The sequence below is a fragment of the Arthrobacter sp. P4_H3 genome (assembly GCF_056400885.1).
In genome coordinates, this window is record NZ_JBFUKK010000001.1 from 225,784 (window position 1) to 339,023 (window position 113,240).

Below are 113,240 nucleotides of genomic sequence, written 5' to 3' on the forward strand. Positions count from 1 at the left end.
GCGGCCAAGGAACGGCCGAAGCCACCGTGACCTTGCGCCTGGCTGAGGCGCAAGGTGCTACGCGGGGTACGGTCAGCGCCGATCTGGCCCTGTCCGGAAAGGCCGCCGCCATGGGGAAGAGCGTCATCGGCGGCGTCACCGAGCAGATGATGGCGCTGTTCGCCGCCAACCTGCAGACGCTGCTGGCGGAACCTGCCGGGGAAGCACCCGGCCAGGCCGGGCAGGCAGCACCGCCGGAACCTCTTCCCGCATCCGGGTTACCCGGGTCATCCGTTCCCGCAGTATCCGCGCCGCTATCGCCGTCTTCTCCGTCGTCAGCTTCGTTGCCCGACAACAGCCTTAACGCACTTTCTCTGGCTAAGGGAGCGCTCACCGATCAGCTCAGCAACCCCTGGAAACTCCTTGGGCTGCTTGCAGCCGTGGCGTTTTGTGCCTATCGGCTGGGCCGCCGCACCGGGCTGCGCTCGGGCCGGCCCTGAGCCGGGGTTGGAGGACAGCGGAAGATGCGTGACGTTCTCGCCGCCATGATGCCTGGCTGGCTACAGGGTGGTACCGCCGGGTTGGCTACCGTTGTGCGGACTTTCCGTTCCGCCCCGAGGCCCCCTGGTGCTTCCATGCTGGTCACGGCCAGCGGCGAAGTATTCGGCTCGGTTTCGGGCGGCTGTGTCGAGGGTGCTGTCTACGAGCTTGCCACACAGGTAAAGGCGGATCACCGGCCGGTTCTAGTGAGCTACGGCGTCAGCGACGACGACGCCTTCTCCGTTGGATTGATCTGCGGCGGCACTATTGAGGTGTTTGTAGAGCCAATTTCGCAGGAAACCTTCGCGGAGCTGGACCGGGTCCGTGAGGACATCGAAGCGTCCCGGCCGGTGGGAGTTGCCACCGTGATAGAGCATCCTGATCCCGCCTGGCTGGGCCGCCACCTCGTGGTCCGACCCGGTGGATTCGAAGGCGGGCTGGGCTCGGACCGGTCCGATCAGGCCGTCGGGGACGACACCCGTGGCCTGCTTGCAGCCGGCCGGAACTCCGTCCTGACTTACGGCCCGGACGGCGAGCGCCTCGATACCGGCATGTCCGTGTTCTTCGCCAGCTATGCGCCGCGCCCGCGGATGCTGGTTTTCGGGGCCATCGACTTCGCCGCGGCACTGGCTCGGTTGGGTACCTTTCTGGGCTATCAAGTCACCGTGTGTGACGCAAGGGCGGTTTTTGCCACCCAGGCGAGGTTCCCCGACGCGGAGGTGATCCGTTCATGGCCGCACCACTATCTCTCCGAGCAGCTCGCGCGGGGGCTCGTCGACGAGCGGACCGTGATTTGTGTCCTGACCCACGACCCCAAGTTCGATGTCCCCGTGCTTGAGGCGGCCCTTCGAGGCCGTCCGGTCGCGTATATCGGTGCGATGGGCTCCCGGCGCACGCACAACGATCGGTTGGAAAGGCTTCGCGCTGCGGGTGTGAGCGACGAGCAACTGCTGAAACTGCACAGCCCCGTCGGCCTGGACCTGGGGGCACGCACTCCTGAAGAGACGGCGGTATCGATCGGGGCCGAGATCATCGCCCTGCAATGGGGCGGCAGTGGGGAGCCGCTAGGGTCCCGCGCGGAGCGGATCCATCACGACGAGACGCCCGAGCGGGCCCCTGACACGGCCGCCGCCGCACCACCTACGGATCCACAACTCAGTCAGTCTGAGGCGACTGGCGGTTGATTGAAGACGAAGTCCTTGGCTGTGGCAACACGGCGTCATTGTCCGCTCACTGGCGGCATGATCGCCGTCGGGCACCACGCCGGCCGGCCACGCTGAGGGGCCGCCCTCCGTGCAGAAACCAACGCCGGGCCATAAGCTCAGGGCATGGCGAGATATTTTGACGTGCACCCCGATGATCCCCAGCCCCGTGCGGTGGCCCAGATAGTTGACCTGGTGCGGTCAGGTGGGCTGATCGCCTACCCCACCGACTCCTGCTACGCCCTCGGCGCGCAGCTGGGCAACCGTGAGGCGCTTGACCGCATCCGCGCCATCCGGCAGCTGGACAGCAAACACCACTTCACCCTGGTCTGCAAGGATTTTGCCCAGCTGGGCCAGTTCGTGCAGATCGACAACGACGTGTTCCGCAGCATCAAGGCGGTGACACCGGGCAGCTACACGTTCATCCTTCCTGCCACGAAGGAGGTGCCCAAGCGCCTCCTGCACCCGAAGAAGAAGACGGTGGGCGTGCGCATCCCGGACAACGCCGTGGTCCAGGCACTGCTCGCCGAGCTGGGCGAGCCGCTGCTCTCCAGCACTCTGCTGCTGCCGGATGAGGAGGATCCTCTGACCCAGGGCTGGGAAATCAAGGAACGGCTGGACCACGTGGTGGACGCCGTGGTTGATTCCGGTGACTGCGGGGCGGAACCGACGACGGTCATCGACTTCTCAGGAGGTTCGGCGGAAGTGGTGCGGCGCGGCATGGGCGATCCTTCCCGGTTCGAGTAGTCGCCGTTGGGTGCAAGGCGTCCGGACGGGCGCCGGCTCCCGTCAGTCCCTTGTTGGGTCAGTCCTTCTTGCGCGCGCGGCTGGGCTGCACACGCGGCGGTTCGCCGGGCATCTTCGGATAGTCGGGCGGGAACGGCAGTTCCCCGAGTCCTGAGCCGACGTCGCGCTCCCACCATTCGAGCAGGACGTCGATTTTTCCCGGGTTGGCGTTCATGTCCGCCCAGGGGTCCCCGACGGTCTTCAGCCGTTGCGGGACGGTGAGGATGGTGAAGTCCTTCGGGTCGGCGTTGCCCAGTTCGTCCCAGGTGATGGGGCAGGAGACGGGGGCGTGTGCCAGGGCACGGGGGCTATAGGCGCCGGCAATGGTGCGGTCGCGGTTGGCCTGGTTGAAGTCCACAAACACCCGCTCGCCGCGTTCTTCCTTCCACCACGCCGTGGTGACCTTGTCCGGCATCCGGCGCTCCAGTTCGCGGGCGGCCGCTATGACGGCGTGGCGCACCTCCAGGAATTCGTGCGTCGGCTCCACCGGCGCGTAAACGTGCAGTCCGCGGTTGCCCGAGGTTTTGATGAACGTGGTGAGGCCGGCTTCTGCGAGCACGTCCTTCAGCTCCAGGGCTGCGGGAATCGCGTCGTCGAAGTCCGTTCCGGGCTGGGGGTCCAGGTCGATCCGCAGCTGGTCGGGGTTGTCCGTGTTTCCGGCCCGCGAGGGCCAGGGGTGGAAGACGACAGTGTTCATCTGGGCCGCCCAGACGGCGGCGGCCGGTTCGTCCAGGACCAGCATGGGATGCGAGCGCGCACTCGGAAAGACCACCTTCACCGTCCGAATGAAGTCCGGTGTGCCTTTGGGCGGATTCTTCGAGAAGAACTGCTCGCCGTCCACGTTGTCCGAAAACCGCTGCAGCGCCAGCGGCCGGTCACCGTTCGCCGCAATGAAGGCTTCCCCCACCTCCGCCAGGTAGCGCGCCAGGTCCAGCTTGGTCAGGCCGAGATCCGGCCAGAGGACACGGCTGGGACTCGAAATGCGCATGTCGCGGGGGCCGTTCGGCCCGTCAACGGTGAGGGTGGTCGCTTCGCTCGCCATGGGGACAACCTACCCCGCCCGGTGCGCGGCGTCAGCAGTTGGGATACGAAACGAAGAAACAAGTTCCTTTTCACTGGGCACGTACCGGCCCGTCTGTAAGGTTGTGAACGGACCGGACGCCGCACGGCTCCCGGCAAAACGTCGAAGGAGACCCGTTCCATGGTTGAAGCCGCTGGTGTGGACCAGGCAGCGAGGCAGCATGCACTGGGTGCCCTGGGCGCCCAGCCGGATCTCATGCCACGGGGGCGGGACACCGCCGAATTCCAGCAGCGCTTCGACCGCCATTTCCCCGCCCTGCACCGGCTCTTCCAGTCCCTGTACGGCTCACGCCCGGACTTCCAGGACCAGCTGACTGCGCTTGTCCTCCAGGCCGCCCGCTCCTGGAACGAACGCCCGGCGGACCTGAAGGCATTGGATGCGGAACGGGAGAACAACACCGGCTGGTTCCAGTCAAACAGCATGCTGGGCGGCGTCTGCTACGTGGACCGGTATGCGGAGGATCTTGAAGGAGTCCGTTCCCGGATCCCCTATTTCAAAGAGCTCGGCCTCACGTATTTGCATCTCATGCCCCTGTTTCTGGCACCCGAACCGCATTCCGACGGCGGCTATGCGGTCTCCAGCTACCGTGACGTGAACCCGAAACTTGGCACCATGGAGCAGCTGCGCGAGCTGGCGGCCGAGTTGCGGGAGAACGGCATCAGCCTTGTGGTGGACTTCATTTTCAACCACACCTCGGATGAGCATGACTGGGCCAGGAGTGCTGCCGAAGGCGACCCCGAGTTCAGTGATTACTACTGGATCTATCCGGACCGGACCATGCCGGACGCCTTCGAACAACACGTGCGGGAGATCTTCCCGGACGACCACCCCGGTTCGTTCGTGCAACTCCCTGACGGACGGTGGGTCTGGGCCACGTTCCACACCTACCAGTGGGACCTGAACTACTCCAATCCGGACGTCTTCCGGGCCATGGCCGGAGAGATGCTCTTCCTGGCCAACCAGGGGGTGGAGATACTTCGGATGGACGCCGTGGCCTTCATCTGGAAGCAGCTCGGAACGCCGTGCGAGAACCTCCCGGAGGCCCACACGCTGCTGCAGGCCTTCAACGCCGTCTGCCGGCTCGCCGCGCCGTCACTGCTCTTCAAGTCCGAGGCGATCGTCCACCCGGACGACGTTGCCCTGTACATCGATCCGGCAGAGTGCCAGCTTTCGTACAACCCGCTGCAGATGGCACTGATCTGGGAGGCCATGGCCACCCGCGACGTATCCCTGCTGTCGCAGGCACTGGAGCGTCGGCACAACCTCCCGGCAGGCACGGCATGGGTGAACTACGTGCGGAGCCATGACGACATTGGCTGGACATTTGCTGACGAGGACGCCGCGGAACTGGGCATCAACGGCTTCGACCACCGCCGCTTCCTCAATTCCTTCTACGTCAACCGCTTCCCGGGCAGCTTCGCCCGCGGCGTTCCGTTCCAGGACAACCCGCGGACGGGTGACTGCCGGATTTCAGGCACGACGGCGTCGCTCTGCGGGCTGGAGGACGGTTCTGCCGAGTCAGTCCGCAGGATCCTTCTGGCGCATTCCGTCACCGTCAGCACCGGCGGGGTCCCGCTGCTCTACCTGGGCGATGAAGTGGCGCAGCTCAACGACTACGCGTACGCCCTCGAGGAAGGCCACGGCGCGGACAGCCGATGGGTGCACCGGCCGCACTACCCTGCTGAGAGGTACGCGAAGCGCCACGATCAGTCGATTCCTGAAGGAGCCGTCTTTGAAGGCCTGCGGTACATGATCGCCGCACGGTCCCGAACTCCCGAATTCGCCGGGACCAAACTGGTCCATTTCGACACGAAGAACCGGGCTGTGTTGGGCTACCAGCGGCCCGGGGACCGAACCCACATCCTGGTCCTCGCCAACTTCAGCGACGCAGACCAAAAAGTCACCGCTGAAACTCTCTCCGGATTCGCTGCCGAGGCGGTAAACATCCTGACCGGCAAGCCGGTGCGCATCGGCGAAGGGTTTGTGCTCAAGCCGCAGGAGTTCGTCTGGCTGCGGGTCAGGGGTGCTGCCTAGGCCTTTCGGCCCTCTGTGTGCCGACTGTGCGTGGAGATCCGGCATCATTGACTCATGCCCGTACCCGAGTCCCCCGTAACCATCAGCGTCGGCGATATCCAGGTCTCCGGCCTCTACGCCCGGCCGGACAACCCGTTCGCCACGCTCGTCCTTGCCCACGGTGCCGGCGCCGGCATGGAGCACCCCTTCATGGTGGGCTTCACCCAGGCGTTGAACGACGACGGCGTGGCCACCTTTCGCTTCAACTTTCCCTACCGCGAGGCCGGCCGGAAGTTCCCGGACCGGCCGCCCCTTGCGATAGCCACGTGGCGCGCAGCCATGGAGGAGGCCTCAGCCAGGGCGGCCGCGCACTCCGACACCGGGCCGGTGTGGGCGGCGGGCAAGTCCTTCGGCGGACGCATGGCCTCGATGGCCGTCGCCGAAGGAATGCCGGCGGCCGGGCTCGTCTACCTGGGGTACCCGCTGCATCCCCCGGGCAAACCGGAGAAACTGCGTGATGAGCACCTGTACGGCCTGACCCTCCCGATGCTGTTCCTGCAGGGGACGCGGGACACGTTTGCCACGCCTGAACTGCTGGAGGGCGTGGTTGCCCGGATCGGGCCCACTGCCACGCTTCACTGGTACGACGGCGGCGACCATTCGTTTGCGGTCGCGGGCAAAAAGCGGAGCGCCGACGAGATCGGTGCGTCCGCGGCAGCGCCGGTCGCGGCCTACCTACGCTCGCAGGCTGCGAGCCCTCAGGGGCTAGGAAACGCCGGGGACTAGGAAACTCCTGGCGAGCAAGTTCATTGCCGCGGCGCCGTGTGGGCCATGTTCGGAGGCAGCGGCTCGTGGCGCAGGTAGGTGCGCCGAAAGCGGCCGGTGCCCGCCGTCAGTGCCCGGAGTTCCACCGCGTAGCGCAGCAGTTCCTGTTCCGGTATCTCTGCGCTGATCTCAGTGCCGCTCCCGTCGGCCGAGTCGGTTCCCGTCAGCCGCCCGCGCCGGGAGGACAGATCGCTCATCACCGCTCCCACGTAGTCGTCAGAGACACTGATGGTCACTGCCAGGACGGGTTCGAGGAGCTGGATCCGGCCCGCGGCGGCGGCTTCACGCAACGCCAGGGCCCCTGCCGCCTGGAAAGCCGCATCGGAAGAGTCCACGCTGTGCGCCTTGCCGCCGGTCAGCGTCACACGGATGTCCACCACGGGGAACCCTGCTGACACGCCCTTCTGCATCTGGGCCCGGACGCCCTTCTCCACGGAACTGATGTACTGCCCCGGGATGACCCCGCCCACCGTCTTGTCAACAAACTCGAAGCCCGCACCTCGGTCGAGGGGCTCGACGTCGATGTCGCAGATGGCGTACTGTCCGTGGCCGCCGGACTGCTTGACGTGCCGGCCGTGGCCCGACGCCGGTGCCACGAACGTCTCCCGCAGCGGGGTAATCACGGCCACGGTCTGCAGCTTGACCCCTTGGTCCCGCAGCCTGTCCAGCACCACTTCGCCGTGGGCTTCGCCCATGCACCACAGGATCAGCTGGTGGGTTTCGGGGTTCCGTTCCACGCGCAGCGTCGGATCACCGGCTGCCACCTTTCCGAGGCTCTTGGCGAGGGCATCCTCATCACTGCGCGATGCTGCCTCGACGGCCAAGGGCATCAGCGGCTCCGGCATGTCCCACGAAACCACCAGCAGCGGTGTTTCCTTGGCGGACACGGTATCGCCTGTCTCTGCGCTGGCCAGCTTGGCGATCGCGCAGATGTCCCCGGCCACGCAATACGGAACCGGCCTCAGGCTGGACCCCACCGGTGAGTAGAGGTGCGTGAGGCGTTCGTCGCTGTCGTGGTCCTCGTGGCCGCGCTCGGACAGCCCCCTCCCGCTGACGTGCACGGCGGAATCCTCCCGCAGCGTGCCGGAGAAGACCCGTACCAGGCAGACGCGGCCCAGGAACGGGTCGATCGTGGTCCGCACCACCTCGCCGGCCAGCGGACCCGCAGGATCGCAGGCCAGCGGGGCTGCAGGTGCACCCGAAAGGCTGGTCACCTGCGGCAGGCTGCGCTCTAGGGGAGAGGGAAATGCGTGGGTCAGCATTTCCAGGAGTTCAGCCATGCCCAGGCCCGTCTCGGCGGAGGAGGCCAGCACGGGGAAGAATGTGCCCCGGGCGACGGCGGTCTCCAGATCGCTGACCAGGGCGTCGACGTCGATCTCCTCGCCGCCGAGGTAACGGTCCATCAGGGTCTCGTCCTCGCTCTCCGAGATGATCCCCTCGATGAGGGTGCCGCGTGCGGCGTCAGCGGCAGCGAGTTCATCCGGGCCGGCCGGCCGCACGTTTGGCGTCGGGGAACCGGCGGAATAGTCCGAAACTGTTTGCGAAAGCAGTCCCAGCAGCCCGGTGGTGGCGTCCCCGGTGCGCACGGGGAGATAGGCCGGCACCACCGAGTCTCCGAACGCCCGCTGGCAGGCGGCAACGGCCGCCTCGAAATTCGCGCGCGGGTGGTCCAGCCGGCTGATTACCACCGCCCGGGGCATCCCCACCTGGTCGCATTCAGCCCAGAGTGCCGTGGTGGCGGCATCGATGTCTTCGATGGCCGAGACGACGAACAGGGCCGCGTCCGCGCCCCGGAGTCCCGCCCGGAGTTCACCGGTGAAGTCGCCGTAGCCGGGTGTATCGAGAAGGTTGACCTTGATGCCCTCCACCACCAGTGGGGCTACGGAGAGCACCACCGAGCGCTGTTGGTGCACCTCGGAGGGCTCGGCGTCGCTGACCGTGGTGCCGTCCTCGATCGAACCTTTCCGTGAGATGACGCCGGTTGCTGCCAGCAGTGCTTCCAGCAGCATGGTCTTTCCCGCACCGGAGTGGCCTACGAGGACTACATTGCGGACTTTCTCCGGTGCATCGGCGGGAGCCCCGGCGGCGGTGTCGGCCCGTCGGGAATCAGAGGTGCCGCGGGCCGGGCTCTTGGCCCGGCCATTTGTGCCTTTTACCGACATGAGCAACTCCAGGCGTCTTAGTCGTGAGCCGCCGCGCGGCCTATGTAAGACGATTCGACACCCTGAGGCTGCCGAACTTCAAGAGGAACACGTGTCGCCCTTGTCCGGACGGCTAGGGTTCGTCGTGCCACCACCCTTCCCAGGGAGTGGATGAGAGCTGGCCGCTCGGGAAGACACCCATGGAGCCGGCCCCGCCGAGGTGAGGGTCCTTGTCCTTCCAGCCGGCATGAAGGGAGAGTGTCATAGTGCTCAAAAGCGTCATCATGGTATGTCCTTTCGTTCGCTGCGTGGACTCCGCTGTCCAGGTAGGAATGAGCGTAGCTGGGGAATGTTTCGCCGCCTCGACACAACGTTTCCGGTGTGTATCAGTTACCTCACATGGCCACGTCGGGCTTTCTGCATCTTCCCTCCGCGGTCACTCCGCGAGGATGAGGTACAGGGCACGGCGGGCTTCATCGATCTTTTCGACGGCAGCCAGGCGCTGTTCGTCGGTAGCCGCGACCCTGAACTGATGAATGACGCCCATGAGCTTCCCCACGCTCTGATGAAAAACCGGCACCGCGCCCTCTGGATCGGTGTTCCAGGCATTGCCAAGCTCCTCGGCGTGTTCGGCCACGTAGGCCTTGCCGGCATCGGTGAGCGTGAACTCAGTGCGCCGGCCCTCACCAACCGGTGTGATGAGGTCTTCGTCGACGAGCTGCTGGAGTGTCGGGTAAACGGACCCCGGGCTGGGACGCCAGGCCCCGGAGGTTTTTTCCGCGATTGTCCTGATCAGCCCGTATCCGTTGGATGGGGCTTCGGCGAGCAGGGAAAGAATGGCGGCGCGAACGTCGCCCCTGTTGGCGCGGCGCGGGCCGCCGGGGCCAAAGCCGGGCCCGAACCCCGGACCGAAGCCGGGCCCGAACCCCGCCCCAAAGCCGCGTCCGAACCCACCGCCGCCGTGGCCGTGGGGTCCTCGGCGGCTCCGGCCGCGCTCGAAACGACCCCGTTCCGGGCCGTTGTCTGCAAATTTGTCGTGAATGCCTTTCATGGTGGCATCGTCCTTTCGGGTACATCTGTCGCCGACCACCGGCGATACTTAACGATATATCGCTAAGTATCGCCGGTCAATGATTCTGCCGCAATAGACTGCAGCGCCCGAATGAGCGGCATGAATGGCCGAATTCGGTAGGCTGAGGCCAACATTGTCTTCGGCTCAAACAGTGCCAGTCCTGGAACTGGGAAGTGGCAGCCCGAAGAATTCCATCGACGAGCCGACAGGGACTGCTGATGTTTGGGGTTAAGTCGGCGACGCGGCTGGTTCGGTGGGGTCGCGCATATTTCGCTGTCCAAGCGATTGCCGGTTTCGCCTGGTGGACCGCGGTATTCCTGTCGCCCGTGGTGCGCCAGGCGACCCTGGGTCACCTCGACCCGGCAACGGTCGCGGCCGTCGATATTCCACTGTTCGTCATGGCTTCGGCCGGGGCAGCATGCGGCGTCAAGGCCGCCGCGGTCGTGAGTACAGGTTGGACCGGCGCTGTCTGTATCGCACTGGCGGTATACGCCACCGTCACAACCGAAGCGGGCTGGGGCGTACTAACCATGGGTGCTGCCACCGCAGGTTCGCTGATCGCCCTCTGCCTCGTCTTGCTGGGACGTGTACCGACCGCGTGGATCATCCGCGGTCCGTTCGCCTTCCATCCCGCCAACCGCCGCCCGACCGCCGCGACCCACGTGGCTTCAACATTCGGGCAAATCGTCCTCTTCTGGGGGTTCTTCCTGGTGGTGATTCCGCTGGCCATAGCGGTTCTCGAACAGCGCTGGAGGGTCGCGCTCCCGTTTCCATCGTTCGCTGGTCCTGTGGGTGCCGCGCTTCTCGTACTTGCCAGCGCACTTGGCGTCTCGTCGGCAGTAGTGATGTCGACACAGGGCGATGGCACCCCGTTGCCATCGGCGATGCCGAACCGTCTGGTCATCGCAGGTCCGTATCGCTGGATTCGTAATCCAATGGCCGCCTCCGGCATTGTCCAGGGCACCGCGGTGGGCTTCATCCTGCAGTCCTGGCTCGTTGTCGCCTACGCGGTCCTGGGCTCGCTCGTGTGGAACTACGTCGTCAGGCCGCTCGAGGAATCCGACCTCAAGAAACGCTTCGGCAAAGAATTCCAGCAGTACTGCGACACAGTGCGCTGCTGGATCCCTCGTGTGCCGAAGGCCGGATGACCGCCCTACATCCGGTTCTTGGTCCGCGCAGTCGCCGGCGCAGTCCATGGGTCCTCCGGCCAGGGATGCTTCGGGTAGCGGCCACGCATCTCGGCCCGCACCTGCGCGTAGGGCCCGGACCAGAAGGAGGCGAGGTCATCCGTCACCGCAAGCGGCCGCCGCGCCGGCGACAGGAGATGGAACAGGACCGGGACCCTGCCACCTGCCAACCGCGGTGTGTCGGTCCAGCCGAAGCACTCCTGGAGTTTGACCGCCACGACCGGCCGGCCGTCGTCGTGCTCTGCGTCCGGGTAGTCGATCCTGACCCGCGAGCCGCTCGGCACCTCCAGCGCCTCCGGTGCCAGTTCCCCCAGCCGGGCGGCGTCCGGCCACGGCAGCAGCCGGCGCAGCGGATCGGTGAGGTCGACGCCGGCTGTGGCGGCCCCGCCGGCAAGCGCTGCGAGCTCAGGAGCCAGCCAGTCGTCAAGCCGGGACAGCAGCGCCGCCTCGGAAACGTCCGGCCACGGATCGCCCAGTTCCCGGTGCAACAGCGCGAGACGGCGGCGCAGGGCGTCCGCCGCCGTCGACCAGCCAATGGTTCCCAGCCCTTCCTTGGCCAGCGCCCTGGCCACGGCCGCCCGTCCCTCCGTGGCCGACGGCCGCACCGGCGTCGACGCGAGCATGATAGCGCCCAGCCGGCGTTCCCGGCGGGCCGTGACCCGTCCCTGGGTGAAGCCGGCTTCCACGGCCTCACTCAGCAGGTGCCGGGCTGCGGCCTCCGCCGTATCAGCGGTCAGCGGCGCCGCGGACCGGATGACGGCGCCGGTTCCGGCAGCATCGCGGCCTTCCGCGCGGGCCACCTCCGCGACTGCCAGCCATTCGTACCCGGCCAACGGGCTGCCTGCCGGAAGGCCCGCCCGGGTGCCGGAAGACAGCAGGTACTGCGCCCCTGCGCCGGGAACGCGGCGCGCCACGCGGTCGGGAAACGCCAGGCCAACGACGAACCCGACGGACTCCGCGGCGGTCACCGGCGGAACGGTTTGGGAACGTTCGACGGCGGCATCCTGCTTGCGGACGATCGCCTCCATCCGCCGGACGTCCTCCTTCCAGCGCCGGGCCGCCGGGTCCTTGCCCGACCGCAGGGCGGCCAGCAGGCGCGTCAGGTCGGCGCCCGGAGCGCGCTGGTCACCGGACACGACCGCGACCGTCTCCGCCGCGGTTCGGTGGCCGACGGTTGCGGCGCCGTCCAGCAGGGCTCGGGCTAACCTGGGATCGGCGGGGATCCTGGCCAGGGTCTTACCCATATCCGTGGCGAGGCCGTCCGGTCCGACGGCACCCAGCTCGCGGAGAACTTCGACAGCCTCATTTATCGCCGCCGCGGGCGGGGCGTCGGGAAGGGCCAGGCCGCGGCCGCCGGGCGATCCCCAGCAGGCAAGGACCAGTGCTGCGCCAGTAAGGTCAGCCACCGCGATTTCCGGTGTCTGGTGGGCCGGGGCGGCACCGAAGCTCTTGTGGTCGTAGCAACGGACTACCCTGCCCGGGCCCTGGCGGGCGGCCCGCCCGGCACGCTGTTCGGCGGAGGCCCGGGAGCAGGACACGGTGACGAGGCCGGACATGCCGCGGTTCGTGTCGCGGCGCGGTTCCCGGGACAGGCCGGAGTCAACCACCAGGCGGACTCCCGGGACGGTCAGGGAGGATTCGGCGAGCGCGGTGGAAACGATAATCCGGGCACGTCCGCCAGGCTCCCGCCCGGAGACGGCACGGTCCTGTTCGGCCGGGCTTGCCTGGCCGTGAAGCTCCAGTACTTCGGCGGCCACGCGGCTCCGCAGGCGGGCGGCGACGTGCGAAACTTCCCAGGCGCCGGGGACAAACACCAGGGCGTCCACACCTGCGTCCGCGGCAAGCGCCTCCGCGTGTGACGCCGCAGCCGTGTCCGCCACGTGGTCAAGGAAACCCCGGGTCACTCCCCGGGTGTCCAACCGCGCTGCCGCTGCCGGCGCCCACTCCGTTTCCAGGGGGTACAGCGCGGACGGACAGTCGACGACGGGCGCCGGCCCGCCGTCGTCGTGGTTCCCGCCGTGCCCCGAGCCGATCAGGGCGGCGAAGCGGGGTGCGTCCAGCGTCGCGGACATGGCGACGAGCGTGAGGTCGCCACGCAGCTCGCGGACCTCCGCGAGCATGCCGAGGAGCAGGTCGGTCTCGAGCCCGCGTTCGTGGACCTCGTCGAGGATCACTGCGTCCACGGTCTCCAGCCCCGGATCCGCGAGGAGACGCTGCAGCAGGATGCCGGGCGTGACGAACTCGATCATGGTGCCGGCACCGCAGACCCGCTCACCGCGGACGGTGTAACCGATGCGGTCCCCGAGGCGGCTCCCGTCCAGGGCAGCCAGGCGGCGCGCGGCCGAGCGGGCGGCGACGCGGCGGGGCTGGGTCACGACGACGCGCGGACCGCGGCCCACCGTTCTATCTGGCGCAACCGCTGAGGCGGCCATGTTGGCGAGCAACGGCGGAACCAGGGTGGTCTTGCCTGTGCCCGGAGGTGCCTGGACTACGGCGGTCCCGGCAGTGCCTCCCGCACCCAGGGCCTCGGTCAGCTTCCCCAGCGACTCGGCAAACGCCAGGCCCGCGCCGATGACACCCAGGTCGAAGGGTCCGATGGGGCGTGCGGCTGCCGGAGGGGGGAACGAAGAAGTCACGCCTCCATTGTGCTTCAATAGCGGCATGCCACCCGTCTGGTCTTTGCGGCAATGGCCTGGGCAGCGCGGTCCTGCGCCATGTAATGACGTCGAAACGGGATCACCGGCCGTTCCGGCTCAACGTCCTGCAAGGCAGCCCGGCGGCTAATCGCCCGTCAAATGGTGCACCCAGACCTCAGCTGACGGCCTTCTTCAGGAGCTCACTGATCCTTGCCTCATCGGCGGCGGTCAGCTCCGTAAGGGCATACGCGGCCGGCCACATGGTGCCGTCGTCGAGATTCGCCGAGTCGTTGAAGCCCAGCGTTGAGTACCGTGTCTTGAATTTATGCGAGCTTTGGAAGAAGCAGACCACCTTGCCGTCCTTGGCGTAGGCGGGCATCCCATACCAGGTTTTCGGCGTGAGCTCCGGTGCGCTGGCCTTGACGAGGGCATGAAGCCGCTCGGCAATGAGGCGGTCGGATTCGGGCATCTCGGCGATCTTCTCGAGAACCTCACTTTCCCCGTCAGCTTTGGCGCCGCGCGGTCCGCGGCGGGCCGCCTTCTTGAGTTCCTGCGCGCGCTCCTTCATCGCGGCCCGTTCGTCCTCCTCGAATCCGCCGTACGTTGTGGTGCCTGTGCCTGAATTTTCCGTGTCCTTCATTGCGGGTTCCTTCCTAGGGAGCTGATGCGAACACCCTAATGCTAGGGAGCGGCCGCGGTGGTTGCTTCTTCAGAGCTGCTCGACGTTCCGGGGCAATAGAGTATCGGGCATGGACCACGATCCCTGGGCATGCGCTGAACTTGCCGAAGCTCCCGCCGGCTGGATCCTCGCCACGGAGAACGGGTGGGGCGCCTTGGTTGTGTGGGCGGCAGGGCAGGGCAACTTTGTGCGCGTCCGCGCGGCTGCCGGCGATCGGTACGGCAGGGGCGTCCATCGGCTCCAGAACGGGAGCGAACGATTGGAAACGTTCGTCCTGACTGAAGCTGATTTGGAATCGATCGATGACGACATCGATTCGTACCTCGCCGATGCCGAACTTCCTCCCAGACCCCGGGGCTACGACTGGTTTATCCGTCGGCCGCCGAACACGGACCCGGGAGAGGACGCCTTCTGGGGCGCCGTCTGGGCCGCAGCCACGGCAACGCTTCGCCACGATGCTGTGCACCCGTCGACGTTGAAAGGCCTCGCCAAAGAAGCGCTGGCCCACCTGTATCTGGGCTAGGGCTGTAATGGCGTGGTTGCCGTCTTTGCGCAAAGGATCATTAGCCCGCGGGCTAGGGTTGCATTATGGATCTGCTCATTGTGCTGGTGGTCGTGCTGGGTTTTCCGGCGCTGCTTGCCTGCCTCTGGTGTTGGGTTTCGTGGAGGAACCGGCGCAGCGGTGTGTGGCGCGGTGCTACCAGTGGAATGTTGGGCATTGCTGACGAGGTCTTCCGTCCGCAGACCCACTACGCCCGGCAGGTACACATAGTCCAGCAAGGACTCCGCGCCCCCGCCCCGGCTCCCGGCGATTGTCCGCATTCCGGCGACAGCGGGAACTGAACTCAGCACCCCGCGGTAGCCTTGCCGGATGCATGTTGATGACCACCTTGCCAACGTCCGGTCGGCCTACGACACGGTGGCGGAGAGCTACGCGCGGTTGTTGCCTGATGCCAGTTTCGAGACACCGGCGGACCGCGGGATGATCGAGGCTTTCGCCGGTTACGTGAAGGAAGAAAATGCCGGGCCCGTGCTTGACGCGGGCTGCGGAGCGGGCCGGATGGCCGGTTTGCTGTCCGGCCTGGGAGTCGACGTGTCAGGAATCGATGTCTCCGCCGGCATGGTGGAGGTGGCCCGGAGGACGTATCCCGGGCTCCGCTTCGAAGTGGCTGGGCTCAGGAACCTTCCCTATCCGGATATGCACTTGGGCGGAGTTTTCGCCTGGTACTCCGTCATCCATCTGGCCCCCGGCGATCTCCCGGGCGTGTTCACCGAGTTCTTCCGGGTCCTCTCGCCCGGAGGCTATGCAATGATCAGTTTCCAGGTGGGCGACGGCCCTCGACACATAACCCGCGCCTACGGGCATGACGTGGCCATGGACGCCCAGCTCTTCCCGCCCGCGGCCGTCATCGACCGCCTGACCGACGCCGGATTCACCATGGTTGCCCAGATGTCACGTGAACCCGGACCCCGCGAGAAGTCACCCCAGGCAGTTATCCTCGCTCAGCGGCCGGCCAGGCATTAGCTCCGGCACAGTCCCATTGACAGGAAAAGTCTCCGCCCCCTACTGTTCAGGGAAGCTTTCTGTTAGCGCTAACAACAGTGCCCTCCCGACGTCGGCCTTTCCCTTGGACAGCATTCGCCTCCTCACCGCGGTGGACGCCGATGGAAGTGTTTGCACAGTTCTGCTGGAACCGTTCGCCGGCATCCATTACGAGCGGTACACGGTCTACTGGCCCACCGGCCCGCCCCGGGAGCGTCTCGCGGAGCTTGTGGCACTGGACGATGCAGCCGCCGCGACCTTCGGCTCAACGGGTCGGTGCTGGCGGGCCCGGTCAGGTCCGGGCGGGACGGCGACGAAGTGGTTACCGACTTCGCCATCCCCGGTCAGCTCCACGACGGCGGCCGGCTGGTTTTCGCCGTTCATGCGAAGCCGGATTGCACCACCGGAGACCTGCTGTCCGTCCAGCTCCTGAAGACCGGGTGATCCGGCAAAATCATTCTCCATTGCTTACCTGAAGGTGCCTATTGCACTTCAAAGTGCGTGATCGGGAGACGGAATTGTTCCCCTTCGAGGCAGGTTGGCCATTACGGAAGGCGCCGATCCGGGCGTCCGGAAATCAAGGAGAATCACATGTCCATCGTTATTGCGGGAGCCACCGGCCAGCTGGGACGACTCGTCGTCGGGGAATTGCTGCAACGCGGCGTACCGGCCGGGCAGATTGTGGCCGGCGGCAGGTCTGCCGAACAGCTTGCGGACCTGGCGGGATTCGGTGTCAGGACCGCATCGGTTGACTACAACGATCCGGCCAGCGTTGACTCGGCGTTGAGCGACGGTGACACCCTGCTGCTGATTTCCGGCAACGATATCCAGAACCGCACAGCACAGCATGAAACCGTCATCGACGCGGCCGTGCGGGCCAAGGTTGCCCACATCCTGTACACCAGCGTGCTGGCGGCCGACAGCACGCCAATCATTCTTGCCCCGGACCATGTGAAGGCCGAGGAGTACATCCGTGCCAGCGGTCTTCCGTTCACCTTCCTGCGCAACGGCTGGTATACGGAGAACTATGCTGCTGCGCTGGCCGCCGCGCGCGAGACCGGAACGCTGCTGGGGAGCGCCGGCGAGGGGCGGGTGGCCAGCGCCACCCGTGCGGACTACGCCGCTGCCATCGCCGCCGTCCTGACCACCCCGGGGCATGAAGGCCGGGTTTACGAACTGTCCGGGGACTACGCCTGGACCTACGAGGAGCTGGCGTCAGCCTTCTCCACCGTCCTGGGGCGCACCGTCAGCTATGACTCCGTGAGTTCGGCGGAGCACGCCAGCGCACTGGAGGCTGCAGGCCTCGACCCGGCAACCGCCGGTTTCCTTGCCGCCCTGGACGGAAACATCCGGGAGGATGCCCTGGCCCTGACCACCGGCGACCTCGCACGGCTCGCCGGGCGGCCCACGACTCCCCTGCTGGACGGCTTGCGGCCGCTCGCCGTGTGACCCGGCCCGTGGGCGAACTGGCGACCCTTGGCGGATAATGGCATCCAGAGCCAGATGTCAGCGCGGTCAGGAGGGGCCGGAATGGAGACAATTCCGCGCATCACGGTGGAATCGCCGGTGCTCAGCATCGGATCCGGCCCCTCGGACTACGAGGCACTTGGCAGCTATGTCCGTGGCCTGCGCAGGCAGCGGGGACTGCACCTGACCCTGCTGCATCTCGGGGTCCTGGCCGATTTCGCCCGGGACGTCTCGGAATGGACCACGGGCGTTACGAGTGTTGCCGCTGCCGCCCGCAGCACGTCAGCCTGGGTGCAGGGGCTGCCCGTGCTGGATGGCTTTTCCGGAAGCGCTGAACGGCTGATCACCCTGGGCGGTGGCAGCGTGGCCGGGCTGGACGTCACTGTCCCGGAACACGTGCACAACTATCAGGTCGCCCTGGTGCAGGCCCTCCACGAACTCCTGGACGGGTTGCTGGTGGACAGTGTGGACGACTTCATCCTCAGCTCACGTGCCCTTGGCTACCGGTCCCCGCACTGGACACCTCACGTCGCCGTGGGCAGCCCGAAAACACGGGGCGGCGGAGTCTGGGAAATTGAACCCCTGGCAATCCGGTTCGGCGAATCACGGATCAGGAACAGCCAGTTCCTGCCGGGTGCGGACCAGTAAAGTTCGCGGCCCGCGCGCGTCACCCTGCCCCTGCTGCGTCCCTAGGGTGTCCTTTCTGACGCCGGGACGGGCTGTTCGCCGGCGGTGGTCGCGGCCCAGCTTGCGAGCAGTTTCAGGCGCTCGTCACTGGCAGAACCGGGTTCGGCCGTGTAGGCGAACATGGTCCAGCCCGGGTTGGCGGGCAGTTCCATGACTTCGTACGTGAGTTCAAGGTCCCCCACCGCCGGGTGGTGAAGCTGCTTCACCCCGGTGCGGTGGAACCGGACGTTGTGGGCGGCCCAGCGCATGCGGAATTCGTCACTCCGGGTGGCGAGTTCCCCGATCAGGTCGGTGAGGTTCTTGTCGTGCGGCCGCTGGCCGGCATAGCTGCGGAGGATGGCCACGACGTCGTTAGCCACCTGCTCCCAATGAGGGTAGAAGGAGCGCGACTCCGGATTGAGGAACACGAAGCGGGCACTGTTGGCGGGCCGCACCGGATCAGCCAGGATCGGCGCGTAGAGCGCACGGCCAAGGGCGTTGGAGGCAATGAAGTCCAGCCGATCGTTGCGGATCCAGGCGGGGGCGCCCGTGACGGCGTCCAGGAACCGCTGCACGCCGGGGCGCACCTGTTCCGGCGGCGCCGGACGACGACGGCGGGCCGGCCGCTGCTGCGCGGCCCGGGCCAGGTCGAAGAGATGGGCGGTTTCTGCCTCGTCCAGCCGCAATGCGTGGGCAATGGCTTCCAATACCTCGTCCGAAACCCCGGTGAGGTTCCCGCGCTCCAGCCGGGCGTAGTAATCCACACTGACGGAGGCCAGGGTGGCGACTTCTTCCCGACGCAGGCCGGGCACACGACGGTTGGTGCCCACGATCAGGTTGACTTGCTCAGGAGTCACTTTGGCCCGGCGGGACCGGAGGAATTCACGTACATCGCTTTGCCTATCCATGCATTCAGGCTACGTCCCGGGGACGCGTCGGCGGGAGGTCCTGCCAGTACACCCTTCGCGGCGGTGGCTGCTGAAGGGTGGTCTGGCAGTACGTGGAACAGCAGGCCCTCCCGCGCCCGGGCCCGGGGTGGTGATCTTGATTAGGCGGCTCCGCCAATAGGGGCACCAGTCAACAGAGCGACAGGAGCACGAGCAATGGATAAGCGCACTTTAGGTACCAGCGGCCTGGAGGTCTCCGCCATCGGGCTGGGCTGCATGAGCATGACCGGCGGTTACAGCGACAGGCCGGACCGGCAGGAAATGATCTCCCTGATCCGAACCGCCGTGGAGCGCGGCGTGACGTTCTTCGACACTGCCGAAATCTACGGTCCCTACGCCAACGAGGAACTCGTCGGCGAGGCGCTCGCCCCGTACCGGGGCAAGGTGGTGATCGCCACGAAGTTCGGATGGGACATCGATCCGATCGAACGCCGGCCCGGCGGCGGGGTGGACAGCCGTCCCGACGTCATCAAGCGCGTTGTCGAGGGCTCCCTAAGGCGGCTGGGCGTAGACGCCATCGACCTCTACTACCAGCACCGCGTCGACCCGGACGTGCCCATCGAGGACGTCGCGGGTGCGGTCAAGGAGCTCATCGAAGCCGGCAAGGTGAAGCACTTCGGGATGTCAGAAGCCGCCGCCGGGACAATCCGCCGGGCCCACGCGGTCCTGCCGGTCACGGCCGTCCAGAGTGAGTACTCATTGTGGTGGCGGCGCCCCGAACTGGAGGTACTGGCGGCGTGCGAGGAACTGGGGATCGGCTTCGTGCCGTACAGTCCACTCGGCAAAGGCTTCCTCACCGGCACCATCACCGCCGCAACCACTTTCGACGCCGGCAATGACATCCGCAGCACCATCCCCCGGTTCGCGCCCGAAGCGCTCCGGCACAACGAAGCCGTCGTCGACCTGCTCGCTGGCCTCGCCCAACGCAAAGGCGCCACCCCCGGCCAGATCGCACTGGCCTGGCTCCTGGCGCGCAAGCCCTGGATCGTCCCGATCCCCGGCACGCGGAAACTCCACCGGCTGGAGGAGAACATCGGCGCTGCCGACGTCGAACTGACGGCCGGGGAACTCGCGGAGATCGAGGAGGCCGCATCCAAAATCCAGGTGGCGGGCGGACGCTACAACGAAGCCGCCGAGCGGATGACAAACCTCTAGGACATCAGGGAGCCGAGCGAATATTCGAGCTCCATCAGCCCGGCATCGTAAGTCTTCGCGCTCAGCAGGCTAAGGAGCGTGGGTTCCTGGCCGGCAGGGAACACGCCCCGGCCCGCGCCGATGGCGATGGGCATGACCACGAGCCGCACGCCGTCAACTTCACCGGCCGCAAAGAAAGCCTGGCTCAGGGCGAGGCTGCCCCAGAGCACAATGGTGCCCCCGCCCTCGCCCTTGATGCGGCGGATCGCCTCAACCGCGTCCCCGGATTCGATGGCCGTAAATTCGTTCGCGAGCCTAGGAGTTCTTCAGCAGGGCCACATCGGAGACGAGGTCGATGTGCTCCAGCATCGCCGCGGAAGCCGCGGCTGAGTCACGAGCCCGGATGGCCTCGGCGATCTTCCGGTGGGAGGCGAGGGACTGCTCCGGGCGGCCCGGCTGTCCGAGCGACTCAAGGCGGGTTTCCAGGACCATTCCGGCAATGAACGTCATCAGCTGCGCCAGCACTGCGGAGTGCGCGGCGGCGGTCACGGCCTGGTGGAACAGCTCGTCGCCGTGCGCACCCCGGCCGCCCGAGGCAACCTCCTCGGCCATTGCCTCCAGCGCCTTGTCGATGGCCTTCATGTCCTCCTTGGTGCGTCTCACTGCCGCCAGCTCGGCAAGCTTGACCTCGAGGGTGCTGCGCGCCTCCACGATCTCCGGCAGCCGGCTGCGGTGCTCGCGCAGCCCCTTGATCACGGACGGGACATTGGGACGGTAGACCAGCACTGCACCGGTGCCGTGCTGGACGTCGATCACCCCAAGAACCTCCAGCGCCACCAGAGCCTGGGCCAGGGTGGCGCGCGAAACCCCCAGCCGCTCGGCCAGCTCGCGCTCAGCAGGCAGGGTGTCCCCGGGACCCAGTTGGGCAGCCTCGATGAAGTCCATGAGCTGCTCCACGAGCTGCTCATAGAGCCGGGGCCGCGAAACGCGGGTAATCTGCCGGGTTGCCGTCTGCTTAGCCATCTGCGTCCTTTCGAGAAGGTCCTAAATCCCAAGAGTACCGGAGAACTATTGACAGAGACACCTAGTGTCTAGGAGGCTAGGCCACTAAGCCAATCAATTTTTTCCCACCATCCGATCCGGAGGAACAAAGATGTCCGCTCCCGTCCTGTCCATCATCATCCTGGCGGTGATGTTCCTGCTAGCCACGGTGCTCCCGCTCAACATGGGCGCACTGGCCTTCGTCGGCGCATTCCTGCTGGGTTCGGTTGTGCTGGGGATGTCCACCAATGACATCCTGGCCAACTTCCCCGGCGGACTGTTTCTGACGATCGTCGGGGTCACCTACCTGTTTGCCATAGCGCAGAACAACGGCACCATCGACCTGATGGTCCGGGGCGCTGTCCGGATGGTCGGCAGCAAGGTGGCCCTGATCCCGTGGATCATGTTCGCGATCACCGCGGTCATCACGGCTGTCGGCGCACTCTCGCCCGCGGCAGTCGCCATCATCGCGCCGATCGCGCTCAGCTTCGCGGCCAAGCACAAAATCAACCCGCTCATGATGGGCATGATGGTGATCCACGGCGCGCAGGCCGGCGGCTTCTCCCCCATCGCTGTTTACGGCGTCACCGTCAACGGCATCATTGCCAAGACGGAACTGCAAGCCAGCCCCATGGCGATCTTCCTGGCCAGCTTCTTCTTCAACCTGGCTATTGCACTGGTGCTGTTCTTTGTTCTCGGCGGCACCAAGTCCGGCTCCTCCGCAGGCGGAAGCCTGGTGGAACAGGCCGCCGAAAAGCGCATGGCCATGAGCGTGGGAGCCCGCATCGCCGGCGTCACCCTGCAGGGTTCCGGTACGGACATTTCCTCCGCCCGCGTCTCCTCCAAAGGCACGTCAGGCTCCGCTGCGCAGTCCGGCAACGGTTCTTCCACCACCGGCCAGCCGGCCGGAACAGCCCGCGCCTCCGTTCCCCAGCTCGTGACGATCCTCGGCCTGATCGCCCTGGCAGTGATTTCGCTGGGCTTCAAGGTGGACGTCGGCTTCGTCTCCATCACCATCGCCATGGTCCTGGCCCTGGTTTCCCCGGACGCCCAGAAAGGCGCCGTCAACAAAATCAGCTGGTCCACGGTCCTCCTCCTCTGCGGCATGCTCACCTTCGTGGGCGTCCTCGAAGAGGCCGGCACCATCAAATTCGTTTCCGACGGCGTGGCCCAGCTGGGCATGCCGCTGCTGGCGGCCCTGCTGATCTGCTACATCGGCGCCGTTGTCTCCGCTTTCGCCTCCTCCACCGCCATCCTGGCCGCCCTCATCCCCCTGGCGGTGCCCTTCCTGGCCTCCGGGGAAATCGGCGCCGTCGGGGTCATTGCCGCCCTTGCCGTGGCCTCCACCATCGTTGATGTCTCCCCGTTCTCCACCAACGGCGCCCTGGTGCTGGCCAACGCACCCGAAGACGTGGATAAGGACAGGTTCTACAAACAGATCCTGGCCTACAGCGGCATCGTCGTCGTCGCCGGACCGGCCATCGCCTGGCTGGTCATGGTGGTCCCCGGCTGGCTGTAAGCGGCCAGCGACCAAGAGCAGCACCCCGGGTACCTACAAGCTACAGAAGGAACACCATGCAGAGCACTGAATCCACTCCCCACGCAGAGGGTCCGCTGTCCGGCTACCTCGTGGTGGACCTGAGCCGCGCCCTGGCCGGCCCGCACGCAGGCATGATGCTTGCCGACCTCGGCGCCCGGGTCATCAAGGTGGAGAACCCCGGCACCGGGGACGACACCCGCGGCTGGGGCCCGCCCTTCGTCGGGCCGGAAGACGATCCGCAGGCGACCTATTTCCTGTCCTGCAACCGGAACAAGGAATCCATCGCCCTGGACCTGAAGAGCGACGACGGGCGGACAGTCCTGCGCGAACTGCTGGAACGCGCCGACGTCGTCATCGAGAACTTCCGCCCCGGGGTCCTGGACCGGCTCGGCTTTTCCGCGGCGGAAATGCACGCGCTGAACCCGGCACTGGTGATCCTGTCCATCACCGGATTCGGACACGACGGGCCGGAATCCCGGCGCAGCGGCTACGACCAGATCCTGCAGGGCGAAGCCGGCCTGATGTCCCTGACCGGCTCCGGCCCGGACGATCCCCAGCGGGTGGGCGTTCCGATCGCCGACCTGCTGTCCGGGATGTACGGTGCATTCGGCGCCCTCGCCGCGCTGCTCCAGCGCGAGCGGACCGGGCGGGGGCAGATCGTCCGCACGTCCCTGCTCGCGGCCCTCATCGGGGTGCACGCGTTCCAGGGCACCAGGGCCACCGTGGCCGGTGAAACGCCCAAGGCACAGGGCAACCACCACCCCTCCATCGCCCCCTATGGCCTGTTCCACTGCCGGCAAGGACGCGTGCAGATCAGCGTGGGCAGCGAAAAACTGTGGAAGACGTTCGCGTCCACGTTTGGAATCGACGCCTCCCGGCCGGAATTCACCACCAACGCGGACCGGGTGCGCAACCGCGAGAAGGTCATCGAGGAGGTCGAGCACGCCTTCGCCGACTTCGAGGCCGGGCCGCTGCTCGCCAAACTCAACGAGGCGGGCATCCCGGCCGGCAAGGTCCGCACCCTGGACGAGGTTTACGCCTGGGAACAGGTCCACTCACAGGGGCTGGTGATCGACGTCGACCACAAAATCCTGGGTACCGTCACCCTGCCCGGGCCGCCGCTGCGGTTCTTCAGCACAGCCGACACCACGGAAACCACCCTGAAAGCGCACAGCGCCCCGCCTCTACTGGACCAGGACGGGGAGCAGATCCGGCAGTGGCTCGGCCTGCTTCCCGCTGGCGCTGGCGCCGGCGTCAGCCCCGCCGGGGCGGGACAGGAAAGGCGCTGACCATGCTGACAGAACAAAAGGCCAGGCACCTGGACGCCACCGAACTCATCACTGCCGTGCTCGATCCGGGCTCCTACCGGAGCTGGGACGACCCGGTTGTGGATCCCGATCCGGGTCCCGAGTACCGGCAGGAACTGGCGGCCGCACGCGCCAAAACCGGTGTGGATGAATCCGTCCTCACCGGCGAAGGCCTCATCCGCGGCCGGCGCGTGGCCGTGATCGTCAGCGAATTCCGTTTCCTCGCCGGTTCCATCGGGCTCGCCGCAGCGGAACGCATCGTCACCGCCGTCGAACGGGCAACCCGGGAGGGCCTGCCGCTCCTGGCGGGCCCGGCGTCGGGCGGCACCCGCATGCAGGAAGGAACCATCGCGTTCCTGTCCATGGTGAAAATCAGTGCGGCCGTCCGCGCGCACCGTCAGGCCGGACTGCCCTACCTCGTCTACCTGCGGCACCCCACCACGGGAGGAGTCATGGCGTCGTGGGGATCCCTTGGCCACATCACCGTGGCCGAACCCGGGGCCCTGCTCGGCTTCCTCGGCCCCCGCGTCTACGAGGCGCTCCATGGCACGCCGTTTCCGGAGAACGTCCAGGTCGCCGAAAACCTGTTCGACAGAGGCCTGATCGACGCGGTGGTCCCGCCCTCGCAACTGTCCGACGTCGTCGACCGCGCCCTGGGCATCCTGGTCACCGGCGCGCACCAGCGGCCTGTGCCGCCGAAGACCCTTTCGGTCAAACCGTCCGACGCCGGCGCCTGGGAATCGATCGGAATCTCCCGGAACCTGCGACGGCCGGACCTGCGCCAGTTGCTCGCCTACGGAGCCCGGGATGTGCTGCCGCTCAACGGCACCGGACAGGGGGAAAAGGATCCCGGCCTGCAGCTTGCCCTGGCCCGCTTCGGCCAGGAATCCTGCGTGGTCATCGGCCACACCCGGCCCCGGCCCTCGCAGCAAACAGCGATGGGACCGGCATCCCTCCGTGAGGCCCGGCGCGGCATGCGCCTCGCCGAGGAACTCGGACTGCCGCTGCTGACCGTCATCGACACCGGCGGTGCGGCCCTCTCCAAGGAAGCCGAAGAAGGCGGGCTCGCGGGCGAGATCGCCCGGTCCCTGCACGATCTCATCGGGCTGGCCTCCCCCACCGTGTCCGTGCTTCTTGGCCAAGGCGCCGGCGGCGGGGCACTGGCCCTCCTGCCCGCGGACCGCACCATCGCGGCCCAGCATGCCTGGCTCTCCCCGCTCCCGCCTGAAGGCGCCAGCGCCATCGTCCACCGGAACACAGACTTCGCACCCGCCATGTCCCAAACCCAGGGCGTCCACGTCGCGGCCCTGCACGCCAACGGACTCGTTGAACACATCGTGGACGAACGCCCCGACGCCTCACATGAAGCAAAAGCGTTCTGCCGGCGGATGGGTCAGGCCATCGAATACGAACTCGCCACCCTGTCCGACGCCGGAATCGCCACGCTACTGCCGCAGCGGCTGGCAAAATACCGGAGCCTGGGCGGCCTCATCGGCGGGTGATTACCGGGCGCGGTACTCCGCATCCCTGCTGTGGCTCACCACCGGGCCGCGGCGAGGGACGACCGGTGGAAATCCGTGTGCCACACGCCAATATCCCGGCCGGTTCCGTCGGTGAGAACGTATTCGGGCCAGCGGTCGAACGCGGAGCAGGGGTGGGATATCCCGAAGTCCACCACATCCGTAACGTCCAGGCCGCTCACTCCGGTGAGGACCGTGTGATGGTCGAAGAGATTGCGCACAACAGCGGTTGCCCCATCCTTCGGTGCGCCGTCAGCGGCCTGTACCGACAGGACCACCGGCAGCCCGGCGTCGTAGGGAAGATCCCGCTTACCGGCGCCGACTACGGCCATCCCGCTCTCGGGGGTGGACAGCACAACAGCTCGGACTGTCAGTGCCGGAAGGAGGCCGGGCACGGGGCTGACGCTGGCGTACGTGCCGTGATCGTGGGTGACGTAGCAGCCAGATCGGAGGATCCTCCGTGTTCCGGGCACCTGGCTCCCGTCGGGGAGGTATTCCGCCACGCGGTCCGGGAAAGCTGACCCGCCCATGGAGTAGATGGGCGCCGGCGTCTCATAGAACCGGGCGACTTCCAGATACACGTCCCGCACCAGCCGGCAGTGCCGGTCCACGGCCGCGATCGTCTCTTCGGCCCTGCTGTTGGGCACGACGCCTTCGTAACCGGCAACGCCAACGAGCCGGAGTCCGGGCGCTGCGCGGACCAGCTCAGCGATGCGGACAGCCTCCTGGAGGCTGCGGATCCCAGTGCGCCCGCCGGGCGTTCCGACGTCGAGGAGCACTTCAAGGGCGGCGCCCGCTTCGGCGTCGAAGACCTGGGCTGCCGCCCCGACTCCGACAGCAGAGTCCACGAAGCAGCGGATTTCCCGCCCCGAATCTTCCTCCAGCCAGCTGCGGAGGCGTGTCAGGCCCAACCGGTCGACGACCTCATTGGCGATAAGGACATGCCGGTGTCCCCAGGCGAGAGCAGAAGCGGTTTGGTCCACAGTGGCCACGGTTACGCCCACGGCCCCGGCAGCCACCTGCCGGGCGATGATCGGCGCGGACATGGTCGTCTTCACGTGCGGCACGAGGTCCACATGCCGTTCCTGGCACCAGGACGCCATCACACGGATGTTGTTTTCGAGGGCATCACTGTTAAGCCGCAGCTGTGGATAGGCCGGGGCAGCGGCGGCGGGTGCCGCGGCGTCCCCATCACGTTCGCTGTGGGGTTGGATCGGGCTGCTCATGGGGCTCCTTTGCCGTTACGGGGCGGGCCCGCTCTCCGGATGCGTCAGAGGGGCCGGCTGGACGCTGCGTTGATTCTTTCATAGGCGTAGGCTGTCTATGCTTCAGCGCGGCGCGCATGGCTCCCGCCGGGCCGTTACGCGGGAAGCCCACAAGGACCGAATCGCGAGAGGGGCTGGCGTGGACACGCGGAAGCTGAAGTATTTCCTGGCCGTTGTTGACCATGACGGATTCAACCGCGCGGCAGAACACCTGCTGATCGCCCAACCTTCGCTGTCCCAGACCATCGCGGGGTTGGAGAAGGACCTCGGCGTGCCGCTCTTCCACCGCATCGGCCGCCGGGCGGTCCTCAGCGAAGCAGGCAGGGAACTCATCGGGCCGGCCCGCCTCGTGATGCGCGACCTCGATGCCGCGCAGTCCGCGGTACAGGCATTGCGGGGTGTGCGCAGCGGCCGCCTGGACATCATCACCATGCCCTCGCCCGGGATTGAGCCGCTCACCTCGATGATCGCCAGGTTCACCAGTCTCCATCCCTCGGTCCGGCTCAATGTCAGCGCCGCGTTCACGCCCGAGGAAGTCATCGAATCCGTCCGCACGGGGAGCACCGAAATCGGCCTTGCCGGCTCCTCGACGCCCATCAGGGTCCCGGGCGTGCAGGTCCTCGAGCTGGAGCGCCAGCCGCTGATCCTGATCGTGAACCCCCAGGCCGACACCTTCATCCCAGGAACGTCCATCCAGCGGGAGGACCTCGGCGGGCACCGGCTGATCGCCAGCCAGCGCGGATCCCTGATGCGGTGGCTGGTGGACGATGCGCTGGCGCGCGGCGTCAACACGGAGATCGTCGTCGAGGTGGCCCACCGGACCTCCATCCTGCCGTTGGTGCTCGCCGGAGTGGGACATGCGGTGATGCCGTCCTCCTGGGCACCCACCGCGCACAAGGCCGGGCTGCGCACGGTGCTCATCGAACCCGTATCCCACCTTGATGTTGCCATCCTGAGCCGGAAGGAGGACCTGACTCCGGCGGCCCGGGCGTTCCTGAAAGTGGCGGAGCTGCACTCACATGACAAGCCCGATCCATTGCTCCGCTAGCGCCGTTTTGGGCCCAGGAAAGGGCGCTTGCGGAGCAATCGATGGGAGATCGATAGGCTGAACCTATTTGCCGCATCGGATCTTGGTCTTGGACGCCCGAGAGGGGCTGGCCGTCTACTTGAAGAGGAAGGCAGTGTGACGCTGCTAACAGACTCAACGAGGAGGTAGGCCATGAGCGCCGCCCAGAAATTCAGCATCGCTTCAATCCCCGCAGACGGCGTCGGCAAGGAGGTCGTCTCCGCCGGCCGCCGCGTCCTGGACGCGCTGGCAGAGAACTCCGGCGGCAAGTTCGCCTTCGAGTGGACCGAGTTCCCGTGGGGCTGCGGCTACTACGAAAAGACCGGCCAGATGATGGATCCCAAGGGCCTTGAAACCCTGAAGGACTTCGACGCGATCTACTTCGGCGCCGTCGGCTGGGAGAACGTCCCGGACCACATCAGCCTCTGGGGCCTGCGCCTGAACATCACGCAGAACTTTGACCAGTGGGCCAACATCCGTCCCGTAAAGTTTCTCCCGGGCATCCAGTCCCCGCTCCGCAAGGCCGACAACACCGAGCTTGACTGGATCGTTGTCCGCGAGAACAGCGAAGGCGAATACGCCGGACTGGGCGGACGCAACCTCAGCGGCCGCGGACCCGGCAACGAGGTCGCCCTGCAGACCGCCCTGTTCACCGAAAAGGGCTGCGAGCGCATCATGCGCTTCGCGTTCGACCTCGCCCGGACCCGGACGGTCAAGAAGGTCTCGTCCGTGACGAAGTCCAACGCCCAGCAGTACGGCATGGTCCTCTGGGACGAAACGTTCCAGCGTGTGGCCCTGGACTACCCGGACGTGGCGACTGAAAGCGTCCTGGTCGATGCCATGAGCGCGAAGTTCATCCTGCACCCCGAGGACCTGTCCGTCGTCGTGGCCTCAAACCTGAACGCCGACATCCTCTCCGATCTGGGCTCCGCGCTGGCCGGCAGCCTGGGCCTGGCGGCCAGCGCCAACCTGAACCCGGAACGCCGCTTCCCGTCCATGTTCGAACCGGTCCACGGCTCCGCCCCTGACATTGCGGGCAAGGGCATCAGCAACCCGATCGGTGCGATCGCCAGTGCGGCCCTGATGCTGGACCACTTCGGCCTGCACGAGGAAGCCCGCCTGGTCGAGGCCGCCATCGAACAGACCACAGCTGCCGGATACCTGACCCGCGACGTCGGCGGCGAAGCCAACACCGATGACGTCACCGAGGCAATCATCCAGGCCCTCACCCACACCCTGGCCGCCGTCTAGCCGGAACGCGCGACCAGCCGGGACAAACCCCTGCGGTCAGTAGATAGCCCGGAGTGGACGGCGGTTCAACACACCGCCGCCGTCCACAACGTCATGCTCCCATTCATCAAGCACCCTCCAGTTACATTCCACAACGAGGTAGGAATCATGGACCACATCACCACCGCCGGCTCGGCCGTCCCAGCCACGACGCAGCCGGCCCCCAAGACACGCTGGTACAAGCAGCTGTACTTCTGGGTACTGACCGCCATTCTCGTCGGCATTCTCGTCGGCTGGCTCGCACCGACCGCCGGCATCGCCATGGAACCCATCGGCACCACCTTCGTGAACTCGATGAAGATGCTCATCGGCCCCATCGTGTTCCTGACCATCGTGGGCGGCATCGCCAGCGTCGCGGACCTGAAAAAGGTCGGCATGACCGGGCTGAAAGCCCTCACGTACTTCCAGGTCGGCACCATCTTCGCGATGATCTTCGGCCTCGTCGCCATCAACGTCTTCCGTCTTGGTGAAGGCGTCAACGCTGACGCCAGCACCATCAAGACCACCGAGTCCGCCGCCAAGCTCATCGACGCCGGCCAGCACCAGGAGTGGTGGCAGTTCCTCACCCACATCATCCCCAACAGCATCGTCGGCCCCTTCGTGGAAGGTGACATCCTCCAGATCATCTTCATCGCCGTCGTCTTCGGCATCGCCCTGAACGCCATGGGCAAGGTCGGCGCCCCGGTCCTGGACGGCGTGCAGCGCCTGACCGGCGTGATGTTCAAGATCCTGGGCTTCATCATGAAGGCTGCCCCGCTGGGCGCCTTCGGTGCCATGGCCTTCGCTGTCGGGAAGTACGGAGTCTCCTCGCTCACCAGCATGGGCGGCCTCATCTCCCTGTTCTACGTCACCTCCATCCTGTTCGTTGTGGTGGTCCTCGGTTCCGTCATGGCCTTCCTGAAGCTGAACATCTTCAAGATGATCCGCCACCTCAAAGAGGAGTACATGCTCATCCTGGGCACCTCCACTGCCGAACCGGCCCTCCCCGGCCTGATGCGCAAGCTCGAGCACGCCGGCGTCAAGAAGGAAACCGTCGGGCTTGTCGTTCCCACCGGCTACAGCTTCAACCTCGACGGCGCCGCCATCTACCTCTCGCTGGCAGCCCTCTACATCGCCCAGGCCACCAACACCGACCTGACCATCGGCCAGCAGCTCGGCCTCCTCGCCGTCATGCTGCTGACCTCCAAGGGCGCGGCCGGCGTCGCCGGCGGCGGCTTCATCGCCCTGACCGCCACGCTGACCACGATCGGCACCATCCCCGCCGCAGGCATCATGCTCATCTTCGGGATCGACAAGTTCATGTCCGAATGCCGGGCCCTGGTGAACTTCACCGGCAACGCCGTGGCGACCCTGTTTATCGCCTGGTGGGACCGCACCCTGGACGCGGACCGGGCCCGCCGGGTCTTCAACGGCGAGGTTGTGGAACCGATGCCGGCAGAGGACGCCATCCACCTCGACGAGGTCACGGATATCGACGAGGATCTGGCCGAATACGGCCACCACACGCCCAAGCACCCCGCAACTGACCGCCGTCCCGCCTACTCGGAATCCAGCTGAGCGGACAGTCATCTGCCAGCGGCAGCAGAAACGCCCGTCCGGGGTTACCCAGGCGGGCGTTTCTGCTTGCCCGCGGAAGCCGGGAGCAAGCAGAAGCGTGACGCGGGCAGCCTCGCAGTTCCGGCGTCGAGCGCGACACCTGCACCCGCGACGCTGACTCTGCCGTCGGCAACGGTAGCCACCGCAAACCGTGAATGCCGGCTCCCCAGGACAGTTACTACCGGCGCCGCGAGCGCCGGGTCAGCCTGCACTGCACTCACACCGAAGGCCCCGTCCGGTGCGTACCAGCAGGCGTCAGCAGGCGGATCGGGCTGCCTTGGAGCCAGGCCCGCACGTCTTCGAAGGCGCCGCCGTAGAACTGCCGGTAGCTCTGCTCCGTGACGTACCCCAGATGCGGCGATAGAACGGTCCGGGGGGCGGACAGCAGGCGATGCCCGGCGGGCAGCGGTTCGACGTCGTAGACGTCCAGGGCGGCGCCGCCCAGCCAGCCTTCCGTCAGTCCGCGGACCAGGGCGTCCTCGTCGACAAGGGGGCCGCGGGCAGTGTTGACCAGAACGCCTGTTGGCCCCAGGAGGCGGAGTTCGTCCTCGCCGACGACACCGCGGGAGCGCTCCGAAAGACGCACATGCACCGACACCACGTCCGAATCCCGGAAGAGTTCGTCCTTGCCCACTTTCCGGGCGCCGGCCTGCAATGCTGCCTCGTCGGTGAGATTGGGGCTCCAGGCGATGACGTCCATCCCGAAAGCCTGGCCGTAACCCGCGATCCGGGTCCCGATTTTGCCCAGGCCCAGCACCCCCAGGGTCTTGCCGGCCAGCTCAAAGCCGACCGTGGACTGCCACCGGCCGGCGCGCAGGCGTCGGTCCTCGAACGGAATGCTGCGGGCGAATGCAAGCAGCAGGGCCCAGGTCAGTTCCGGGGCGGCTGCCGGCGAACCTCCGGTGCCGCACACCATGATGCCCTGTTCCTCCGCCGCCTGGAGATCAATGGACTGGTTGGCCATCCCGGTGGTCACCAGCAGCTTCAGCCCGGGCAGCTGCCGCAGCCGTTCGCGGCCAAAGGCGGTCCGTTCCCTCATGGCGATGACGACGTCGAAGTCCCGCAGGCTCGAGACGGTGTGGACGTCGTCCCGAAATGGCTGGGTGAAGACAGTGACCTCGACGCCCTCGGCCGCAAGCTGTTCCCACGGCGCGTAGTCCAGGGCGACGGACTGGTAGTCATCAAGAATGGCAAGGCGCAGGCGCATCTTTGGTTCCTTTGGGGTCCAGGTAAGGAGGGCTTCCTGCTGACAGGCTACCCTCGAACCCGAGCCAGCACGCGCGCCCGCTGCCGGGTGTCCCTTGCCGCTGCCCCGGCGGCCGCCGCCGCAGTGTGGTGCCCCTGCCTCTGGCGCGAGGCGTGACCCGGGCAAATTTGCCGGAACGCCGAGCGCCGCCCAGGAGCACCACCTGCAGGGAACTACGGCTACTGGCTCTGGAAGATATTCAGGATGTTGCCCTCGGTGTCCAGGAACCAGGCAGCTTTGCCGACGGCATTGGTGGCGATGCCGTTTTCAGTCTTCAGGCCGGGAAAGTCGTATTCCTCAAAGGTGACGCCGCGGCCCCGCAGTTCTTCCATCTCGGCTTCGATGTTGTCCGTGCTCCAGCCCATCTGGGTGTTTTTCGCGGTGCCGGCGTTGTCGGTCTGGTACAGCAGGAATGTCGTTCCGTTCCCGCAGCGGTACATCAGGTTTTGGTCGTCCATGACGTCCGGGGCGTCGAGTCCCAGCACGTTCTGATAGAAATCACGTGCCCTGGCGATGTCCTTGGCCGGGAGCACCGCGGCGACCTCACGATCCTTGAGCATGATGAGTTCTCCTTTGTTGAGGGATGGAGATATTCGCCCCGAAGGCGGCGCCTGCGAGGGCGGCATTGCCGGCTCTGCCCGGCACCCGGCTGTCGCTAATTTGCGATGCACCCGGACTGTCGGGGAGTTTTCGCGGCCGCATCAACGGCCTGCTCAGAGTCTCCCCGGCGTTCATATCGCCATTATGGACGCTGATGCACCTCCCCGGATATAGGTAGGCGGATGGTCCGGCCCGGAACGGTCCGGCACAGGTAATCGCAACCCGCCATCAGTCCGCCGGCGATCTGGTAGTGGATGACATTGCGGCCGCCTGCTTGCGACCTACTATGGCCCGAGCCAGCGGGGACAGCCCAGCGGTTGCCTCATGGGTGCTCGCCGACGGGCGTCACGACGTCCTCCAGCATTGACCTGTCGAAGAATCGGACTTCGCCGGTTGCCGGGAAGAACACTGGAACAACTGAGGTGCTCGGGTCCTTTGAGGTTTCGTAGATATCGGCCCCGCTCCCGTGTTTGCGCGCAATGGTTCCAACCAGGTCGGTGCCGCGAACCCGGACTGTGCGGAATTTGTAGCTCATGTGGACCCCTTCGTCAGTTAGGGCATACCCTACTCCCGCAGCCACGGTCCGGAACGCCGGCCGCGCCAGCTCACCTCGACGGATTGACGACCATTGCCGAGCCGCCGCCGCGCCGTACGGGCTCGGCAGCAGCGACCATGCGCCCGTCCGGCAGGAATTCGATGGCGGTGGCCGCACCGATCTCTGCTGCCGAAGTGAACGCATCACCCGACGGAGTGAACGCGTGGCCGTACGGCGTGAGCTGGCTTCCGTAGGCCTCGATAAACCCAGGCTCCGCCGTGACCTTCGCTGCGTTCCGTTGCGCCGCACGCGGCTCCGCAACCGCATCGGAGATGCTCATGCCCAGGTCCACGCGGTTCACGATGGTCTGCAGGACAGTGGTGATGATCGTCGACCCGCCGGGGGAACCGAGGGCGAGGTACGGGTCACCGTCCTTCAGGATGATGGTGGGTGACATCGAGGAGCGCGGACGCTTCCCCGGCTCGATCCGGTTGGGGTCGGTGGGGCTGTACACGGTGGAGAAGTCGGTGAGCTCGTTGTTGAGTAGGAATCCGCGTCCGGGGACGACGATTCCGGAGCCGCCGGTTTGCTCGATGGTGAGCGTGTACTCCACCACGTTCCCCCACCTGTCCGCGACCGTCAGGTTGGTGGTCGAGATGTTCTCGGTGTCCTTCTCATCGGCGGGCGCCGCAGCGGCCGCCGGGCACGCGCCGTCGTACGAGGAGATGTCCCCCGGTGCTACGGGCTTGGTAGCCGCCTCCGCCGGGTTGATCTGGCATGCGCGCTCCTTGCCGAACAGCGGATCGGTGAGTTCCTCGGTGGGGACGTCGACAAACGCCGGGTCGCCCACGTACTTGGCGCGGTCCGCAAAGGCGAGCGCACTCGCTTCAAGGTAGTGGTGCAAGGCCGCGGGCCTGGACATCTCGGAAAGATTGGACGTGTCCAGGATGTTCAGCGCCTCGCCCACGGTGGTGCCGCCGCTGCTCGAGGGCGCCATGCCGTAAACGTCCAGGCCGCGGTACTCCACATGCGTGGGCGCCTGGTCCAAGGCGCGGTAGGCAGCGAGATCCTTCGTCGTCATGTGGCCGGCCGGAACAGGCAGCGTCGTGGTCTCCGACTTCGGCGGGGCCTGGACTGCGGCAACGATTTCTTCCGCGAGCGGGCCGCGGTAGAAGCCGCGCGTGCCCTTGTCCGCGAGAAGTTCGTATGTAGCGGCGAGGTCGGGGTTCTTGAAGACACTTCCGACGGCGGGTGCGTCGCCGCCCGGGAGGAAGAGGCTGCTGGTCGGCGTAAATGCCTCAAAGCGGACCTTGTTGTCGAGGGTCTGCTGACGGAACGTTTCGTCGACCAGGAAGCCGCGGGTCGCAACGTCTATGGCAGGTTCCAGGGCATCGTCGAGGTCCAAGGTCCCCCAGCGCTTGAGTGCCCGCTCCCACGTGGCCGGCGTGCCGGGAACGCCAACAGACACCCCGCTGGTAACGAGCTCGGGTGTGAAGTTGTACGGCTCGCCGGTCGCGGGGTCGATGAAAGCGTCATTCGGCATGGCTTCCGGCGCGGTTTCACGGCCGTCGATGGTGCCGACCCTGCCGTTCCTTGCGTTGTAGAAGACGAAGTAGCCGCCGCCGCCGATCCCGGCGCTGTACGGCTCGGTCACGCCCAGGGTCGCGGCAGCGGCGACGGCGGCGTCCGCCGCGTTACCCCCATCGCGGAGGATCTCGATAGCTGCTGCGGATGCCTCCGGGTCCACAGTGCTCACCGCGCCGCCGTACCCGGTGGCGGTTGCGGTCTTCTTAATCTCGTGCGGAACGCCGTCCCCCGGATCGGCGAACGCCGGAGCAGCGACCGCGCCGCTCGTCACACTCATTGCCAGAGCCGCCGTGAGGGCGGCAAATCGACTTCTCACATTAGGCATGGTCGCTCCCGAGTCAGGGTGATGCGAGCTTGAGGGGTGATGGTCACGTTACTCCGCGACAGTGCCACCTTCAACACTTTCCCGCAGGGCCGGGTCAGCGGAGCAGAAGCCGTTCAGCGTCGGTTTCCCGGAAGGCCTTCTGGCCTTCCGCCGGGAAGATTCCGGCCAGGAGCCGGTCCGATTCCATCTGTCCTGCGACGTTGAAGGAACCGCCGGTCACCATCAGCTCGTCGGCAGCGGACGCTGTGAACAGGCGCTCGAGCTGGGACCGGACTTCGGCGGGCGTACCGTAGACGGAGTTGGACAGGCTGCCTTCGACGGCTTCCAGCTCCCGCGCGGTCAGTCGGTTCCATACCTCCGGACCCAGCGGCGCCAGCGCGGCGAATTCTCCCGTTGACCTCGAACGGGCAAGCGCAACGGCTTCGGGCAACAGCAGCTCCCGTGCGATCTGCCGGCTCGCTCCCACTGCCACGTTCGCGGAAATCATGACGAAGGGCCTGTCGAACCATCGTGACGGACGGAACCGGGCACGGTACCTTTCCAGCACCGGCAGTTGTCCGCCCTGATGCGCGCCAAACACGGCCGGGCCGCCCAGCACCACACCCAGGCCGGCCCGGGCCGCAATATCGGCATCCGCACCATTGGCCAGCACGAACACCGGCGTTGCCGAGTCGTTCCGTGGCCGTGCAGTGATGGGCGCAGAGCCCGCGAGGTATTCCAGGAGTTGGCTCAGGTCCTTTTCGAACCGCTCCGCCTCAGGTTTCCCCGCGCGCAGCGCGCTCCGGACTGCCGGGGTGAATCCCACTGACCGGCCAAGGCCCAGATCGATGCGCCCCGGATGAAGGGCCTCCAGGGTGGCCGCCTGCTCTGCCACCACGAGGGGTTGGTGGTTGGGGAGCATAATCCCACCCGAACCGACCCGGATGGTGCTGGTCCGCGCGGCAATGGCGGCCATGAGCACTGCCGGAGCGGAGCCGGCAATGCCCGGCACCGCATGGTGTTCTGCCACCCAGAAGCGGTGGTAACCCAGTTCCTCAGCTCTTTGGGCGCGTTCCAGGACCAGGTTCAGGGATTCTGCTGCAGTGGACCCGTCCAGGGAGTTGGCACGGTCAAGAATGGAGATCCGGGGAAAGGGCATACTGCTGGAACCACACCGCCCGGGGAGGAATTCCCCTCCTGAGCGCTTCCCCCAGCTTCGCCGCCGTTCAGCCAGCAGTGTGCCACGCATCGAGGACCACCCGGCCGCGCGGTGACTCCAGCGTCGCACTGACCGGCGCATCCTGCACGTCGTCGATAGGGCCCGTGTGAATGGACGGCAGGTTCAGCACGTCGAGTGCCTGCGGCGGAACGCCGCGCAGCACGAGTTCCTTCAACGCCAGATCCGTAGGTGCCAGATGCTCACTGGGATGCGGCCCGTGCCATTCGATTCTGGGCAGCGCGCCCGCACATTCAGTGCGGCCGTTGCCGGCACGACCTCGCCAGCATCGGAGGGCTACCTGAATTGCCGGGTCCGTCATCGACGACGTGATGAGACGGCGTGCCCAGAGGGATCTGCTTACAATCGAACCTCCAGCATCTAACAAGGGAACCATGAAGAAACTCACCACGGCCCTGCTCGCCGCCGGCCTCATCCTCTCCGCGTCCGCGTGCTCGGCACCGGCGAAACTGACTACCGAACAAACCTGCGACCGGATCAAGATCGTTGTGTCCAACCCAAGCGCCAGCGCCGGCAAGACCGGAATGAACCTCGTCGCCAACCGGCTTCGCCCGATCATCAGTGTCGCCTCGGATGAGCTGAAGCCCTCTGTCGAAGCGATCGTGGCATGGGCCGACGAGTCCGCGAAAGAGAGCCCCGACGAAGGGAAGCTGGGAACGCTGACAGCTGACTACCAGAAGGCCGGCAGCACGTTCGGACAGCTCTGCAGCTAGTTGCGTCGGATACGACGCTAAGGCGGCGGGGACTCCGCGTTCGTCGCGCCGGCGGCGGCGCTGGCCAGGTCGGCCGGGGGTCCCTGCCGGCGGCTTGCCAGCAGGAACGGCACCGCGATCAGCTGGATCACGCCGCCGATCGCCAGCGAGGCCGGGTAGCCGTAGATATCGGCGGCCCGGCCGAGCAGCGGCTGGACCACCACGCCGCCGCCTGATCCAATAAGCGAGTCGAAGCTGAGGACTGTCGCGCGCTGCTTCGAGGCGATCATGTCGTTCAGGTAGGCCTGACGGACCGGGACGCCCGCCGCGTCGACCAGCGCCCAGAGCGCCAACAGCACCAGCGCCACCCAGAACACCTGGGTGAACCCGAGCACCACCAGGATCACTGCGCTGACGCCGCCGCTCAGAATCAGCACTGTGGTGCGTTTGCGGACCAGGCGCCGGATGCGGGGGGCCACCCATCCGCCGAGCACTTCGGCTCCGGCAACGATGGCGGCGGCCAGGCCCGCCACGGAGTACGCACGCGGGTCGCCGAAGAGCTGGAGCAGGTACGGCTGCAGGGCGTAGAACACATAGATCCCGACGCCGGCGCTGAACGGCGCGGCCAGCATCACGTAACGTACCGGCGGATTTTTCAAACCGCTCTCGATCGAGGCGGCGAGAACGGCACGGGTCGCCTGCAGTGGGTGGGTGGAGCGCTCCGGCGTGAACCCGACGTCGTGCATGAGCCAAAAGGCAACAACAAACATGGCCAGGAGCACTCCCACGCGCAACAGGAACGGCACGCCGAGGTCAGTGACCTGGGCGATCACGCCGCCGGCCACCGATCCGACGAGCATCGCGACGCCCGAGACCATCACACCACGGCCGAGCACCGCCTCCAGGCCGCCTTCATAGCCCGAGAACCTCAGCGCGTCCACGAGCCAGGCCTCGACCGCGCCGGAGAAGAACGTGAATCCCAGTCCCAGCAAAACCGAAACTACGGCCCATGCCCAGAACGGGGCCGAAAGCTGCCAGAGCACGTAGTACAGGTAGGTCGACCCGGCCAGCGTCACCGTGCCCAGCAAGAATGAAACGCGGCGTCCCCAGCCGTCGGCAACTACGCCGGTGGGCACCTCGAAGAGCACCATGCCGGCGGTAAAGAACGCGTTTGCGGCGAAGGCTTCAAGGTTGCTGAGCCCGGCGTCCAGGAGGAACAGGGTGTTGATGCCCCAGATGAACGAGGCCGCAACCGTATTGCCCAGCGTCAACGTGAGGTAGATGCGCTGAATCTTTCGGGCGTCGGCGTTCATCTCGTCGGCGTTCCCGCCACGGGCTAGAGGGGGAAGCACGAGCCCATTCTCGTCCCGTTGGCCCGCGCGCACCAGAGCAGGCTCGGTCAGCTGGTGTGCAAGGCGTTCAGCGGGGACTTAGGCGAGGCGGCTCCGGACGATCTCGCTGACGGTCTTCCCGTCGAATCGTCCGGCGACCTTGGCGGTGACCGGCTTCATGACGGCCCCCATCTGGCGGATGGACGGTTCCTGGCCGTCGGCCTTGAGCCCTGCAATGGCATCGTCGACGATGGCTTCGACCTCTTCACGGGTCAGGGCTTTGGGCAGGTAGGCCTCGATGACCTCGGCTTCGGCGATTTCGGCGGCAGCCCGGTCGGATTCCCCGGCTTCGGTGTAGATCTTTGCGGTGTCGCGGCGTTTGGCTGCTTCCTTCTGGAGCAGCGCCGTGACCTGGGTGTCGTCCAGTTCGACGGGGGTCTTGCCGGACTTCTCACGTGTTTCGATCTCGCCAAGGACGTTGCGCACCGTGGTGAGCGCCACCTTGTTCCTGTCTTTCATGTGGATAACAACGTCGCCGTGGAGGCGTTCCTTGAGGGTGGTCATGATGTTCTCGTTTCGTTGGGCTTGCTTCCATTGTCCCCGGACCGGGCTGAGTTGCCTTACGAGCGGTCATCATCCAGCGCCGCGCCCATGGATGCGGGTGACGCAGATCATGGAAAATCATTGACAAACTTGTACAACTCTTTCCATACTTGAGGGGAAGAGTTTCAACGAGGCAACTGGAGGACTGATGTCGGCAAAACTCACGGACGTCGCAAAACTGGCAGGGGTATCCCTCGCAACGGCGTCCCGGGCGTTCGGGGATCCAGGACGGCTGGCAGCGGACACACGGCAAAAAGTCATGGCAGCAGCCACCGAGCTGGGCTACGACGTCCCGGGACTCACCGGCAGCAGGACCTTCGGCGTCATAGTGCCGGACATCTCCAACGCCGTCTTCGCAGCCCTCATCAAGGCCATCCAGAACCAGGCCTGGCACGGCCGCCACCGCATGGTGCTGGCCGACACAGCCGAATCCTCCTCACGCGAACGCGAGCACTTGGAGTCCTTGGCCGCCGGCGTAGATGGCATCATCCTCTGCTCCCCCCGCCTGCCCTCGGACCAGATCCACCAGCTTGTGGGCAACGCGCCGCTCGTGGTCATCAACGGCGAAGCCGATCACGCAGCCCGTGTGCTGATGGACGCCGGAGAAGGCCTGCGCCAAGCAGTGGAACACCTCCACGCCCTTGGCCACCGCAAACTTGCCTATATTCCGGGACCGGCCTCGTCCTGGGCCAACGGCCAGCGGCTCGCAGCCATCACCCGCTTCTGCGCCGAACGGGGCTTTGAACTGGTCACTGTGGGAAACCAGAATGCAACGGTCGACGGCGGGCTCGCGGCTGCAGCCTCTGTGGTCGCCAGCGGCGCCACCGCCGTCATTGCCTACAACGACCTCGTGGCCATCGGGATGCTCGCGGGGGCTCGCTCGCTCGGTTATCACTGCCCCGAGGACATCAGCGTGGTGGGCATCGATGACTTGGATATCGCTGCAGCCGCCGAACCCGGGCTCACATCGATCCGGGTTCCCATCGAGCGAAGCGGCTCCTTGGGACTCGAACTCCTCCTCGAGCAGGTGGCCGGGAAGCCGACTGCCACCGAGGCGGTCCACCTCAGCTCACAGCTCATCGTGCGCGGCTCCACGTTCGCCGCACGCACCGCAGATCACGCAATCCAGGGAAAGTAATCATGAGAATAGTCATCGCCGACCCCAATCTGATGTCCCAACGAACCACCTTCGAGGCCGCATTACCAGACGGGGCAACCGCATCCTGGCACGACAGCTGGAACGAACACTCCGTTCTCACGGACCTCAAAGGCGCCGACGTCTACGTGGGACCGAGGTTCACTGAAGCCATGGGCGCGGAAGCGCCGAACGTCCGTCTGGTCCATGTGGCGGGTGCGGGCTATGACGGCATTGAGGCCGGCGCACTGCCGGCCGGAGCAGTCTGCGCCAACACGTTCCATCACGAAAGCTCCATTGCCGAATACATCGCCTCGGTGCTCGTAGCCCTACGACGGAACCTGATAGGACAGGACGCCGCCCTGCGCACGGGAGTATGGTCTTCTTCCGTCTACTCTGCGGAGATCCGTCAGCCGGAAACGCTGCGCGGAGCCGTGGTGACGTTCCTTGGCTTCGGCCATATCGGCAGCGCCGCCTGGAACCTGCTGCAGGCCTTCGGGGCCGAGGGCATCGCCATCACCCGCAGCGGCACGGTGGATCCGCTGGCGAATTCGCTCCGCTGGACCGGCTCAACCGACCGGCTGGCCGAGGCGCTCAGCGAATCAGACATCCTGGTCATCAGCATCCCGCTGACAGACGAGACCACCGGCTTGGTAGGTGCCGCACAGCTCGACGACCTTGGTCCGGACGGGCTGCTGGTCAACGTGGCCCGCGGTCCGATAGTCGACGAAACTGCGCTCTACGAGGCACTCAAGGACCGCCGGATCGCCGGCGCCGCCATCGACACCTGGTACCGGTACCCGGGCCCCGACGGCCGCGGCGAGCCATCCACCATGCCTTTCGGCCGTCTGGACAACATCATCATGACCCCGCACTCCTCCGGCGTCACGGCCGAAACCTTCCGCGGCCGCGCCCGGGAGATCGCCGAAAACATCACCCGCCTCTCCAAGAACGAACCACTCAAGAATGTTGTGATCTCCCGATGACCCGAAAAATCGTCGACGTCGACGTGCTGGTAACCAGCCCCAGCCGGAACTTTGTCACCCTCAAAATCACCACCGACGACGGTATCGTCGGCTGGGGCGACGCAACCCTGAACGGCCGCGAACTGTCAGTGGCCAGCTACCTGCGCGACCACCTGGCCCCGGCACTGCTGGGCAGGGACGCCGACAGGATCGAAGACACCTGGCAGTACTTCTACCGCGGCGCCTACTGGCGGCGCGGACCGGTGACCATGGCTGCGATCGGGGCCATCGACCTGGCCCTGTGGGACATCAAGGGTAAAGCCCTCGGCGTCCCCGTTTACCAGCTCCTGGGCGGTGCCGCCCGCGACAAAATCCTCACGTACACCCACGCCACGGGCTGGGACCTTCCCGAGCTGCTGGACTCCGTCGACCAGCGCCGCGAACAGGGCTTCCGGGCCGTCCGCGCGCAGTCCGGCGTTCCCGGCCTGGACAAGGTTTACGGCGTCACGAAGGGCGCCGCCAGCTACGAACCAGCCGGCCGCGGCGCCGGACCGGTTGAAGAGGACTGGGACACCTCCGCCTACCTGCGCCACGCCCCAAAGATCCTTTCGGCCGTCCGGGAGCACGTCGGACCGGAGCTGAAGCTGCTCCACGACGTCCACCACCGGCTCAACCCCACCGAAGCCGCGCGCCTGGCACGCTCCCTCGAGAACGTGGACCTGTTCTGGCTCGAAGATGTGACGCCGGCCGAAAACCAGCGGCTGCTCCGCACCCTCCGCCAGCAGACCACCATCCCGCTGGCCATCGGCGAAGTCTTCAACACCATCTGGGACTGCGAACAGCTCATCACGGAACGGCTCATCGACTTCATCCGGACCGCCGTCGTCCACGCCGGAGGCATCTCCCACGTCCGCAAGATCCTGGCACTGGCCGAGGTCTACCAGATCAAGGGAGCCCCGCACGGACCCTCGGATGTCTCGCCCATCAACCTGTCCGCCTCGCTGCACCTTGGCCTGGCCACCAGCAACTTCGCCATCCAGGAATACATGGGCTACGACCCCCTGGTTTCAGAGGTGTTCCGTTCCAGCTTCCGCTTCGAGGACGGGTACCTCCACCCCGGCGACGAACCCGGCCTCGGCGTGCAGGTGGATGAAGCTGCGGCGGCCAAGTTCCCGTACAAGCAGGCCTACCTGCCCATCGCCCGTGAGCTCGACGGCTCCATGAAGGACTGGTGACCATGACCCGCCTCCAACCTGCACCGCTGACGGCATCCACGCCCGGAATCGTCCGGCGTGACGCAGTCCCGGCCCCCGGCATCGTCCACCTCGGATTGGGAAACTTCCACCGCGCCCACCAGGCCGTCTACACAGACGCAGCTATCAGCGCCCACGGCGGCGACTGGGGCATCATCGGAGTATCCAGCCGCTCCAGCGCCGTCACCGATGCCATGCATGCCCAGGACATGACCTACACGGTCGTGGAGATATCGCCCGAAGGATCGACCTTCTCCACGCCGCGCGTGCATTCGGACGCCTTTGTCGCCGCGGAAAATCCCGAACGCGTCGTCGCGGAAATCGGCGCGGCCACAACCCGGATCGTGTCCCTCACCGTCACGGAAAACGGCTACACGTACAGCCCCGCAACGGGTTCGCTTAATGTGACCGACGCCGATGTGCAGCATGACCTGGCGCAGGCCGCGGACCCCCGCACGCCCATCGGACAGATCGTCCGCGGCCTCCAGCTGCGATCCCGGACCCACGGCGAACCCGTCACCATCCTCAGCTGCGACAACCTCTCGGACAACGGCCACCACACCCGCCGGCTCGTCCGCGAGTTCGCCTCACTGCTGCCGGCCGCCGAGGCCACCGAGACACTTCGATGGATCGACGCCAACGTGACGTTTCCGTCCTCCATGGTGGACCGGATCGTGCCGGCCACGACGGACCACTACCGCACGCTCGTCGCCGAGCAGCTCGGATACGCCGACCGGATCCCCGTCCCCGCGGAGCCGTTCACGATGTGGATCCTGGAGGACAACTTCATTGCGGGCCGCCCGGCATGGGAAGCCGGCGGCGCCATCTTCACGGACGACGTCGCGGGCTACGAGCAGCTCAAGGTCAGGCTCCTGAACGGCACGCATTCGCTCATCGCCTACCTCGGCGCGCTGTCCGGTGCTGCCACGATTCCCGATTCCACGGCTTTGGACTATGTCGAGAACGCCGCCCGGGCCATCCTGCGGCACGAGTACCTGCCCAGCGTCCAGGTGCCGGCCGACGTCGACGTGGACGCCTACGAAGCCCAGCTTTTCTTGCGGTGGCGGAACTCGGCGCTGGGACACCGGACCAGCCAGGTGGGCTCGGACGGATCCGTCAAGCTCCGCCAGCGGATCCCCCTCCCCGCGCTGCAGATGCTCGACGCCGGCGCCATGCCCCACTACCTCGCCCTCACCACAGCCGCGTACCTGTCGTGCATTGCACCGCTGGACGGGTTCGACCCCGGCGTTCACGCCCATGAGATGCAGGACCCCGCCACGGAATCGCTGCAACGTCTTGCTGCCGGATCCGCCTCCGGCCGGGAACTCGCCGAAAAAGTCATCGGCCAGCTGCATCTCCTGGGTGACGAACTCGCCACCCGCGACGACTTCATCCACCGCACCGGTGAACTGATCGACATCATCCACCAGCACGGACCCCAGGCCGCCGCCAGCGCCGCGGCCGAGTCCACCGCCCTACTTCCCGCACAGAGCCGGAGCATCACATGACCACGCAAGCCGTACGCCGCCCGGACCAGCCGGCGCTGCCGCGCACCACTGAAGCCGCAGTCCTGTACGGCGCCAAAGACCTCCGCATCGAGCAGAAACCGTTGAAGGCACTGGGTCCGAAGGACGTCCTGGTGGAAATGCGCTCCGGCGGCATCTGCGGCTCGGACATGCATTACTTCGCGGACGGCCGCAACGGAACCAACGTCCTCCGCCAGCCCACCGTCCTTGGGCACGAGGGCGCAGGGGTGGTCATCGCGGCCGGCGGGACCGCCGCCGTCGCCGTCGGCACGGCCGTCGTCATTGAACCTGCGCTCCCCTGCGGCACCTGCGCCACATGCGTTTCCGGCCGGTACAACGTGTGCCCGTCCGGCACGTGCTTCGGGTCGCCGCCCACGGACGGCCTGTTCGCCCGCCACGTGGTGGTGCCGGCAGCTGCGCTGCATGCACTCCCGGAGTCCGTCCCGGCGGAGATCGGCGCAGCGATCGAACCGCTCGCCGTCGCCGTCTGGGCCGTTGAACGGGCCCAGGTGCAGGCGGGGCAGCGGGTGCTCATCACCGGCGCGGGGCCCATCGGCCTGCTCGTGGCACAGGTTGCCGCCGTACGGGGCGCGGCCGAGATCATCGTGACCGACGTCAACGACGACCGTCTGGCCGTCGCCGCGCAGTTTGGAGCCACCCGCACCATCAATACCGCGGCAACGGCGCTCGACCTGACCGGAATGGACCGGCTGATCGAATGCTCCGGAAACAGCAGGGCACTCATTGACGGCATTCAGACCCTGGCGCCGGCAGCGCGGGCGACGGTCGTGGGCCAGGCACGGCCCACCGTGGACGGCATCCCGCTCGGCTTCCTCCAGCGCTACGAAATCGACCTTGTCACTGCCTTCCGCTATGCGCACGCGTTCCCGACGGCGATCGACCTCGCCTCATCCGGGAAGGTGGACCTGCGGTCCATCATCACCAGCTCTTACCCCCTCGCCGATGCCGCGACCGCCCTCACGGCCCCGGTCACGGACCCCACCAACCTCAAAGTCCTCATCAGCTACTGATTCATTCCCCCACCGGCGGAGCTTTAGACCGTCCATGCAGGACATCCATTCAAAGGAGTATGGAAATGACCACCGAACATCCCCAAGCCACGGCGGTAGACCAGAAAAAGGTCCGGAAAGCGGCGCTGGCCGGCCTCATCGGCACCACGCTTGAACTCTACGACTTCGTCATCTACGGCACTGCCTCCGCGCTGGTCTTCAGCCACCTGTTTTTCCCGAACATTTCACCCGCGGCCGCCCTGCTGGCCAGCTTCAGCACCTTCGCCGTCGGATTCCTGTTCCGTCCGCTCGGCGGCATCTTCTTCTCCCACTTCGGTGACCGGCTCGGCCGCAAGTGGGTCCTTGTCACCACCCTGCTGCTGATGGGCGGCGCCACCCTCGTCATCGGCCTGCTGCCGACCTTCGAACAGGTGGGCGTCCTCGCCCCGCTCTTGCTCTGTGTCTGCCGCGCAGCCCAGGGCTTCGGTGCCGGCGCCGAGCAGTCCGGCGGTGCCACCCTGCTGACGGAATCGGCTGCGCCCGGTACCCGCGGCAAGCTCGCCTCCCTGATCATGGTCGGTGCCGCCGCGGGAACCGCGCTCGGCGCACTGGTCTGGATCGGCGCCCAGGCCCTGGCTCCCAACGACATGATGACCTGGGGCTGGAGGCTGGTCTTCCTGTCCAGCATCTTCGTGACCATCGCCGCACTGGTCATCCGGCGCAAGCTGGACGAATCCCCGGTGTTCGAAGAAATCAAGCAGGCACGCACCGAACCGCCCGCTCCGCTCCGCGAAGTCGCGAAATTCGGCAAGGCCAACGTGCTGCGCGTCATCCTGATGAATTTCGGCGTCAGCACCCAGTCCTACACCATCCAGGTATTCATGGCCTCGTACCTGATCACTGTTGTCGGCACGGACCCCAAGTTCATCCCTCAGGTGCTCCTGATCGGAGCCCTCTGCGGAGGCGCTGCCGCCGTCGGCTTCGGGATGCTTTCGGACAAGATCGGACGACGCCGGGTGGTTTCCATCATCACCGGCGCACTGGTCCTCTTTCCGGCCCCTGCCTTTATGCTCCTCACCACCGGTTCACCCATTGCCATCATGCTCGTGATCATTGTGGGATTCATGCTCGCCTGCCAGGGAGTCGTCGGCGTGCACATGAGCTACTTCCCGGAGATTTTCGGCAGCCGTTACCGCTACGCCGGAGTCACGCTGGGCCGTGAATTCTCCTCCATCATCGGCGGCGGCATCGCCCCGATGGTCTGCGCCGGACTCCTGGCAGTCTTCAGCAACTCCTGGGTCCCGGTGGCCATCTACATGTCCCTCGTCATGCTCGTCAGCTTTATTGCCACCCGGCTCTCGCCCGAAACCCTCAACCGTGACCTCACGGATCCGGAGGATGCCCGCCGGCACGGCACCGGGCCGGCGCCCGCCGACGCCGACTTAGCCGACGCCGGGCTGGCCGACGCCCGCCACGCCAAGTAAAGCCTTCCGGCCCAACCACCTCCGAAGAAGGAACCCCATGCTGCGCCTCGAACACCAGGGCACCGTCTCCCGCCCGGCCCCGTCCTCCATCCTCCGCGACACGAGAGTGGTAGCTGTCCTCCGGGCCGCGCACGCCAGGGAGTATGCCCCCGTCATCGAAGCACTGCAGCAGGGCGGTGTGCTCAGCATCGAACTGACGCTGAGCACACCGGGCGTTTTCGACGAACTCCCCCGTCTCCAGGAACACTTTGGCGACACCCTGGAAATCGGCGTCGGGACCGTAACGGCGGCGGACGAAGCAGAAACGGCACTGGACCTCGGCGCTGCGTACATCGTCACACCGGTGACGGACCCCGGCATCATCGCGGCATGCATCCGGCGCGGTGTGGCCGTCTACCCCGGCGGCCTCACCCCCACGGAACTGCATGCCGGCTGGAAACTCGGCGCAACCGCGGTGAAGGTCTTCCCGGCATCCGTGGTCGGCTCCGGTTACATTGGCCAGCTGCGCGGCCCTTTCCCGGACATTCAGGTCATCCCCTCCGGCGGGGTGGATATCGAGGATGTGCCGGACTGGGTCAGGGCGGGAGCTTTCGCCGTCAGCCTCGGCGGGCCGCTCCTTGGCGACGCCTTTAAGGGTGGGGACCTCCGGGAGCTCACGGCAAGGGCACGGCGTGTCCTTGAGCTGGTGGGCCAGGCCAGAGACCAGATTGGCGCGAAGCAGTGAGCGCATCCCCTGCACCGTACGTCCTGACATTCGGCGAGACCATGGCGCTGATGCGCGCCGATCAGGTCGGCCCGCTGGCCCACGCCTCCACCATGAGCCTGGGGATTGGCGGCTCCGAGTCCAACGTCGCCATCGGGCTGCAACGGCTCGGTGTGCAGTCCGTATGGTGCGGACGCGTGGGGGCCGACTCCCTGGGCCAGCTTGTTGAGCGCGAAATCAGGGCAGAAGGCGTGGACGTCCGCATCGCGGTCGACCCCACAGCCTCGACTGGACTGATGATCAAGGAGCGCCGGACTCCGGGCACCCAGCGGGTCAGCTACTACCGTGCCGGAAGCGCCGGCTCCAGGATCGCTCCAGGGGACGTCGACGAACTGCTCATCTCCGAGGCAGCACTGTTGCACATCAGCGGAATCACTCCGGCGCTGTCCAGGCAAGCCGGGTCAACCATCAGCTATGCCATCGCCGCGGCCAAGGCAGCCGGCGTGCCGGTCTCCTTCGACCTCAACTTCCGGGCCAATCTCTGGTCACGGGAAGGCGCCGCCGGCGTCTACCGGGATCTCATCCCGCTCGCGGACATTGTGTTCGCGGGCGACGACGAAGCCGCGATCGCAGTCGGGACCGGCGAGCCCGAGGACCTGGCGCGCCGACTAGCTGACCTGGGCCCCAGCCAGGCTGTCATCAAGCTCGGCGCGGACGGCGCCCTCGCCCTGATCGACCGCCAGGTCTTCCGCCAGGAAGCAGTCAGTGTTGAGGCTGTGGACACCGTCGGTGCCGGCGACGCGTTCGTGGCCGGTTACCTTGCCGAATACGTCAACGGCCGCGGCCCCGAAGAAAGGCTGCGGACAGCCGCGGCCACCGGCGCGTTCGCCTGCCTCGTACCAGGTGACTGGGAAGGTTTCCCCCGCCGCCACGAACTCACCCTGCTGGACACCAAGGAACCGGTCAGCCGCTAACCACCGGGTTTCCAATCGCGGATCTGGTCTCATAGCCCGCGGGAATCTGCGATGCTGGAGCCATGGGGACTGCAGCATGAAACGCCTGGACACGGCCGGCGCGGCCGACTTCGGTTCCTGGCGCCCGGGCTCAAAGCCATGACGGTGAACGAAATAGTGCGGGACGCAGTACTTGCAGGTACCGGGCTTCCAATCCCTTCGGGGCCGGACGCGCGGATTGTGGTCCCGATTCCATCGGAAAGGCTGCAAAGCCTGGTGGAGCTGGCCCGGACAGTCTGCGGGCAGCCCGTGACGGCGATCAACATCATCACCGAAGATCTGCAGTATCAGGTCGCGACAGCAGGCATTGACCCGCACATGTGTGCCCGCGAAGACTCGATGTGCGCGGTCGGATTTCTCAGCGGGGCACCGACCGTTCTCGAAGACGCCTCCCTTGACCCCCGCTACAGCGGCAACCCCTACGTTGACGGCCGGCGTGGCCGAGTCAGGTTTTACGCGTCCATACCGCTGATAACGGATGACGGCTTTGTCCTGGGCACGTTGTGCGCCGGTTCCCGCGAAACCGGCCGGATCAGTGACGAACAACTCCGAGGCCTCGAAATTCTTGCAGCTCAAGTAGTTGACGTCCTGCACCTGGAACACCGGGCCCGGCAGCTCGCCGGCGCGCTGGCAGAGGCCGAACGCAGCAACGGTCTACTAGCAGAGTTCGCCGGCCGGATCAGCCATGACCTGCGCAACCCCCTGACCACCATCCTTGGTTACGTGGAACTGGCCGAGATGGACGCCGAAGCCGGCAAAGACGGACATTCGTCCGACTACCTGGACATTGTCGGCAACACCGGACGCAGAATGCTCTCCATGGTCGAGGACGTCCTCGCGTTCGCAACCATCGGCGGCGATCTGCGCCCGGCGCACCTTTCACTTCCCGAACTTGTCCAGGACGTCGTGGAAGACCTGGCCGCCATTCTGGAGGAGTCCGGAGCGTCTATTGACTGCGGGGAACTGACGTTCACTGCGGATGCCGGCCAGACGCGGGTGCTGCTGCAGAACCTGATCCACAACGCTGTCGCCTATCGCCGGCCGGGAGTCCCGCCGGTGATTCACATCACCGGGCACCGCGGCGAGGAGGGTGCGGTCCTGAGGGTGATCGACAACGGAAAAGGCATCGGCCCGGCCGACCGTGAACGCGTTCTGGATCCCTTGGTGCGCCTGCACCGCGAGGGCGACCCGCCAGGATCCGGGTTGGGCCTTGCGACCTGCGCCCGAATAGCCGCCGCGGCCGGCGGAAGACTCGAAATAGGTCCGATCCCCGACGCCGGGACCATCGTGACCGTCCACCTCGGACCCCACAGCTAACACCGATTCGTGTCGTTGAGCTTCTCGCAGTACTCACTCTGCTCATCGAAGTACGGCCATGGATCACGGCTTCCCCGTCCACGGTCAGTAACAGCAGTACCGTTCCAAAAGTTGTGGGACTAACCTAATGCCAGACGGCCCGCTCAGCGGTCCGTCACGTCTCTACCTTGGAGTTCCGCCATGCCGCTGCGCAGCTTCTCCCGTCGCACCCGGTCATTCCCCGATCACACACAGTCCCGTCAGAAACGCCGCAGGCGACGGCTCCGGGCAACGGGCATCGCCGCGCTGACCATTCTCGGGTTGGTGTTTGGGTCAACCTCGGCAAATCTCATCATGGAAAGTATTGAACGCTCCAATACCGTGCCGTATGGGGAGAAAATCCAGATCGCCCAGGGGACCATCAACGTCGCCCGAACCGGAAAGACCGGCCCCACCCTGGTGCTGCTCAGCGGATTGGGCACGCCGGCGCCGGCGCTGGACTTTGGCCCGCTGATCAGGGAACTAGCCGGATACCAGGTCGTCGTTGTAGAGGGGTTCGGCTACGGCTTCAGCGATATGACCGCCAGACCGCGGACCATCGAGAACATCTCCGAGGAACTGCACGAGGTGCTCGCCAAACTCGCCATCGATGTTCCTTATGTCCTTGTCGGTCACTCGATAGCAGGCTTTACCACTCTTCACTACGCCAACAAATACCCGGAAGAAGTATCCGGGGTTATCGGGATCGACCCCACGGTGCCCGCCGCCATGACTGCCGCGGCCGAAGCTCCTGCACCCGCCGACATGCCTGTGTCAGGCAACTTCTGGGAACGGCTTCCTTCGACCACGGGCTTGGTCCGCTGGGCCGGCGCTCTTGGTCTTGCAGACCCGGCAGGTGACGGCTATACGACGACGGAACGCGACGAAATGCGCAAGTTGCTGAGCTGGAACTTTGGCAACGCGGCACTGACCGACGAAACGAGCCGAATCGGGGAGAACGCCCAGAAGCTCCAGAACCTCAGCTACCCCGAGACTCTTCCCGTGCTGGAGTTTCTGTCCCGGGAAACCATGAACCAGCAACCGGAATGGCTCCCGGCGCATGAAGGCCGACTGCTCAACGTCAAGCACCATGAGCTGGTCATTCTCGACGGCCCGCATTACCTGCACTGGACTCAGTCCAGGGCCGTGGCGGAAAAGATCCATGAATTCCTGAACTCCGGCGGCAGCGAGCCCTAGCTTCGGAGACCCGGCTGAGCACACCACGCTCAGCTACCGCTTTGGACGAAGACCTCAACCGCCACAACATGCGCTTCGGTCAGGCCTTGGGCCGGCACGGGCCGCACCAGCAGTACTTGCCGCCGGAATCCGGACGCCCATTCGCGGGCGTCCGGTCCCAGGACGTCGTCAATCCAGACGACCGAGTCCCAGGTGGCCTCGCCCGAGAGTTCCATCCTGGCCAGCCACCGGGTCACCGGCCGGAGCTTCGGTGTAGGTGACTCGGATTCGTTCAGGGCACGTGCGGGCAACGGCACTCGTAACGTTTCGTTCCCCAGCTGCAACTGGGACTCAAGTCCGGCGGTCTGCCCGGCCGGCCACGTCGACACCCAAGCGATCCTGCCGAACACCGCGAGCCTCTTGACCAAGGCAATTCTCGCCTCCGAGAGCACGAGCTCCAGTGAACCACCGGCCACCCGGACACGTGGATTGAGGACCCCGTCAACGTCGAGAAGGATCAACGGCTTCATAGTCGCGTCAGGCATCACCCGATGGTCGCTGCTTCCTCCAGCGTATGCGGTTCGAAATGCTCCAGCATTTCCCGCATGGCCTCGTATCCCTGGACGAACGCGGCTGAGGCCCGCCAGCGTTCAGTCTGCTCGAGCGACTCCCACGGTCCGGTGCTGATGAACCTGTTGGGAACGTCGCGATCGCGCATCAGAACCGCCTTTGCCCCGGGAAATTCTTCTTGGGTCCTGCCGGCAAGGCCGCGCCAGGCCTGCACAAAATCGTCCTCCCTGCCGGGTTTTACCAACCAGATTCCGAGCGTGTAAACAGACATCGCGAACGCCTCCAATCACGTACGGTGTGGGATAGTCCCGATTATCGTCCGGTTGGGCGAAGCAGGGTAGGGCCGATGGTCATGGGGACCGCTCCCCTGCGCCGCTTCAGGCTCCCCGTACGGTCAGGGACGGTCAGGAACCGTCATAGGCGGCCTGGAGCTCGGCGATCTCGAGCTTCCTCATGCCCAGCATCGCCTGCATGGCCCGCTGCGCACCTTCCTGATCCGGTCCTCCCAGCAGCTGGCTCAGGACGGACGGCACAACCTGCCACGAAACCCCGAACTTGTCCTTGAGCCAGCCGCACTGACTCTCCGAGCCACCCGCCGTCAGCGCCGACCAGTAACGGTCCACCTCCTCCTGCGAGGAGCAGTCGATCACGAAGGAAACAGCCTCGCTGAAGGAGAATGCTGGCCCCCCGTTCAGTGCAAGGAACTTCCGGCCTTCAATCTCGAATTCGACGGTCATGACCTGTCCCGCGGTGCCGGGGCCGTCGTCGCCATAGCGTGCCGTGTTGAGAATTTTGGAGCCGTCAAAAACCGAGACGTAGAAGTCGGCGGCTTCCTCGGCCTGGGTGTCGAACCACAGGCAGGTGGTGATCTTTTGGCTCACGTTGGTCCCTCATCTCACTGGCTGCGCCGGAATAGGCTCCCGACGGCGATCCTTTGGTTGCGTTAGCGAGCCTATCCGGGCGTGATTCCGGACACAATGGCGCGGCCGCGGCATCCGGTGCCACGGCGCTGCCGCCTGCCCGGCGGGAAGGGGATCCGGGCCTGGTTATCATCGAGTATGTCCGTCCCTGAAGCCCTTCTCCAGTTCGCCATAGTCGCTGCCCTGCTGACCGTGATTCCCGGGCTCGACACCGTGCTGGTTCTCCGCACGGCGATCAGCCGGGGACGCGGTCCGGCTTTTGCGACGGCGGCGGGAATCTGCACCGGTACGGTGGCGTGGGGCGTTGCGGCTGCGCTGGGTGCGTCCGCGCTCCTGGCTGCCTCTGAGACGGCCTTCACGGTGCTGAAGATCACGGGCGCCTGCTACATGGCATTTCTCGGAATCTCGATGTTCGTCAGGACCTTCAGAAGAGGACCGGCAATGCCCACGGAACTGGTGCAGGCTGCCGGAAGCGCACGGGCGCCCTTTCTGACAGGCGTGACAACGAGTCTGTTGAATCCCAAAGTGGGCGTTTTCTACATGGCCATGATTCCGCAGTTCCTGCCGCAGGATGTCCCGCCCCTATTAATGGGGGTCCTGCTGCCTCTCGTGCACAACATGGAGGGCATGCTCTGGTTCGCGGGAATCATCGTGGCCACCCACTATGCCCGGCGCTGGCTGCAGTCCCCGGCGGTGGGACAAGTCACGGACCGTATTGCCGGCGTCGTACTTGTGGCCTTTGCCGCGAAGATCGCGGCCATCAAAGCCTGACTGCTACCGCGGCAACTGGCTGACCAGACCCACGGTGTTGCCCTCGCTGTCCCGGATGAATGCCATCCATTCATCCGTACCGTCCGGGCCCAGCCGGTCATCTGTGTGGCTGAAGATCACCTGTGGTTCGGCCACGATCTCCACTCCCCTGCTCCGGAGCTCGGTCACGGAGTCCCTGACGTCGGGAACTGCCAGGTAGACCAGGGACGACGGCGCCGCGGACTCCAGCAGCAGCCGGACGCCGTCCAGGTCAAAGAACAGGAGCCCGGGCGGGTCGAACACGGCCCGGGCCTCGGCACCGAGCAGCGCCGCATAGAACCCTGCCGCCCGCTGCAGGTCACTGGCATGTTGGGCGATCTGGACAAGTCTCATGCTGCCGTCCGGGTGTAGTTACGGGAACGCGATGTGCCGGGAAACGGCCCCGGTCACAGTGTACGGCCGCCGCGGGCGATCACGTCGGGCGATCACGCCGGTCGTAGCAACGAAAAACCTTTACTACGCTGGAGGCATGCCTTCCCGAACCGACACCGCCCCCGTCCGCGCAGCCGCCAGGAGTTCGGTGGCTATTGCCGCCCTCGCCGACGCGGCCCTGATTCTTACCTTCGCCGCCATCGGCCGGGACGCGCACCAGCGCGGGGATGTGATCGCCGGGGTCCTCCTGACAGCCTGGCCGTTCCTGGCGGGGGCCGCCGTAGCCTGGCTTGCGCTGCGGGTCTGGCGGGCACCGCTGCGCGTCTGGCCGGCCGGGGTAAGCGTGTGGATCGGAGCCGTGGCCCTGGGCATGCTGCTCCGTGCTTTCACCGGCCAGACGGTGGTGGTGCCATTCGTCATTGTGGCGCTGCTCAGCCTGGGCGTGTTCCTCCTCGGCTACCGCCTCATCGTGGCCGGATTCCGGCGGCTGGCGGGGCGCCGGCAGCGCCGCTGAAGCACCCTGATGTACTAGGCTGGCAACAGACAGCAACGCCTGCCGTTTCCGCAACGGCGCACCCGATCCGAAAGGTCAAGAGTGATCACCGCATTCGTCCTGATCAAGACAGACGCCTCGCGCATTCCGGAAACGGCAGAGGAGATTTCGGCGATTCCGGGCATCAGCGAGGTCTACTCCGTGACCGGGGAATGGGACCTGATTGCTGTTGCGCGGGTGGCCAAGCATGATGAGCTGGCGGACGTCATTGCGGACAAGCTGTCCAAGGTCCCTGCCGTTGTGCACACCACAACGCACATCGCCTTCCGCGCTTACTCCCAGCACGACCTCGATGCGGCCTTCGCGCTCGGTTTCGAGCAGTAAGGCCGGGCACACCGCCTAGCCCTGGGTCAGGGCCACCCACTTTTCCAGAACGGCAGCTGCGGCGCCGGAGTCAATGGACTCTTCAGCGCGCTTCAACGCTGCCGCCATGCGGTCCGTCAGCGGACCCTCGGCCCTAACATCGAACGCCACCAGTCCTGCGGCGGCGTTCAGCAGGACGGCGTCGCGGGCCGCTCCGGCCGCGCCGGCCAGAACATCACGGACGACGGCGGCATTCGCTGCGGCGTCACCGCCACGAAGCTCCTCCACCGTCGCCGGACGGATGCCCAGCGCCTGCGGATCAAAGGCCTGTTCGCTGACTTCCCCATCCCTGATCTCCCAGACCGTGGACGGTCCGGTCGTTGTCAGCTCGTCCAGTCCGTCGCTTCCCCTGAAGACCAGTCCGCGACTTCCCCGCTTGGCAAGCACTCCGGCAACCAGGGGCGCCATTCGTGCGTTGGCAACACCAACTGCTGAGGCCTGCACCCGTGCCGGGTTGGTCAGCGGTCCAAGGAAGTTGAACGCCGTGGGTATGGCAAGTTCGCGGCGGGGCACGGCCGTGTGCCGGAAGGAGGGATGGAAAACCTGGGCGAAACAGAAGGTGATTCCGGCCTCTTCGGCGTTCCGTGCGACGCGGTCGATTGGGAGGTCCAGGCGGACGCCCAGGGCTTCCAGGACGTCCGCTGAGCCCGACGACGACGAGGAGGCCCGGTTGCCGTGCTTGACCACCTTCGCGCCGGCTCCAGCACAGACCAGCGCCGCCATAGTGGAGATGTTAACGGTGTTGAGCTGGTCGCCGCCGGTGCCCACGATGTCCAGCTTCTCGCCGCCGATGTCAACGGGGTTTGCGTGGGCCAGCATCGCTTCGACAAGGCCGGCAATCTCATCCACCGTCTCGCCCTTCGCTCGCAGTGCCACGAGGAATCCGGCGATCTGGGCGGGTGTGGCTTCGCCGGACATGATCGTGTCCATCGCCCACTCCGTATTGTCCGCCGTGAGGTCCGTGCCGTTGATCAGAGCCGAAATGAGCCGCGGCCAGGTGTTGCCGGCCGGCTGTGCTGATGCCTGTGAAGTCACCTCCTGATGCTATCGAGGCACCCGCCCTGCTGACCAATGTGAACCGTCCCGGGAACTTTTCCGCGCGAATTCGCGTCTTTGTAGAAAAAGTCCCCGCAAAAGGCGGTTTGCATTGGGCAGGAGGAACTTTTACAGACATAATGTCTATGTGACATCTGCGACCCATGCCCCCAGTACCCCGGCGCACCCGACGCTGAACCGCCCGAATATGGTTTCCGTAGGAACCGTTGTTTGGCTGTCCAGTGAGTTGATGTTCTTCGCCGGTCTCTTCGCCATGTACTTCACACTCCGTTCGACTTCCGGACAGATGTGGGCCGAAGAGACAGCAAAGCTCAACTTCCCCTTTGCGCTCGTAAACACGATCGTCCTCGTGGCAAGTTCATTCACTTGCCAGATGGGCGTCTTCGCCGCTGAGCGGCTCCAGCCGCGCCGCGCCGGCGGCCCCCTTGCATTCACGCGTTGGGGGATGAACGAATGGTTCACCCTGACGTTCATCATGGGTGCCTTCTTCGTTGCCGGCCAGGCAACTGAATACGCCATGCTCGTTTCGGAGCATGTGTCGCTTTCGTCGAATGCGTACGGCTCTGCCTTCTACATGACCACCGGCTTCCACGGCCTGCACGTCATCGGCGGCCTCATCGCCTTCCTCTTTATCATCGGCCGTTCGTTCGCCGCCAAGAAGTTTGGTCACTTCGAAGCCACGTCCGCGATTGTCACCTCGTACTACTGGCACTTCGTCGACGTCGTGTGGATCGGCCTCTTCCTGGTCATCTACGTCCTCAGGTAGCCCTGACTTGACTCTTTTTCTACAAGAGGCAGAATTTCAAGAAGCGGCTCCCGGAGCCGACGCACGATCGAATAAAGGAACCACCACGTGAAGGCACTCTCGCAGAAGCGACGTCACCCCCTGGCAGCCATAGCGCTGCTGCTGATGGGCCTCCTCCTCACTGGTGGGCTGTACGCCGTTGCCACCACCGTCAACGAGGCCAAGGCTTCCACCACCAGCTTCAGTGCGAACGACGCTGAAGAGGGCGGGAAGCTTTTCGCCGCTAACTGCGCCACCTGCCACGGCATGGGTGCGAGCGGAACCAAGGACGGACCCTCACTTGTAGGCGTCGGTGCTGCCGCCGTTGACTTCCAGGTAGGCACCGGGCGTATGCCCATGCAGATGAATGGCCCGCAGGCTTACAAGAAGCCCGCACAGTTCAACGACGAACAGACCCACCAGCTCTCCGCTTACGTCGCTTCGCTCGGACCCGGCCCGTCCATCCCCGAAGAGCACCTTCTGGATGCACAGGGCAACGCCGCAGAAGGCGGCGAGCTCTTCCGCGTGAACTGCGCCATGTGCCACAACGCAGCAGCTGCCGGCGGCGCACTGACCCGGGGTAAGTTTGCTCCCGCCCTCGCGGACGTTTCCGAGAAGCACATCTACGAAGCAATGGCCACCGGACCGCAGAACATGCCCGTCTTCAACGACGCCAATGTCTCTCCCGAAGGCAAGCGCGACATCATCACCTTCCTCAAGCAGATCGAAGCCAACGGCTCACCCGGCGGAGCCGACCTCGGCGCACTGGGCCCGGTTTCTGAAGGCCTGTTTGTCTGGATCGCCGGCCTGGGCGTCATCATCGCCTTCACGATCTGGCTGACCTCCCGGACGTCCTAGCAACGTCCGCAACTGTAAGAACTCCTGCTGACGAGTCAGCAGTATGGAATTGAAAACTAACCCGGCACTGGCCGGGACGAGAGAAGGATGAGGCGAATTATGGGCAACCATAGTGACGGCAGTCCGAACCACTCGGGCACCGTAGCTACGGCTGGTCAGAATGAGGTGGAGAAGTTCCAGGATCCTGGACTCCCTCCGCATCGTTTGCGCCTGGCTGACACGGACCCGAAGGCCGCAAAGCGCGCAGAACGGCAGGTTGCCGTTCTGTTCGGCAGCTCCGTTGTGGGCACCGTGATCTTCCTGGTGGCGTACTTCGCCATCGATCTTGGACCCGACTCCACGATCGCCACCATCCGGCTGCAGAATGCCCTGCTGGGCATCGGCACCGCCTTTGCCATGCTCGGCATCGGCACCGGCATCGTCCACTGGGCCAAGGCCCTGATGCCGGACCACGAGGTTTCGGAAGAACGCCACGCAGTCCGCACCGAGGACGACCGCCAGGCGGCAGTCCGCATCGTTGATGACATCGTCGAGGAAACCGGCATCAAGCGCCGGCCGCTGATCCGCAACACCCTTCTTGGCGCCGTCGCTCTGGCCCCGCTGCCTGCACTGGCCGTCTTCGGTGACCTCGGTCCCCGCCCGGACGACAAACTGGCCCACACCATGTGGGCTCCGCAGGAGGGCAAGCTCAAGCGCCTGACCCGTGACCCCGATGGCACGCCCATCAGGGCTTCGGACGTGACCATCGGCTCCGCCTTCCACGTAATTCCGGAAGGCCTGAACGAACTGCATGAAGGAAAGCTGAACGAAAAGGCCAAGGCCGTCGTCCTGCTCATGCGCCTCAACCCCGAGTCCCTGAAGCCCTCCGCGGGCCGCGAGGACTGGAGCTACAACGGCATCGTTGCCTACTCGAAGATCTGCACCCACGTTGGTTGCCCTGTTGCCCTGTACGAGCAGCAGACCCACCACCTGCTGTGCCCGTGCCACCAGTCGACCTTCGACCTGACCCAGGAATGCAAGGTTATCTTTGGCCCGGCCAGCCGGCCTCTCCCCCAGCTGCCCATCGCAGTTGACGCCGAGGGCTACCTGGTCGCCACCAGCGACTTCAAAGAACCCGTAGGACCGAGTTACTGGGAGCGTGATGAGCATGAGCGCACATACAACAGCTAATGCCCCCGCCTTCGTCGCAAAAACCAAGGGCGGCCGCATCACCGACTTCGTCGACCAGCGCGTCGGCGGTTCGGGGATCCTCCGCGAGTTCGGCCGGAAGGTCTTCCCGGACCACTGGTCGTTCATGTTCGGCGAAGTGGCCCTGTACTCCTTCGTCATCCTGCTGCTCTCCGGCACGTTCCTGACGTTCTTTTTCGATCCGTCCATGGCGGAGACGCACTACGCGGGCTCCTACACGCCGCTCAAGAACGTCGAAATGTCGGTGGCCTACAGCTCCTCGCTGGACATCTCCTTTGATGTTCGCGGCGGCCTGTTCATGCGCCAGGTGCACCACTGGGCCGCACTGCTGTTCGTGGCCTCGGTTTCCGTGCACATGCTTCGCGTGTTCTTCACCGGCGCGTTCCGCAAGCCCCGCGAACTGAACTGGGTGGTGGGCGGTGTCCTGCTCATCCTCTCCATGGCCGCAGGCTTCACCGGCTACTCACTCCCCGACGACCTGCTCTCCGGCAACGGCCTGCGCATCATCGACGGCGTCATCAAGTCCATCCCGGTCATCGGTACCTACACCTCGTTCTTCCTCTTCGGCGGCGAGTTCCCGGGTACGGTCATCATCAGCCGGCTCTACATGCTGCACATCCTCCTGGTGCCGGCCCTGATCCTGCTGATGATCGTCATTCACCTCTTCATGGTGGTCGTGCACAAGCACACCCAGTACCCCGGCCCGGGTCGCAACGACGGCAACGTCGTCGGCTACCCCCTCGGCCCGGTCTACGCGGCCAAGGCCGGCGGCTTCTTCTTCATCGTGTTCGGTGTCGTTGCCCTCATGGCGGCGTTCTTCACCATCAACCCGATCTGGAACTACGGCCCCTACGACCCCTCACCCGTTTCGGCAGGCACTCAGCCTGACTGGTACATCGGCTGGGTCGACGGTGCGCTGCGCCTCATGCCGGGTGTCATCGGGGACTTCCACTTTGAGTACGTCATCTTCGGCCAGGTCCTGACACTGAACGTACTGTTGCCCGCCCTGGTACCGGCCGGACTCGTCTTCACCGTGCTGTTCATGTACCCGTGGATCGAACGCTGGATCACCAAGGACGACCGCGAGCACCACGTCCTGGACCGCCCGCGCAACGCACCCACCCGTACCGCCATCGGTATGGCCGGCTTCACGTTCTACTGCGTGATGTGGGCCGCGGCAAGCTCCGACCTCATTGCAACGCACTTCCACGTGGCTCTGAACGACGTGACCTACTGGCTGCGGGCACTGTTCTTCATTGGCCCGATCATCGCGTTCGTCGTGACCAAGCGTGTGGCCCTCGCCCTCCAGCGCAAGGACCGCGAAATTGCCCTGCACGGCCGCGAAACCGGCCGCATCGTGCGCCTGCCGCACGGTGAGTTCATCGAGGTCCATGCACCGCTGGATGACTACAAGCGCTACAAGCTGGTCGGCTTTGAGTCGCCGGTCCCGCTGCCTGCGGTTCCTAACGAACATGGCATTGTGACGCGTAAGGAAAAGCGCCGCGCCGCCCTCTCGCAGTGGTTCTTCGAAGACCGGGTTGCGCCTGCTTCGCCTGCTGAACTTGAGGCGGCCCATGGCCACCACGGCGAGCATGAAGCCGTCGAATCGGCTGAGTCCCAGAAGACGCTCAGCCACTAGTTCGAGCATTACCGCAACACGCGAAAGAGGCCCCGTCCGACAGGACGGGGCCTCTTCGTTGTTCCTACGGGTTTCGGTAGCCTGAGGCGTAGTTGCGCGTAGGCCTCACGCCGGGACGCTGCAGCGGGACCCACAGCTTGTAGCGGTCCGCGCGGTAATAGGAGACCGAGTAGTCCACCATGGACCGGGCCACAAAAGCGTGCCGCTGGATCTTGAGCAGCGGCGATCCGACTTCAACATTGAGAAGGCGTGCAGTGGACGGTGAGGCCGCGGTGGCCTCGATCATGTCTTCCCCCCACTCCATGACCAGGCCGAACCGTTCGCTCAGGACGTTGTACAGGGATGTCGGAGGTTCGCCGTCGAGCAGCCCGGGAACCCTGTGTGCGGGGATGAAGTTTTCATCCACGCTCATGGGCTCGTTATCTGCCAGGAGGAGACGCCTGAAGCGCACCAGGGGCGTGCCCTCGTCCAGCTGGAGCTCACGGGCAAGGAACGCACTGGCACTGATCTGTTCGAAACTCAGCACCTTGGCTGCCGGAACCATTCCGCGGCGCTGCATTTCCTCACTGTACGAGGTGAGCTTCACCTGCAGGTCGAGTTTTGGCTTGCGGACGAACGTTCCGAGGCCCACGACCCGTTCGATGACTTCCTCGCCCACGAGTGCGTCGATGGCCTGCCGGACCGTCATACGGGCAAGGCCGAACCTTTCGGCGAGGTCACGTTCCGAGGGCAGCGAGGAACCGGGCGGGCACGAGGCCGCAATGTGGGCCCGCAGGAGTTCCCTCAGCTGGACGTAGATGGGGACGCCGCTTTCGCGGTCGATCTCCCCCACCATTTTGTTGGCGTCAGAGGCCGCCATGGCAATACTCCAGATTAACTTTCATGGTTTAAGCGTAGGGCACCGGCACCGCAGGTCTAGACCACCCCTGCAACAGTTTCAGCGTCGGGTCCCGCCGCGGCTACGCTTGATCAGGAATGCAGACATGACGGAGCCGAGTCCCGTCGGAACAAAGGAGTCCCGTTGCCAGTGCGTAAGGCAATTGTTCAATCACCCATCGGCCTGCACGCCCGGCCGGCCGCTATCTTTGTTCGGGCTGTCACCGAGTCCGGTCTGCCGGTCAGAATAGGTAAGGACGGGGTTCCGCCCGTCGATGCAAGGTCGCTGCTCGAGGTGATGACGGCTGATTTCTACTGTGGCTGCGAGGTGGAACTCTCCGTTGACTCCGAGGCGCTGCCCGCCCGCTACAGCGTTGAATCAGCCGAGGCAGCACTGGAAGGCCTGACGCTGCTCCTGGAGGCAGGCGCGGCCGCCTAAAGGGTTCCTGTGGGCCGGGGCGGGTGCTTCCGGCCCGCCTCGATCGCAAACCGTCCTAGGCAACCTGAAGCAACGAAGACGAACACATAAAGCAAACGACGGCGGGCCCCACCWTTTTGGKGGGGCCCGCCGTCGTTGTCAGTAGAGCAGGTAAGGCTAGTGGGCGTGATCGCCGCGGCTGTACTCGAAGACCCAGCCAACGAGGGCTATGGCCGCGAGTCCGGCCGCAATGTACACAATCCAGAACCCGACGGCCAGGCCGAGGAAGCCTGCTGCGCAGGAAAGGCCCAGGACCAGCGGCCACCAGCTCCAGGGGCTGAAGTGTCCTTGTTCACCGGCGCCTTCGTGGATCTCGGCGTCGCTGCGGTCTTCGGGGCGCAATCCCACGCGCTTACCGGTGAAGCCGAGGTAGGCGCCAATCATGCCGGCGAGTCCGCCAACAAGCAGGATGCCAAGGATGCCGACCCATTCAGACCAGTGGGTCAGGAATCCGTAAACCACGGAGACCGGTACGAAGAAGAAGACTCCGGCTCCAAAAATCCATGATTCGATCTTCACTTGGCGGTGTCCTTCTGATCGGCGTTGCCGAGCACGGCTGCTGCCGGTGCCGGTGACTCAACGGTGTGCGACTGGGCGAGCTCCGGGTGGTGGAGGTCCAGGGCCGGGCGCTCCGAACGGATGCGCGGCAGCGACGTGAAGTTGTGGCGCGGCGGCGGGCAGGACGTGGCCCACTCCAGCGAAGCACCAAAGCCCCAGGGATCGTCCACCTCGACCTTTTCGTTGCTGCGCCAGGTGATGTAGACGTTCCAGAAGAACGGGATCAGCGAGGCGCCCAGCACGAACGAGGAGATCGTGGAGAACTGGTTCATCCAGGTGAAGTTGTCCTGCGGCATGTAGTCGGCGTACCGGCGGGGCATGCCCTCGACACCGAGCCAGTGCTGGATGAGGAAGGTTCCGTGGAAGCCGAGGAACAGCAKCCAGAAGTGGATCTTRCCGAGGCGCTCGTTGAGCATCTTGCCGGTCCACTTCGGCCACCAGAAATAGAAGCCGGCGAACATGGCGAACACCACGGTGCCAAACACCACGTAGTGGAAGTGGGCCACCACGAAGTAGGAGTCCGAGACGTGGAAGTCCAGCGGCGGGGAGGCCAGGATGATGCCGGTCAGGCCGCCGAAGAGGAAGGTCGCGAGGAAGCCGATGCTCCACAGCATGGGTGTCTCAAAGGTGATGGAACCCCGCCACATGGTGCCGATCCAGTTGAAGAACTTCACACCGGTCGGAACCGCGATCAGCATCGTCATGAAGGAGAAGAACGGCAGCAGGACCGAGCCGGTCACGTACATGTGGTGTGCCCACACGGTCACGGACAGCGCGGCGATGGCGATGGTCGCGTAGACCAGGCCCTTGTAGCCGAAGATGGGCTTGCGGCTGAAGACCGGGAAGATCTCCGAGACGATGCCGAAGAACGGCAGCGCAATGATGTACACCTCGGGGTGGCCGAAGAACCAGAACAGGTGCTGCCAGAGGACAGCGCCGCCGTTCTCGGGGTCGAAGATGTGTGCACCGAAGCGGCGGTCGGCGCCGAGGGCGAACAGCGCTGCTGCCAGCGGCGGGAAGGCCATCAGGACCAGGATGGCGGTAACCAGCGTGTTCCAGGTGAAGATCGGCATGCGCCACATGGTCATGCCCGGGGCGCGCATGCAGATGATCGTGGTGATGAAGTTGACCGCGCCAAGGATGGTGCCGAAGCCGGACAGCGCGAGGCCGAAGACCCACAGGTCACCGCCGACGCCGGGGCTGAAGGTGGTGTTGGACAGCGGCGCGTACGCAAACCAGCCGAACGACGCGGCACCCTGGGGCGTGATGAAGCCTGAAACGGCGATGGTGGAGCCGAACAGGAAGAACCAGAAGGCCAGCGCGTTCAGTCGCGGGAAGGCAACGTCCGGTGCGCCGATCTGCAGCGGCATGATGACGTTGGCAAAGCCGGCGAACAGCGGGGTGGCGAACATCAGCAGCATCACCGTGCCGTGCATGGTGAACAGCTGGTTGTACTGCTCCTTGGTCTGCAGGATCTGCATACCGGGCTCGAAGAGCTCGGCGCGGATCAGCAGGGCCATAACGCCGCCGAAGCAGAAGAACACGAAGGACGCGATCAGGTACATGTACCCGATGGTCTTGTGGTCGGTCGAAGTGATCCAGTTGACGACGATGCGTCCCTTGGATTTCGGTACTACGGGCGCCCCAAGGGTCCCGACAGGTGCGGATTGAGTGTAAGTAGCCACGTCGCTCCCCTTACTTAATTTCGTTCAGGTTCGGGTTGCGGTCGTACTCTTCGCCGAGCAGTCCGGAATTGCCGTCCTGGCGCAGCTTCTCCAGGTGCGACTGGAACTCCGACTCGGAGACAACCTTGACGCGGAACAGCATTTCGGAGTGGTATTCACCGCAGAGTTCGGCACACTTGCCGTCGTAGGTTCCCTCTTTGGTGGGGGTGAACCTGATGTAGTTCGTCTTGCCGGGGATCATGTCGCGCTTCTGCAGGAAGGCGGGAACCCAGAAGGAGTGGATCACGTCGCGGGAGTTCAGCTCCAGGTCGACGGACTTGTTCACAGGGAGGTACAAGGTGGGCAGCTTTTCCTTGTCCACATCAGCGCCGGTCAGGTGCGCCTGTACGCCTGCTTCATGCACGTCGCCGGTGACTACGTCACCCTGCTTGTAGTTGAAGTCCCAGGCCCACTGCTTGCCACGGACGTCAACAACGACGTCGGCAGGCTTGGACCGGTCATCAATCGCCTGCTGGTCGCGGTCGGTGAAGTAAAAGAACACCAGCACCATGAACAGCGGGATGGTCAGATAGAAGACTTCGAGGGGAAGGTTGAAGCTGGTCTGCCGCGGGAATCCCACCGTGCCCTTACGACGGCGGTAGGCGACGATGCACCAGACCAGGAGTCCCCAGGTAATGATGCCCACGACCAGTGCGGCAATCCATGAGTTGACCCAGAGGTCCATGATGCGGTCAGTGTGATTGGTGGTGCCACGCTCGGTGGGCAACCAGCCTTTCTGTACCTCTGGTGAACATCCAGTCAAAGCCAACGCGCCGGCTAGTGCCAAGCCAGTGATCGTAGTGATCTGTTTGCGTCGGCTGCCGGTTCGGTTCTGCGAACTCACAGACGGCCCTTCCTACTTGTTGCTGTTGCCCGGGCCGTAGATGGCTCCCCGGGCACACTAAAAGTTTTACTACTCGATGTAGAGCTTACCGCTCCCCGGGGATTTTCGCCCACATGTCGGCACCGTGCGTCGGCACCGGTTAAAACCGGTGCCGAATGCGAGCTGTCACGGGGCAAACAGCCGGGTTAGTGGAATGAATCTCCGCATGCGCAGGAACCGCCGGCGTTGGGGTTGTCGATGGTGAATCCCTGCTTCGAGATGGTGTCCTCGAAGTCAATGCTGGCGCCGCTCAGGTACGGAACGCTCATTTTGTCCACTACGACCTCGACGCCGTCGTAGTCGCGCACGGCATCTCCGTCGAGCAGCCGCTCGTCGAAGTAGAGCTGGTAGATCAGCCCGGAGCAACCGCCCGGCTGGACAGCAACGCGCAGACGAAGGTCGGTGCGGCCTTCCTGCTCCAGCAGGCTGCGTACCTTGCCGGCGGCGACGTCGGTCAGCTTGACCTCGTGCGTGGCCAGGTCCTCGCTTGCGGTGCCGGTGGCTGCGTTGCTGTTTTCATTGGTTGTAGTGCTCATTGGCCTACCTTCTTACGACGGTGGTGGCGACTCGGCTTTCGCGTTGCCCGCCCCTACGGAAACGGTATGGGCTATAGCTACATGCTACGTCGATCCTGCGTGTAGCTCTAACTCCTGACGTAACCGTGGCCATACCCTGAATGTTCCCTGACGAATCCGGAACGGACCCGCCAGGGAACAGCCGCGTGCCGCTCCGGACGTCCAGGAATCAGCCCAGGCCCTCATGGTTAAGCCGCGCCAGCAGGAGCGCTTCGGCCACGACAGCGTTGCGGAAGTCCTCCAGGTGAAGCGACTCGTTGGCGCTGTGGGCCCTCGAATCCGGGTCCTCAACACCGGTTACCAGGATCTGCACTTCCGGGTAGGCCTCCGTGAGGTCCGCGATAAAGGGAATGGAACCCCCGATCCCCATTTCCACGGCAGGAACACCCCAGGCCTCCCCCAGCGCCCACATTGCCATCCCGGCAGCCACAGATTCCGTGTCCGTCAGGAACGGGTTTCCGCTCTCCCCCGGCGTAAACACCACCTTGGCGCCGAACGGCGCATTGGCCTCGACGTGGTTCCGCATGGCGGCCATCGCCTCGGCCGGGTACTGTCCCGGGGCCAGCCGCAGGCTGAACTTGGCCCGCGCCGTCGGCAGCAGGGTATTGGAGGCCATGTCCACGGCGGGAGCGTCGAAGCCGATGATGGAGAGGGCCGGCTTGGTCCATAGCCGTGAGGCGATGGTCCCTGTACCGGCCAGTCGAACGCCGTCGAGCACTGATGCGTCGGCCCGGTATTCAGCTTCCGTGAGGTCGACGGCAACATCGTCCCTGCTGACCAGGCCCTGGACCGCGACGTTGCCGTCGTCGTCGTGGAGCGTGGCGATGAGGCGGGACAGCAGCGTCGGAGCGTCAAGCACTGCCCCGCCGAACATCCCGGAGTGAACGGCATGCTCCAGGACCTGGACCTCGATCGTCCCGTCGACCAGACCGCGGAGGCTGGTGGTCAGGGCGGGGATGCCGACCTTCCAGTTACTGGAGTCCGCCACGACAATAACGTCGGCGCGCAGCAGTTCGCGGTGGGTGTCGAGGAAGGTACGGAACGTCGGCGAGCCGGCCTCTTCCTCGCCTTCGAAGAAGAACGTCACCCCCAGGCCCAGTTCGTCGGCAAGCACGTCAGTGACGGCGGCATAGGCGGCGATGTGGGCCATGATGCCTGCTTTGTCATCGGCCGCACCCCGCCCGTAAAGCCGGCCGTCACGTTCGACGGCGGTGAACGGTTCGGTCTCCCACAGCGCCGGGTCTCCGGTCGGCTGGACGTCGTGGTGGGCGTACAGCAGGATCGTTGGCTTTCCCGCGGCGGCGGTCCGGCGCGCCACCACGGCCGGCCCGCCCGGAGTGCCGTCATCTTTGTTGCACCGCAGGATCCTGACATCCTCGATTCCCGCTGCCCGCACCAGGTCCGCCACAGCCTCGGCGCTGCGGTCCAATGGGGCCGGGTCGAAGCTCGGCCAGGCGATACCCGGGAGCTTAACAAGGTCTTTCAGGTGTCCAACCGTGGTGTCGAAGGACGCGTGTACGGCCCGGCGCAGGGCATCGACGTCGATCTCGCCTAATCCTGCGCTGAGGTTTTGCGGGGTCCCCGCCGGTGATGAAGTCATGGCAAAAACCCTACCTGTGTCGAGGACCACAGAAAACACTCCGGATTCCTCCTGGCGGCTCCCCCGTTCCGTCGCCGGCGGAGCGGTGTGACGCATGTCTTTCCGCATGCGGGTGCAAGGTATTCTGTAGGGGTGTTTGGACGTAAAAAGGAAGCGCCGACGGCGCAGGACGTAGTTGACCAGCAAGCGGCCGAGGCTTCGGCCCGGCAGGATGCAGCCCTTGGCAAGGGCGCGCCCACGCCCAAGCGCAAGGCCCAGGAAGCGGCGCGGAAGCGTCCCCTGGTGCCGGAGGATCGGAAGGCCTCCAAAGCAGCAGAACGGGAGGCCGTCCAGGAACAGCGGATCAAGATGCGCCAGGCCCTGGACACCGGCGACGAGAAATTCCTGCCCCTTCGGGACAAGGGTCCGCAGAAGCGCTACGCGCGCGACTATGTGGATGCCCGTTTCAGCCTGGGCGAGTACCTGATGTTCGGAGCCCTGGTGTTCGTCATCGTCTCGCTTCTGGTGCCGTCCACCAGCGAGTCAATGATCTACGTCCTGGGCGGGTTCTGGGTCATGTTCCTTGCTGTGTTCGTTGACGTATTCATCCTGTCCCGGAAGCTCCGGAAGCGGCTGACCGAGAAGTTCGGCGAGGTGGAACGCGGCACCGTCTGGTACGGATCCATGCGCTCGCTCCAGTTCCGCAAGCTGCGTCTTCCCAAGCCGCTCGTAAAGCGCGGAGAATTCCCCGCCTGATACAGGCCGCGAAAGCCCCCGGCAGTCCGACTGCCGGGGGCTTTTCTGTCGTCAGGTGCCGACCGCCGAAGTTCGGCTTAGCGACGGACGGGGTGCTTGGCCAGCTGCCGGTTGATGCGCGCTGCCCAGAAGGGTCCTTCGTAGAGGAACGCCGTGTAGCCCTGCACCAGCGTGGCCCCGGCATCGAGCCTCTCCTGGACATCCTTGGCCGTCTCCACCCCGCCCACGGACACCAACGTAAGGGAACCGCCGGTTGCTTCCCTGAGGCGGCGCAGGACTTGCAGGGACCGTTCCTTCAGGGGGGCTCCGGACAGGCCGCCGGCTCCGCAGTCCTGGATTTTTGCCGGGTCGGCGGTGAGCCCCTCGCGGCCGATCGTTGTGTTCGTGGCGATGATTCCGTCCAGCTTCAGGTCCAGGGCCAGCCGCGCGACGTCGTCGATGTCCTCGTCCGTCAGGTCCGGAGCGATCTTCACCAGCAGTGGGACGTGCCTTCCGGCAGCCTTGTCCGCTTCCTCCCCCACTGCCTTGAGAAGGGGCCGGAGGGTTTCCACGTTCTGAAGCAGGCGGAGCCCCGGCGTGTTGGGAGAACTGACGTTGACCACCAGATAGTCGGCTGCGGGCGCAAGGTTCCGGGCACTGATGAGGTAATCGCCGACGGCGTCTTCGAGCTCCACCACCTTGCTCTTGCCAATGTTGACGCCAATCACCGGGCGGACGGCAGGGTACCGGCGCTGCAAAGCAGCCCTCGCGGACTTGAGCCGGGGGGCGACGGAGGTGGCGCCGTCGTTGTTGAACCCCATCCGGTTGATGACCGCTTTGTCCTCGACGAGGCGGAACAGCCGGGGCTTTTCATTGCCGGGCTGGGCCTGCCCCGTGATGGTACCGACCTCCACATGGCCGAAGCCGAGCTCGGTTAGCGCTTCGATGCCGTGACCCTCCTTGTCAAAGCCGGCGGCGAGGCCGAACGGCGAGGGGAACGTCAGGCCGAAAGCGGAGGTCTGCAGCGACGGCGCGGGGGCCGTGAACTTCGCCAGAACCTTGCCCGCCCCTGAGGTGTGGGCCAGCCTGATGGCACGAAAGCCGATCTTGTGGGCGCGTTCGGCGTCCATCCATGAAAAGGCCAAGCGGAAGAAGGTGGGATATACGCGCATGACTCCAGTTTTCCGGTTCCGGCTGCGCAGACCAAACCGGCGCGCAGGTCCGGCCGCGGTGTGACGCATCCTGCAGGCGCTGTGGTTGCTCGCTGCTGCCGCGCGCGTTGTCTAGGCTGGGCAGATGAAGTGGCACACAGATATCCTGGGGGATGATTTCGAAGCCTTGACCTACCAGGCGACCGGCGCCGACGGCGTGGAGCGCACGGCAACCTTGGTGCGGCACGTGCCAAAGGGCGGAACGGACCGGCAGGGCCCCACGTTTCCCCGGCTGCTCCCCCGCCGGTCCATCCTGTTCCTGCACGGTTGGAGCGACTACTTCTTCAATGTGGAGCTGGCCGAGTTCTGGACCAACAAGGGCTTTGAGTTTTTTGCGCTGGACATGCACAATCACGGGCGGAGCCTGCAACCTGATACCCACGGCGGCTTCGTGGCGGATCTCGATGACTATGACGCCGAGATCAGCAAGGCGATCGGACTCATCGGCTCCCTCTGGCCGGAGGAAGCCGGCAGGCCGTCGCTGACCCTGATGGGCCACTCGACCGGCGGGCTTGTCGCCGCCCTGTGGGTCAGCCGCCATCCGGGGGTTGCCGCCCAGCTGGTCCTAAACAGCCCGTGGCTCGAAATGCACGGCAGCTCCCTGGTCCGGCGGGCAGCCCGGTCAATGGTCGGCCCGCTGGCGCATTACCGGCCGGAAGCGGTGCTGCGGCTGCCGGAGCGCGGATTCTATTGGCGGAGCATCAGCAGCGAGGCTGAGGGTGAGTGGACGCTGGACACCAAGTACCGGCCGCCCATGGCTTTTCCCGTGCGGGCCGGTTGGCTTAGGGCCGTGCTGGCCGGGCATTCCAGGGTGGCCCGCGGGCTCCGGATCGACGTCCCCATCCTGGTGCTCCTGTCCGGGGCGAGCGAAACCGGAATGTTCTGGACCGAGGCGATGCGCAGGACGGACGCCGTGCTGGATGTGAACACCATCGCCATCCGGGCCATGGCCCTGGGCCGGTCGGTCACGCTGGAACGGATCGACGGCGCACTCCACGACGTCTTCCTGTCTCCGGCCCACGTCCGGGCCGATGCCTACGCCCGGCTGAGCCGCTGGATCCGGGGCTACATCCCGGATGATGGCGGCACGGAATGAACGCGGCCGTGCCGAACCCGCCGGTGTGGAGGCCTGACCAGCTCGGTGACGGGTTCGACCGCGTGGAGCTTCCGTTGTCCGACGATGACGAAGGCGCGGTGTGTGCCACGCTGGTGCGGTACGCCCCCGCCGCCCCGCCTGGTCCGCCGGCCTTCCTCGCCGCCCTGCGCAAGAACATGTTCCACGACCTGGAATGGCCGGGATCGGAAGCGCGGACACACAACGGATCCGCACGCCCCGTCGCCGTCCTTTACCTGCATGGCTGGGCGGACTACTTCCTGCAGGCAGAACTTGCGAAGCACGTCGGCGCACACGGCCTCCATTTCTATGCCCTCGACCTGCGGAAGTTTGGCCGCAGCCTGCGGAGCTGGCAGACACCCGGCTACACCACCGACCTGGGCGTCTATGACGAAGACATTGCGGCCGCCATGGCAGCGATTAAGGCGGACGTGGCGCTGCGAACCGGATTGGCGGCGGACCCTGCCGTCCACATGCTGGCGCATTCACTGGGCGGGCTGATCGGCGCGCTCTGGGCCGACCGCCATCCCGGCGCCCTGGGGACACTCATCCTGAATTCCCCCTGGCTCGAGCTCCAGGGCAGCAGCCTGATCCGGAACATCGCCATGCACCTCGTGGAGCCGTTCGCGCGCACGGATCCCAAGAGGCCTTTCCGTTTCCCGGAAATGCCGGGCTACTGGCAGAGTGTCAGCGACCAGGCGCACGGGGAATGGTTCCTTGATCCGCAGTGGCGCCCGACGGCGTCGTTCCCCATCCGTGCCGGCTGGACCCGGGCAGTTCTTGCCGGACACTCGGCCGTCGAACGGCGGCTGGACATCGTAGCGCCGGTCCTGGTGATGCTCTCGGACCGCACCAGGATCCAGGCCGAGTGGTCCGAGGAGCTGATGAGGGTGGACGCCGTGATTGACGTCGAGCAGACCGCCCGCCGCGCCCTGGGCCTTGGCCGGCGCACGGCCGTCTTCCGCTACCCGGGGGCCATCCACGACATCTTCCTCTCACGCCGCGAGGTGCGGCAGGAAGCCTACCGCGACCTGGTCGCCTGGCTGCATTCCTATCCGGGCTGACCGCCCGCCGGTGCCGCGGCATCCACGGCACCGCCGTACCGGCGGTCACGCCGGGCATAGACTTCGACGGCGTCCCACAGGGTCCGGCGGTCGACGTCGGGCCAGAGCGTGTCCATAAAGACGAACTCCGCATAGGCGGACTGCCACAGCATGAAGTTGGAGAGCCGCTGCTCGCCGGAGCTTCGGAGGAAGAGGTCGACGTCGGGAAGGTCGGGTTCGTCCAGGTACTTCTGAATGGTCCGCTCCGTGATGGCACCCGGTTTGAGCCGGCCGGCCGCCACGTCTTCGGCAATCGCCGTGACCGCATCCGCGATTTCGGCGCGGCCGCCGTAATTAACACACATGGTCAACGTGCACGTGCTGTTGCCCCGGGTGTAATCCTCGGCCTCTTCCAGTTCCCGGATCACCGAGCCCCACAGCCTGGGCCGGCGCCCCGACCAGCGGATACGCACGCCCCAGTCGTCCAACTGGTTCCGCTGGCGTCGTAGCACATCCTTGTTAAAACCCATCAGGAAGCGGACTTCCTCCGGGGACCGCCGCCAGTTCTCCGTGGAGAAGGCGTACACGGTGACGTATTTGATGCCCAGTTCAATGGCGCCGGCAACAACGTCCAGGAGCGCCGGCTCGCCGGCCTTGTGGCCCTCGATCCGCGGCAGCCCCCGCTGGTTGGCCCAGCGGCCGTTTCCGTCCATGACGATCGCCACATGCTGGGGAACGAACTCGTCGGGAATGGCTGGCGGCACCGCCCCGGAACTGTGCCGGTACGGTGCGGTCACCGGCGTGGTCCGCTGCCGGACGGGAGTTTTCTTCTTTCCAAGGGCCACTGTCAGCTACGCTCCACATGTTTGAGGGATTTCAGCACACGTTCAAGATGCCATTGCAGGTAGCTGGCCACCAAACCGGCAGCTTCCCGCCGGTGGACCGCCACGGAGGCGTCCGCCGTCGTCCAGTCCCCTGTCAGCAGTGCCCCGAGAAGGAAAACTGTTTCGGCTGCGGGTGCGGGCGATCCCGGCGGACGGCAGTTGGCGCACACCATGCCGCCCAGTGGCGCCGAAAACGCCGTGTGCGGTCCCGACGCGCCGCAGCGGGCGCACGACGTGAAGCTTGGCGCCCATCCCCCGGTGGCCAGGGCACGGAGCAGATATGAATCGAGGATGAGCTCCGGGGTGTGCTCGCCCCTGCTCAGCGAGGCCAGAGCCCCGACCAGGAGGTTGTACTGCGCGGTGCCGGACTCGCCGTCCACGTCCGTCAGCTTCTCCGCTGTCTCGGTCATGGCGGCCGCAACCGTGTAGCGGCCGTAGTCCGCCGCGATGCTGCCCCCGTAGGCGCCCTTGGCTACGGCCTGGGTGACGATGTCCAGTGTCCGGCCCGAAATCAGCTGAAGGTCCGCCACCATAAAGGGTTCCAGCCGGGCGCCGAAGCGGCTGCTGGTGCGGCGCACGCCCTTGGCCACGGCGCGGACCTGTCCGTGGTGCTTGGTGAGGAGTGTGATGATCCGGTCGGCTTCGCCCAGCTTATGGGTGCGCAGCACGACGGCATCATCCCGGTACGCGCGCGCAGAAAATGAGGATTGTTGGGCCACAGTTAATCTTCGCACTGACCTTCCGGATAACGCGGCTGCTGCGCCCCCGGATTGATCCGGGAGCGCAGCAGGTCGGCGGAACGGGTGATGGGTTTACGCCTGGGCGTCCCGGACCGCGCGGTTGACGGCCGAAATGACGGCCTTCAGCGAGGACGTGGTGGTGTTGGAGTCAATGCCGACGCCCCACAGGACCCGCTCGCCGACTGCGCACTCAACGTACGCCGCGGCACGGGCATTGCCGCCTTCCGAGAGCGCGTGCTCGCTGTAGTCCAGGACCCGGACATCCACCCCGTCCTGGCCCAGGATTGCCAGCAGCGCCGCGATCGGGCCATTGCCGGAGCCGGTTCGGCGGACTTGGACGCCGTCCACGGTGACCGTCGCGTGCAAGGTCATGGCGCCGTCGTCGTCCGTTTCCGTGCTGAACGAGCCCAGCGAATAGCGGCCCCACTGGCTGTCTTCCTTGCTGGCGGGCAGGTACTCATCCTGGAAGAGCTGCCAGAGCTGGGCACCGCTGACCTCGCCGCCCACGGTATCCGTCTGCTTCTGGATCACGCCGGAGAACTCGATCTGCGCGCGGCGCGGCAGGTCCAGGCTGTGCTCGTTCTTCAACAGGTACGCCACGCCGCCCTTGCCGGACTGCGAGTTGACCCGGATGACGGCTTCGTAGCTGCGGCCCAGGTCCTTGGGGTCCACCGGCAGGTACGGAACCTGCCAGGTGTAGTCGGCCACATCCTTGCCGGCGGCCGCGGCATCTTTCTCGAGGGCTTCGAAGCCCTTCTTGATGGCATCCTGGTGCGAACCCGAGAACGCCGTGAAGACGAGGTCGCCGCCGTACGGCGAACGCTCCGCCACCGGCAGCTGGTTGCAGTACTCCACGGTGCGGCGGACGTCGTCGATATCGGAGAAGTCGATCATGGGATCGACGCCCTGGACGAACATGTTCAGGCCCAGGGTGACCAGGTCCACGTTGCCGGTCCGCTCGCCGTTGCCGAACAGGCAGCCTTCAATCCGGTCTGCGCCGGCGAGGTAGCCCAGCTCGGCGGCAGCAACACCGGTACCGCGGTCGTTGTGCGGGTGCAGAGAGAGGATGATGCCTTCGCGCGGGTGCAGGTGGCGGCTCATCCACTCGATGGAGTCGGCGTAGACATTGGGGGTGGCCATTTCGACCGTGGCCGGCAGGTTGATGATGACCTGGCTGTCGGCGGACGCTTCGAAGACGTCAGCCACAGCGTTGCAGACGCGGACCGCGTATTCGAGTTCCGTTCCGGTGAAGGATTCCGGTGAGTACTCGTACGTGACGTGCGTGTCCGCCAGGGTTTCCTCGTACTTCTTGCACAGGCGGGCGCCCTGGAGCGCGATGTCCAGGATGCCGTCCTCGTCCTGGTTGAAGACGACGCGGCGCTGCAGGACCGATGTCGAGTTGTACAGGTGGACGATGGCCTGCTTGGCGCCGACCAGGGACTCGTAGGTCCGCTCGATCAGGTGCTCGCGGGCCTGCGTCAGCACCTGGATGGTGACGTCGTCCGGAATGTGGTTGCCCTCAATCAGCTGGCGGACGAAGTCGAAGTCAGTCTGCGAGGCGGACGGGAAACCGACCTCGATCTCCTTGTAGCCCATGCGGACCAGCAGGCCGAACATCTTCATCTTGCGGGCCGGGCTCATGGGGTCGATCAGGGCCTGGTTGCCGTCCCTGAGGTCAACGGCACACCAGCGCGGGGCCTTGGTGATGACTTTGTCCGGCCAGGTCCGGTCCGGCAGTTCAACGTTGATCTGGTCCTGGAACGGGACGTAGCGGTGGACCGGCATTCCTGAGGGCTTCTGTGCGTTTCGCATTACAATCGGGGCCTTTTCTGTGGTTCCTGTTTGAAAGGTGGCCGGGCAACACTAACTCCGCGACGAGGATGGGCCTTGCGCTAGATCGCGTCTGAGGCCTCGCCGCGGCAGCTAAGAAGAAGCAGTTCTGCGCGCACCATTTCACAGTAACACGGGTGCGTAAGATGAAGGAGCAACACCTCCCGCAACGTCCACTATGCAGACGCTGCCACCGGTGCCAGCGCCGGAGGCAGCCCTCACCTGAAGGAGCACTTGTGCCAAACTCGGGGATCGACCTGTCCAATATCGACCACAGCGTGCGGCCGCAGGATGACCTGTACCAGCACATCAACGGCGCGTGGCTGAAGAGCACGACCATCCCGGACGACCGCCCCCTGGAAGGCACATTCACGGCCTTGCGGGACGGCTCCGAGCTGGCGGTCAGGGAAATCATCGAAGAAGCCGCAGGACGCGGCGATGACGCCAGCGGCATCGAGCGGAAGGTCGGCGACCTTTACAACAGCTTCATGGACGAAGCCACCGTGGAAGCGAAGGGCATGGATCCCATCCGGGAACGGCTTGCGGCAGTCTTCGCCACCGCCTCCGCCCGGGATGTCATCGAACTCGCCGGAAGGCTGTTCCGCTCTGACGTGTCCGGGCTTTTCTACATCTACCCGGCCCCCGATGCCGGCAACCCGGACAGGATCCTGCTGTACACCGGGCAGGGCGGCCTCGGCCTGCCGGACGAGTCGTACTACCGCGAAGAGAAGTTCGCCCCCATGGTCAAGGCCTACGGCGAACATGTGCGGACCATGCTCAGCCTCGCGGGGACTGCCGATCCCGACGGCGCCGCGGAGCGCGTGGTCGGGCTGGAAACGGCCCTGGCCGCCCACCACTGGGACAACGTCACACTGCGGGATCCGCAGAAAACGTACAACCTGAAGTCCGCGGCAGAGGCCGTGGAGCTTTTCCCCCTGATGGACGCCTGGTTCGAGGCCGCCGGAATCACTCCGGAGAAACGCGAAGAGGTAGTGGTCAGCACCCCTGATTTCTTCGCCGGAGCGGCCGGCCTGCTCGAATCCGAACCGCTGGCAGCGTGGCAGGACTGGCTGGCCATGCGGGTTGTCAGCTCCGCGGCGCCTTACCTCTCCTCCGCATTCGTGGACGCGAACTTCGCCTTTTACGGCACCACCATCAGCGGAACGCCGCGCAACAAGGACCGCTGGAAGCGGGGAGTCGCCGTCGTCGAAGCTTCCCTGGGCGAGGCCGTCGGCCAGATCTACGTCTCCCGGCACTTTCCCGAAACCCACAAGGCGCACATGCAGACGCTGGTGGCCAACCTCATCGAGGCGTACCGGCAGAGCATTACCGGGCTCGCCTGGATGGGCGAGGACACCAAGCTGGAGGCACTGAAGAAACTCGACGCATTCCGCGCCAAAATCGGCTACCCCGATGAGTGGATCGACTACTCCGCAGTGGAGATCGACCCCTCGGACCTCCTGGGGAACGTCGAGCGGGCCCACAACGCCGACGTCGACCGTCACCTCGACGAGGTCGGCAAGCCGGTTGACCGGAACAAGTGGCTGATGACGCCGCAGACGGTCAACGCGTATTACCACCCGCTGCTCAACGAGATCGTGTTCCCGGCGGCAATCCTCCAGGCGCCGTTCTTCACGGCGGACGCCGACGACGCCGTCAATTACGGCGGCATCGGCGCGGTCATCGGGCACGAGATCGGCCACGGCTTCGATGACCAGGGCTCGCAGTTCGACGGCGGGGGTACCCTCCGAAACTGGTGGACCGAGGACGACCGGAAAGCCTTCGAGGCGCTGACATCCAAGCTGGTAGCCCAGTTCAACGCATTGTCGCCCACCGCGGCGCCGGGCCACCATGTCAACGGCAAGCTCACGCTCGGCGAAAACATTGGGGATCTCGGCGGGCTCACCATCGCGTACAAGGCGTATCTGATCAGCCTCGACGGCGCGGAACCCCCGGTGCTGGACGGCCTGACCGGCCAGCAGCGGTTCTTCGCATCCTGGGCTGCCGGCTGGCGGCAGGTGATCCGGAACGAAGAAGCCATCCGCAGGCTGGCCACGGACCCGCACTCCCCCAACGAGTTCCGCACCAATGCCATCGCCAGCAACCTGGATGCCTTCCATGAGGCATTCGACGTTGCGGAGCAGGACGGGATGTGGCTGCCGGCGGAAGAGCGCGTCAGCATCTGGTAGAGGCCGGCTGCGAAAAAGGCCTGCGGGGCGGCCACGAAAAGTGGCCGGCCCCGCAGGCCTTCAGTTTTTACCGGCGCTAGCGGGTGATCAGCTCGGGGTTGGCCTGCTGGCACACAGCGTCCCCGGCCGTCTGGTTCACGATATCGGTCGGGAGGGCCACGCCCATCTTGGTGCCGGACATGAAGTCCGTACCCAGGTAGACCTGCACACCGCTGACGCCGGCCGCGGGAAGGACCTGCGTGGCCGGAATATCCATCAACGCCGCGACGTCCGCCGCCACGTCCTCAAAGCCCGGTCCGTAGTAGACGGCCGTCTTTTCGATAGGCTGCGCCACAAGTTCAGCCACCTGGGTGAAGCCGCCGGCAATGATCGCCTGGGTGATTTCCTGGGCCCGTGCCGGAACGCCCGTTCCGTTTGCAACGGTCACCGGCTGCAGCGCCTTGTCGTAGGGGGGCGCCGCGGTCTCCGTCGGTGTCGCGGGGGCTGACTCGCTCGGTTCGGCCGTGGGCGTCGGGGTTGCCGTCGGGTCGGTCAGGTCAATGTCCTTGCGCAGCGCGGCGAAGAGCTGGGATGCGGCCGGCTCGGCGACGGCCAGCCTGTTGGGGTCGGCGGGCGCCGGGGTGGTCGGCACGGCCGCAAACGCGACCTTGCTGATGTCGATGTTCTTGAGCCGGTTGCCGATGGTCAGCAGCGACGGAACGGATGCCAATCCATCGTCAACGGTGAGGTTCTGCGTCACGACGTCGGCGATCTTCAGCATCTTCTGGGGATCGGACAACGTGCCGTCATCCTTGATCTTCCGGGTCAGCGACGACAGGAAGCCCTGCTGCGCCTTGATGCGGCCCAGGTCGCCGCCGTCCGCGAAGGCATGCCTGGTCCGCAGGAACGCCAGCGCCTGCTCCCCCTGCACCTGCGAATTCCCGGCGGGGAGGCGGAGCCTGGAGTCGGGGTCGTAAACCGCGTCGCTGATGCAAACTTCCACGCCGCCCACCGCGTTGGAGAGCTCCTTGACCGCGTTGAAATCCGCCATCATGAAGTGGTCGATTTCCAGTCCCGTAATTTTGTTCACCGTATCCACGGCGCAGCCGATGCCGGCCTGCTTCATGGCTTCGTTGATCATCACACCGCTCTGGGCGGGGAACACCTGTTTGGTCTTCTGGTCGGTGCACTCCGGAATGTCCACCAGCAGGTCCCGCGGGAAGCTGATCACATTGACCCGCTTGTTGTCCGCTGAGATGTCCATCATCATCATGACGTCCGACTGGCCATAGCCCGTGGAATCCTCAGAGGTGCCGTACTCCGAGTTCTTGCCGTCGCGGGTGTCCGAGCCCAGGATCAGGATCTGCATCCGGTCGGTGGAATCGTTGACCGGCTCCTCGGTCCGGTTGCTTCCGGCCCCCAGCGGCGCCTTGGTGATGTTCATCTGAAAACGGACCACCCAGAAGGCGGCAAACGCCAGGCCGCCCACCAGGGCGAGGGCAAGGACGGCCGTTGCCACCTTGAGCCAGACAGGCTTGCCGCGCATGGCGCCCAAGTGCCGGGCGGGGCCCATGGCCTTGTTATCCGAGTGCCGGGCGGCGGCGTCGGACACTGGCGAACCAGCGCCTTGTCCGGGTGTGTCTCGGCGTCGCACCACGTGGTGTTACCTTCCTCTAAAAAATGGGGTTCGGTCCATTTTAGTGGCCGAGACTGGGAGAATGCCCGATGCCCCGGACCGGCAGCCTGCAAAGCAGCCCGCCGGCGGCGGACCGGCGGGCTGTCGGGAATTGCCGGCGGTGCTAGAAACCGAGCTTTACCAGCTGCTTCGGATCCCGCTGCCAGTCCTTGGCTACCTTGACGTGCAGGTCGAGGTAGATCCTCGTTCCCAGCAGCGCTTCGATCCCTTTGCGGGCGGTGGTGCCGACTTCCCGCAGCCGGGCGCCGCCCTTACCGATGATGATGGCTTTCTGAGAGGGGCGCTCCACGTAGAGGTTGACCCTGACGTCAAGGAACGGGCTGTCCTCGGGCCGGCCCTCCCGGGGCACGATCTCCTCCACCACAACGGCCAGGGAGTGCGGAAGCTCGTCCCGGACACCCTCCAGGGCAGCCTCGCGGATGAGCTCGGCCACCATGACGGCTTCGGGCTCATCCGTCAGGTGCCCGTCCGGGTACAGGGGCTGCGACGGCGGCATGTGGCTGATGAGGACGTCCGCCACGGTGCCCACCTGGAATCCGTCCGTTGCGGATACCGGAACGATGTCCTTCCATCCGTCCTCGCCGAGGACTTCGCGGCCAAGGGCGGCTACCGCAAGCAGTTGCTCGGTCAGTGCCTGCCGGTCCACCAGGTCGGCCTTGGTGACGATGGCGATGATGGGCTTGTTGCCGACGGCGGCCAACTGGGCAGCAATAAAGCGGTCACCGGGGCCGATCTTTTCGTTGGCAGGCAGGCAGAAGCCGATGGCGTCCACTTCGGACAGTGTGTCGGCAACAAGATCGTTGAGGCGTTTGCCGAGCAGCGTCCTGGGCCGGTGCAGGCCCGGGGTGTCGACCAGGATCAGCTGGGCGTCATCCCGGTGGACGATCCCCCTGATGGTGTGGCGCGTGGTCTGCGGCTTCGCCGACGTGATGGCCACTTTCTTGCCCACGAGGGCGTTCGTCAGTGTGGACTTTCCGGCGTTGGGCCTGCCCACGAGGATCGAAAATCCGGCACGGAAGCCGCCAAAGGCCTCGCCGCCGTCCGCTTTATTCTGCTTGCTCACGTGGAACTCCCTGTTGCGTTGTTTCGGCCTCGTCGAGTAGGTCTTCAAGGTCAGTTTCTTCTGGAACGGCGCCCTTTGCAACGGGCGCTGCGATGATATGGCTGACCCTGTTGCGGCGGCCCTCCAGGCGCTCCGCGCGCAGCGAGACGCCGTGAACCTCAACGGTGCTCCCTACGATGGGAACCCTGCCGAGGGCTTTGGCCAGCAGGCCGCCAACGGTGTCCACTTCGTCGTCGTCGAGTTCCATATCAAAAAGCTCACCGAGGTCATCGATGCTCATCCGTGCACTGACGCGGTAGCTGCCGTCACCAAGGGCAACGGCCTCGGCGCTCTCCGTGTCGTATTCATCCACGATCTCGCCGACGATTTCCTCGATGAGGTCCTCGAGCGTGACCAGACCTGCCGTTCCGCCGTATTCGTCGATCACGATGGCCACGTGCGTGGATTCCTTCTGCAGTTCGCGGAGCAGGTCACTGACCTGCTTGGACTCCGGCACGTACCGGACTTCGCGGGCAAGTTCGTCCACAAGGGGCGGTTCCTCACCCGGGCCGAGGCTGTGCAGGGCCGCAGCAACATCCTTGAGGTACACGATGCCCAGGATCTGGTCCGTGTTGTCGCCGATGACGGGGATCCGGGAGTATCCCGACCGCAGGAAAAGGGACATGGCGCGGTGCAGGCTCGAACCGGCGTCAATGCTGAGGATGTCCGTCCGGGGCACCATCACGGCCCGGACCAGGGTGTCGCCGAAGTCGAACACCGACTGGATCAGCTCCGCCTCGTTGTCTTCGATCATGTCCGATTCCGTGGCGCGGTCCACCAGTTCGCGGAACTCCTCTTCACTAAAGGAGGCCTCATCACCGCCGCCGGCGCCCGGAGCCACCACACTACCCAGGGCGACAAGCCACCCCGGAATGGGGCCCAGCACCCAGCACAGGAAGCGGATGACCGGTGCGGTGAACCCGGCGACGCCGGCTGCATGGGCGCGGCCCAGCTGCCGCGGCGAAACCCCTACGATCACGAAGCCCACGACGGCCATGATGCCGGTGGCGGCAAGCCCGGCGAGCCACACACTGTCCAAGAGGCTGTGCAGCAGCACGGCGACTGCCACCGCCGACGCCATTTCGAACCAGATCCGCCAGAACCTCAGGGAGCGCATGTGGGCCACGGGCTGGTCCAGAATACGTTTCAGGGCTTGGCCGTTGCCTCGGAGCATGGCTTCTTCGGCGTCGTGCCGGGGCAAAAAGTTAAAAGCGGACTCAGCCGCGGTCAGCAGGGCTGCGAAACTGAGGAAAACCAGCGCCATGCCAACAAGGATCAGTGGGGTCACTGAATCGTCTCAGACGGGGCTTCTTTACCGGTAAAGCCCTCAAGCAGTTCCCGCTGGAGGCCGAACATCTCTTCTTTTTCCTCAGGATCGGCGTGGTCATAGCCCAGCAGATGCAGAATTCCGTGCGTGGTGAGCAGCAGCATCTCGTCCTGGGTGGAATGTCCGGCGTTCTTAGCCTGGACCTCAGCCACCTGCGGGCAGACGGCAATGTCGCCAAGCATGCCCTGGGGAGTCGGCTTGTCCGGTGTACCCGGGGTCAGTTCGTCCATAGGAACCGACAGAACGTCCGTGGCTCCGGGTTCGTCCATCAGTTCAATGTGAAGCTTTTCCATGGCGGGCTCGTCCACCAGCAGGATGGACAGCTCGGCCTGGGGATGGATGTACAGGCGTTCGAAAACGAACCGGGCCAAGGCAACCAGCTGGGCTTCATCAACCTGGACGCCGGATTCGTTGTTTACTTCGATGCTCATGCGTGCTCTCCCCGCTTCTCCCGGGTCACGGAATGCTTCACCCGGTTCCTCTGTGCCTCGTCCCAAATGCCGTAGGCATTGACAATGTCGCCGACAAGGCGGTGGCGGACCACGTCCGAGGCATCCAGGACGCTGAAGTTCACGTCGTCGATGCCCTGCAGGATTTCCTCCACGATCCGGAGCCCCGAACGGGTGCCGAAGGGCAGGTCCACCTGCGTGACGTCCCCGGTGACCACCATTTTGGAGCCGAAGCCGAGCCTCGTCAGGAACATCTTCATCTGTTCCGGCGTCGTGTTCTGGGCTTCATCGAGGATGATGAAGGCATCGTTGAGGGTGCGCCCGCGCATGTACGCCAGCGGGGCCACTTCGATGGTTCCCGCCGCCATCAGCCGGGGAATGGACTCGGGATCCATCATGTCGTGGAGGGCGTCGTAAAGCGGCCGCAGGTAGGGGTCGATCTTGTCGCTGAGGGTCCCCGGCAGGAAGCCCAGCCGTTCGCCGGCCTCGACGGCGGGCCGGGTGAGGATAATACGGCTGACTTCCTTCTGTTGCAAGGCCTGGACAGCCTTTGCCATGGCAAGGAAGGTCTTGCCGGTGCCGGCGGGGCCGATTCCAAAGATCACTGTGTTGGCGTCGATCGCGTCCACGTAGTTCTTCTGGTTCAGCGTCTTCGGCCTGATGGTCTTGCCGCGGCTGGACAGGATGTTGTAGGTCAGCACCTCAACCGGGTTTTGGAGCGACTGGCTCCGGAGCAGGACCGCGAGCTGTTGGAGGACTGCCGGCGTGATGACCGTTCCCCGGTCAACGAGCCCCCGCACTTCGTGGAGGAGGCGCATGATCCGGGGAACGTCCGCAGCCGGGCCGCTGATGGCCAGTTCGTTGCCGCGGACATGGAAATCGACTGCCGGGAACTGTTCCTCAATGAAACGGAGGGCCTCGTCGTGGCTGCCCAGGGACTGAACCATCTGTTCGGAGTTGTCAAAGATGACCACCTCCGTCCGGACACCGGGAAGACTATGGGGAAATTCACCTGTGGTGCGCTCACCGGAGCTGAACCGGGGCCTTCCGTTTGTTGCTTCAGTCATGGTGCCGGCCTGCGGGCCTCTGGTCCCCTCCAGTTAGGAAATTTGTCGCTCTGCCTGATCAGTTCGCCTTCGCTGCGTCAGCGTCGGGCTCCGTGCCGGGCCGAGTCCTTCCATCTTACGCCAGTACGCCGCGCGGGAACCTCGGACCATTGCCGTCCAGTGTCCGGGCCGCAACCGTTTCGTTGCAGGTTCCCGTAATTAGGTATCAACTTCGTATCGGCCTCATATCGTTCCCGTTGCAGTTCGGCCGACCGTCCGTAAACGCCGCTGGGGGCCGAAGACTCCATGTAATGCTGGAATCCATTGCAGAGTGCGACACAGGCACGTTCACACGGACAGGGCGGAGGAACCCGGAAGCACCATGGAGATCTGGAATCCACGACGCCGGAACACAGCGGGAGGCAGTCGGGCACGTTCCGCAGCGCTCCTTTTTGTGCTGCCCGCCGCCCTGGTGCTCTCCGGCTGTGTGGCCACTCCTCAACCGCCCGAAACAACGGCGGCCAGCACGCCCCAGGCCATGACCGGGTCCGCCACCGCCGGCGTTCCCAGCACGAGTGCCCCGCTGGAGACCACGCAGGCTTCGAACAAGGCTCCTGTGTACTGGATCGGCCGCAGCAACGAAAACGTCTTCCTCTACCGTGAATTCCGGGACGTCCCCGAGCAGGAAAACCCTGTCACGCGGGCGCTGCGTTCGATGATGTCCCAGAAGCCGCTGGATCCGGATTTCTTCACCCCGTGGCAGAACCCGAAGAAGCTTGCCACCTCCATCTCCGGCAAAAACGTGATCACGGTGGATGTCTCGCCGGATGCCTTCAACAGCAATCTCGACGAAGACATGGCAAAGCGGGCCATCCAGCAACTGGTGTACACAGCGACGGCTGCCGGTGCGAGCTCGGGGCTGGTGGACTCCGGCCAGCAAATCCAGGTGGTGATCCTCGTCGACGGGCACACTGATTACCTCGCGTTCAACCACGTCCGGCTGGGTACGCCTACTCCACGCGGCGCGGGCATGGTGGCGCCGGTCTGGATCATTGATCCACAGGAAGGTGTGCGCGTTGCTGACGGCAGCGTCAAAATCAGCGGACGCAGCACGCTCCCCGGGGCCAAGCTCCGGTGGAAGATCCTGAAGGTCGAAGGCAGCACCGACAAGGCGGCCTATCTGAGCGGTGACGTCACGGCGTCGGCCGAGGCGACGCAGTCCGGGCTCTTCTCCCTGAACGTCAACCTCGCTCCGGGAAACTACGAAGTCCGCGTTTCCCAGATCGATCCCGGGACGCCCGACCGCGAAATGAACGTGGACACGCGCGGCTTCACGGTTGAGTAGCAGCTGAGCCTTTCACCGCAACACCCCTGAATCAGCGGACGCTGCTACCAGCGTCCCAGGATATCGCTGGCGAGAACCGTGGCGGCCGGTCCCGCCGTGGAAGACCTGAGTACGTGGTGGCCCAGAAGCGCCGTCACCGCACCGGCACTGCACAGCTTGGTGACCTCCCGCGGACTGATTCCGCCTTCCGGCCCGACAATGAGCAGGATTTCACGCGGCCCCGGACCACCGGTCCCGCCGTCGCTGTCACCGTCGCGCCAGGACTCCAGAACGGCGCGCAACGGCCGGACTGCATCCTCATGGAGGATGATGGCCAGGTCCGCCGCAGCGACGGCGGCCTGCAAACCTGCACCGTCGACGGCGGCACGAACCTCGGGAATCCAGGCCCGGCGCGCCTGTTTGGCCGCTGCGGTCACCACGGACTGCCACTTGGCATGCGCTTTGGCGGCCCGCTCACCTTTCCACCGGACGATGGAGCGTTCCGATTGCCACGGGATGACCGCATCGATTCCCAGTTCGGTGGCAGTCTCCGCGGCAAGTTCGTCGCGGTCGCCCTTGGCCAGCGCCTGAACCAGGACAAGGCGCAGGTCCGGGCGCTCTTCGGTTTCGAGCGCCGCGCACTCCACGGTCAGCTCGCCCTGGCCCACGGCGGCGACGGTCCCGGTCAGCCTCTTGCCGGCTCCGTCGGCTATGTCAACGGATTCCCCTACGGAAATCCGCTTGACGGTGACGGCATGCCGGGCTTCGGCTCCCTGCAGGACGTACTGCGACCCGGGAACCTGCTGGTCCAGTGCTCCTGGGGTTGCGAAAAAGACCGGGTTGCTCACCGCTACAGGTTACCGAACCGGTCCCGCAGCTTGGCGAACACACCGCCGCTGGCGGTGAGTTTCCCCTCGGTGTACTGCTCGCCCCGGAGTTTGGCCAGCTGCCGGAGGAGGTCTTCCTGTGCGGCATCAAGCTTGGCCGGGGTCTCGACCTGCAGATGGACCTTCAGGTCGCCGCGGCCGTAGCCCCGGAGATGGGTGACGCCGAGCCCGCGCAGGGTGATGACCTCACCGGACTGGGTGCCCGCCTTGACGTCGATTTCCTGCTGCCCGTCGAACGTGTCCAGGCTGAGTTCGGTGCCCAGGGCTGCGGCGGTCATCGGGATGTGCAGGGTGGCGTGAAGGTCGTCGCCGTCACGCACGTAGGTGGCGTCGTTGTTGACCCGGATCTCCACGTACAGGTCGCCGGAGGGGCCGCCGGCAGGCCCGGCTTCGCCCTGGCCGCCCAGCTGGATGCGGGTTCCGGTGGCTACGCCGGCAGGGACCTTGACCGTCAAGGAACGGCGGCTCCGGATGCGGCCCTGGCCGTTGCACTCGTTGCAGGGATCCTTGATGACGGTTCCGAAGCCTTCGCAGGAACCGCAGGGGGCGGCTGTCATGACCTGGCCCAGGATGGAGCGGACGGCCCGCTGTACCTGGCCGCTGCCGCCGCAGATGTCGCAGCGCTCGGGGTGGCTTCCGGGCTGGCAGCAGGAACCCTCGCAGGTGGGGCACGTTACGGCTGTGTCCACCTCAAGCTTCTTGTTGACGCCGAAGACGGCGTCGCGAAGGTCGATGCGGACGCTGATGAGGGCGTCCTGGCCGCGGCGGACGCGCGAAGCGGGCCCGGCTGAGCCGCCCGCTCCGAAGAACGTGTCGAAGATGTCCTGGAAGGCGAAGCCCTGGCCCGAGTAGCCGGCACCGCCGAAGCCGTTGTCCGTGCCGTTCTCGTTGCCGGTGGTGTCGTAGACACGGCGTTTCTGCGGGTCGGACAGCACTTCATAGGCGTGCGTGACAGCCTTGAAGCGGTCCGAGGCATCCTCGCCGGGGTTAACGTCCGGGTGCAGGGTTCGCGCAAGCTTTCGGTAGGCTTTCTTGATCTCTTCGCCCGTCGCTTCGGGTGAGACTCCAAGAACGTCGTAGTGGCTGCTCAAAGTTCGTATCTCTTCCTGGTTGTACTGCCTGTGATGCTGCTGCCGCACCCCGCAAGCCGGGACACGGAGGCCTGGTTGGCTGATGAAGGACCGGTCAAGGTCCGAGGATCCTGGAAAGGTAGCGTGCCACGGCCCGGACCGCGGCCATGGTGGTGGGATAGTCCATCCGGGTGGGGCCAAGGACGCCAACCTTGGCACTGGAGCCGGGGCCGTAGCCAGTAGCCACCACCGAGGCTTCGGCGAGTCCGTCGTACGGATTCTCGCGGCCGATGCTGACGGTGACGCCACGGGGGTCCTCCGCCATTTCGCTGAGCAGGCGGAGCATGACCACCTGTTCTTCGAGTGCCTCGAGGACCGGGCCGATGCTCAGCGGGAAGTCAACATTGGATCGTGCGAGGTTGGCGGTTCCGGCCATGACCATCCGCTCCTCGCGGGTGCTGCTGGCCAGGGCGTCCAGGCCTCGCGCCAGCGCCTGGGCGGCATGCCGGCGTGACGGTTCACACGCGGCGACGACGGCGGGCAGCGCCTGCGGGAGAAGGCTCAGCGGTGTGCCGGAAAGGCTCTTCAGGAACCGTGTGCGAAGACCCCCGAGCTCGTCATCGCCGAGGTCCTGCCCGACGTCAATGACGCGCTGTTCGACTTTTCCGGTGTCCGCAATCAGCACGATCAGGACCTGCCGCGGTGCCAGCAGCACGAACTCGATGTGCCGCACCATGGCACGGCTAAGGTGTGGATACTGCACCACCGCCACCTGGTTGGTCAGCTGCGACAGCAGCCGCACGGTGCGTTCCAGGACATCGTCCAGGTCGTCCGACCCTTCCAGCAGCGTCTGGATGGCCCGGCGTTCGGCCTGCGACAGCGGCTTGACCGCGGAGATCTGGTCAACGAAGAGCCGGTAGCCCTTGTCCGTGGGGATGCGGCCGGCACTGGTATGCGGCGCCGTGATCAGGCCCTCGTCCTCCAGCGCTGCCATGTCGTTGCGGATGGTGGCACTGGAGACACCCAGATGGTGCCTTTCCACCAGCGCCTTGGAGCCAACAGGTTCGCGGGAATGGACGTAGTCCTCCACGATGGCGCGCAGTACTTCAAGCTTGCGTGGTTCGCTCATTCTCCACCTCCGATCGGCTTTCGCGTGCCATGGGCCCGGCATTGCGCCAGGCGCATATCCCGTCACCAGTTAGCACTCGTCATGTCTAAGTGCTAACCAGTCTAATATGAGTCGCCGCGTTGTTAGCATTGGTACCGCTCCGGGCGAAACTCCGGCGCGGAACCGGACGTGCGGATAAATGAACCCACGGCCGCCCTGGTTCCCTCCTCCTAGTGCAAGGCAGTGTGTATCGGATGTCGTACCAGAACTGGGGCCCGCAGGACATCACGGCTCCCCGGAAATCCGAGCTTCCCGAAGTTCCGGTTGAACGCGGCATGGTGCTTGAAGACGTGCAGTCCGGCTGGGTGGGCGCTGTCACCAGGGTGGAGAAGTCGGGCGGCATGCATGTTGTGGCACTGGAGGACCGGCGCGGCAAGTCGCGCACCTTCCGCCTCGGCTACGGGTTCCTCCTGGAGGGCCTGCCTATCCGGCTGATGCCGCCTGCTCCCCGCGCGCAGGCAGCCCCCGCCGGATCCAACCGGACGGCCTCCGGGTCGGTGCGGGTGGCCGGCCAGCGCGCGCAGGTGGCCAAGGCAAGCCGCATCTGGGTGGAAGGCAAGCACGATGCCGAACTCGTGGAAAAGGTCTGGGGTGACGACCTCCGTGTGGAGGGCATCGTCGTCGAGCCTTTGCACGGCATCGACGACCTCACGGCGGCGGTTGCCGCGTTCCAGCCGGGCCCCGGCCGGCGGCTGGGGGTGCTGGTTGACCACCTCGTGGCCAACTCAAAGGAGTCGCGGATCGCCGACGCCGTCATGGCGTCCCCCGGCGCCGCGGGCAACGTGCTGATCGTCGGCCACCCCTACGTGGATGTGTGGCAGGCGATCCGCCCCGCAGTGCTCGGCATTGACGCGTGGCCGGTTATACCGCGCGGCGTCGACTGGAAGACCGGAATCCTGACGGCCTTCGGCTGGCCCCACGAGACAAAGGAAGACATCGGCCTGGGCTGGCAGAAGCTGCTGGGGGCCGTCCGCAGCTACGCAGACCTCGAACCGTCCCTGCTGGGCCGGGTGGAAGAGGTCATCGACTTCCTCACCGTGCCGTAAGGGGCCGGTGGACTCTCCGAATGCACCACTGACCCCGTATTCTTGATACGGCGGTTGTTGCTGTTGTGGCAGCGTCCGCTTTTCCGGGAACCACCGCACCACTGCAATCCGAAGGACGACACCGTGGCAGAAGACGCACGTGAACAAAGGGACAACCAGGCCGGCCATGGCCAGCCCCAGTATCATGGTGTCCCCGCCAACGCACTGCCGCTGACGGCCAACGAAGACCGGCAGTGGGCGACGCTCGCCCACTTCGGCGGCATCCTTGGATGTGTCCCGTCGCTGCTGATCTACTTGATCTTCAAGGAGCGCGGGCCGTTCACGGCGCAGGAGTCCAAGGAAGCACTGAATTTCACCCTGCCTCCCACCGTCGCGGCGGTCATCTGCAACATCCTCGTGATGCTTCCGGTCGTGGGAAACATCTTCGCGGTGCTGGCCACACTGATCTGGATCGCCGTGACCTGCTTCTCGGTCGCGGCCGGCATCCACGTGAACCGGGGCCAGCCGCACCGGTACGAATTCAACCTGCGCTGGATCAAGTAACCGGCTGAGGCCGGGCCGTCCGGGCACTGCCCGGACGGCGAAGCCGAATCAGTCCGGAAGGATCCTTCTGACCACGGCGTCGGCGAGGAGCCTGCCTTTGAGCGTGAGGACGAGCCGGCCCCTGAACGCCAGGGCGGGGTCCACCAGGCCATCGGCGATCAGCCCCGCGACCGCGTGCCGTCCCGACGTTCCCAGCCCGGCAACCTCGAGTCCGCTGCTCAGCCTGGCTTCGAGCATGACCCGCTCAACGTTCCGGGTTTCGGCGTCGAGCGTTTCGCGGCCCGCTGCCGGCGACGCGCCGCTGGCGAGCCTGCCCGCGTAGGCGGTGGGGTGTTTGACGTTCCACCAGCGGACGCCGCCGACGTGCGAATGCGCGCCGGGGCCGATCCCCCACCAGTCGTCCCCGCGCCAGTACGCCAGGTTATGCCGGCATGCCTGTTCCGGCGTGCGGGACCAGTTACTTACCTCATACCAGCCGAGGCCGGCGGCGCTGATGAGGTCGTCCGCGAGTTCGTACTTGTCGGCATGGTCGTCGTCGTCGATTCCGGGAACTTCGCCGCGGCGGATCTGGGCGGCCAGCTTGGTGCCGTCTTCCACAATCAGCGCGTAGGCACTGATGTGGTCCGGCCCGTACGACAGGGCGGTTTCGAGTGAGTACCGCCAGTCCTCCAGGGACTCGCCCGGGGTACCGTAGATGAGGTCCAGGCTGACCGCGAGGCCGGCATCCCGTGCCCACTGCACCACCTGCGGCACGCGGCTGGGCGTGTGGGTGCGGTCGAGCACCTTCAGCACATGCGGGACGGCGGACTGCATCCCGAAGGACACACGCGTGAAGCCTGCGTCAGCCAGCAGCTGGAGGGACTCCGGGGTGACGGAATCCGGGTTTGCTTCGGTGGTGACTTCGGCGCCGGGCTCCAGCCCCCATACAGCAACGGCCGCGGTGAGGATGCGGGCCAGGTCCTCCGCGGGCAGCAGCGTGGGCGTGCCGCCGCCGAAGAAGACCGTGCCCAGCCGTCGGTCAGGCAGCCCGCTGGCCTGCAATGCCTTGGCGGCAAACTCCACCTCGGCGATAGCCGTGGAGGCATAGGCGTCCTGGGACGCACCGCCGCCGAGTTCCGTGGCCGTGTAGGTATTGAAGTCGCAGTACCCGCAGCGGACGGCACAGAAGGGGATGTGGACGTACAGCCCGAATGCCCGCCCGGCAGCGCCGTCGGCGGCCTGCGCGGGAAGCAGGCCGTCCGACGGCGCGGGGTCACCGAGGGGTAGGACGCTAGGCATTGCTGCGGCCTCCGGAGGTTCCGGCCACTGTCATCACTACTTCTTGGCCTTGTCCTTGGACTCGTCGGTGGTCAGCGCGGCGATGAAGGCTTCCTGGGGAACCTCAACGCGGCCCACCATCTTCATGCGCTTCTTGCCTTCCTTCTGCTTTTCCAGAAGTTTGCGCTTACGCGAAATATCGCCGCCGTAGCATTTAGCCAGGACGTCCTTGCGGATGGCGCGGATGCTTTCGCGGGCGATGATCCGGGATCCGATGGCAGCCTGGATGGGAACCTCGAACTGCTGGCGAGGGATGAGCTCGCGCAGCTTGCCGGTCATCATCACACCGTAGGCGTAGGCCTTGTCCCGGTGGGTGATGGCGCTGAAGGCGTCCACCTGTTCGCCCTGGAGCATGATGTCAACCTTCACGAGGTCGGCAACCTGGTCGCCGTCCGCTTTCCAGTCAAGCGAGCCGTAGCCGCGGGTCTTGGACTTGAGGATGTCGAAGAAGTCGAAGACGATTTCGGCCAGCGGCAGGCGGTACCGGATTTCCACCCGGTCCTCGGACAGGTAGTCCATGCCGCCCATAATGCCACGGCGGCTCTGGCACAGTTCCATGATGGCGCCGACAAAGTCATTCGGCGCCAGGATGGTGGCGGACACCATCGGCTCCCGGACTTCGGCGACCTTGCCGGTGGGGTATTCGCTGGGGTTGGTGACGTGGACGACCTTCTTGTCCTCCAGCGTCACCTCGTACTCCACGTTCGGTGCTGTGGAGATCAGGTCAAGGTTGTACTCGCGTTCCAGCCGTTCACGGGTGATTTCCAGGTGCAGCAGCCCCAGGAAGCCCACCCGGAAGCCGAAGCCCAGGGCGGCCGAGGTTTCCGGCTCGTAGATCAGGGCGGCGTCGTTGAGCATCAGCTTCTCCAACGCATCGCGGAGCACCGGATAGTCGGTGCCGTCCAGCGGATAGAGGCCGGAGAAGACCATCGGCTTGGCATCCGCATAGCCTGGCAGCGACTGCGCGGCAGGCTTGGCCAGGTTGGTGACGGTGTCGCCCACCTTGGACTGGCGGACGTCCTTCACACCGGTGATCAGGTAACCCACTTCGCCGACGCCCAGGCCCTTGGAAGGCGTGGGTTCCGGGGAGCTCACGCCGATTTCGAGGAGTTCGTGCGTGGCGCGCGTGGACATCATCTGGATCCGCTCACGCGGGTGCAGCATGCCGTCAACAACGCGGACGTAGGTGACCACGCCGCGGTAGGTGTCGTACACGGAGTCGAAGATCATGGCACGGGCGGGGGCATTGGGATCGCCCACCGGGGCCGGCAGGTCGCGCACGATCTTGTCCAAGAGGACCTCGACGCCGGCGCCGGTCTTGCCGGAGACCCGCAGCACCTCGTCCGGGTCGCCGCCGATCAGGCTGGCGAGCTCGGCCGCGTACTTCTCGGGCTGGGCGGCGGGAAGGTCGATCTTGTTCAGGACCGGGATGATGGTGAGGTTGTTCTCCATCGCCAAGTACAGGTTGGCGAGGGTCTGGGCCTCGATGCCCTGGGCGGCGTCAACAAGCAGAACCGCGCCTTCGCAGGCAGCCAGCGAACGGGAGACCTCGTAGGTGAAGTCGACGTGGCCGGGGGTGTCGATCATGTTCAGGGCGTAGCTGGTGCCGTCAACTTCCCAGGGCATGCGGACAGCCTGGGACTTGATGGTGATGCCGCGCTCACGTTCGATATCCATACGGTCCAGATACTGGGCCTTCATGTCGCGGGACTTAACGACGCCGGTGTACTGCAGCATGCGGTCGGCCAGAGTGGACTTACCGTGGTCAATGTGCGCAATGATGCAGAAGTTCCGGATGATGGCCGGCTCTGTTGCGGCGGGCACCGGGGCGGTGCGGGCCATGGGAGACACGCAGGGTCCTTACTGTTGGCATTTCGCGGCTGTGATCAGGAAGGCCGAAGCCATCGCAGGACCTGCCGCACGTGAACTTATAGTGTCCCACGTCCGGCCGCCAGTCGGTGCATTGTTTGCGTGCCCGGCCTGCGGCACCGCTCAGCGTCCGTCCCGGCAGTCGCAGTATCGTTGCAGCATGGCACTGAACCTACGCTCCCTCGGCAAGGCCGTACGCGCCGCCATTCGCTTCCTGGAAGGGCGCCCGGCCAAAGACCGCCCGGGCGGCCAGCCGCAGCTCCGCGCGCCGCGGGCCACCGCCCCGCCGCGCGGAGCTGCCGGCGGAATAAGCGGCAAGTACCCCGGCGACTTCAAAGGAGTCGCGGGCGTGAAGTACGCACCCTCCCCCAACGGCAAGCCGGAACCGGGCGAGGTGGTCTGGACCTGGGTCCCCTATGAGGAGGACCACTCCCAGGGCAAGGACCGGCCGGTACTGCTGATCGGGAGCCGCGGGCGGTACCTGCTGGGACTCATGCTCACCAGCAAGGACCACGACCAGGACCACCGAAACGACGACAACTACGTGGACATCGGCACCGGCAGCTGGGACCGGCAGCGCCGGCCCAGCGAAGCGAAACTTGATCGCATCCTCCAGATCAGCCCGGCTGACATCCGCAGGGAGGGCGCCGTCCTTGACCGGAAGCGGTTTGACAGTGTTTCATCGGCACTCCGTCAGCTGCACGGCTGGAGCTGACGGAAACCCCTCCGGAAGACCACGGGGAACAACCGGACGACCAGCAGCAGTCCCATGTGTCTGCTATTATTGACAGCTGTGTGTCCGTGCAGGTCGACGGCCACTGATGGTTGGCCGCCATAGGTATCCCCACGCCGCTCAGTCAATGGCCAATCTGAAAGCCCTCTAGACCATTTTCCGCTTTAAAAAGAGAGTTCACACGTGGCTAATATCAAGTCCCAGAAGAAGCGCATCCTCACCAACGAGAAGGCTCGCCTGCGTAACAACGCAGTCAAGTCCGAGCTGAAGACGGCCATCCGCGCCGTCAACACCGCCGTTGAGTCCACCGACAAGGATGCTGCTGCTGCTGCGCTGGTTGCTGCAGGCCGTAAGCTGGATAAGGCTGTCAGCAAGGGCGTTCTTCACAAGAACAACGCTGCAAACCGCAAGTCGGCGATCTCCAAGAAGGTCAACGCACTCTAAGGTTTTCCAGTTCAACTGAACTGATGATCGTGGCCGGCACCCCTCGGGGTGCCGGCCACATCCATTTAACAGCTGCCTACGCCACTCGGCGCCGGTTCCGCGGTAGGGCTGCGGCGAACGGGCTGCGGCGAACGGGCTGCGGCGAACGGGCTGCGGCGAGGGGCTGCGGCGAGGCCGCCCTTCGGCCTAGCCTCGGCGGACCGACGTTGCGATGACGGTGACGGCGTGCTCCACGGCGTACACGGGATCGCGGGAGAGGCCCTTGACCTGGGCGTCCGCCTCCGCTGTCACCTGGATGGAGCGGACCAGGCCCTCGGGCGTCCAGCGCCGGACGTCACGCTGCGCCTGTTCCACCAACCACGGCTGCATGCCGAGCTGCCGCGCGATCTGGGCCGAAGAGCCTTGCGCCCCGGCCACTTTGGCGACAGTCCGAAGTTTGGCGGCCAGTGCGGCCACCAGCGGCACGGGGTCCGCTCCCGTGGCGAGGGCGTGGCGAAGGGTGGAAAGTGCGAGTGGGCCGTTGCCGGCCAACGCGGCATCAGCGACTTTGAACGCCGTTGCCTCGATCCGGCCGCCGTAATACCGGTCCACCATGTCCGTATCCACGGCCGTGGCTGCGTCCGCGATGAGCTGGCTGCAGGCGGCGGCGAGTTCCGAAAGACTGGCGCCCACCGCATTGACCAGGGCGTGGACGGCCTCCGGCTCGATCCGCCGCGAGGCGGCCTTGAACTCCGCTGCAACGAACGCCGACTTGTCTGCGTCCTTTTTGAGGGGCTGGCAATCGACCACGGGCCAACCAGCGGATTTGATGGCATCAAGCAGCTTCTTGCCCCGGACGCCGCCGCCGTGACGGACCACCAGGACAGCGTCCGGTTCGGGGTTGGCCAGGTATTTGAGGGCGTCTGCCAGGAAAGCGTCATTCATGGCTTCTGCGGATTCGACTTCGATGAGCTTCGATTCCCCGAACAGGGACGGGCTGACATTCATGGCGAGCGACCCGGATTCGTAGCTGCCGGCGTTGAGCCTGGTGATTTCCACATCCGGTTCGGCTGCGCGGACCTGTGACCGGACGCGGTCCATGGCACGGATGCCGAGGTATTCTTCGGGCCCGCCGATGAGCACGACACGGGCCGGGGTCACATCGCGCCAGGTGGCCGTCGCTGACGGCGCCGGCTTGGATCGGGCTTTTTGCGCAGCGGCCACTCTTGGTTCCTCCCGGAAATTGGATTATTACCTCTAAGACTCCCACGGCGGCGGCGCTCATCCAAGCCAGTAAACCGTGGCCAGAGCTCCAGCAGATCCACGGTCCTTCGATGCGCCGCCAGGACCAGTGCCCGCACGGCCCGCGGGTGCAGAATAAGCCACATTGCAAGCAGGGTGCAGGCCGACAGCACCACCATCGTCGCCGCGCCGAACGGTCCTTCCGGCCACGGCAGGGCCGCGCCGGGCAGGGCAGAGAAGAACCTGGCAACGCCCGCCACAGCGGAGGCGCAGGCCCCCGCCACCGCCATGGGAACGACAGCTGCCCACGGGGCCAGCGGCACCAACGGGACGGCTGCAGTGCCCAGGATGGTTACCGGCGCCACGAGCGGCGCCGCCACCATGTTGGCCAGCAGGGCGAAGGACGAAAACTGGGGCTGCAGCAGGACAATCACCGGCCCGCAGAACAGCTGGGCCGAAAGGGGAACTGCGAGTCCGGCGGCCAGCCAGCGCGGAACGAGGGGCGGAAGCCACTCCATCATCCGCCGGCCGGCCACCACGATGCCCAGCGTTGCCAGCACGGACAGGAGGAAACTGAAGCTGGTCCCGAGTGCGGGATCCGCCATGAGCAGTCCGATCACCGCAAGGGAGAGGAAGCTGAGTCCGCGCCCGGTACGGCCTCCGGACAGGGATAACAGCCCGATCGCTCCCATGAGCGCGGCCCGGAGGACGCTGGCGTCGGGGCCGACCATCATCACGAACAGTGCCAGCCCCGCGAGTGAGGCCGCTGCAGCGGGCGCCCGGGGCAGGCGAACAGTTCGGGCCGCCAATAGCAGTGCCCCCAGGATAAGGCTGCAATTTGCCCCAGTGAATGTTGAAACAGGAGGTGGGTCAGTTCAGGCCCGTGTCTCCCCTGTTCAGACAAGGTTCTCGGCATTCAATCGGCCCCTGGCACGGGATCAAGTCGACCGTGCCGAGCTTGACCGGAGGACGATAATGACCTTCCGAGAGATCATCTGAGAGGAGGTGACTGACGAACGTTGAAGAACGAGGTGGGTCGGCATGGACCCAGGGCGCACCGTGCCCGCTCAACCAACCAGCGGCCGTCAGACTAACGACCGATCGTGCATCGTCTTACCTGCTGTGAAGAACGGGGCCAGGCGACTCAATCAAGCTAGCCCTTCTGAGGAACCGTCTTAGATAGGACGTTTTTCACTGAGACTCTCTCCGTACGAACCATGGAAAGAATCCCCTTGTCCGTTCCACGGCGATTGTTAGCGGTGATTGACCAGGTCGCTAGAACGGTGCCCGGCAATTCACTTGCTCGGCTCAGGAGACTGATCGGCCAAGTTGTGACGGATTCCTCTGCAGCGATGTCTCCTAGATCAAACACGACTTTCACCGAGCCCGACGTCCTTTCCACAGTGGGACGCAGTGGACTGTGCACCCATCCTGGTTTGAAGCCAGGATGGGTGAGCGATGAATAGAGGCCGGAAGGTTTGTCCCGCCCAACAGGGAGGGGCTGCTTTGGCCAGTCAGGATCGGGGTCGTCTGTCACTACTTTCACATCAGCGGATATCTGAAGGGTCAGGCGAACTGAAAGCATCGCCTCATCGGTTGCGTTGGTAATTCGCAGATCGCTCTGACCCTCCCGAGTGGAATGCCAGACGTGGCACAGCCAGACAGGTATGGCGGCCCGGCATTGCTCGATGTATTTGTTTAGGTCCCTCTTATAGTCACTAAGGGTCTGCTTGCCCGGCGTCAATGACATGAGCATGTTTTGACCAAAATCAAACGGCCCCGAGGGAGCCGGTGGTTCTGGTTCCTGCTGGGAAAACAGATAGTTCCGGTGTTCTTCAAGCCACTCTTCCGCGTCTGATCCATCGAGCCAGAAGAGCATGGAGCTCCTGTTCCACTCGATGTCTACTTGCGGCCTCAGCTTTTGGAGGCCCCCAATCAGGCGACGCTCCAATCGTCTAATGTCTTCTGCGGTCGCCACTTCCGTACTCGTCCCTGAGCGGACAAAAATCGTGCCATTTCGCCACAGGCCTTCTTTGGACCCGCTGAAGTAAGTGAACTCCTTCTCGAGTGCATAGATATGTGCCGCCCGGGGCACCGGAAGCATCGTTATAACCGCAATATCGATTTCATTGAAACGGCCGTAGTCCAGAACGATCTGAGGTCCACGCGTTCCCAGATACGATTGAATCTGCATGCTTACTGTTGCGCCGTCGGCCTTTTTAACCCCTTCAGCGCGATGAGTGTCGATCCCGAGAACAAGATAAGCGCCTCCGAAATATTTTCCGGCTACAGCCGGATCCCTGTTGGCGAAGCCAAGGATGAGTCTGGCAATGGCCCCGATCTTCTTCTTATCCGACAGGTCCCACTCGCTCTTCAGCTCAATAGCATCAGTTTCATCGCCCAAGATGCCTTCAGAGATAACCCTGAACAGCTTTGGGTGATCCTGCACAGAGAGCGGCAAAGTTCGGTCCAGCGAATGGCTCACGGCCGGATTCCTCTCGAAGGGCTACTTCCGTTTTGCTGGATACAAGGATCGAGACCGGCCTGGGTCGCATAAAGCTGTTTCATTCGTCGCTCCCCAAGGCTGTATCGTGCAGCTCGCCGGCGGTGATGCGTTCCGCGGTCTTCCTGTACGCCTCAGCGATGAAGTCCTCGACGTCGTTGGCCCCTATCCGCCAGGCGCCCCTAGCCCCGAATTCCACGGAGCTCGCCCGACTTTAGCATCCCTCTCACGAGGGGCTCCCCAACGTTCAGTTCCAGGCCGACCTGTTCAATAGTCAGGAAGCGGTGGTTTGAAGTCGTGTCGGCCATGGACCAATCGTAGGTGGAGGACAGTGTTCGCCCCTACCTGATGCTCCGGACACGACCTTCAGCCGCACGTACTGAATGGACAGCTGGTCGCTTCTTCAGATGGAAGCTCGCTTGAAGACCGTGGCAGGATTATCCGATGGCGACTAAGCGCTGGAACGCGGCTCCGGAGCCGGAATGGGTTCTGATGTACCGGCGGGGGCTGAGCCGCGGGAAAATTGCCGAACTGACCGGCGCACCGCTACGGACCGTCGGCTACCACTTGACTGTGGCCAGGAAACTTCAACCCGGGCTGCAGGCCGAGCATGAAGAAGCAGCGCGCAAGAAACGCCGGCAGGTAACCGGCCAGGGCATGGAACGGAAGGCCCAGCTGATCGCCACGGTCCAGGCGAGCGGCAGGTATCCCTCAACGAAATCCGTCAACCGGGATGAGCGGGCGCTGGCCGCCTGGTTGAACCGACGACGCAAGAGAAGCCAGGGAAGGGACTCTACCGTCGGCGTTCCGGGAAGGACTCGGTGTCCTGCCCGGCTGGCAGGGCCTCCCCCGCGTTAGCGGCGACCAGGCCAGATGGTAGGAACGCCTTACTGCACTGGTGGAGTACCGGGGATCCGGACTCGACTGGCCCCGGCACAAGTCCGCTGTCGAAGGTCCAGAGCATGACCTCGGTGTATGGCTTCACACCCAGCGATACAAGGCCCGCCGAGCCGAGTTGGATCCCGCCAAAGCGGCTGCCCTGGATACCCGGCTCCCGGGCTGGCGGTCAGGACGGACCCGGGGCAGAAAGCCAATGGGTATTCTCGTGGTTGATTCCGCCATTCCGGGACCAGGTGTCCATCCAGCCGACTAAGCACTGACGCACGAACACCGGCCCCTCCACCCCCTCGAAAGATACTCGGGCACTGAACTCTTGGACGGGTTCCCCGGCGGATCCACGGCCCCTAAGCCTCCGTACATTACAGTCGCCTCATGAATGCTGAGTTCTGGGTTGCGGTCGCCGCTGTCGTCATATCGGTAGTTGCTTTGATCCGCGGCGAGATTCACCAGCGCCTTGGAGCGCCTCAAGATGCCCGGCGACGCGCTCTGGACAACGTGGGGGAAGCCTAGGGTGCCGTCGTGGCCGTCATCGAGCATGCTGACATCAGGATGCCGCCGAGCTCTGAAATTAGCGCTGTTATGTAGAACTTCGAGCGTGAATGCTTACGTTGGGAACCCATGCTCCCTACCGGTGCATGGCGCACCTCAGAGTAAGTGTGCGGCAAGCGATGGCCCATTGTTTCGGTCCTCCCTCATCTGGAGCCATCGACCCAACAGCTGCGGAAAAGCATGCGCATCCTTTCGACAGATACTGGTGGGACATCGGCACCACCTATCTGTAACATGCAAGGAATTGTCTGGGTGCCTGGTTGGTAGACGACCGCCGCAACTGCCAGATTACCCATCAGGGACATTGCCGCCCTCACCGGCCTAGACCTCGACCAGCTCGTGGCCGTCGACAGGATGCCGACCGCAGCCGCCCTGCCCACCGCCAGGGTGACCTCTACATGGCGGGAACTGCACGCTTTCGAAGACCTGGGCCTGGATTTTGACCTGGGCGAGTGACCTAGGGGCATATGCTGGGCCGCGCCTTCTCCTTGTCGAGAATCCAGAAGGTCGGCTAAGCGACATCACCCTCCCGCCGTCGGCCCTATCCACGCGCTGAAGTTGCCTCCTGTTCCTCCGCCGCCGCTATCGTCGTCCTTGCCACATCTGCGGCAGCGCTTATATAGGCCCCCGTCTTCAGCATGTTCGACATGCCAATCGTGCCGAATATTCAGCTTGCACAGCAGGGCCTGGATCATGGCAGCCTCCGATTCAAAACGCAGTGCTCTGTACCTCTAATGATGGCCTCGGCACCGCCCAGGGGAAACGGCAATCATGGCCCGCAAGCACCAGGAGAAGAGGGAACCAGTAAGGCCTAGACCTGCTGCGCCTATCCGGGGATGTTGAAAAAGCCCTTCGGGTTGTCGGCGCCAAGGACTGGATCCCGGTGTACTCCTCGACGAACAAACCGTTCCCCGAGCAGCCCCCGCTCCTCGAGCAGGTCATAGACAAGATTCCAGGCGAAATCCATCAGTTCATGGATCGCCGCCTTCGCTGCCCCGGCAGGGCCGATTCATCAACGACCCGTCAACGAAAGCTTCCGCTCCCACCGGGGCATCTTCCCGGTGAGCTTCTTGGAGGTTAGATGCCAAAGGTGGCAGTGCTCGCAGGGGTAAACGCGCACCGGCTGCTTGCCAGGCTTGCCGCTGGCGCGGATCGCTTCCAGAGCACGCAAGGCCAGGGCTGGGTTCGGGTACGGGTGTTTCTGACAGGCCATGCGGGGTCCTTCGTTCGGTTGACCGAACGGTTCACACCCGCCTACAGTCGCCATCTTCATAGCGGTCTTGCTGGACTGATCATGCCACAAGGGAGTGCCTGTGCACGAGCTACTCGGGCTCAGGCACTCCTTCGTCAACGATCCCACCGGCAGCAATACTTTTTGGCGGTTACCCCGTGATCGGCGACGACGACTACACCGTGGCAAAGCTTTACGGCATGCTCCCGGCAGCCACGTACGGGGACGCCAAGAGCCGCACGCCCGCGGACAACCAGACCGCAACGTGTTCGTCATTTGGGCCGGACAGGAAGATCAAGCTGATCCTCGTCTACCCCATGACGACCGGACGAAACTTCGACGAAGTGCTTCGCGTCGTCGACTCGCTTCAGCTCACTGCGAAGCACCGGGTTTCGACGCCGGTCAACTGGAAAGCAAGGCGAGGACGTCATCATCGCCGGCTCCGTCCCGAACAGCGAGGCCCGCGAGATCTTTGGCGACTGGAAGGAGCCAAGGCCGGACATTCGGATCGTCCCGCAGCCGGTGTGATCGCGCATGAGACCGGACACTGACATGACCCTGAACCAGCCTGCTCCTGCTAGCCTGTCGCATGCCTTCCCGCGCGGACCCGCTCAACTGCGAGACCTTTGTCCCGACGCTCGTCGGCCGTGACTTGATGCCCCAATGCACACTTCTACGTGCGCAACCACTTCAGGGTACCGCCGGTCGACGCCGGCACCTGGAGCCTCGAAGTCACAGACCTCGTGGATGCTCCCGGAGGGGTGGGCGTACTTCAACACTCACCCAGGCTGGGAGATGAAGGGCGTCGGCGGCATCACGGGCGAAGACAACGGCGGCTACCGTGCGCGGCTCCACGCCACCGACCGGGACCAGCCTTTGACGATGTCGTGGAATCACCCGTCGAATGGCGCCTGGTTCAGTTCTGGAAGGAACCGCCATCACCGGCATCTGTTCTGTCCTTGGAATCAGAACGAGCCAAGAGCCTGCCGCGTTCATTAAAGATGTGGCAAGGACCGCCCACAGCCACGGCCCACGCCGAACCACGACCATAACCCGCGGGCCACTGCAATGTTGGCCTAACGGTGACTCGCTGGAGGGCTTGCGATGATGGCTCTCGAAGCTGTCGTGCCGTGAGTGCTGTCGCGCCGGGAACCGGTCCTAAACCCTTCACCTGAGGAACCGTCTCGGATCCGGCCCACCCGGCTGGAACGATCGAAGCCCGCCCTGCGGGCGGGCTCTGCCCCGACAGCTCCGGGCAGGGATCCACCGTTTCGTCGACGCGCGCCGCACTTGGCACTGGCGCCGCGTGTCGGCCCGAAACGGCCGGCAATAGTTCCTGCTCCCACCCAATGACTGGTCGGCCCTGAGGAGCCCATCGGATTCCGTCGCTAGTCCAGGGGAAGGGTGATGGACACCAGAGTGCCTTTGTCGAGTACGGAATCGATAGAGATGGTACCGCCGGCTTCGTGCACGGCCAAGGTCATCAGGCACACGCCGTACCCGTGATCCCGGCCGCCAAGGAGTTGTCTCTGGGAGCCGACGCCGTTGTCTGCGATGGTCAGCCGGACACCGTGGCCGTCGGCTGTCAGCCGGAGCGTCAGCTCGGTGGCCTGAGAGTATTTGAATGCGCAGTTGAGTGTTTCCTGCGCAGCCTGGTACAGCAGCGCAGCGCGGGCCGCCGATAGTTCGACTCCATGCGGCGGGGTCTCCCACTGCACGCTGACCCCGCTCTGGCGCAGGGGAATGGTCAGTTCATCGATGCAGTCTGCGAGTCCCAAGGCGTGGAAGTCAGTAACTTGGTCATCCGTGATGACGCGGCCGGCGGTGCGTTCGTCCAGAGCTGGTCCTTGACCCATGGCTTCCCCTGCTTCCCTGCAATCCCTGTTGAGTGTCCGCCTACCTGATTCGGCAGGATCTGTGCGCTTCGATCAAGACTGGCCCCTTAGCGTCAAGAATTCCTGCAGCTATCCGCAGTTTCCTTGCAAGTTTCCTGGCTAAACAGGTTGCCGCGGCTGGCTCGGCCAGACCACTCTTGACTGCCGATTGCCGAATTCATGATTTCCTCCACTTACTGCCGGTGAGTGTTATGCCGCCAGATAGCGGCGGTTGGCCAGTCGCAGTGGCCAGGGGAAATGTCCTTGGCTGGAAGGCCACAGGGCCAGCGGGCTCGCGCACGGTTGCCTCAGAGCCTGTGCTCGGCCCCGACGCGTTATTCTGATCGCAGGCCAGTTAAGGGGGATGCATGAGGGACAGGGGCCATGATGGCGTACTCGAATTCCACAGCAAGATCGTCTTCATCCGCCGAGCCGGTGTCATGACCGAGACGGGGTTCAGTTAAGCATGCGGTCTTTTTTGGTCTGTGCTGCGTGTGGATCAGCCGTGGTTTTGGTTCGGTTGAAAGATAGCGGGCCGGGCGCAAGAGGGCAGCAGGACGAAATCCCGTCGCACTGCAGTAACCGGAATTGTCCCAACAGCAGGAAAGGTATGAAGCCGGCCATTGATTGGTACCGCCGCGCGTCATTGGGCAGGGATCGATCGGACTGACGAAAGCGCCGCACACCGTTCAAGTGGGGCGGCTTCGCTGACTTGTACACCGCCCGTACGGCTGGGGCATCCTTCGTGTCTCTGGTGTTCTGCATGCCCGTCTAGGTCTAGGAGGAAGGTCGCCCGGCCAGCTCTGCGAAGGACTTTTATCGGGCAGCCAGCTGCGTTGGCTCACGCAGAGGACGGCACCTCCGGTGTAGACAGCAGAAGAGCCCCCACACGAGTCGGGGGGACGACTCAAGCGCGGGGGCTCTTCCTACGGTCAGCGGCTCCGCAAACGGGGGGGAATGCGGAGATGCCTTGAACAAACTACCGCCTATGGTCCCGCCCCCCAAAACCGTCGGCGCCTCACGGCAGCAGCTTGACCCTGCCGCAGCTGGTTTCCATATCCCCGCCGGGTCTTGACACGGAATTTCGCTGCGCGAAAACTTGGCGTAACGGGCCGGGTGAGCCGTTACGCTGCCCCGGCGCACGGGTTGGCTTCCGGCTCCGGACGGAGGGTGAGATGGCGGCGAACGTGGCCCCGGTTCGAACGCGGAGGCAACGGGTTTGGTTACGGGTTCTTTTACCCGATGCCCTGGTGGTTATCGGTGCCCCGCTCATAGAACTGTGGTCGTGGAACCACCTCCCGGGATTCCGGGACCTGGGCTATGTTTTGGGTCTGGGGTCGCTAGTAGTCTTCACGTTCTACGGGATCTGGTCCTACGAGCGGACCGTCAGAGACGAACCCGGGGCCATCGCGATGAGGGACGCCATCGCCGCGACGGTCATCGTGCTGTATCTGGTTCTGCTCTCCTGGGCCGTCTTCTTCAGCAGCGGCGCAAGCACAACAAGCCCGGTGACGGACGGCTCGGTGAACCAGGCAACCGAGTCGATCAACAAAGTAACGTCCGAGCTTCTGACGAGCTTCACCTCCATCACTGCTGTCGTCGTAGCCTTCTACTTCAGCTCAGTCACCATTGACCAGGTCACACGCCACCGGCAGGAGCCAGGCAAGGCCGCGGCTGCCCAGGACGCGCCCCCGGAGAAAGAGGTCGCGGACTCCAACCGCAAGGACAGTGGCGGCTAGGATCGTCGAGCGCGAAACTGCGCCAACGCCCTGTGACAGCATTTTTCTCCGGAAACATTTGCACGCATTCATACAAGGGGGGGTGTCCGGGAGCACAATAGTCATGCCGGGCCCTCACTCGCATGTATTGGGGGGAGTCTAAGGCTCCGCCGCACACGGGGGCACCATCGCGAACGACGGTGCGGGGGGAATTTGCCCCGGTAGCGGGGCCCTGCCGGACTAACCGCCGGCAAGGGTCGGTCTCAAGCCGCCGGAGCGAGCCCGTGCCGCTTCCGCCCGCCCCCGTTTAGGGAGGGCGGAAGCGCCAGGGCTTCCCGCCGCGCCGGGCGAATCTGTGGCTCGGTATCCAGACTCCGCAGAGCACACCGGGACTGTGCCGCCGAACCGTGCGGCCGGAACCGACTCGGTCCCGAAGGCCTCAGCCACTTTGATCAGACGGGCCGGTGGTCAGCGATGCCGTTTGTGAGGAGAACTTCCCGGGCGCGTTGTAGGGCCTGATGGCAGACTCTGGCGAGGCGTTCACGGCCGGCGGTGCGGTAAAGGTCATAGGCCCATTCCAGTTCGGCTGCCGCGTCCCGGTACAGGGCTTCATCAAAGAGGCGCCTGCCGATCTCATACCTGACGAGCGCTTCCCTGGCCGGGGAGCGGGCCAGGCGGAGGGCTTCTTCCTGCAGCCGTGCGGCCTCGTGCCACCGGTACTGGCGTTGGTAGGCGTGCGCCAGTACGAGTAGGGGCCGGAACCTGTCCGTCGAATTGGCCAGCAGTGCCCGGCCTTCGGCAACGGCCTGCTGTCCGCGGTCCAGCAGGGACAGCGCCCACACCCGTTCCAGGCTCGGGTACTCCCCCAGTCGTGCCGTCATGGATTCCCGGTCCAGGACGACATCGCGCAGTGTCGCGAGGTCAGTACGCCAGATCTCCCCCTCAGGACTCACCGACCTGCCACCCTTTCCGAAGACACCGGTCGCCATCAGTTGCCAACTCAATGCCATCATCACCCAAGGATTCCACACCCGCTATCGGACCCGGGCCGGGGCATGGGCCGCGGTAGGAGACGCCAGACTCACGCCGTCGAAGGGTGCGTAATCGAAACTCGTGGCAACCTTTTCTCCTGCGGTTTAGTGCAGGGTTTTGGGCCGGTTGTCCGTGCCGGAACCCAGAAGATTCCTCCGGCCGAAGGTCCGGACAGGATGTCCGGAAAAATTGGTAGCCTGCCGTTTAAATGCGATAGGTTCAGCAAATGATCCGGAACGTAAGTGACGCGGCGAAAGCCGCCGTTGAATTGCGTGACGGCGTGCTGTTTTTGCGATGGGTCCGCGGGGCAGTTATTGAGGAGAGGGACGCCTTGGCCGCGATGGGAGCGGTAAGCCGCCTCTGTCAGGGGCACGGCCACCCGATGCTGGTCGATATGGCAGCGACCGCGTGGTTGAGCTGCAAAGCGCGCAAGGTCTTTGCGCGCCGCTGCCTTGTGACGCGAGTGGCGTTGCTGGGGTCATCGCCGGTTGACTGGGCGATCGCGACCTTCTTCCTGGGCCGGTGCAGCCCGCCGTGGCCCGCCCGTTTCTTTACCTCGCGTGCTGAGGCGATGACGTGGCTGGCAAGTTCTGCCTCCGGCATGACGGTGCCCGGGATCGAGTAATGTCCCGGCAACGATTTTCTGACGGCCATCCACCCGCGGATGTGAACGGCATGCTCGCTTCGCTCCTCGGACGGCTTGAGGCGGCTCTGGCCGAGGCCGGTTCAACGTCGCGGGCGCGTCCTCTGTTTGCCGTGGAAGCGGACCTCAGCGAAAAACTCCGCCGGGCCCTTCCCGGTGTCAGATTCAGCGCCGACGACATTAGAGACTGGTCGGCAGAGATTTCCAGCTAGTGCCGACGGCATCAGAGCCAGGCCAGCGTCGGGTTGCCGCCGGTTGCCCGAACTCTTAGGGGCCGGACAATGCGGCGGCGACAACGACGATGGTGACTGCGGCCAGGACCGCCAGCAGAACGTATGCCCGCCATTTCGGGCCCTTGCGGTGCGGATTGATGTCAATGTACGGCACGGCGGTTCGCTATTCCTCACTGCCGGACGGGGCCTTGGCCTTCCGCATCGTATGTCGCCGCAGAACCATATGGGCGCAGACCACCAGGACAAGTGATACGGCCAGGAAGACGGCGACAGCGGTGACGTAGCGGAGGAAATCCACAGGGACCCTTTCAATAGGACAACGCGCTGATCGTAACCGGAAGCAGGACGCTTTACACAGTCAAGCTCAAGATTGCCTGTTGAGAAGCTCAAGATTCGCTCCATATTCGAAGGTGGAGCCCGCTATGGTCCATGACCGCCAGCAAACGGCCGCCCTGACGACGGATCCAGACCTGAAGCCTTGAGGCTTCCTGCTTGTACCTTTTCAGCTGCCCGCCTGACCCATGAGTGGAGCCGTAATTGCCTATTTGACGGTAAACGCCACGCCCGGGCGCGGGCCACTCGTCCCTTTCGCGGGGAAAGGCATAAAGGGCGATCTTCGACGCAACCCATAAATTCAGGGACTTTCCTGTGAATTGACAGCGGCCGATTTCACAAATGATCCAAGTTATGCAAAAGACACCGTTCCTTGTAGCTTGGAAACGGTGGCGTGAATACCGCATCGGTGCTGGGCTGACGTGGATGTTCAGTCAAAATGGAGGGGGGCCATGAGCGATTTAGGCGTGGCTGTAGTAATCGAGGATGACGCCGACATGCGTAACCTCCTGCAGGCTGTGCTTCTTCAGGCAGGCTTTGAAGTCCATACCGCCTCCGGCGGCCGGGAGGGCGCGGAAGTCGTACGGGATAAACTGGCCAACGTCGTGATCCTGGACATCGGTCTTCCGGACATTGACGGTTTCGAAGTCCTGCGCCGAATCCGTGAATTCAGCAATGCGTATGTCGTCATGCTCACGGGCAGAACCGAAGAACCCGACATGCTGACCGCCCTTCATGGCGGAGCCGACGACTACATCACCAAACCGTTCCGGCCGCTGGAGCTGCGGGCCCGGATATCGGCCATGATGCGCCGGCCCCGACAGAAGAGCAGCGGCGGCCAGCCACCTCCGGCTGAACCCAAACCTTCAGCGTCTGAGACCCAAGGGGCGGAGTTCGTGCTCCGGCATAACGGTCTGGCATTGAACCGCAAGAGCCGGACGGCCGCCCTTGGCGGGAATCCCGTTGAGCTAACGCGCAGCGAGTTCGACCTCCTTCACCATCTAATGCGTGCAGCCGGAGCGGTCCGGTCAAGGACCGAGCTGGTCCGGGTCGTCCGGGGCGAGTACTCCCGCGATGCGACCTATATCAGTGAATCCGATGAGCGGGCGGTCGAGGTCCATATCGGGAACCTGCGCCGCAAACTCGGGGACAACGCCGAATCGCCACGATGGCTACAGACCGTCCGCGGCGTGGGCTACAGGCTGGCGCCGGAACGATCGGACCGGCCCGACGGGCCGTCGTAAGTCTCACGCGGACCGGCCGGTCAGCCTGGCCGCTACCGGCCCTTCGTGATGTAGCTGACCTGCAGTTCGTTCACGGTGGCACCGCCGTGGTGCGCGAGCATCTCCAGCGCCCGTCCGCCCGGAAAGTCACCGCTGCGGATGAAAGCCTCGACCGCCTCCGCGAGCAGTGCCATTCGCAGTCCTCCCACCATGGCCGAGGAGACTTTCAGGCTGATCACCGCATCAAGTGCCCGCTCGCGGTCCTGACGCTCAACTGCGGCAACGAGGTGACCCTGCCGCTGGCCCCACAGAGTGGCGTAATCCCGGGCAAAACCGACTGCGATGTCCGGGCCACCCAGCTGATCCTCCAGTTCCCGGAGGACAGCTGGATCCAGCAAAGGCAATTCCGCGTCCCCGCCCCTCAGGGCCGGGGCCGCGGGGGCGCTGGAGGATACGTTCTCTGGGGCACGTTTCGCGCTGTCGACGCGAGGGACTGAGATGGACATTCCTCAACGCTACTTCCCAGTTAGGTGAATTGGCCGGTCGCCGGCGGATCTTGCGGAAAGCCTGTGGCTTCCTTGACCGTGCCGCAATCGCGGGACGGCAGACAGCGTCGTGGACCCTCTCTGTATTGGATAGGCGGCCGGCGAACCGTCTGTCCCGGGCGCAGGGAAGACGAGGTCGGGGTCACGGTAAGACACGTTGTCGTTTCCTCGACAGGCATTAACAATCGCTACTAGGCCAAGGCAAACGGCCAGGGCCGGCCGGCCTGTTTTCGTGCACCCAGGTTGCCCAGTCCCTGGGCTGGATGGAGGGTCTGCCGAGGAGGTAGCCCTGTCCCGCGGTCATTCCGAGTCCGGTGACAGCGGAGAGTTCGGCGGATGTTTCGATGCCTTCGGCCACGAGTGTGGCGCTGATCTGTTTGGCGAATTCGACCATGGCAGCGCCCAGGGCGTACTGGCCGGTGTGGTCACGGATTCCGGCGATGAGGCTCCGGTCCAGTTTGATGATGTCCGGCCGCAGATGCAGGATATGGCGCATGGAAGCGAAACCGGATCCTGCGTCGTCCACGGCGATGCGAAGGCCACGCAGGCGCAGGGGCGCCAAAGCCGCTGCCAGTGGACCGTATTCTTCAACGGGCAGGCGTTCGGTCAGTTCCAGGATGATCCGGTCCAAGCGGATCTGCGCGCCCTCCAGGAGCGCCGGGAGGCGCGGGTCCAGGCAGGCGTCCGGCGAGATGTTCAGGGCAACATACAGGCTGGGAGGCAGCTCTTCCGCTGCGGTGAGGGCAGTGTCCAGGGCCGCGAACTCCAGCTCCGTTCCCAGCCCGACGGCGGAGGCCTCCCCAAACCAGTAGTCCGCACCGACGCCGTCGTCGCTGACGAACCGCGACAGTGCTTCGACGCCGATGACGCGCCCCGCGGCCAGGTCGTGGATCGGCTGGAACGCCGTGAGCAGCCTCTTCCCGCTGATGATGTCCCGGATGAGCTCCCTGCTGTGTGTGGTGGCGGCCTCCTCTGCGGTCCGGGGTGCGAGTCGCCGGCTTGTCCCTTCGAACCCGGCGGGTGTGCCGTCGGCGTTGCGGCGGGTCCTGCCGGTCACTTCCACCCAGACGGGGCTGCCGTCACGGTGCCGGCAGCGGACGATGACCCCAGCCCAGCCGGGCCGGTTCTGGTCCGGCGATGCCAGAACTGACTGCCGGGCGCGGGCGAGGTCCTTCACCTCGATCACCATGCCGACCGGATTACCGACAAGCTCGCCCGGCTCATAGCCGAGCAGCGTCGCGCTGGTGCGGCTGGAGAACGTGAACTGCCCTTTCTCATCCAGCATCCACAGCCATTCGCGGCTGGTGGACAGGACGGTGTCAATCAGGTCGGCAGCGACCTGGCCGCGCATCCTGTCCCGGCGGTGTCGCCGGAGGTAGCGCAGGGTTCCATGGACGGTGGCGGCGACCAGTATCAGGGCAAGGTACCCGGCAAGAATCTGAAGCGCAGGATGATGGAACAGAGCAGAGGGGATTATTATCAGGCCGACCGCGGCCGCCAAGGCGAACGCCACCTGAACCGTAAAAAGACAAACGAGCACGTGGTGACCTGACGACCCGTGGAAGGCGTTGCCGGCAGGCTGCTGACAGGCAGGCAGGTATTCTGGCAGCCCGGGCCCGGCGTCGCCGAGGACATTCCGGGACTCGATGCCCGGCACGCGGAGAGCCCCTGCCCGCGACCAGGAGCGGCGGACTCCCCTACCGTGTGACACCGGTGCCTTGACGGTGGGCACGGCGGGTGCCGGCAGCCGGCGCCGCGGCGGCCAGGCGAAGCCTGCGCCTGCGCCGTGCCAGCAACGCGATGGTGAGAACGGCAAGGACGACCAGGACCGCGGCCGCCGCAACCGTAATCATGGGATGCCACTCGTTGCCGTCCGCCGGAACCGGGGCGACTGCCTCCCCGGGACCCGCATCAGGGAAAGTGACCGGAGCAGACGCCTGGCGTTCCAGCAGGCCGCTCTTGAGCCGGATCAGGGCCGTCCAGGGGCCGTTGGGAAGCTCCCGTGGCAGCGTGAAGGTGACGTTCTGGGTTTTGCCGGGCGCTATGGTGACGGCTTGCCGGACCGCGAAGGGCCCGGCGGAGAGACCGCCCGGGCCAGCCGAAAGACTGAGTTCACCGGAGGCATCGAGGGCGCGGCCGCCAGTGTTGGTGACGAGAGCGCTGAGCTGGGGGTTCCCCGCGGAGTCACGCGCCGGGGTCAGGGAGGTGATCGTGAAGTCGGCCGGTTTGCCGTTGCCCGGCCCAACGGAGAGATAAACGCGGATGCCGACCCTGTTGGCCTGGACAACGGCACCTTTGTCGGCCGCGCTGCGGACTTCGGCCCAGACGGCACCGTACTGTTCCCCTTCCGCGGCATCGGAGGGGACCTTGATCGTCACGAGGACCTCAGCGGAGGAACCCGAAGCGAGGTCGATCTGTGGTTGCGCGACGGTGGTCCAGGTGCTCAGGTCGTTCCTGGACGCGGCGTCTTCGCCGATGAAAGATCCGCCGTCAATGTGTGCCGCCCCGGAGTAGAGCCGGACGGTCTGTGCGGACCCGGTGTGGTTCTCCACTTGGACACGCCGCCTGATCTCGCTGCCCGGGGCGAGCCGGTCAATGATGTAGGTCCGCGCCCGAGGATCGTCCTTGGTGCTCGTAGGAATATCCAGCAGCCGGATACCAATACCGGCAGGTACCGCCGGCGCCGTGGTCTCGCCCGGAATCGCGACCACGCCCGCAGTGGCGGGAGCCGTCTGGGAGAGGGCGAAAAGGATCATCACAAACACTGTCATCAGGAAACGCAAAACGGGACCTCGGTTAAGTCGGAAACTGTGAGTGGTGCGGCAGATCCGGTCCGGGGTGCCCGCCGCATGCCAGGCGCCCCGGACCGGTTTACTTGCGTCGGGCTTAGAGGGCCGAGTGGGTCAGCGTCGCCGTGTAAGTATCAGCCAGCGCATCCGTCGGCGCCGTGAAGCTCAGGTCCGCGTCCCAGGCGGCGGTGTTGTTGCCGACGACACCGGTCGCGGCCTGGACTGTCTTGGCGGTGGCAAGGCCCGTCTGGGGGGTCGGTGCAACGGTGGAGGTTCCGGTCTCAACGGCCGCAGCGGGCGTGTACGTAGCGGAAGCGGCCGGGATGACGGTTGCAGTATTGGTACCAACAAAATCGGTCATGCTGACCTGGGCGTTCCAGCCTTCCTCGCCGGCACGCAAGTCCGATACGGCCACGTTGCCAACGGCCGCTGTAATGAGGCTGCCCGGCGCGACGGTGCCCAGGTCAGCGTTCGCCGGGGCGGAGATGGTCAGCAGGCCAGCGGGAACTTCGACCGTTGCGGTCGTATCGGCGGCGGAAGCCGGAAGAGCGAGTGAGCCGACCAGTGCGGCGGAGGCGGCGATGACGAGTGATACACGGGAAATGCTGCGCATGGGTTGAGACCTTTGCTTGGAGCGGAATGATTCACGGAAAATCCCGGCAGAACAACCCACTGCACATGCACCCCCGTTCACGAAGTGACGCATCCGCAACAGGTTTCCCCCCGGTCCTTCCAAGCTAACAGCACCACTCCGGAATTCATCCATACTATGGAGAAAACTGGGTGAAAGATGCAGCCAGATACGGGATCCTGTGCCAATCCTGCGTTTTTAGTGCGCCGCGATGCGCTGGTTCCCAAAGGCAACCCAGCCGAGACGGCGAGCGGCACGATGTAGGAAGTCATCGTACTAATCGCCGTCCCGGCCCGTTGTCGGGACCGTCAGACCAAAGCCGAAGTGGCGTTCGGTGGTAACTGCACCGGGGCGGACGTGCGACCTGGAGAGTGCTGAATGCTCGCCCGCAGCGGCAACCTCTCCCACCGAGCGGGATCCGCACCGGACCAACCCTGCATCTGTCAGATGCCGGTTCCGGACTCCCCACGGGTTCGACCTGCATCGTGCAGCGGGCGAGCGGGGGCAGGTACCTGGCCGCAACCCAAGTATCCAAGGGGAACATTTTCCGTGAAAGACGGGTACCGGCGAGTGTTGTTGCGGCAAATTCCCGCATGACAGCCTGAGGTCATCGGTCTCCGTAGGTCTCACCCTCTGAGTCCGCAGATGGAAATCTGTGAAGCACTCGGACTGGCGCTGCCAGCCCTGGTCTCACCATATATTGGGGGCACCAATGGAAACACTTGCTGGCTCCGTGCGCTCGGCCGGTCCGGCCACCAGGTTGAACCGCGCGGGACTTGCCCTGATCTGCTCAGTTGTCATGGCCGGCGGGATGGCACTGCCGGCTTCCGCGGCAGACAACATAGCCACTGTCACGGTTTCATCAGGCTGGCTTGGCTTCACTTCCGCTCCTCCCCCTTCGGTCTCTCTTGGTGTGGTCCATCCGGGCAACGCCGCCGGCACCACTCTTCATGGCATCACGGTTACCGATAACCGTGCCGGGACTGCCGGTTGGAGTGCCTCAGTACTCATCACGGACTTTACGGGTGATACGACGGGAGCCCACCTTTCCGCCGCGGGAGCCACGTACACCCCGGCGGCGGCCACCACAACCGGCACCGTAGCCATGACGGAATCCACGGCAACCAATCCGACCACGCCCAGGATCATTCAGACCGCCACGTGCGTTGTCGGCAACAACACGGCGACCTGGGAGGCAGACCTCACGGTTCAGGTGCCGAACGACGCCGTGGCGGACGCCTATACCGCAACTCTGACGTACTCCGTTTCCTAACGAGGCCGCTTACCGGCCGCGCTATGCCGTCGTGGGAGCCTGCGCAGTCGCGAAGCTGCTACAGCGCCTCCGGTTCGATGCCGGAGCCGCGCCTGTCGATCTCGAACGCCAGCCTCGCGGCATCAGGCCCGCTGACGCTCCCCACTGTCGGGCGGCCCTTTACAGGAACTTCGGTCGGCGCGCCGTTAAGGTCACCTGACCAGCACTTTTAGCTCGCTGTCACGATGTTTCCCCCTCAGTCGGATGGGACCTTAACACCGCAGCCCCGCGCACGGCAAAGCCGAACATGAGGCTCAACATCTGCCGCGCTGAGGGGCTTCGGGGTCACACTTGCCGAATCCCGCCCCAACCCTGCACCCGAGCTGTGGATACCCTTCGGAATCCTTGATTTCGGCTGGGCACTCTTAAACCAATAGCACGCCGGATCGGGCCTATTCCGGGTGGCGGAGGAACAACAAGAGGCTGTTCGGAAGCGGGGAGAGTCATGAATCAAACATCAACTCTGGATGAAGTTGGCGTCATCACTAATGGCACTCATGTTGACTTCCACACCCTGGGACTCGCCGGTTGCATTGACAGGCTGACCACTCCCCTGCGCCAGGGAGGAATCTCTGTCCGGTGGGAAACACCGCACCACGGCATCGAAATACCGGCAGCATGTGCTGCTCTGCTTTACCACGCCGCACAGGAAACACTCAGCAACGCGTTCAAATACGCTCATGCCACCCAATTGACCATCCGGCTGGCCGCCGTCTATCACGGCATCCGCCTGGACATCCGGGACAACGGGGTCGGCTTCGATGGCCAGTCCCTCACCGGAAGGCAACACGGATTCGGTGTGCGCCTCATGACCTTCGCCGTGCACGAAGCCGGCGGCACGATCGTCATTGACTCCGGCCACGGCACCGGTACACGGGTGACCATCACGCTTCCGCTGGATTAACGAAAACCCGAATAGCAGGTCATCCCGTTGGAACCGTAGCTGGTGTGAAGTCTCGACTTAGCAAGGACGCAGGTCGACAACGGAGTGGTGCTGAGCTACGCGTCGGATCCGGGCAGCGGGACACCGCTCCATGGGACGCCGCGACGCTGCGGGCCCACCCAGACTAAACATGAACTGTGACGCGCGCACCAGGCGGCCTCGCATCGCCTCATCTGAAGGATCTGCGAATCGGTGGACGAAGGGCATCAGCCGCACGGTGCCGTCTGATGCCCTTCGGTCGCCGACCAAGATGTCTTAGAGCAGGTGAATGTTCTCCGCCTGCGGGCCCTTCGGGCCCTGAGCCAGATCGAACTGGACTTTCTGGTTCTCTTCCAGCGACCGGTACCCGCTACTGGCAATTGCCGAATAGTGGGCGAATACGTCGGCGGAGCCGTCATCATTGGCGATGAATCCGAAGCCCTTTTCGGAGTTGAACCATTTCACTGTTCCCGTTGCCATGCCTTCTTCCCTCGTCACACTCTGTTGCTGCCGGACGTCAGGGCCCCACGGCCGCGAAGGCCTTGTCCGCTGTCCCAAACCTACGGTGCCGGATCGACAGGCGGCAAGCGATATGGCCCGCTGCCGGTCATGAGCCTGGCTCGGTCGGTCTTGGATGATCGTGCCTGTCTGGGGTCGGCGGTGTCCTCTACATCGGCCGGGTGCCGGCATCCGACGTCCAATCCAAGTCACGGAGTTTGTCGAGGGTCACCCGGTAGTTCGGAGCCAGATGGCGGCTACTTCTGCGTCCGTGAAGTATTTGATGGGGCATTTGGGCGGCGCCAGTCGCAGAAGGGTATGGGCGCTGACGCGGTCGGCCGGGGTACCGCCCAGGACGCGAACGCCGTGACCGCGACGGCTTCACTAAAGAGGCCGATGCTGCACGACTGACGAAGTGGACGCCGGTGATCTGCAGAAGCACTGCTCCGGGCCTTCCTCCTGTGAGCGCCAGCAGTTCCGCACGTGTCCGTACGCAGTCATCATCGGTGATGAGGGCGTTGGGCCGCAGGACGATCAGGGTTACTCCAGGACTCACGCGGTCGATAAAGAAGTCTGGGCAGATCCCGGCAGCAAGGCGATCCGGCGCGAGCATAGACCGCGTCGTCTCAGGAGTCCGGAGCTGAACCGGCGACTCCGGTTTTTCGGTGACAGGTTGAACTGTCATTGACTCCCCCAAGTCGTTGCATCAAGCGCAGCACGGCCACCGGCTGGATTGTCTCGGGCCGCGTTTCGGCCGAGGCTTCCGTCAGGCTATATCGAAAACGGTGACTCGTCGAGCAACTGGCCTCACGCTGAGCAGGCCTGGCCGGGATCAGCGGCACAGGATGAACGATGATCCACAACAAACCCCGCCGCCGCGTTTTCACGCATAGCCTCGATGCCGCCCACGACTTCCCTAATGGTCGTGAACCGAGGTGAGACGGCCACGACTGTTCCATCTCCTGAGGTCAACCGGAAATGGAATGACCCCTCTCCCTCTTGGATGATTTCAAAGGTGCCGGCCACTGCTGTTGTCTCCCCTGTTCAGTCATCATTGCCTTGGCCCATGGAGTCACAGAGGTGATCCGGCCAACATAAGAGTATCCCTTCACACAGACGCCACTGCGTGGGCGCATCAGATGCCACGCAGAAACCCGGGCCTACGAAGCCCGCCGAACCCTTCAAGGTAAGACCCATCGGGACGTCCGCCGGAGCCCCAATCGCAGGCTTGCCTGGCACCTTTACTGCGTTATGGAAGCCGCGGAAGCCTCCCATACGGTTCCCTCGGCTGGT

The 113,240-nt window shown here is 65.1% G+C and carries 109 protein-coding genes (1 of these 109 running past the window's edge); 53 read left to right on the forward strand and 56 right to left on the reverse strand.

The features are described 5' to 3' along the window. The 3 genes from AC1DRE_RS01060 to AC1DRE_RS01070 all read left to right on the forward strand — a co-directional run. Nucleotides 1–479, forward strand: partial view of an SRPBCC family protein gene (locus tag AC1DRE_RS01060; protein WP_476982947.1) — the 3' portion only. 253 nt of this gene lie to the left of the window's left edge; only the last 479 of its 732 coding nucleotides appear in the window; its start codon lies beyond the left edge, outside the window; it ends in the stop codon at nt 477–479. 24 nt (nt 480–503) lie between these two features. Next, nucleotides 504–1,703, forward strand: a complete 1,200-nt coding sequence (locus AC1DRE_RS01065; protein WP_476982948.1) for an XdhC family protein — start codon at nt 504–506, stop codon at nt 1,701–1,703. 144 nt (nt 1,704–1,847) lie between these two features. Then, the gene (locus tag AC1DRE_RS01070) at nt 1,848–2,468 is read left to right on the forward strand and encodes an L-threonylcarbamoyladenylate synthase (RefSeq protein ID WP_476982949.1); all 621 of its coding nucleotides are present in this window, start codon (nt 1,848–1,850) and stop codon (nt 2,466–2,468) included. 58 nt (nt 2,469–2,526) lie between these two features. Here AC1DRE_RS01070 and ligD read toward each other — a convergent pair whose 3' ends face one another. After that, the gene (gene ligD, locus AC1DRE_RS01075; protein WP_476982950.1) at nt 2,527–3,549 is read right to left on the reverse strand and encodes a non-homologous end-joining DNA ligase; all 1,023 of its coding nucleotides are present in this window, start codon (nt 3,547–3,549) and stop codon (nt 2,527–2,529) included. Between the two features lie 159 nt (nt 3,550–3,708). Between ligD and AC1DRE_RS01080 the strand changes: the two genes are divergently transcribed. Together AC1DRE_RS01080 and AC1DRE_RS01085 are read left to right on the forward strand one after the other, a co-directional pair. Further along, nucleotides 3,709–5,622, forward strand: a complete 1,914-nt coding sequence (locus AC1DRE_RS01080) for an amylosucrase (RefSeq protein ID WP_476982951.1) — start codon at nt 3,709–3,711, stop codon at nt 5,620–5,622. 54 nt (nt 5,623–5,676) lie between these two features. Beyond that, nucleotides 5,677–6,387, forward strand: coding sequence for an alpha/beta hydrolase family protein (locus tag AC1DRE_RS01085; protein WP_476982952.1), 711 nt, complete (start codon nt 5,677–5,679; stop codon nt 6,385–6,387). Between the two features lie 20 nt (nt 6,388–6,407). Here the strand turns inward: AC1DRE_RS01085 and AC1DRE_RS01090 are convergent, their stop codons facing one another. From AC1DRE_RS01090 to AC1DRE_RS01100, 3 genes are all read right to left on the reverse strand, one after another. Continuing rightward, a complete protein-coding gene (locus AC1DRE_RS01090) occupies nt 6,408–8,588 on the reverse strand; it encodes an elongation factor G-like protein EF-G2 (protein ID WP_476982953.1) in 2,181 nt (726 codons plus the stop codon). A 112-nt stretch (nt 8,589–8,700) separates the two neighbouring features. After that, entirely contained in the window at nt 8,701–8,853 is a 153-nt protein-coding gene (locus tag AC1DRE_RS01095) for a hypothetical protein (protein WP_476982954.1), read from the reverse strand. Nucleotides 8,854–9,003: 150 nt separating this feature from the next. After that, complete coding sequence (locus AC1DRE_RS01100) at nt 9,004–9,618, reverse strand: PadR family transcriptional regulator (RefSeq protein ID WP_476982955.1); 615 nt, start codon at nt 9,616–9,618, stop codon at nt 9,004–9,006. A 239-nt stretch (nt 9,619–9,857) separates the two neighbouring features. Here AC1DRE_RS01100 and AC1DRE_RS01105 point away from each other — a divergent pair, with 239 nt between their 5' ends. After that, nucleotides 9,858–10,787, forward strand: a complete 930-nt coding sequence (locus tag AC1DRE_RS01105; protein ID WP_476982956.1) for a methyltransferase family protein — start codon at nt 9,858–9,860, stop codon at nt 10,785–10,787. 5 nt (nt 10,788–10,792) lie between these two features. On the opposite strand, the gene hrpB is transcribed toward AC1DRE_RS01105, so the two are convergent. Both hrpB and AC1DRE_RS01115 read right to left on the reverse strand, forming a co-directional pair. After that, a complete protein-coding gene (gene hrpB / locus AC1DRE_RS01110) occupies nt 10,793–13,462 on the reverse strand; it encodes an ATP-dependent helicase HrpB (protein ID WP_476982957.1) in 2,670 nt (889 codons plus the stop codon). 175 nt (nt 13,463–13,637) lie between these two features. Then, entirely contained in the window at nt 13,638–14,102 is a 465-nt protein-coding gene (locus tag AC1DRE_RS01115; RefSeq protein WP_476982958.1) for an iron chaperone, read from the reverse strand. 109 nt (nt 14,103–14,211) lie between these two features. On the opposite strand from AC1DRE_RS01115, the gene AC1DRE_RS01120 reads away from it, so the two are divergent. Next, nucleotides 14,212–14,664 (forward strand): DUF5956 family protein, encoded by a 453-nt coding sequence (locus tag AC1DRE_RS01120; RefSeq protein ID WP_476982959.1) that lies wholly within the window; start codon nt 14,212–14,214, stop codon nt 14,662–14,664. 348 nt (nt 14,665–15,012) lie between these two features. Beyond that, on the forward strand, nt 15,013–15,666 hold the full coding sequence (locus AC1DRE_RS01125) for a class I SAM-dependent DNA methyltransferase (RefSeq protein WP_476982960.1): 654 nt from the start codon (nt 15,013–15,015) through the stop codon (nt 15,664–15,666). Between the two features lie 204 nt (nt 15,667–15,870). Here the strand turns inward: AC1DRE_RS01125 and AC1DRE_RS01130 are convergent, their stop codons facing one another. Beyond that, the gene (locus AC1DRE_RS01130; RefSeq protein WP_476982961.1) at nt 15,871–16,149 is read right to left on the reverse strand and encodes a hypothetical protein; all 279 of its coding nucleotides are present in this window, start codon (nt 16,147–16,149) and stop codon (nt 15,871–15,873) included. Nucleotides 16,150–16,275: 126 nt separating this feature from the next. Between AC1DRE_RS01130 and AC1DRE_RS01135 the strand changes: the two genes are divergently transcribed. Continuing rightward, on the forward strand, nt 16,276–17,133 hold the full coding sequence (locus AC1DRE_RS01135; RefSeq protein WP_476982962.1) for an SDR family oxidoreductase: 858 nt from the start codon (nt 16,276–16,278) through the stop codon (nt 17,131–17,133). Nucleotides 17,134–17,214: 81 nt separating this feature from the next. Next, nucleotides 17,215–17,799, forward strand: a complete 585-nt coding sequence (locus AC1DRE_RS01140) for a hypothetical protein (protein ID WP_476982963.1) — start codon at nt 17,215–17,217, stop codon at nt 17,797–17,799. Between the two features lie 41 nt (nt 17,800–17,840). Here the strand turns inward: AC1DRE_RS01140 and AC1DRE_RS01145 are convergent, their stop codons facing one another. Beyond that, nucleotides 17,841–18,725: a helix-turn-helix transcriptional regulator gene (locus AC1DRE_RS01145; protein WP_476982964.1), complete on the reverse strand. Its 885-nt coding sequence runs from the start codon at nt 18,723–18,725 to the stop codon at nt 17,841–17,843. A gap of 195 nt (nt 18,726–18,920) precedes the next feature. Here AC1DRE_RS01145 and AC1DRE_RS01150 point away from each other — a divergent pair, with 195 nt between their 5' ends. After that, nucleotides 18,921–19,919 (forward strand): aldo/keto reductase, encoded by a 999-nt coding sequence (locus tag AC1DRE_RS01150; protein WP_476982965.1) that lies wholly within the window; start codon nt 18,921–18,923, stop codon nt 19,917–19,919. Here AC1DRE_RS01150 and AC1DRE_RS01155 read toward each other — a convergent pair. After that, a complete protein-coding gene (locus AC1DRE_RS01155; RefSeq protein ID WP_476983326.1) occupies nt 19,916–20,191 on the reverse strand; it encodes a dihydrofolate reductase family protein in 276 nt (91 codons plus the stop codon). The two genes, AC1DRE_RS01150 and AC1DRE_RS01155, sit on opposite strands and share 4 nt — an antisense overlap. Nucleotides 20,192–20,213: 22 nt before the next feature. Beyond that, nucleotides 20,214–20,921: a FadR/GntR family transcriptional regulator gene (locus tag AC1DRE_RS01160; protein ID WP_476982966.1), complete on the reverse strand. Its 708-nt coding sequence runs from the start codon at nt 20,919–20,921 to the stop codon at nt 20,214–20,216. Nucleotides 20,922–21,051: 130 nt separating this feature from the next. Between AC1DRE_RS01160 and AC1DRE_RS01165 the strand changes: the two genes are divergently transcribed. The 3 genes from AC1DRE_RS01165 to AC1DRE_RS01175 are packed head-to-tail and all read left to right on the forward strand — an operon-like array spanning nt 21,052 to nt 25,288. Next, nucleotides 21,052–22,458: an SLC13 family permease gene (locus AC1DRE_RS01165; RefSeq protein WP_476982967.1), complete on the forward strand. Its 1,407-nt coding sequence runs from the start codon at nt 21,052–21,054 to the stop codon at nt 22,456–22,458. A 56-nt stretch (nt 22,459–22,514) separates the two neighbouring features. Next, complete coding sequence (locus AC1DRE_RS01170; protein WP_476982968.1) at nt 22,515–23,768, forward strand: CaiB/BaiF CoA transferase family protein; 1,254 nt, start codon at nt 22,515–22,517, stop codon at nt 23,766–23,768. Nucleotides 23,769–23,770: 2 nt separating this feature from the next. After that, nucleotides 23,771–25,288: a carboxyl transferase domain-containing protein gene (locus AC1DRE_RS01175; protein ID WP_476982969.1), complete on the forward strand. Its 1,518-nt coding sequence runs from the start codon at nt 23,771–23,773 to the stop codon at nt 25,286–25,288. 35 nt (nt 25,289–25,323) lie between these two features. Here AC1DRE_RS01175 and AC1DRE_RS01180 read toward each other — a convergent pair whose 3' ends face one another. Then, entirely contained in the window at nt 25,324–26,532 is a 1,209-nt protein-coding gene (locus AC1DRE_RS01180; RefSeq protein WP_476982970.1) for an alanine racemase, read from the reverse strand. A 178-nt stretch (nt 26,533–26,710) separates the two neighbouring features. Here AC1DRE_RS01180 and AC1DRE_RS01185 point away from each other — a divergent pair, with 178 nt between their 5' ends. The 3 genes from AC1DRE_RS01185 (at nt 26,711) to dctA (ending at nt 30,484) form a co-directional block, all read left to right on the forward strand. Further along, nucleotides 26,711–27,619, forward strand: a complete 909-nt coding sequence (locus AC1DRE_RS01185) for a LysR family transcriptional regulator (protein ID WP_476982971.1) — start codon at nt 26,711–26,713, stop codon at nt 27,617–27,619. Nucleotides 27,620–27,790: 171 nt separating this feature from the next. Continuing rightward, the gene (locus tag AC1DRE_RS01190; RefSeq protein ID WP_476982972.1) at nt 27,791–28,888 is read left to right on the forward strand and encodes a tartrate dehydrogenase; all 1,098 of its coding nucleotides are present in this window, start codon (nt 27,791–27,793) and stop codon (nt 28,886–28,888) included. 147 nt (nt 28,889–29,035) lie between these two features. Continuing rightward, the gene (gene dctA, locus AC1DRE_RS01195) at nt 29,036–30,484 is read left to right on the forward strand and encodes a C4-dicarboxylate transporter DctA (protein ID WP_476982973.1); all 1,449 of its coding nucleotides are present in this window, start codon (nt 29,036–29,038) and stop codon (nt 30,482–30,484) included. 256 nt (nt 30,485–30,740) lie between these two features. Here dctA and AC1DRE_RS01200 read toward each other — a convergent pair whose 3' ends face one another. The 6 genes from AC1DRE_RS01200 to AC1DRE_RS01225 all read right to left on the reverse strand — a co-directional run bounded on the left by AC1DRE_RS01200 (nt 30,741) and on the right by AC1DRE_RS01225 (nt 36,189). Next, entirely contained in the window at nt 30,741–31,730 is a 990-nt protein-coding gene (locus tag AC1DRE_RS01200; RefSeq protein WP_476982974.1) for a D-2-hydroxyacid dehydrogenase family protein, read from the reverse strand. A 218-nt stretch (nt 31,731–31,948) separates the two neighbouring features. Next, on the reverse strand, nt 31,949–32,329 hold the full coding sequence (locus tag AC1DRE_RS01205; protein ID WP_476982975.1) for a VOC family protein: 381 nt from the start codon (nt 32,327–32,329) through the stop codon (nt 31,949–31,951). A gap of 362 nt (nt 32,330–32,691) precedes the next feature. Then, nucleotides 32,692–32,904, reverse strand: coding sequence for a hypothetical protein (locus AC1DRE_RS01210; protein WP_476982976.1), 213 nt, complete (start codon nt 32,902–32,904; stop codon nt 32,692–32,694). A gap of 70 nt (nt 32,905–32,974) precedes the next feature. Continuing rightward, entirely contained in the window at nt 32,975–34,816 is a 1,842-nt protein-coding gene (ggt, locus tag AC1DRE_RS01215; protein ID WP_476982977.1) for a gamma-glutamyltransferase, read from the reverse strand. A gap of 94 nt (nt 34,817–34,910) precedes the next feature. Further along, nucleotides 34,911–35,954, reverse strand: a complete 1,044-nt coding sequence (locus AC1DRE_RS01220) for an MsnO8 family LLM class oxidoreductase (protein WP_476982978.1) — start codon at nt 35,952–35,954, stop codon at nt 34,911–34,913. A 67-nt stretch (nt 35,955–36,021) separates the two neighbouring features. Then, a complete protein-coding gene (locus AC1DRE_RS01225; RefSeq protein WP_476982979.1) occupies nt 36,022–36,189 on the reverse strand; it encodes a hypothetical protein in 168 nt (55 codons plus the stop codon). Nucleotides 36,190–36,406: 217 nt separating this feature from the next. Here AC1DRE_RS01225 and AC1DRE_RS01230 point away from each other — a divergent pair, with 217 nt between their 5' ends. After that, a complete protein-coding gene (locus AC1DRE_RS01230) occupies nt 36,407–36,745 on the forward strand; it encodes a hypothetical protein (protein WP_476982980.1) in 339 nt (112 codons plus the stop codon). 17 nt (nt 36,746–36,762) lie between these two features. On the opposite strand, the gene AC1DRE_RS01235 is transcribed toward AC1DRE_RS01230, so the two are convergent. Together AC1DRE_RS01235 and AC1DRE_RS01240 are read right to left on the reverse strand one after the other, a co-directional pair. Beyond that, entirely contained in the window at nt 36,763–38,037 is a 1,275-nt protein-coding gene (locus AC1DRE_RS01235; RefSeq protein WP_476983327.1) for an MFS transporter, read from the reverse strand. 117 nt (nt 38,038–38,154) lie between these two features. Beyond that, entirely contained in the window at nt 38,155–38,619 is a 465-nt protein-coding gene (locus tag AC1DRE_RS01240) for a GatB/YqeY domain-containing protein (protein WP_476982981.1), read from the reverse strand. 187 nt (nt 38,620–38,806) lie between these two features. Here AC1DRE_RS01240 and AC1DRE_RS01245 point away from each other — a divergent pair, with 187 nt between their 5' ends. The 10 genes from AC1DRE_RS01245 to AC1DRE_RS01290 all read left to right on the forward strand — a co-directional run bounded on the left by AC1DRE_RS01245 (nt 38,807) and on the right by AC1DRE_RS01290 (nt 50,279). Next, nucleotides 38,807–39,796 (forward strand): LacI family DNA-binding transcriptional regulator, encoded by a 990-nt coding sequence (locus AC1DRE_RS01245; RefSeq protein WP_476982982.1) that lies wholly within the window; start codon nt 38,807–38,809, stop codon nt 39,794–39,796. A gap of 2 nt (nt 39,797–39,798) precedes the next feature. Next, a complete protein-coding gene (locus AC1DRE_RS01250) occupies nt 39,799–40,779 on the forward strand; it encodes a 2-hydroxyacid dehydrogenase (protein ID WP_476982983.1) in 981 nt (326 codons plus the stop codon). Beyond that, nucleotides 40,776–41,993: a D-mannonate dehydratase ManD gene (gene manD, locus AC1DRE_RS01255; protein ID WP_476982984.1), complete on the forward strand. Its 1,218-nt coding sequence runs from the start codon at nt 40,776–40,778 to the stop codon at nt 41,991–41,993. The genes AC1DRE_RS01250 and manD overlap by 4 nt, the downstream gene beginning before the upstream one ends. A 2-nt stretch (nt 41,994–41,995) precedes the next feature. Next, nucleotides 41,996–43,519 carry a mannitol dehydrogenase family protein gene (locus tag AC1DRE_RS01260; RefSeq protein WP_476982985.1) on the forward strand — a complete coding sequence of 508 codons (1,524 nt, stop codon included), beginning with the start codon at nt 41,996–41,998 and terminating at the stop codon, nt 43,517–43,519. After that, entirely contained in the window at nt 43,516–44,568 is a 1,053-nt protein-coding gene (locus AC1DRE_RS01265) for an alcohol dehydrogenase catalytic domain-containing protein (protein ID WP_476982986.1), read from the forward strand. The genes AC1DRE_RS01260 and AC1DRE_RS01265 overlap by 4 nt, the downstream gene beginning before the upstream one ends. A 65-nt stretch (nt 44,569–44,633) precedes the next feature. After that, nucleotides 44,634–46,031 (forward strand): MFS transporter, encoded by a 1,398-nt coding sequence (locus tag AC1DRE_RS01270; protein WP_476982987.1) that lies wholly within the window; start codon nt 44,634–44,636, stop codon nt 46,029–46,031. 37 nt (nt 46,032–46,068) lie between these two features. Next, on the forward strand, nt 46,069–46,755 hold the full coding sequence (locus tag AC1DRE_RS01275) for a bifunctional 4-hydroxy-2-oxoglutarate aldolase/2-dehydro-3-deoxy-phosphogluconate aldolase (protein ID WP_476982988.1): 687 nt from the start codon (nt 46,069–46,071) through the stop codon (nt 46,753–46,755). After that, entirely contained in the window at nt 46,752–47,708 is a 957-nt protein-coding gene (locus tag AC1DRE_RS01280; protein WP_476982989.1) for a sugar kinase, read from the forward strand. Before AC1DRE_RS01275 ends, AC1DRE_RS01280 begins: the two co-directional genes overlap by 4 nt. 138 nt (nt 47,709–47,846) lie before the next feature. Next, on the forward strand, nt 47,847–49,064 hold the full coding sequence (locus AC1DRE_RS01285) for a sensor histidine kinase (protein ID WP_476982990.1): 1,218 nt from the start codon (nt 47,847–47,849) through the stop codon (nt 49,062–49,064). Nucleotides 49,065–49,397: 333 nt separating this feature from the next. Next, nucleotides 49,398–50,279: an alpha/beta fold hydrolase gene (locus tag AC1DRE_RS01290; protein ID WP_476982991.1), complete on the forward strand. Its 882-nt coding sequence runs from the start codon at nt 49,398–49,400 to the stop codon at nt 50,277–50,279. Between the two features lie 29 nt (nt 50,280–50,308). Here AC1DRE_RS01290 and AC1DRE_RS01295 read toward each other — a convergent pair whose 3' ends face one another. The 3 genes from AC1DRE_RS01295 to AC1DRE_RS01305 form a co-directional block, all read right to left on the reverse strand. Continuing rightward, the gene (locus AC1DRE_RS01295) at nt 50,309–50,803 is read right to left on the reverse strand and encodes an HAD domain-containing protein (protein WP_476982992.1); all 495 of its coding nucleotides are present in this window, start codon (nt 50,801–50,803) and stop codon (nt 50,309–50,311) included. Continuing rightward, nucleotides 50,803–51,099: an antibiotic biosynthesis monooxygenase family protein gene (locus tag AC1DRE_RS01300; RefSeq protein ID WP_476982993.1), complete on the reverse strand. Its 297-nt coding sequence runs from the start codon at nt 51,097–51,099 to the stop codon at nt 50,803–50,805. Before AC1DRE_RS01300 ends, AC1DRE_RS01295 begins: the two co-directional genes overlap by 1 nt. Nucleotides 51,100–51,232: 133 nt before the next feature. Beyond that, on the reverse strand, nt 51,233–51,709 hold the full coding sequence (locus AC1DRE_RS01305; RefSeq protein WP_476982994.1) for a VOC family protein: 477 nt from the start codon (nt 51,707–51,709) through the stop codon (nt 51,233–51,235). A gap of 177 nt (nt 51,710–51,886) precedes the next feature. Between AC1DRE_RS01305 and AC1DRE_RS01310 the strand changes: the two genes are divergently transcribed. Beyond that, nucleotides 51,887–52,519: a LysE family translocator gene (locus AC1DRE_RS01310; protein ID WP_476982995.1), complete on the forward strand. Its 633-nt coding sequence runs from the start codon at nt 51,887–51,889 to the stop codon at nt 52,517–52,519. Between the two features lie 3 nt (nt 52,520–52,522). Here the strand turns inward: AC1DRE_RS01310 and AC1DRE_RS01315 are convergent, their stop codons facing one another. Next, a complete protein-coding gene (locus AC1DRE_RS01315) occupies nt 52,523–52,891 on the reverse strand; it encodes a VOC family protein (protein WP_476982996.1) in 369 nt (122 codons plus the stop codon). Nucleotides 52,892–53,027: 136 nt separating this feature from the next. Here AC1DRE_RS01315 and AC1DRE_RS01320 point away from each other — a divergent pair, with 136 nt between their 5' ends. Continuing rightward, entirely contained in the window at nt 53,028–53,444 is a 417-nt protein-coding gene (locus tag AC1DRE_RS01320; RefSeq protein ID WP_476982997.1) for a DUF3054 domain-containing protein, read from the forward strand. A gap of 81 nt (nt 53,445–53,525) precedes the next feature. After that, nucleotides 53,526–53,807 carry an Lrp/AsnC family transcriptional regulator gene (locus AC1DRE_RS01325; protein WP_028269180.1) on the forward strand — a complete coding sequence of 94 codons (282 nt, stop codon included), beginning with the start codon at nt 53,526–53,528 and terminating at the stop codon, nt 53,805–53,807. A gap of 15 nt (nt 53,808–53,822) precedes the next feature. On the opposite strand, the gene trpD is transcribed toward AC1DRE_RS01325, so the two are convergent. Then, nucleotides 53,823–54,881 carry an anthranilate phosphoribosyltransferase gene (gene trpD / locus AC1DRE_RS01330; protein WP_364121343.1) on the reverse strand — a complete coding sequence of 353 codons (1,059 nt, stop codon included), beginning with the start codon at nt 54,879–54,881 and terminating at the stop codon, nt 53,823–53,825. A 148-nt stretch (nt 54,882–55,029) separates the two neighbouring features. On the opposite strand from trpD, the gene ctaE reads away from it, so the two are divergent. From ctaE to qcrB, 4 genes are all read left to right on the forward strand, one after another. Next, entirely contained in the window at nt 55,030–55,668 is a 639-nt protein-coding gene (gene ctaE / locus AC1DRE_RS01335; protein ID WP_011692053.1) for an aa3-type cytochrome oxidase subunit III, read from the forward strand. 87 nt (nt 55,669–55,755) lie between these two features. Further along, nucleotides 55,756–56,544: a cytochrome bc1 complex diheme cytochrome c subunit gene (gene qcrC, locus AC1DRE_RS01340; RefSeq protein WP_476982998.1), complete on the forward strand. Its 789-nt coding sequence runs from the start codon at nt 55,756–55,758 to the stop codon at nt 56,542–56,544. A gap of 99 nt (nt 56,545–56,643) precedes the next feature. Beyond that, entirely contained in the window at nt 56,644–57,714 is a 1,071-nt protein-coding gene (qcrA, locus tag AC1DRE_RS01345; RefSeq protein ID WP_476982999.1) for a cytochrome bc1 complex Rieske iron-sulfur subunit, read from the forward strand. Continuing rightward, entirely contained in the window at nt 57,692–59,371 is a 1,680-nt protein-coding gene (gene qcrB, locus AC1DRE_RS01350) for a cytochrome bc1 complex cytochrome b subunit (protein WP_476983000.1), read from the forward strand. Before qcrA ends, qcrB begins: the two co-directional genes overlap by 23 nt. 64 nt (nt 59,372–59,435) lie before the next feature. On the opposite strand, the gene AC1DRE_RS01355 is transcribed toward qcrB, so the two are convergent. Continuing rightward, nucleotides 59,436–60,230, reverse strand: coding sequence for a GntR family transcriptional regulator (locus AC1DRE_RS01355; RefSeq protein WP_476983001.1), 795 nt, complete (start codon nt 60,228–60,230; stop codon nt 59,436–59,438). A 162-nt stretch (nt 60,231–60,392) separates the two neighbouring features. Between AC1DRE_RS01355 and AC1DRE_RS01360 the strand changes: the two genes are divergently transcribed. After that, complete coding sequence (locus AC1DRE_RS01360; protein ID WP_181038790.1) at nt 60,393–60,686, forward strand: HPr family phosphocarrier protein; 294 nt, start codon at nt 60,393–60,395, stop codon at nt 60,684–60,686. Between the two features lie 156 nt (nt 60,687–60,842). Here the strand turns inward: AC1DRE_RS01360 and AC1DRE_RS01365 are convergent, their stop codons facing one another. The 5 genes from AC1DRE_RS01365 to AC1DRE_RS01385 form a co-directional block, all read right to left on the reverse strand. Beyond that, nucleotides 60,843–61,244 (reverse strand): cytochrome c oxidase subunit 4, encoded by a 402-nt coding sequence (locus AC1DRE_RS01365; RefSeq protein ID WP_476983002.1) that lies wholly within the window; start codon nt 61,242–61,244, stop codon nt 60,843–60,845. Continuing rightward, entirely contained in the window at nt 61,241–62,968 is a 1,728-nt protein-coding gene (gene ctaD, locus AC1DRE_RS01370; protein ID WP_476983003.1) for an aa3-type cytochrome oxidase subunit I, read from the reverse strand. The genes AC1DRE_RS01365 and ctaD overlap by 4 nt, the downstream gene beginning before the upstream one ends. Before the next feature lie 10 nt (nt 62,969–62,978). Beyond that, nucleotides 62,979–63,851 (reverse strand): aa3-type cytochrome oxidase subunit II, encoded by an 873-nt coding sequence (ctaC, locus tag AC1DRE_RS01375; protein WP_476983004.1) that lies wholly within the window; start codon nt 63,849–63,851, stop codon nt 62,979–62,981. Nucleotides 63,852–64,036: 185 nt separating this feature from the next. Beyond that, entirely contained in the window at nt 64,037–64,426 is a 390-nt protein-coding gene (locus AC1DRE_RS01380; RefSeq protein WP_104172951.1) for a HesB/IscA family protein, read from the reverse strand. Between the two features lie 208 nt (nt 64,427–64,634). Further along, nucleotides 64,635–66,065 carry a M20/M25/M40 family metallo-hydrolase gene (locus AC1DRE_RS01385; protein ID WP_476983005.1) on the reverse strand — a complete coding sequence of 477 codons (1,431 nt, stop codon included), beginning with the start codon at nt 66,063–66,065 and terminating at the stop codon, nt 64,635–64,637. Nucleotides 66,066–66,197: 132 nt separating this feature from the next. Here AC1DRE_RS01385 and AC1DRE_RS01390 point away from each other — a divergent pair, with 132 nt between their 5' ends. Then, nucleotides 66,198–66,800 carry a DUF3043 domain-containing protein gene (locus AC1DRE_RS01390; RefSeq protein ID WP_476983006.1) on the forward strand — a complete coding sequence of 201 codons (603 nt, stop codon included), beginning with the start codon at nt 66,198–66,200 and terminating at the stop codon, nt 66,798–66,800. Between the two features lie 77 nt (nt 66,801–66,877). Here the strand turns inward: AC1DRE_RS01390 and AC1DRE_RS01395 are convergent, their stop codons facing one another. Further along, nucleotides 66,878–67,951, reverse strand: a complete 1,074-nt coding sequence (locus AC1DRE_RS01395) for a quinone-dependent dihydroorotate dehydrogenase (RefSeq protein WP_476983007.1) — start codon at nt 67,949–67,951, stop codon at nt 66,878–66,880. Nucleotides 67,952–68,075: 124 nt separating this feature from the next. Here AC1DRE_RS01395 and AC1DRE_RS01400 point away from each other — a divergent pair, with 124 nt between their 5' ends. Next, on the forward strand, nt 68,076–69,086 hold the full coding sequence (locus AC1DRE_RS01400) for an alpha/beta hydrolase (protein ID WP_476983008.1): 1,011 nt from the start codon (nt 68,076–68,078) through the stop codon (nt 69,084–69,086). After that, nucleotides 69,083–70,168 (forward strand): alpha/beta hydrolase, encoded by a 1,086-nt coding sequence (locus AC1DRE_RS01405; protein ID WP_476983009.1) that lies wholly within the window; start codon nt 69,083–69,085, stop codon nt 70,166–70,168. The genes AC1DRE_RS01400 and AC1DRE_RS01405 overlap by 4 nt, the downstream gene beginning before the upstream one ends. Here AC1DRE_RS01405 and AC1DRE_RS01410 read toward each other — a convergent pair. From AC1DRE_RS01410 to leuA, 3 genes are all read right to left on the reverse strand, one after another. After that, on the reverse strand, nt 70,156–70,992 hold the full coding sequence (locus AC1DRE_RS01410) for an isoprenyl transferase (RefSeq protein WP_476983010.1): 837 nt from the start codon (nt 70,990–70,992) through the stop codon (nt 70,156–70,158). The genes AC1DRE_RS01405 and AC1DRE_RS01410 overlap by 13 nt on opposite strands. A gap of 2 nt (nt 70,993–70,994) precedes the next feature. Further along, nucleotides 70,995–71,765 carry a DNA repair protein RecO gene (gene recO / locus AC1DRE_RS01415; RefSeq protein ID WP_476983011.1) on the reverse strand — a complete coding sequence of 257 codons (771 nt, stop codon included), beginning with the start codon at nt 71,763–71,765 and terminating at the stop codon, nt 70,995–70,997. Between the two features lie 78 nt (nt 71,766–71,843). Beyond that, nucleotides 71,844–73,583, reverse strand: coding sequence for a 2-isopropylmalate synthase (gene leuA, locus AC1DRE_RS01420; RefSeq protein ID WP_476983012.1), 1,740 nt, complete (start codon nt 73,581–73,583; stop codon nt 71,844–71,846). A 254-nt stretch (nt 73,584–73,837) separates the two neighbouring features. Here leuA and AC1DRE_RS01425 point away from each other — a divergent pair, with 254 nt between their 5' ends. Further along, a complete protein-coding gene (locus tag AC1DRE_RS01425; protein ID WP_476983013.1) occupies nt 73,838–75,790 on the forward strand; it encodes a M13 family metallopeptidase in 1,953 nt (650 codons plus the stop codon). 76 nt (nt 75,791–75,866) lie between these two features. Here AC1DRE_RS01425 and AC1DRE_RS01430 read toward each other — a convergent pair whose 3' ends face one another. The 5 genes from AC1DRE_RS01430 to AC1DRE_RS01450 all read right to left on the reverse strand — a co-directional run bounded on the left by AC1DRE_RS01430 (nt 75,867) and on the right by AC1DRE_RS01450 (nt 81,410). After that, nucleotides 75,867–77,426 carry an LCP family protein gene (locus tag AC1DRE_RS01430; protein ID WP_476983014.1) on the reverse strand — a complete coding sequence of 520 codons (1,560 nt, stop codon included), beginning with the start codon at nt 77,424–77,426 and terminating at the stop codon, nt 75,867–75,869. A 142-nt stretch (nt 77,427–77,568) separates the two neighbouring features. Further along, nucleotides 77,569–78,528, reverse strand: a complete 960-nt coding sequence (era, locus tag AC1DRE_RS01435) for a GTPase Era (RefSeq protein WP_214951388.1) — start codon at nt 78,526–78,528, stop codon at nt 77,569–77,571. Continuing rightward, nucleotides 78,512–79,855, reverse strand: a complete 1,344-nt coding sequence (locus tag AC1DRE_RS01440; RefSeq protein ID WP_476983015.1) for a hemolysin family protein — start codon at nt 79,853–79,855, stop codon at nt 78,512–78,514. The genes era and AC1DRE_RS01440 overlap by 17 nt, the downstream gene beginning before the upstream one ends. Continuing rightward, the gene (gene ybeY, locus AC1DRE_RS01445) at nt 79,852–80,325 is read right to left on the reverse strand and encodes an rRNA maturation RNase YbeY (protein WP_214951393.1); all 474 of its coding nucleotides are present in this window, start codon (nt 80,323–80,325) and stop codon (nt 79,852–79,854) included. The genes AC1DRE_RS01440 and ybeY overlap by 4 nt, the downstream gene beginning before the upstream one ends. Next, complete coding sequence (locus AC1DRE_RS01450; protein WP_476983016.1) at nt 80,322–81,410, reverse strand: PhoH family protein; 1,089 nt, start codon at nt 81,408–81,410, stop codon at nt 80,322–80,324. Before AC1DRE_RS01450 ends, ybeY begins: the two co-directional genes overlap by 4 nt. Before the next feature lie 361 nt (nt 81,411–81,771). Here AC1DRE_RS01450 and AC1DRE_RS01455 point away from each other — a divergent pair, with 361 nt between their 5' ends. Further along, the gene (locus AC1DRE_RS01455; RefSeq protein WP_476983017.1) at nt 81,772–82,734 is read left to right on the forward strand and encodes a GerMN domain-containing protein; all 963 of its coding nucleotides are present in this window, start codon (nt 81,772–81,774) and stop codon (nt 82,732–82,734) included. A gap of 44 nt (nt 82,735–82,778) precedes the next feature. Here the strand turns inward: AC1DRE_RS01455 and AC1DRE_RS01460 are convergent, their stop codons facing one another. The 3 genes from AC1DRE_RS01460 to hrcA all read right to left on the reverse strand — a co-directional run bounded on the left by AC1DRE_RS01460 (nt 82,779) and on the right by hrcA (nt 85,799). Continuing rightward, nucleotides 82,779–83,561 (reverse strand): 16S rRNA (uracil(1498)-N(3))-methyltransferase, encoded by a 783-nt coding sequence (locus AC1DRE_RS01460; RefSeq protein WP_476983018.1) that lies wholly within the window; start codon nt 83,559–83,561, stop codon nt 82,779–82,781. Nucleotides 83,562–83,563: 2 nt separating this feature from the next. Beyond that, entirely contained in the window at nt 83,564–84,691 is a 1,128-nt protein-coding gene (dnaJ, locus tag AC1DRE_RS01465; protein ID WP_476983019.1) for a molecular chaperone DnaJ, read from the reverse strand. Between the two features lie 94 nt (nt 84,692–84,785). Then, complete coding sequence (hrcA, locus tag AC1DRE_RS01470; protein ID WP_476983020.1) at nt 84,786–85,799, reverse strand: heat-inducible transcriptional repressor HrcA; 1,014 nt, start codon at nt 85,797–85,799, stop codon at nt 84,786–84,788. Nucleotides 85,800–86,032: 233 nt separating this feature from the next. On the opposite strand from hrcA, the gene AC1DRE_RS01475 reads away from it, so the two are divergent. Both AC1DRE_RS01475 and AC1DRE_RS01480 read left to right on the forward strand, forming a co-directional pair. Beyond that, nucleotides 86,033–86,884, forward strand: a complete 852-nt coding sequence (locus AC1DRE_RS01475) for a DUF3097 domain-containing protein (RefSeq protein ID WP_476983021.1) — start codon at nt 86,033–86,035, stop codon at nt 86,882–86,884. A gap of 123 nt (nt 86,885–87,007) precedes the next feature. Continuing rightward, nucleotides 87,008–87,427 carry a DUF4870 domain-containing protein gene (locus AC1DRE_RS01480; RefSeq protein WP_476983022.1) on the forward strand — a complete coding sequence of 140 codons (420 nt, stop codon included), beginning with the start codon at nt 87,008–87,010 and terminating at the stop codon, nt 87,425–87,427. Between the two features lie 48 nt (nt 87,428–87,475). Here AC1DRE_RS01480 and hemW read toward each other — a convergent pair whose 3' ends face one another. Together hemW and lepA are read right to left on the reverse strand one after the other, a co-directional pair. Further along, nucleotides 87,476–88,705 carry a radical SAM family heme chaperone HemW gene (gene hemW / locus AC1DRE_RS01485; RefSeq protein WP_476983023.1) on the reverse strand — a complete coding sequence of 410 codons (1,230 nt, stop codon included), beginning with the start codon at nt 88,703–88,705 and terminating at the stop codon, nt 87,476–87,478. Between the two features lie 36 nt (nt 88,706–88,741). Then, the gene (gene lepA, locus AC1DRE_RS01490; protein ID WP_214951407.1) at nt 88,742–90,595 is read right to left on the reverse strand and encodes a translation elongation factor 4; all 1,854 of its coding nucleotides are present in this window, start codon (nt 90,593–90,595) and stop codon (nt 88,742–88,744) included. A 178-nt stretch (nt 90,596–90,773) separates the two neighbouring features. Here lepA and AC1DRE_RS01495 point away from each other — a divergent pair, with 178 nt between their 5' ends. Both AC1DRE_RS01495 and rpsT read left to right on the forward strand, forming a co-directional pair. Continuing rightward, nucleotides 90,774–91,328 carry a type II toxin-antitoxin system PemK/MazF family toxin gene (locus tag AC1DRE_RS01495; protein ID WP_476983024.1) on the forward strand — a complete coding sequence of 185 codons (555 nt, stop codon included), beginning with the start codon at nt 90,774–90,776 and terminating at the stop codon, nt 91,326–91,328. A 201-nt stretch (nt 91,329–91,529) separates the two neighbouring features. Continuing rightward, a complete protein-coding gene (gene rpsT, locus AC1DRE_RS01500) occupies nt 91,530–91,790 on the forward strand; it encodes a 30S ribosomal protein S20 (RefSeq protein WP_090581023.1) in 261 nt (86 codons plus the stop codon). 186 nt (nt 91,791–91,976) lie between these two features. Here rpsT and holA read toward each other — a convergent pair whose 3' ends face one another. From holA to AC1DRE_RS01520, 4 genes are all read right to left on the reverse strand, one after another. Then, on the reverse strand, nt 91,977–92,993 hold the full coding sequence (gene holA / locus AC1DRE_RS01505) for a DNA polymerase III subunit delta (RefSeq protein ID WP_476983025.1): 1,017 nt from the start codon (nt 92,991–92,993) through the stop codon (nt 91,977–91,979). Then, entirely contained in the window at nt 92,927–93,820 is an 894-nt protein-coding gene (locus AC1DRE_RS01510) for a ComEC/Rec2 family competence protein (protein WP_476983026.1), read from the reverse strand. The genes holA and AC1DRE_RS01510 overlap by 67 nt, the downstream gene beginning before the upstream one ends. Nucleotides 93,821–94,164: 344 nt before the next feature. Then, nucleotides 94,165–95,496: an ATP-binding protein gene (locus tag AC1DRE_RS01515; RefSeq protein WP_476983027.1), complete on the reverse strand. Its 1,332-nt coding sequence runs from the start codon at nt 95,494–95,496 to the stop codon at nt 94,165–94,167. A gap of 79 nt (nt 95,497–95,575) precedes the next feature. After that, nucleotides 95,576–95,713, reverse strand: coding sequence for a hypothetical protein (locus tag AC1DRE_RS01520; RefSeq protein WP_476983028.1), 138 nt, complete (start codon nt 95,711–95,713; stop codon nt 95,576–95,578). A 245-nt stretch (nt 95,714–95,958) separates the two neighbouring features. Here AC1DRE_RS01520 and AC1DRE_RS01525 point away from each other — a divergent pair, with 245 nt between their 5' ends. Further along, nucleotides 95,959–96,372, forward strand: coding sequence for a hypothetical protein (locus AC1DRE_RS01525; RefSeq protein ID WP_476983029.1), 414 nt, complete (start codon nt 95,959–95,961; stop codon nt 96,370–96,372). 1,980 nt (nt 96,373–98,352) lie between these two features. Then, nucleotides 98,353–98,745 (forward strand): thioredoxin domain-containing protein, encoded by a 393-nt coding sequence (locus AC1DRE_RS01530; protein WP_476983030.1) that lies wholly within the window; start codon nt 98,353–98,355, stop codon nt 98,743–98,745. An 837-nt stretch (nt 98,746–99,582) separates the two neighbouring features. Here AC1DRE_RS01530 and AC1DRE_RS01535 read toward each other — a convergent pair. After that, nucleotides 99,583–100,050, reverse strand: a complete 468-nt coding sequence (locus AC1DRE_RS01535) for a sensor histidine kinase (protein WP_476983031.1) — start codon at nt 100,048–100,050, stop codon at nt 99,583–99,585. Between the two features lie 1,268 nt (nt 100,051–101,318). On the opposite strand from AC1DRE_RS01535, the gene AC1DRE_RS01540 reads away from it, so the two are divergent. After that, the gene (locus AC1DRE_RS01540) at nt 101,319–101,807 is read left to right on the forward strand and encodes a hypothetical protein (protein WP_476983032.1); all 489 of its coding nucleotides are present in this window, start codon (nt 101,319–101,321) and stop codon (nt 101,805–101,807) included. A 431-nt stretch (nt 101,808–102,238) separates the two neighbouring features. Here the strand turns inward: AC1DRE_RS01540 and AC1DRE_RS01545 are convergent, their stop codons facing one another. After that, complete coding sequence (locus AC1DRE_RS01545; protein ID WP_476983033.1) at nt 102,239–102,799, reverse strand: hypothetical protein; 561 nt, start codon at nt 102,797–102,799, stop codon at nt 102,239–102,241. A 245-nt stretch (nt 102,800–103,044) separates the two neighbouring features. On the opposite strand from AC1DRE_RS01545, the gene AC1DRE_RS01550 reads away from it, so the two are divergent. The 3 genes from AC1DRE_RS01550 (at nt 103,045) to AC1DRE_RS01560 (ending at nt 105,271) form a co-directional block, all read left to right on the forward strand. Then, on the forward strand, nt 103,045–103,443 hold the full coding sequence (locus AC1DRE_RS01550) for a DUF7793 family protein (RefSeq protein ID WP_476983034.1): 399 nt from the start codon (nt 103,045–103,047) through the stop codon (nt 103,441–103,443). Between the two features lie 50 nt (nt 103,444–103,493). After that, entirely contained in the window at nt 103,494–103,673 is a 180-nt protein-coding gene (locus AC1DRE_RS01555) for a hypothetical protein (RefSeq protein ID WP_476983035.1), read from the forward strand. Nucleotides 103,674–104,479: 806 nt separating this feature from the next. Next, nucleotides 104,480–105,271: a response regulator transcription factor gene (locus AC1DRE_RS01560; protein ID WP_476983036.1), complete on the forward strand. Its 792-nt coding sequence runs from the start codon at nt 104,480–104,482 to the stop codon at nt 105,269–105,271. A 32-nt stretch (nt 105,272–105,303) separates the two neighbouring features. Here AC1DRE_RS01560 and AC1DRE_RS01565 read toward each other — a convergent pair whose 3' ends face one another. From AC1DRE_RS01565 to AC1DRE_RS01580, 4 genes are all read right to left on the reverse strand, one after another. Beyond that, nucleotides 105,304–105,756, reverse strand: coding sequence for an Hpt domain-containing protein (locus tag AC1DRE_RS01565; RefSeq protein WP_476983037.1), 453 nt, complete (start codon nt 105,754–105,756; stop codon nt 105,304–105,306). 217 nt (nt 105,757–105,973) lie between these two features. Then, the gene (locus AC1DRE_RS01570; RefSeq protein WP_476983038.1) at nt 105,974–107,452 is read right to left on the reverse strand and encodes a sensor domain-containing phosphodiesterase; all 1,479 of its coding nucleotides are present in this window, start codon (nt 107,450–107,452) and stop codon (nt 105,974–105,976) included. Between the two features lie 40 nt (nt 107,453–107,492). Then, nucleotides 107,493–108,566 (reverse strand): hypothetical protein, encoded by a 1,074-nt coding sequence (locus tag AC1DRE_RS01575; RefSeq protein ID WP_476983039.1) that lies wholly within the window; start codon nt 108,564–108,566, stop codon nt 107,493–107,495. Nucleotides 108,567–108,681: 115 nt separating this feature from the next. Then, the gene (locus tag AC1DRE_RS01580) at nt 108,682–109,197 is read right to left on the reverse strand and encodes a WxL domain-containing protein (protein WP_476983040.1); all 516 of its coding nucleotides are present in this window, start codon (nt 109,195–109,197) and stop codon (nt 108,682–108,684) included. 730 nt (nt 109,198–109,927) lie between these two features. Between AC1DRE_RS01580 and AC1DRE_RS01585 the strand changes: the two genes are divergently transcribed. Both AC1DRE_RS01585 and AC1DRE_RS01590 read left to right on the forward strand, forming a co-directional pair. Next, nucleotides 109,928–110,488, forward strand: coding sequence for a WxL domain-containing protein (locus AC1DRE_RS01585; protein ID WP_476983041.1), 561 nt, complete (start codon nt 109,928–109,930; stop codon nt 110,486–110,488). A 484-nt stretch (nt 110,489–110,972) separates the two neighbouring features. After that, the gene (locus tag AC1DRE_RS01590; RefSeq protein ID WP_476983042.1) at nt 110,973–111,431 is read left to right on the forward strand and encodes a sensor histidine kinase; all 459 of its coding nucleotides are present in this window, start codon (nt 110,973–110,975) and stop codon (nt 111,429–111,431) included. Nucleotides 111,432–111,725: 294 nt separating this feature from the next. Here the strand turns inward: AC1DRE_RS01590 and AC1DRE_RS01595 are convergent, their stop codons facing one another. Together AC1DRE_RS01595 and AC1DRE_RS01600 are read right to left on the reverse strand one after the other, a co-directional pair. Further along, nucleotides 111,726–111,929 (reverse strand): cold-shock protein, encoded by a 204-nt coding sequence (locus tag AC1DRE_RS01595; protein WP_476983043.1) that lies wholly within the window; start codon nt 111,927–111,929, stop codon nt 111,726–111,728. Nucleotides 111,930–112,754: 825 nt separating this feature from the next. Further along, nucleotides 112,755–112,973, reverse strand: a complete 219-nt coding sequence (locus tag AC1DRE_RS01600; protein ID WP_476983044.1) for a YegP family protein — start codon at nt 112,971–112,973, stop codon at nt 112,755–112,757. Between the last annotated feature and the right edge of the window lie 267 nt (nt 112,974–113,240).

Excerpts from the sequence above, each read along its gene's own strand:
- AC1DRE_RS01065 (WP_476982948.1), top strand. The coding sequence starts at position 504 with ATGCGTGACGTTCTCGCCGCCATGATGCCTGGCTGGCTACAGGGTGGT.
- AC1DRE_RS01070 (WP_476982949.1), top strand. The coding sequence starts at position 1,848 with ATGGCGAGATATTTTGACGTGCACCCCGATGATCCCCAGCCCCGTGCG.
- ligD (WP_476982950.1), bottom strand. The coding sequence starts at position 3,549 with ATGGCGAGCGAAGCGACCACCCTCACCGTTGACGGGCCGAACGGCCCC.
- AC1DRE_RS01080 (WP_476982951.1), top strand. The coding sequence starts at position 3,709 with ATGGTTGAAGCCGCTGGTGTGGACCAGGCAGCGAGGCAGCATGCACTG.
- AC1DRE_RS01085 (WP_476982952.1), top strand. The coding sequence starts at position 5,677 with ATGCCCGTACCCGAGTCCCCCGTAACCATCAGCGTCGGCGATATCCAG.
- AC1DRE_RS01090 (WP_476982953.1), bottom strand. The coding sequence starts at position 8,588 with ATGTCGGTAAAAGGCACAAATGGCCGGGCCAAGAGCCCGGCCCGCGGC.
- AC1DRE_RS01095 (WP_476982954.1), bottom strand. The coding sequence starts at position 8,853 with ATGATGACGCTTTTGAGCACTATGACACTCTCCCTTCATGCCGGCTGG.
- AC1DRE_RS01100 (WP_476982955.1), bottom strand. The coding sequence starts at position 9,618 with ATGAAAGGCATTCACGACAAATTTGCAGACAACGGCCCGGAACGGGGT.
- AC1DRE_RS01105 (WP_476982956.1), top strand. The coding sequence starts at position 9,858 with ATGTTTGGGGTTAAGTCGGCGACGCGGCTGGTTCGGTGGGGTCGCGCA.
- AC1DRE_RS01115 (WP_476982958.1), bottom strand. The coding sequence starts at position 14,102 with ATGAAGGACACGGAAAATTCAGGCACAGGCACCACAACGTACGGCGGA.
- AC1DRE_RS01120 (WP_476982959.1), top strand. The coding sequence starts at position 14,212 with ATGGACCACGATCCCTGGGCATGCGCTGAACTTGCCGAAGCTCCCGCC.
- AC1DRE_RS01125 (WP_476982960.1), top strand. The coding sequence starts at position 15,013 with ATGCATGTTGATGACCACCTTGCCAACGTCCGGTCGGCCTACGACACG.
- AC1DRE_RS01130 (WP_476982961.1), bottom strand. The coding sequence starts at position 16,149 with ATGGAGAATGATTTTGCCGGATCACCCGGTCTTCAGGAGCTGGACGGA.
- AC1DRE_RS01135 (WP_476982962.1), top strand. The coding sequence starts at position 16,276 with ATGTCCATCGTTATTGCGGGAGCCACCGGCCAGCTGGGACGACTCGTC.
- AC1DRE_RS01140 (WP_476982963.1), top strand. The coding sequence starts at position 17,215 with ATGGAGACAATTCCGCGCATCACGGTGGAATCGCCGGTGCTCAGCATC.
- AC1DRE_RS01145 (WP_476982964.1), bottom strand. The coding sequence starts at position 18,725 with ATGGATAGGCAAAGCGATGTACGTGAATTCCTCCGGTCCCGCCGGGCC.
- AC1DRE_RS01150 (WP_476982965.1), top strand. The coding sequence starts at position 18,921 with ATGGATAAGCGCACTTTAGGTACCAGCGGCCTGGAGGTCTCCGCCATC.
- AC1DRE_RS01160 (WP_476982966.1), bottom strand. The coding sequence starts at position 20,921 with ATGGCTAAGCAGACGGCAACCCGGCAGATTACCCGCGTTTCGCGGCCC.
- AC1DRE_RS01165 (WP_476982967.1), top strand. The coding sequence starts at position 21,052 with ATGTCCGCTCCCGTCCTGTCCATCATCATCCTGGCGGTGATGTTCCTG.
- AC1DRE_RS01170 (WP_476982968.1), top strand. The coding sequence starts at position 22,515 with ATGCAGAGCACTGAATCCACTCCCCACGCAGAGGGTCCGCTGTCCGGC.
- AC1DRE_RS01175 (WP_476982969.1), top strand. The coding sequence starts at position 23,771 with ATGCTGACAGAACAAAAGGCCAGGCACCTGGACGCCACCGAACTCATC.
- AC1DRE_RS01180 (WP_476982970.1), bottom strand. The coding sequence starts at position 26,532 with ATGAGCAGCCCGATCCAACCCCACAGCGAACGTGATGGGGACGCCGCG.
- AC1DRE_RS01190 (WP_476982972.1), top strand. The coding sequence starts at position 27,791 with ATGAGCGCCGCCCAGAAATTCAGCATCGCTTCAATCCCCGCAGACGGC.
- dctA (WP_476982973.1), top strand. The coding sequence starts at position 29,036 with ATGGACCACATCACCACCGCCGGCTCGGCCGTCCCAGCCACGACGCAG.
- AC1DRE_RS01200 (WP_476982974.1), bottom strand. The coding sequence starts at position 31,730 with ATGCGCCTGCGCCTTGCCATTCTTGATGACTACCAGTCCGTCGCCCTG.
- AC1DRE_RS01205 (WP_476982975.1), bottom strand. The coding sequence starts at position 32,329 with ATGCTCAAGGATCGTGAGGTCGCCGCGGTGCTCCCGGCCAAGGACATC.
- AC1DRE_RS01210 (WP_476982976.1), bottom strand. The coding sequence starts at position 32,904 with ATGAGCTACAAATTCCGCACAGTCCGGGTTCGCGGCACCGACCTGGTT.
- ggt (WP_476982977.1), bottom strand. The coding sequence starts at position 34,816 with ATGCCTAATGTGAGAAGTCGATTTGCCGCCCTCACGGCGGCTCTGGCA.
- AC1DRE_RS01220 (WP_476982978.1), bottom strand. The coding sequence starts at position 35,954 with ATGCCCTTTCCCCGGATCTCCATTCTTGACCGTGCCAACTCCCTGGAC.
- AC1DRE_RS01230 (WP_476982980.1), top strand. The coding sequence starts at position 36,407 with ATGAAGAAACTCACCACGGCCCTGCTCGCCGCCGGCCTCATCCTCTCC.
- AC1DRE_RS01235 (WP_476983327.1), bottom strand. The coding sequence starts at position 38,037 with ATGAACGCCGACGCCCGAAAGATTCAGCGCATCTACCTCACGTTGACG.
- AC1DRE_RS01240 (WP_476982981.1), bottom strand. The coding sequence starts at position 38,619 with ATGACCACCCTCAAGGAACGCCTCCACGGCGACGTTGTTATCCACATG.
- AC1DRE_RS01245 (WP_476982982.1), top strand. The coding sequence starts at position 38,807 with ATGTCGGCAAAACTCACGGACGTCGCAAAACTGGCAGGGGTATCCCTC.
- AC1DRE_RS01250 (WP_476982983.1), top strand. The coding sequence starts at position 39,799 with ATGAGAATAGTCATCGCCGACCCCAATCTGATGTCCCAACGAACCACC.
- manD (WP_476982984.1), top strand. The coding sequence starts at position 40,776 with ATGACCCGAAAAATCGTCGACGTCGACGTGCTGGTAACCAGCCCCAGC.
- AC1DRE_RS01260 (WP_476982985.1), top strand. The coding sequence starts at position 41,996 with ATGACCCGCCTCCAACCTGCACCGCTGACGGCATCCACGCCCGGAATC.
- AC1DRE_RS01265 (WP_476982986.1), top strand. The coding sequence starts at position 43,516 with ATGACCACGCAAGCCGTACGCCGCCCGGACCAGCCGGCGCTGCCGCGC.
- AC1DRE_RS01270 (WP_476982987.1), top strand. The coding sequence starts at position 44,634 with ATGACCACCGAACATCCCCAAGCCACGGCGGTAGACCAGAAAAAGGTC.
- AC1DRE_RS01275 (WP_476982988.1), top strand. The coding sequence starts at position 46,069 with ATGCTGCGCCTCGAACACCAGGGCACCGTCTCCCGCCCGGCCCCGTCC.
- AC1DRE_RS01285 (WP_476982990.1), top strand. The coding sequence starts at position 47,847 with ATGACGGTGAACGAAATAGTGCGGGACGCAGTACTTGCAGGTACCGGG.
- AC1DRE_RS01290 (WP_476982991.1), top strand. The coding sequence starts at position 49,398 with ATGGAAAGTATTGAACGCTCCAATACCGTGCCGTATGGGGAGAAAATC.
- AC1DRE_RS01295 (WP_476982992.1), bottom strand. The coding sequence starts at position 50,803 with ATGCCTGACGCGACTATGAAGCCGTTGATCCTTCTCGACGTTGACGGG.
- AC1DRE_RS01300 (WP_476982993.1), bottom strand. The coding sequence starts at position 51,099 with ATGTCTGTTTACACGCTCGGAATCTGGTTGGTAAAACCCGGCAGGGAG.
- AC1DRE_RS01310 (WP_476982995.1), top strand. The coding sequence starts at position 51,887 with ATGTCCGTCCCTGAAGCCCTTCTCCAGTTCGCCATAGTCGCTGCCCTG.
- AC1DRE_RS01315 (WP_476982996.1), bottom strand. The coding sequence starts at position 52,891 with ATGAGACTTGTCCAGATCGCCCAACATGCCAGTGACCTGCAGCGGGCG.
- AC1DRE_RS01320 (WP_476982997.1), top strand. The coding sequence starts at position 53,028 with ATGCCTTCCCGAACCGACACCGCCCCCGTCCGCGCAGCCGCCAGGAGT.
- qcrA (WP_476982999.1), top strand. The coding sequence starts at position 56,644 with ATGGGCAACCATAGTGACGGCAGTCCGAACCACTCGGGCACCGTAGCT.
- qcrB (WP_476983000.1), top strand. The coding sequence starts at position 57,692 with ATGAGCGCACATACAACAGCTAATGCCCCCGCCTTCGTCGCAAAAACC.
- AC1DRE_RS01355 (WP_476983001.1), bottom strand. The coding sequence starts at position 60,230 with ATGGCGGCCTCTGACGCCAACAAAATGGTGGGGGAGATCGACCGCGAA.
- AC1DRE_RS01380 (WP_104172951.1), bottom strand. The coding sequence starts at position 64,426 with ATGAGCACTACAACCAATGAAAACAGCAACGCAGCCACCGGCACCGCA.
- AC1DRE_RS01385 (WP_476983005.1), bottom strand. The coding sequence starts at position 66,065 with ATGACTTCATCACCGGCGGGGACCCCGCAAAACCTCAGCGCAGGATTA.
- AC1DRE_RS01395 (WP_476983007.1), bottom strand. The coding sequence starts at position 67,951 with ATGCGCGTATATCCCACCTTCTTCCGCTTGGCCTTTTCATGGATGGAC.
- AC1DRE_RS01400 (WP_476983008.1), top strand. The coding sequence starts at position 68,076 with ATGAAGTGGCACACAGATATCCTGGGGGATGATTTCGAAGCCTTGACC.
- AC1DRE_RS01405 (WP_476983009.1), top strand. The coding sequence starts at position 69,083 with ATGAACGCGGCCGTGCCGAACCCGCCGGTGTGGAGGCCTGACCAGCTC.
- leuA (WP_476983012.1), bottom strand. The coding sequence starts at position 73,583 with ATGCGAAACGCACAGAAGCCCTCAGGAATGCCGGTCCACCGCTACGTC.
- ybeY (WP_214951393.1), bottom strand. The coding sequence starts at position 80,325 with ATGAGCATCGAAGTAAACAACGAATCCGGCGTCCAGGTTGATGAAGCC.
- AC1DRE_RS01450 (WP_476983016.1), bottom strand. The coding sequence starts at position 81,410 with ATGACTGAAGCAACAAACGGAAGGCCCCGGTTCAGCTCCGGTGAGCGC.
- AC1DRE_RS01455 (WP_476983017.1), top strand. The coding sequence starts at position 81,772 with ATGGAGATCTGGAATCCACGACGCCGGAACACAGCGGGAGGCAGTCGG.
- hrcA (WP_476983020.1), bottom strand. The coding sequence starts at position 85,799 with ATGAGCGAACCACGCAAGCTTGAAGTACTGCGCGCCATCGTGGAGGAC.
- AC1DRE_RS01475 (WP_476983021.1), top strand. The coding sequence starts at position 86,033 with ATGTCGTACCAGAACTGGGGCCCGCAGGACATCACGGCTCCCCGGAAA.
- hemW (WP_476983023.1), bottom strand. The coding sequence starts at position 88,705 with ATGCCTAGCGTCCTACCCCTCGGTGACCCCGCGCCGTCGGACGGCCTG.
- AC1DRE_RS01495 (WP_476983024.1), top strand. The coding sequence starts at position 90,774 with ATGGCACTGAACCTACGCTCCCTCGGCAAGGCCGTACGCGCCGCCATT.
- AC1DRE_RS01525 (WP_476983029.1), top strand. The coding sequence starts at position 95,959 with ATGGCGACTAAGCGCTGGAACGCGGCTCCGGAGCCGGAATGGGTTCTG.
- AC1DRE_RS01535 (WP_476983031.1), bottom strand. The coding sequence starts at position 100,050 with ATGGGTCAAGGACCAGCTCTGGACGAACGCACCGCCGGCCGCGTCATC.
- AC1DRE_RS01545 (WP_476983033.1), bottom strand. The coding sequence starts at position 102,799 with ATGATGGCATTGAGTTGGCAACTGATGGCGACCGGTGTCTTCGGAAAG.
- AC1DRE_RS01550 (WP_476983034.1), top strand. The coding sequence starts at position 103,045 with ATGATCCGGAACGTAAGTGACGCGGCGAAAGCCGCCGTTGAATTGCGT.
- AC1DRE_RS01555 (WP_476983035.1), top strand. The coding sequence starts at position 103,494 with ATGCTCGCTTCGCTCCTCGGACGGCTTGAGGCGGCTCTGGCCGAGGCC.
- AC1DRE_RS01560 (WP_476983036.1), top strand. The coding sequence starts at position 104,480 with ATGAGCGATTTAGGCGTGGCTGTAGTAATCGAGGATGACGCCGACATG.
- AC1DRE_RS01565 (WP_476983037.1), bottom strand. The coding sequence starts at position 105,756 with ATGTCCATCTCAGTCCCTCGCGTCGACAGCGCGAAACGTGCCCCAGAG.
- AC1DRE_RS01575 (WP_476983039.1), bottom strand. The coding sequence starts at position 108,566 with ATGACAGTGTTTGTGATGATCCTTTTCGCCCTCTCCCAGACGGCTCCC.
- AC1DRE_RS01580 (WP_476983040.1), bottom strand. The coding sequence starts at position 109,197 with ATGCGCAGCATTTCCCGTGTATCACTCGTCATCGCCGCCTCCGCCGCA.
- AC1DRE_RS01585 (WP_476983041.1), top strand. The coding sequence starts at position 109,928 with ATGGAAACACTTGCTGGCTCCGTGCGCTCGGCCGGTCCGGCCACCAGG.
- AC1DRE_RS01590 (WP_476983042.1), top strand. The coding sequence starts at position 110,973 with ATGAATCAAACATCAACTCTGGATGAAGTTGGCGTCATCACTAATGGC.
- AC1DRE_RS01595 (WP_476983043.1), bottom strand. The coding sequence starts at position 111,929 with ATGGCAACGGGAACAGTGAAATGGTTCAACTCCGAAAAGGGCTTCGGA.